Raw genomic sequence first — 111,597 nt, forward strand, 5'->3', positions numbered from 1 at the left:
GTGGGTGGGTCGGGGGCGGGGTGGGGGGTGTCCGTCCTCGGTCCGGCGGCTCGGTTGCTTGAGCAGTGCTCGGTTCCGGACGCCGGCCGCTGCGGGCGGACACTCCCCACCCCGCCCCCTTCACGCCGTCGGCGGCCAACCACCCATCGTGGCGTACGCCGCATGCACCCACCTGCTTTCAGGGGCGCAGGGAACTGCGCGACCGGCCACAACGGACCCGCAGCCGCAGACCAGCAGCATGCGGCACAGTCCCCCCGCACGCGGGTGCCCCCAACTCCCCCAGGGGCGCGGGGAACTGCGCGACCGGCCACAGTGGACCAGCACCCGCCGTACGGCATCGCGAGGCACGGCGAGAGGAGGCCGGTTCCGCAAGAGGGCGTGTGTCACAACGCTGCCCTGTTCCCCCGGGTCGCCGACGGACCCTATCGTCAAGGTCATGTTCGCTGTCTACGCCGCCCGAATCGACCGCGACGACCCGCTCTCCGGACTGGAGTTGGGGGAGCGCCCGGCCCCCGAAGCCCGCCCCGGCTGGAGTGTCGTCGACGTCAAGGCCGCCTCCCTCAACCACCACGACCTGTGGTCCCTGCGTGGCGTGGGCCTCGCAGAGGACAAGCTGCCGATGATCCTCGGCTGTGACGCCGCCGGTGTCGACGAGGACGGCAATGAGGTCGTCCTGCACTCCGTCATCGGGCAGAGCGGGCACGGGGTCGGTCCCAGGGAGCCCCGCTCCATCCTCACCGAGCGCTATCAGGGGACGTTCGCCGAGCAAGTGGCCGTGCCGACCTGGAACGTCCTTCCCAAGCCGAAGGAACTGTCGTTCGCGGAGGCCGCCTGTCTGCCGACGGCCTGGCTGACGGCGTACCGGATGCTCTTCACCAACGCGGGGGTCAGGCCCGGCGACTCCGTGCTCGTGCAGGGCGCCGGCGGTGGTGTCGCCACTGCCGCGATCGTGCTGGGGAAGGCCGCCGGGCTGCGGGTCTTCGCCACCAGCCGGGACGAGGCCAGGCGCAAGCGCGCGCTGGAGCTGGGGGCCGTCGAGGCCGTGGAGCCGGGCGCGCGGCTGCCGCAGCGGGTGGACGCCGTCATCGAGACCGTGGGCGCGGCCACCTGGTCGCACTCCGTGAAGTCGCTCAAGCCGGGTGGCACGCTGGTCATCTCCGGTGCCACGAGCGGCGACCGTCCCCCGCACGCCGAACTGACCCGGATCTTCTTCCTGGAGCTCAAGGTCGTGGGGTCGACCATGGGGACCAAGGACGAGCTGGAGGATCTGCTGGCGTTCTGCGCCGCCACGGGGGTGCGACCCGTCATCGACGAGGTGCTGCCTATGGACCGCGCCCGCGAGGGCTTCCAACGTGTCGAGTCGGGTGAGCAGTTCGGGAAGGTCGTGCTCACGAACCGCTAACCTCCTTTCTTCTTGTTGACGGCCGGCCCGGGAACGGGTCGGCCGTCAATGTTTGTCAACTGTGGTTGACGTTCGCGTGGTGTCAACGTAAGTTGACGTCATGACCGAAGCAACGGATCTCGCCGAGCGCGCGGGTGATCGTGATCCCCGGGTCGGACTGCGTGCCGTCGCCGCACTGCGCAGGCTGCTGGAGCAACTGGAGTCGGTGCAGGTGCGCAGCGCGCGCCATCAGGGCTGGTCGTGGCAGGAGATCGCCGCGGAACTCGGAGTGAGCAGGCAGGCCGTGCACAAGAAGTACGGGAGGCATTGATGTTCGAGCGGTTCACGAAGGATGCCCGCGCGGTGGTCGTGGGTGCGGCCGGGCACGCCGAGGAGATGGGCGCGGAGGCCGTGGACGCGGAGCACCTGCTGCTCGCGCTGCTGGACCGGGAGACCGGCCGGGCCTCCTTCGCGCTGGCCGCCCTCGGTCTCGCCGGACGTGGGGACGCGGTCCGGGAGGCGTTGGGTGAGGCGCGACGGCGGGCAGGCCTGTCGCAGGCGGAGGCCGAGGCGCTGGCCGGGCTCGGGATCGACGTCTCCGAGATCGTCGCCCGGGTCGAGGAGGTGCACGGGGTCGGAGCGATGTCAGGCGAGCGCAAGGACCGGGGATGGCGGTCCGGGCGGCGTACCTTCGGGCGGGGCGCCAAGGAGATCCTGGAGAAGGCTCTCCGCGTCGCCGTGGCCCGGCGTGACCGCCATGTCGGCGACGAGCACTTCCTGCTGGCCCTGACGGCCAGGCCGGGCGTGCCCGCGGAGGTCCTCGCCGATCACGGGGTGACGTACGAGGCGGTCGTCCGTGTCCTGGACGGCGGTGAAGCGGCGCAGGCAGGCTGAGCGGGGGCCGGGAAGGGTCGGGGCCCTATTCGAGGGTGACGGGGCGCTGCGAACCCTCTGCGAAGGCGGGGCGCCCGGCCCGGCAGTACGGCCGGGCCGGGGGCGGCGTACTGCCGGAGGCGGCGCGGCTCATGCCTTCGGGGCTCGTAGCAGTGCTCCTATGTGGGCCGCCGCCGTCGACAGGTGGCTGCGGGCGTCACGGAGCTGGCCGGCCGTGATGCCGTGGTCGCGGGCCGCGTCGCGGATGTCGTCGCGGAAGCGGTCGAGCAGGCGGTCCAGGTCGCGGGCCGGGTCCCCGGTCGGGTCCTCGTGGGCCCAGGACGGCTCGTACTCGGCGGGGAAGTCCTGCGGGGTGTGGGAGTACTCGGTGCCGGGTGCCGTCCCCTCGGCCTTCTCGGACCTCGCGCCGCCCCGGCCGAAGCCGAAGTCCTTCCCGAACTCCTTGCCGTAGTCCTTCCCGAACTCGCCGAACTCCTTGGCCAGTTCGGTCAGTCCCTCGCGCACCCCGGTCGGCCAGTCGCCGCGGGCGAAGTGGTCCTGCACCTGCTCCTGGACCCGCCGTGCGATGCGCTGCACCTCCTCCTGCGCCTGCTCCCGGGCCCGGTCCTGGGCCTCCTTGGCCTGTCGGCGGGCCCGCTGGGCCTCCTCCCGGGCGCGGCGGCTCTCGTCCTTGGCGCGCCGGGCCTGCTCCTTCCACTCCTGCTTGACGCGGCGCATCTCCTCCTTGGCGGTACGCCACGCCTCCTTGTCGCCGAACTCCGTGAAGTCCCCGAAGGGGCCCTCGTGTTCGCCGCCGCTCTTGGCGCCGCTGCCCTGGCGGGCCTCGGTGGCGGCGGCCTTCATCTCGCGCCGCAGATCGCCTGCCGCGCCGCGCACATCGGCCCGGATCTCGGCGGCGAGCTCGGCGACCGAATCACGGATCTCCAGCTCCAGGTCGGCCAGTTCACCCCCGCGGTCGGCCAGTTCGGCGCGGCCCGCGTCCGTGATGGCGTACACCTTGCGGCCGCCCTCGGTGGTGTGGGTGACCAGACCCTCGGTCTCCAGCTTGGCCAGCCGGGGGTACACGGTGCCCGCCGAGGGGGCGTACAGGCCCTGGAAGCGCTCCTCCAGGAGCCGGATCACCTCGTAGCCGTGGCGCGGGGCCTCGTCCAGCAGCTTCAGCAGGTAGAGACGGAGGCGGCCGTGGGCGAAGACGGGGGGCATGTCAGAGCACCTTCTTGTCGGTCGTGCCGTCGGCCGGGTCGCGGTTCAGATCGCGTGTCGGAGCGTCGGTCGGATCGGGGCCGTCGGCCCGGCCGGAAACGTCATTTTCCCCCGGGGTGCTGTGTCCGCCGTCCACCGGGGCACCGGTGTCCGCCGCCTCGGCGGAGGCGGGTTCGGCACCTGTGCGGTCCGCCTTCTCCCACGGCTCCTCCTCGTCCTCCCTGGGCGGGCGGCGCAGAAGGGCGATCGAGCCGGAGACTGTGGTCGCGCGGAGTTTGCCGGTACCGGCGCCGAGGCGGCCGGTGATCTTGTGGGCGCCCCACTGGCCGTGCACGCGCAGGCCCTCGAAGGCGTTGGAGATCGTCCCGCTCGCGGTGTTGGCCTCCACCTCCGCGTCCGCGGGCTGGGGCAGCCGGATGGCGATCTCGCCCGAGACGCTGGTCAGCCGTACGTCGGTGGGGCCGTCCGGATCGAGGTCGACGATCATCGAGCCGCTGACGGAGTCGGCCCGCACGGAGGGACCGGAGCCCTCCACGACCGTGAGATCCCCCGACACCGAGTTGAACCGCAGGTCGCCGGTGACGGCCTGGGCCTCCAGGTTCCCGGAGACGGTGTCGGCGCGGACGGTGCCGGAGAGGCCGACGAGAGTCGTGTCGCCGTTGACCCCCTTCACCACCGACGGCCCGCGCAGCCCGGACACCACGGCCCCGGCGCTGACCACGCCCACCTCGACGCGGGTCTCGGCCGGCACGGCCAGGGAGACGACCGCGCTGCGCCGCCAGCCCTTGCGGTCGAGCCACTTGAGGAAGCCCTTCCAGGGCAGGTCCTCGTACGCCACCGTGAGGGTTCCCTCCTCCTGGGTGACGATCAGGGGCGGCCCCTCGATCTCGGAGACCTCCAGGCGCGCGGAACCTTCTTCCGTGCCCACCACGTTCACCGTTCCGTTGACGATGCGCACGTGAAGTTCTCGGACCGGCTCGTCGAAGGTGAGCTTCCTGGGCTCAGTGACGGACCACTCGGACATGGTGCAGACCTCCCCGTAGCAACGCGCCATATCGCGTCTCCTGCAATTCACGATATATCGTGGCTCTCGAAAGTCAAGACACTCGTCCTGGGGATGCCCGAGTGCTAAATATGACTAATCGTCGGGAAACGTCCTAGCGTGTGACCATGCCCTCGGAAGCCGCTTCCCGTACCGGTCGCGCCGGTCCCGCCCCCGGTGCCCTGCTGCTCTGCAGGGCCGGGCCGGACTCCGTCGCCCCCGCCGCCCGGTTGTTGCGCGAGCGCATGCTGCTCCTGAGCGCGGGCGAGGGCTGGAGCGTCCTGGTACCGCAGGGTGGGCCCTGGCTGTCAGGCGAGGAGCCGGTCGACCGCGTCCTCACCGGCTGGGCCACCGCCCTGGCCGTCGGTGCTCCCTGGCCCGTCCTCGCGCTGTGGTGGGACGCCGACCGCAGCGGCTACACCCTCGCGTCCGGCTTCCGCCGCACCGTCGGCTACGTCTGGCTCGCCAACGGCACCCCGGCCGGCGAGGACGAGGCGATGCGTACCTTCGCGGCCCGCCTGGCTCTCGACCCGGTTCTGGACGTCCAGTCCCTCGACCCCCTGACGAGAGCCGACCCCGCGTCAGACGCCCGCGCCCGACTGCGCGGCCTGCTGGCGGTCCTTGCGCGCGTGGGCGTGATGCTGCCCGCCGGCCTCACTCCCGGCGAACCCGCCGACCGCCTCAGCGAGACCGCCCGCGTCCGGCCGGACGCCAGGGCGGTTGAGTGGGATGGCGGACCGGAGCCGGTTCCCAGCGACCTCCGGGCCGTGGCGGGCCGCCGCCCGATTCCCTGGCTTCCCTGGCCGGGCCTGACCCTCGCCCAGATGGCGGCAGGCCTTCCGCTGGTCGCCTGGGGCCTACGGCACCGCAGCGGCGGCTGGCTCACCGCGGGGGCGCTTCTGCTGGCGCACGGGGCGCTGGGAGCGGCGTACGGCCTGACACACCCGCGTGACTGAGCCTGGATGCGCCGACGGGAGTGGAACCGGGACGAGACGGGTGACTGCTGGGTCTGCAGGGCCTGCTACCGGACCCGTCCGGGGGCCGGAGACGCGATGCGCCTGCGGGACTGAGCCGGGACGCATCCGGACCCCCTCCGTAGTGACTGATCCCGGACGCCCTCGCAAAGTCCGAAGGCGGTCGTGCCCGGGGGAGGGACGGGCCGGCTGGGCGCGCGAGGGCGGGAGCCGTTTGTCGACGACGACTTCCGGAGTCACCTCGCGGTACACCCGCCCCGCGACCGGTGCCGAGCGGCGGAACACGGTCCGCCGGTCGGGGCGATCGTAGGGAGATGTACCGAACCCCGAGTCGGGGACCTTGGCCGGGGGTGACCCGCGCGGTGAGACTGGCGGCCGGCCTCGGCGGGGTCTCCGGAACAGGCGCCGCCGGCCGAACCCAACCGGTCGGTAAAGGAGTTCAGATGCATCTGCGCACGCGTGCCCTGGCCGTCGTGTTCGTGGCCACCGCTGCCCTCACCGCTCTCGGGCCCGCGGCCGTGGCCGCGCCCATGCCCTGGGAGACCAGCAAGACCCCCACGGCCGTCACCCACAGCATCTCCGCAGCGGCCCGCGAGCTCGGCACGGTCACCGTGCTGTGCACCGGTGGCTGCTACCAGTAGGCCGCCGCCACCCGAGCACCTGGCCCTACTCGTCCTCGTCGTCGTCCAGCCGGGCCAGCCACGTCGCCAGTCGCTCCACCGGTACCTCGAAGTCCGGGTTGAGGTCGACGAACGTCCGCAACTGCTCGGCGAGCCACTCGAACGTGACCGATTCCTCGCCGCGCCGCTTCTCCAGTTCCTCGATGCCGCGGTCGGTGAAGTACATGGTGCTGCTCTCCTGCGTGGGGGATGGAGGGGTGGAAGGGCTGCCACCAGCCTAGACGCGGGCGGCGGAGCCGGGTGGCACTGTGGGCCCGTCCCCCAGTCGCTCGGGAACGGGCCCACAGGTCAGGCGGGTTTCAGCGGCTCACGCCTCGAACACCTCGCGCACCAGCTGCTCCTGCTCCGCCTGGTGCCGCTTCGCGGAACCGACGGCCGGGGAGGAGCCGTGCGGGCGCGAGATGCGCCGCAGCCGCTCTCCGTGCGGAACGTCCGCGCCGACCGCGAGGTCCAGGTGGTCGATCAGGTTGAGCGCGATGAAGGGCCATGCGCCCTGGTTCGCCGGCTCCTCCTGGGCCCACAGGTACTTCTCGGCGTTCGGGTACTTGGCGATCTCGGCCTGGATCTCGGCACCCGGGAGGGGGTACAGACGCTCGATGCGGATGATCGCCGTGTCCGTGATACCGCGCTTCTGACGCTCGCCGTCGAGGTCGTAGTAGACCTTGCCGCTGCAGAAGACGACCTTCTTGACCGCTGCCGCGTCGACCGTCGAGTCGCCGATGACCGGGCGGAACTGACCCGAGGTGAACTCCTCCGTCTTCGACGCGGCGGCCTTGAGGCGCAGCATCGACTTCGGGGTGAAGACCACCAGCGGCTTGTGGTGCGGGTTGTGCACCTGCCACCGCAGGAGGTGGAAGTAGTTCGACGGGAGGGTCGGCATCGCGACCGTCATGTTGTTCTGCGCGCACAGCTGGAGGAAGCGCTCGACGCGGGCCGAGGAGTGGTCCGGGCCCTGGCCCTCGTAGCCGTGCGGGAGCAGGAGCGTGACGCCGGACGTCTGGCCCCACTTCTGCTCCGCCGCCGAGATGTACTCGTCGACGATCGTCTGCGCGCCGTTGACGAAGTCGCCGAACTGCGCCTCCCACAGCACGAGCGCGTCGGGCCGGGCCAGCGAGTAGCCGTACTCGAAGCCCATGACCGCGTACTCGGAGAGCAGGGAGTTGTAGACGTTGTAGCGGGCCTGCTCCTCGGCGAGGTACTGGAGCGGGGTGTGCTCCTCGCCCGTCTCACGGTTGATGAGGACCGCGTGACGCTGGCCGAACGTGCCGCGCTGGGAGTCCTGGCCCGACAGGCGGACCGGGGTGCCCTCCAGCAGCAGCGAGCCGACGGCCAGGGTCTCGCCCATGCCCCAGTCGATCGTGCCGTCCTCGACCATCGACGCCCGGCGCTGCAGCTGCGGCAGCAGACGCGGGTGGACGTGGAAGGTGTCGGGGATGTTGACCTGGGACTCGGCGATCCGCTTCACGACCTCCGAGGAGATCGCGGTGCTCACGGCGACCGGGAACTCGGCCTGCGGGTCCGAGACGGGCCCGGCGGCCGGCTGGGCCGTGACGGCCTCGCGGACCTCCGTGAAGACCTTCTCCAGCTGGCCCTGGTAGTCCTGGAGCGCCTGCTCGGCCTCTTCCAGGGTGATGTCGCCGCGACCGATGAGGGACTCGGTGTACAGCTTGCGCACCGAGCGCTTCTTGTCGATCAGGTCGTACATCAGCGGCTGGGTGAAGGCCGGGTTGTCCGACTCGTTGTGACCGCGGCGGCGGTAGCAGATGAGGTCGATCACCACGTCCTTGTTGAACGCCTGGCGGAACTCGAAGGCGAGCCGCGCGACGCGGACCACGGCCTCCGGGTCGTCGCCGTTCACGTGGAAGATCGGGGCCTCGATCATCCTCGCCACGTCCGTCGCGTACATCGACGAACGCGAGGACTCCGGGGCGGCCGTGAAGCCGACCTGGTTGTTGATGACGATGTGGACCGTGCCGCCGGTGCGGTAACCCCGCAGCTGCGACATGTTCAGGGTCTCGGCCACCACGCCCTGGCCCGCGAAGGCCGCGTCACCGTGCAGGGCGACCGGCAGGACCGTGAAGTCCGTGCCGCCCTTGTTGATGATGTCCTGCTTGGCGCGGACGATGCCCTCGATGACCGGGTCGACCGTCTCCAGGTGGGAGGGGTTCGCGGCCAGCGAGACCTTGATCTGCTCGCCGTCCAGGCCCGTGAAGGTGCCCTCGGCGCCCAGGTGGTACTTGACGTCGCCGGAGCCGTGCATCGACTTCGGGTCGAGGTTGCCCTCGAACTCGCGGAAGATCTGGGCGTACGACTTGCCGACGATGTTCGCCAGGACGTTCAGCCGGCCGCGGTGGGCCATGCCGATGACGACCTCGTCCAGGCGGGACTCGGCGGCCGAGTCCAGCACCGCGTCGAGCAGCGGGATGACGGACTCGCCGCCCTCCAGGGAGAACCGCTTCTGGCCGACGTACTTCGTCTGCAGGAAGGTCTCGAAGGCCTCCGCGGCGTTCAGCCGGCGCAGGATGCGCAGCTGCTCCTCGCGCTCCGGCTTGGTGTGCGAGCGCTCGATGCGGTCCTGGATCCACCTGCGCTGCTTCGGGTCCTGGATGTGCATGAACTCGACGCCGGTGGTGCGGCAGTACGAGTCGCGCAGCACGCCGAGGATGTCGCGCAGCTTCATCAGGGACTTGCCGGCGAAGCCGCCGACCGCGAACTCCCGCTCCAGGTCCCACAGGGTGAGGCCGTGCTCGGTGATGTCCAGGTCGGGGTGCTTGCGCTGGCGGTACTCCAGCGGGTCGGTGTCGGCCATGACGTGGCCGCGGACCCGGTAGGAGTGGATCAGCTCGAAGACGCGGGCGGCCTTGGTGACGTCGTCGTCGTGGCTGGCGTCGATGTCCTTGAGCCAGCGGACCGGCTCGTAGGGGATGCGCAGCGCCTCGAAGATCTCGTCGTAGAAGCCGTTCTCGCCGAGGAGGTAGTTGGCGACGACGCGCAGGAACTCGCCGGAGGCGGCGCCCTGGATGACCCGGTGGTCGTAGGTCGACGTGAGCGTCATGACCTTCGAGATGCCGAGCTTGTTCAGGGTGTCCTGGGAGGTGCCCTGGAACTCCGCCGGGTAGTCCATCGAGCCGACGCCCATGATGACCGACTGGCCGGGCATCAGACGCGGGACCGAGTGGACGGTGCCGAGGCCGCCCGGGTTCGTCAGGGAGACCGTGACGCCCGAGAAGTCGTCCATCGTCAGCTTGCCGTCACGGGCGCGGCGGACGATGTCCTCGTAGGCCTGCCAGAACTCGAAGAAGTTCAGCGTCTCGGCCTTCTTGATGCCCGCGACGACCAGCTGGCGGTCGCCGTTGGGCTTCACCAGGTCGATGGCGAGGCCGAAGTTGATGTGCTCCGGCTTGACCAGGGTCGGCTTGCCGTCCTTCTCCACGAAGGAGTAGTTCATCGACGGCATGGCCTTGATGGCCTGCACCATCGCGTAGCCGATGAGGTGGGTGAAGGAGATCTTCCCGCCCCGGGCGCGCTTCAGGTGGTTGTTGATGACGATGCGGTTGTCGAACAGAAGCTTCACCGGGACCGCGCGCACGGACGTGGCCGTGGGGACCTCGATGGAGGCGTTCATGTTCTTCGCGACCGCGGCGGCGGGACCGCGCAGGGTCACGAACTCCGGGCCCTCCGCGGCGGAGCCACCGGTGGCGGCGGGCTTCGCGGCGGCCGGCTTGGCGGCCGGTGCCGGGGCGGCGGCCGGAGCAGCGGCCTTGGCGGGGGCAGGAGCCGCTGCGGCGGGCTTGGCGGCCGGAGCCGGCGCGGGAGCCGGGGCGGCGGGAGCCGGGGCGGCGGGAGCCGCAGACGGCGCCGGAGCCGCTGGGGAGGTGGTCCCTGCGGCCCCCGCGGCCGCAGTACCCGCCGTAGCCGGGGCGCCAGCTGCCCCGGGCTTGTAGTCGGCAAAGAAGTCCCACCAGGCTCGGTCTACCGAATTCGGGTCCTGGAGGTACTGCTGATAAATCTCGTCGACGAGCCACTCGTTCGGGCCGAACGCGGCAGCGGGGTTCTTGCCCGCTTGGTCTGCGTCGGTCGAGATGCTCGAGTTACTGGGGGACTGTGGCGACACGGCGGCAACCGCCCTCTTCCGCTTCTCACAAGGTGATGGACAGCGGGAATAAAGGCTACGCCCCCAAGACCGCGAAGGTCAGGCCGGGTCGGTCCATCGTCGTGTAAGTCACATGAAAGAGCGGGTTTCGCGGCTGGAAATGGCGGGAAACAAGCGGGGTTCCGCACGGTGAGGCAGCACTGAAGGACGGGCCCGGCGGGGCTCCTCGCGACGGCGGCGCGGCCCTCTGCCTGATCACACGTGTCCGTCAGCGCGGAACAGAGGTGGATCTTGTGGCTCCGCTTCGAACTTTACGTCAACTTGGCAGAGAGGGAAGTCCCGGCAGGGTGACAAGAATCCTGCAGCCCCGCTCGGATTCGGCCACTCCGATCCGGCCGCCGTGCAGATCCACGGCCCAGCGCGCGATCGCGAGCCCCAGTCCGGTGCCGCCGTCGCTGCCCGGACCGTGCGGCCGCCGGACCTGCCCGCGGTTGAACCGCTCGAAGACGCGGTGCCACTCCGAGCGCGGAATGCCGGGGCCCTCGTCGAGCACCTCCAGCTGCAGCGACTCGGGCAGGGCCCCGCGCCGCGCCTTCACCGTCACCCGGCCGTGCGGCGGGCTGTGCTTGACCGCGTTGTCGATGAGGTTGGCGACGACCTGGTGGATGCGCTCCGGGTCGGCGTGCGCGGTCAGCTCCGGCGGGGACACGTCGAGGTGCAGATGGACGTCGTTGCGGGTGTGGCTGCCGGACCCGGACGCGATGCCCGCGCGCGCGGTGGCGACCATGTTGGCCTCCTTCAGCACGCCCGACAGGTACGGCCACACCTCGAAACGGCGCTTCTTCAGCGGTACGACGCCGTTGTCCAGCCGGGACAGGTCCAGCAGCGTCTCCACCAGCCGGCCGAGCCGCTCGGTCTGTTTCAGGGCCGTGCGCATGGTCTCGGGGTCGGCCTGGGTGAACCCGTCGACGATGTTCTCCAGCACCGCGCGCAGGCCCGCGATGGGTGTGCGCAGCTCGTGGGAGACATTTGCCACAAGTTCCTTGCGCTGGCGTTCCTGGGCCTCCAGGTCGTCCGCCATGCGGTTGATCGTCTGGGCCAGGTCGCCCAGCTCGTCCCGGCGGTTCTCACGGACCCGGCGGGTGTAGTCGCCGTGCGAGATGGACCGGGCGACGGCGTTCATGTCGTCCAGGGGCGCGGTGAGCGAATGCGCCACGAACTGCGTAATCAGCAGTGTGGCGATCATCGAGAAGACCGTGATGAAGCGCAGCTCGGTGGCTGTGCGCATCGCGATCATCATCAGCCCGGTGGTGATGAGGACCGCGATGACGACCAGCGCGCCCAGCTTGGTCTTGATCGAGAACGGGCTCACGCCGCCCCAGGGTTCCCTGGGGCTTCTCCGGCCGGCCGGACCGTCGCTCATGGCGTTGGGGTCTCCAGGGCGTAGCCCACGCCGTGCACCGTGCGGATCCGCTCGGCACCGATCTTCCGGCGCAGGGCCTTGATGTGGCTGTCGACGGTGCGGGTGCCGGAGGCGTCCGCCCAGTCCCACACCTCGGCGAGCAGCTGCTCACGGGAGAGCACCGCGCGCGGGGTGTTCGCCAGGCACACCAGGAGGTCGAACTCGGTGGGCGTCAGGTGCACGTCCTCCGAGCGGACCCGCACCCGGCGCTGTGCGTGGTCGATCTCCAGTTCGCCGAGGCGCAGGATGCCGGAGCGCGGTGTGGCCGCGGCCAGCGCGGCCCGCTCCACCCGCCGCAGCAGGACGTGCACGCGCGCGGCCAGCTCGCGCATCGAGAACGGCTTGGTCATGTAGTCGTCGGCGCCGACGCCGAGCCCGACCAGCATGTCGGTCTCGTCGTCCCGCGCGGTGAGCATCATCACCGGCACCGGACGGGCGGCCTGCACACGGCGGCAGACCTCCAGACCGTCGAAGCCGGGCAGCATGATGTCGAGGATCAGCAGGTCCGGCTGCCAGGCCTCTGCGGTGTCCACCGCCGACGGACCGTCGACCGCCGTTTGCACGAGGAATCCCTCGGCGCGCAGGCGGGTCGCGATGGCGTCGACGATCGTCGGATCGTCCTCGACGACCAGGACCCGGCGCTGTGCGCCCGGAGTGGCCGTCGAACCGTTGTGGGAGGTGTGTGTCTGCTCCATCGCCCGCCCCTGGGGAGTGCTTTCCGGAACCATGTGGGGTGATTCCTTGTCTGCGCATGACTGCGATTGACGCTTGAATGATCGGCGTAGGGAAGCAGAGTACGGGGAGTCATCACAGCTTTGCTATCCAGGTCGGACGGCGAGATGGACGACGTCGGGTACGCCCCGGGCAACGGGGATCTCCTCGGTACGTACCTGCTGGAACCCGGCATTTGCTAGGGATACCTCAAATTCCGCAGAGGGCTGGGCGGACCACACGGCGAGTACTCCGCCCGGCTTCAACACCCTTGCGCAACTTGTGAGTCCGGCACGCGCGTAGAGTCCGCCGTTGCCCTCCGTGACCGTCCAGTCGGGTCCGTTGTCGATGTCGAGGCACAGCGCGTCGAAAGTGGCGCATGTCTCATTGACGAATCCGACTACATCCGTTTCCAGAATGTTCGTCCGGGGATCGGCGAGCGCCTCCGCGGACAGCGCCGAAAGGGGCCCGCCCGCGCGGTGCCAGTCGACGATGGCCGGCTCCCGCTCCACGACGGTGATGCGGCCCCAGCGGGGATTCGCGGCGGCGTGTGCGAGCGAGAAGCCGACGCCGAGGCCGCCGATGAGGACGTGCGGATCCGGGCGGTCGTCGAGTGCGCCGAGCGCCGCGTCCACGAGCCTGCGCTCGGAGCGGCCGTCCGAAGTGTCCATCAGGAAACAGCCGTTGGCGATGATCTGGAGCAACTCGCCGTGGCGCCGCAGGACGACCTCTCCGTACGGGCCCTCGCGACGGTCCAGGACTTCGGGGATGTCGTACGAGGTGGGCATCGGCCCATCCTGGCAGTTGTGGCGCCTTGGGCCGTAGTTCTTGAGAAGTACCTGTGAATCGGGTGCGAGGTGGCGTCGGTCACAGACAGCCGGTGGGTCGGGCGCGAAGGCTGGGGTGAAACGGAAGGGGCACCTCACCTTGGAACGGACCGTGCCGACAGCTCCGTCCGACGCGACCGCGCCCGCTTCGGCCCCGCCCGCACCGGATGCGTGCTTTCCGGATGCGGCGGCGCTGCTCGACGGGATGCCCAGGCAGCAGGGCCGGGCGGAGGCTGCGCAGACGGCCGTCGCGGAGGCTGCGGCTGTACGGACAGCGGTGAGCGTTCCGGTTGCCCGCCCCCGACTCCGCGTCTCCCGCCTCCGGCGGCTGCTTCCCACCCCCACCGGCACACCGTTCACCTTCGGCTACGGCGCCGTCCTGGCCGCCGTCTCGCTCGTCGCCGCGCACCTGGACCCCGCCCTGGTGCACACCCTGCACCAGGGCTCCAGCACCGATGTCGCGCACCTCGTGCGGACGCCCGTGCTGGCGCTGACGGCCAGCGCGCTGTGGATCGCCGGGGGAATCCTCTCGCCGTACGCCATCGCCCTGCTGTTCGTCCTCACCGCCCTGGAGCGACGGATCGGGGGAGTGCGCACGGCCGGTGTCTTCCTCCTCGGGCACATGGGCGCGACGCTCGCCACCGAGGTGCCCATCGGCCTCGCGGTGCTGCTCGGCCACCTGCCCGCCAGCTCGCTGCACCGCCTGGACTACGGCGTCAGCTTCGGCGTGGCCGCGAGCCTCGGCGCGCTGACCGGGCTGCTCAGGCCGTGGCTGCGTTGGCCGTTGCTCACCCTCTTCGGCTGGGTGCTGGTGGCGGACCTGATCGCCTTCACCGACCCGATGACCGACTGGGGCCACCTGATCGCCCTCACGATCGGTGTCGCGACCTGGCCCCTGGTCCGGCGGTGGCACCGCGCACGCCAACCCCTCCCGGCCCGCTAGGCCCGCCGCGCCCGGTCCTGCGACGCCGTGGCGCTGCCCGCGCTGCCGTCAGCGGCCCGGTGGCGTCCAGACGTACGGCGTCGTCGTGGTCACCGCGTGGAAGCCGAGCCGGCGCAGGATGGGCGCGCTGTCGTCGGACGCGTCCACGTGCAGATACGTGACCCCGCCGGCGGCGGCGAGGGCGGCGCGTACGGCGACCAGGGCGCGGTAGATGCCCCTGCCCCGCCACTCGGCGAGCGTGGAGCCGCCCCACAGGCTCGCGAACTCCGTGCCCGCGCGGAACACCAGCCAGGCGGCGCACACCACTTCACCGTCCGCCTCGGCCACGTACACCGCGATGTCGTCCGGTGCGGTGGCGACCCGGCCGGACAGGTCGTCGGCGAGCCAGCTCCAGTCCTGGCCCCACACCGCCGACTCCATCGCGGCGATCCGGCGCATGTCCGCGTCCGCCGTGACCCTGCGCACGGTGACGCCCTCCGGCAGTACCGGCTCCCGTACGGCCATGTCGGCGGCCCGCCCGATCAGCACCGACTCCCGCTCCTCGGGCACGAAACCGGCCGCGCGGAGCCGTTCGGCGAGGTCGGCCGGGGTGTCGTGGGCCCGGGTCTTCCACTCCAGCGCCTCTCCGCGCGCGGCGAAGAAGTCGCGCTGGCGGGCGATGAGGTCGTCGAGCGCCGCACCCTCGACGCCGAGGTCCCGGGGCCCGCTCACGAACCCGCGGAACTGGCCGACGATCCGCAGCAGCGGACCGTCCTGCTCGTACGTGACCCCGGCGGGCGGGGTGGGGGGAGCGCCGCGCATCTGGTCGTCGTAGGCGGAGAGGAGGGGCTGTATGTCTGCTGTGGTCATCGTTGCTGGGTTCCCCGTGTGTTGGTGGTGTGGTGGTGGTCCGGTGGTTCTGGCTCATGGCCGTGCACACGCGTGTGCACGGCTGTCGCCCGCGCGGGTGATCTCCTCGACCGGTGCGGGCAGTGGTTTCCACCGACCGAGGACCGGGTCGTGCCTCGCGGTCACCTGGGGCGCCGCCGTCCGCGGTGCGCCAGGGGGCGGAGTCCGAGGGTGCCGGGAAGACCGGGCGCCGGCCGGGCGTTGTCCGCCATGCGGCCGGCGCTGAGCATCCGAAGGTCTCGGGTCGATCACCGGCGCAGCATGACAGAGGCCGTCCCGGGCCGCCTCCGGGTTTCCGTGAAGCGACGACGGACGGTCACCCGGCGCCCGGTCCCACGAACTTCGCACTGGTGAGCGGAGCTTCCACATGCCAGCCCAGAGACTCGTACAGCGCCCGTCCCGCCGGCGTTCCCGCGAGGACGCCGGTCTCCGCGCCCTCGGCGGCCGCCGTGGCCTGGAGCGTGCGCATGACGATGCTGCCCAGACCCCGGCGCCGATGCGCGGGCGCGGTCTCGATCTGGTCGAAGACGGCGGTCGCGCCCGTCGGGGCCACCTGGCCACGCGCCGCGAGGGAGCCGTCCGGCGCGGCGACGAGCAGCCGCGTGACACCACCGACGGACCACACCCGCATCCGGTAGCCGTCCGGGACACTCGTGAGTCCGGCTACCGGAACGCCGGCCCGTCCGGGCTCCGTGGCGTCCGTGCGTCCGGTTCCCGGAACGCCGGCATGTCCGGCCTCCGGGACATCCGTGGGCGCGCCCTCCGCAGCGTTCGTACGTCCGGCTTCCGGTGCGCCCGTCTGCGGAGTCTCCGGGACGCCCGCGTGCCCGGCTCCCGGCGCATCCGTACGTGCCCCTTGCACGGCGCGCGTGCGCACGGCCTCCGGGTCACCTGTCGGCCCGCTCTCCGGAGTGCCCGTATCTCCGGTCTCCGGGAAGTCGGGCCGTCCCGCCTCCTGGACGTCGGCGCGTCCAGTCGTCGGAGCGCCGGCGTGCTCGGTCTTCGGGGTGCCCGTGCGTGTCGTCGGCAGGTGTGCCGTCCGCCCGGCCCGCGTGGTCGTCAGGGGGATCGTCATCAGGTAGCCCGGTTCCGGGTCCACCCACCAGCCCTCGCCCAGCCAGGCCCCGACCACCTCCGGGTCCTGGAACACCTTGAGCCACACCCCGGCCCCCGTCACCCCGTCGGCCACCTTGCGTACGACCTCCTCGTCCACGTCGGCGCCCAGGGCCTCGAAGACGTGCCGCGACACCTGCGCCATCAGGCCGACGTCGACCGTGAACCCCCACGGTTCCCGCTCCGGCGGGGCGACCCCGCGGGACACGACCCAGCCGTCCACCCATGCCCGTACGACCCCGTCCATGAGACTCCCTCGCATCGGCCGATGCAGTTGTGTGATGGTTGAAGTAATGGTTGATGGAGAGCTTCACCTATTACCCGGCTTCAAGATAGGCCCCGGAGTGCCGAGTTCGGCAGTCGTGATCGCCCACAGCGAACAGGGCGGTGGGTGGGGAACATACGGAGGCTCACGTGCATTGAGTCGGCATAGCTCAACTTGACTGCCGAAGGGGAGATCATGGCTTCGACGTCCACACCGCTCACTCTGCCTGTGCTGCCGCTCGACGACGAGGTCGTGCTGCCCGGAATGGTGGTTCCGCTGGACCTGAACGACGCCGACGTACGTGCCGCGGTGGAGGCCGCTCAGGCCGCCGCCCGCTCGGAACCCGGCAAGCCGAAGGTCCTCCTGGTGCCACGCCTCGACGGGACCTACGCGAGCACCGGTGTGCTCGGTACCGTCGAGCAGGTCGGCCGGCTGGCCGACGGTGACCCGGGTGCCCTCATCCGCGGCCGGGGCCGGGTGAGGATCGGTGCCGGGACGACCGGCCCGGGCGCCGCCCTCTGGGTCGAGGGGACCAGGGTCGACGAGACCGTTCCCGACCCGCTGCCCGGTCATGTCGCCGAACTGGTCACCGAGTACAAGGCCCTCGCCACCGCATGGCTGCGCAAGCGCGGTGCCTGGCAGGTCGTGGACCGGGTCCAGGCCATCGACGACGTCTCCGCGCTCGCCGACAACTCCGGTTACTCACCGTTCCTGACGACCGAGCAGAAGGTGGAACTGCTGGAGACCGCCGACCCGGTCGCCCGCCTCAAGCTCGCCACCGGACACCTGCGCGACCACCTCGCCGAGCAGGACGTCGCCGAGACCATCGCCAAGGACGTCCAGGAAGGCGTCGACAAGCAGCAGCGGGAGTTCCTGCTCCGCCGTCAGCTGGAAGCCGTACGCAAGGAACTGCGGGAGATCAACGGCGAGCAGGACGGCGAGGAGTCCGACGACTACCGCACACGTGTGGAGGCCGCGGACCTGCCGGAGAAGGTGCGGGAGGCCGCGCTCAAGGAGGTCGACAAGCTGGAGCGGTCCTCCGACCAGTCGCCCGAGGGGTCCTGGATCCGCACCTGGCTGGACACCGTCCTCGAACTGCCGTGGAACGAGCGGACCGAGGACGCGTACGACATCCAGGGAGCCAAGACGGTCCTCGACGCCGAGCACGCTGGCCTGGAGGACGTGAAGGAGCGGATCACCGAGTACCTGGCGGTCCGCAAGCGACGCAACGACCGGGGGCTCGGGGTCGTGGGCGGCCGGCGCGGCGGTGCCGTGCTCGCCCTCGTCGGCCCTCCCGGTGTCGGCAAGACCAGCCTCGGCGAGAGCGTCGCGCACGCCATGGGCCGCAAGTTCGTCCGCGTCGCCCTCGGCGGCGTGCGGGACGAGGCGGAGATCCGCGGACACCGGCGGACGTACGTCGGCGCGCTGCCCGGCCGGATCGTACGGGCGATCAAGGAGGCCGGGTCGATGAACCCGGTGGTCCTGCTCGACGAGATCGACAAGGTGGGCTCCGACTTCCGCGGCGACCCCGCGGCGGCCCTCCTGGAGGTCCTGGACCCGGCGCAGAACCACACCTTCCGCGACCACTACCTGGAGGTCGAACTCGACCTGAGCGACGTCGTGTTCCTGGCGACGGCGAACGTCCTGGAGGCCATCCCGGAGGCCCTGCTCGACCGTATGGAGCTGGTCCGCCTCGACGGCTACACCGAGGACGAGAAGATCGTCATCGCCCGCGATCACCTGCTGCCGCGCCAGCTGGAGCGGGCCGGGCTCGCGGCGGACGAGGTCGTCATCGACGAGAGCGCCCTGCGCAAGCTCGCCGGCGAGTACACGCGTGAGGCGGGCGTCCGCACCCTGGAGCGGTCCGTCGCGAGGCTGCTGCGCAAGGTGGCGGCCCAGCACGAACTCGGCGAGCGGGAACTGCCGTTCACCGTCACCGACGAGGAACTGCGCGGTCTGATCGGCCGTCCGCACCACGTGCCCGAGTCGGCCCAGGACCCCGCGGAACGCCGTACGGCGGTCCCCGGTGTCGCGACCGGACTCGCGGTCACCGGAGCGGGCGGGGACGTGCTCTTCGTCGAGGCGTCGCTGGCCGACCCGGAGACGGGCGCGGCGGGTCTGACGCTGACCGGCCAGCTGGGTGACGTGATGAAGGAGAGCGCGCAGATCGCCCTGTCCTTCCTCCGCTCGCACGGCGCCGAGCTCGAACTGCCGGTGGGCGATCTGAAGGACCGGGGTGTGCACATCCACTTCCCGGCGGGCTCGGTCCCGAAGGACGGTCCGAGCGCGGGCGTCACCATGACGACGGCGCTGGCCTCGCTGCTCTCCGGACGGCTGGTCCGTACGGACGTGGCCATGACCGGCGAGGTCTCGCTGACCGGCCGGGTCCTGCCGATCGGCGGCGTGAAGCAGAAGCTGCTCGCCGCGCACCGCGCCGGGGTGACGACCGTGATCATCCCCAAGCGCAACGAGGCCGACCTGGACGACGTCCCGGCGGAGGTGCTGGACAAGCTCGACGTCCACGCCGTCACCGACGTCCGCCAGGTCCTGGAGCTGGCGCTGTCCCCGGCGACGAAGGGGGCCGTGCCGGAGGTTCCGGTGGCGGCGTGACGGGCGCCTCCGGATGAGGTGAAGGCCCGGGTTCTCGTGAGGGAGGCCCGGGTCTTCACCGTATCCGTGCAGGTGTCCGTGAACGTGTCCGCGAACCGGTCAGCCGTTGGCGAGTGCCTGCACCCGGTCGAGCGCTCCGTTGAAGCGGTCGTGGTCGCCGACCGTCGGTCCCGTCGAGGTGTACTGCCACATCGCGTACGTGCTCCAGCCCGCCGGGAGCGTCCCCGCGGTCGACGCGTACCGCGCGATCCACAGCGGGTTGGCGGAGGCGAAGCCGCCGTAGTCGCCGGTGCATTGGGTCCACCAGCTGGTGGCCGTGTAGATGACGGCGTTCCGGCCGGTCCGCGCCCTGTACTGGTTCAGGAAGTCACGGATCCAGGTGACCATCGCGCTCTGGCTCTTGTCGAAGCAGGCGTCGCCGTACGGGTTCCACTCGATGTCGAGCGCGCCGGGCAGCGTCCTGCCGTCCTGGGACCAGTCGCCGCCGTGGTCGACGAAGTAGTTCGCCTGCGTTGCGCCGCTCGTGGTGTCGGGGGTGGCGAAGTGGTAGGCGCCACGGATCATTCCGACGCCGTAGGCGCCGCTGTACTGCTGGCCGAAGTACGGGTTCGTGTAGTACGTCCCCTCGCTCGCCTTGGTGTACGCCCATCGGACGCCGCTGTTCCACAGGGTCGGCCAGGAGACGTTGCCCTGGTAGCTGGCGACGTCGACGCCCTCTGACTGGGCGGCGCGGGTGCCGGCGGGGAGAGCGCCCTGGCCGTCATGCGCTACGACGCCCATTCCCATGTGGGCGGAGCCGCGGGCCGGGGTGGCGGTGGCCTCGGCGGACTCGCGCGCTCCGGGTGCTTCGGAGGCTTCGGCGGCCGGGGCGGGGAGGTGCAGCACGGAGAACGCGGTGAGCAGGAGTCCGACGAGAAAGAGGCGCCGGGCGGGTATCGGACCGGGTCTGTGCACGGGCATGGCGTGCCTCCGAAGGCTCGGTGATGCTCGGTGGGGGGTCGGGGGGACATGCGGGGCCCTGCCGAAACTGGCATGGGCATGCCAGCAGCTGCTCGGTGAAGACGCTACGTACGGGGACGAGGGGGTGGGAAGGGGGACCGGAGGCTGCCGTTGGTCCAGCCCTGCGAAATACTTGCGGAGCTGCGGCAATGGCGCAATTTGGCGGAAACTTTCAGGACCGGGAAATCCGAGGCAGGGGCTGACGTGCACGAAGACGGAAACGGCGGCGGGCACAGGGGTGGCGCCGAGGCGTCAGCGGGCGGTGTGGACCAACCCGGATTCCTGGCTCTCGAACGGGAGTTGACCGTTCTGCTGCGACGTGCCCGGGCCAACCAGGGGGAGATGGCCCGCGAGGTCCACCCCGACCTGGAGACGGCGGCCTACGGCCTGCTCGTCCGTCTGGATGAATGCGGCCGTCAGCGTGCCACCGAGCTGGCCGGCTACATCGGCGTCGGCAAGGCCACGATGTCGCGCCAGCTGCGGGCCCTGGAGGAACTGGGCCTGGTCGCCCGCGAGCCCGATCCGGCGGACGGCCGTGCCTGGCTGGTCGATCTCACGGAGGAGGGCCGCTCCCGGGTGAAGCGGGTCCGGGACGCACGGCGGGCCCGGTACGCGGGCCGACTGGCGCACTGGGACTCCGACGAGGTCATCGAACTGGCCCGACTGCTGCACCAGCTCAACCGGGGGATGGAGAGGTAGCCACCGCGTCCCGGTTCGTCTCCGCGCCGGGCGGATCCGCCACGCCCGTCGTGTCCGTGTCCGTGTCTGTGTCTTCGCAGCGCCAGGGATTCCGCCGAGCTGCGGTCTCAGCGGCGCCGGTGTCCGCCGCGCCCTGCTCTCCACTCCGCTCCGCTGTCTGCTGTGCTGCGCCGTCCGTCGCGTGCGGGTCCTGTGCGAGCCGCGTTCTCTGTGGCGTTCCGGGTTTCCGCCGCGCCCTGGTCTCCACTCCATTCCGGCGTCTGCTGTGGCGCGGCGTCCGTCGCGCGTGACGGTCTTCGCCGACCCGCCCTCGCTCTCTGCCGAGCCGCGTTCTCTGCCGCGTTCCGGCGTCCGCCGCGCCCTCGGTCTGCACGGCGCCCGTCGTACGACGGGCCCGCATCCTGTACGGCGCCCGGTCTCCGTCGCGCCCTCGTTCTCTGCCGAGCCGCGTTCTCTGCCGAGCCGCGTTCTCTGCCGCGTTCCGGTCTCCGACGCGCCCTCGGTCTGCACGGCGCCCGGTCTCGGACGCGCCGTCGTTCTGCACGGCGCCCGTCGTACGACGGGCCCGCATCCTGTACGGCGCCCGGTCTCCGTCGCGCCCTCGTTCTCTGCCGAGCCGCGTTCTCTGCCGCGTTCCGGTCTCCGACGCGCCCTCGGTCTGCACGGCGCCCGGTCTCGGACGCGCCGTCGTTCTGCACGGCGCCCGTCGTACGACGCGCCCGCATCCTGTACGGCGCCCAGTCTCCGTCGCGCCCTCGTTCTCGGCGGCCCGGCGGCGACCAGTCCGTCGGCGGCGCCCTGACGCGGCATCTACTCCGTAGGTCATCCGGCCGTCACCCCGTCGGCCACTCGGCCACTCGGCCACTCGGCCACTCGCCCACTCGCCCACTGGACCGGTCACCGTCCGTCTGGCGGAGCCTCCCGGCCCGTCCCCTAGGGCCGGCGGAAACCCGCACCCCACGGCGAGCCCGGCGCCCGGTCCAGTTCCGCGTACACCACCGTCGCGTCGTCGTGCGTCTTGCTCCGGCCCAGAAACGCGCGCGCCTGTGCGTCTCCTCGCTCCAGGTCCCGTACGCGTTCCACGAGTGCCCGTGCCCCTTCCTTCCGGACGAACCGGAAGGAGTCCTCCCAGCCGCCCTCCCGGAACTTCTCCACCCACCGGGTCGCCCCGTCCGTCATGGCCACCAGGGTGCGGACCGAGGCGCGGGGCAGCACCCCCGTCACCGCCCGCGCCGCCACCGCGGGATCCGCGGCCGCCGTGAAGAAGCCGCCCTCCTTGTTGCGGAGGTTGGCGTCGATCAGCGCGTCCGTGGCCAGGGAGGCGCGGGGGAGGCGGGAGAGGCGGTCGTCCAGATGCGGGGTCACCGTGCCGTCGGGGGCCTCCACCAGCAGTGCCGAGTCCGACAGGACCAGGTACTCGACCCTCGACGGGGACCAGCGCGCCATCACCACCGTCGCCTGGGGCGTACGCGGGTGAGAAAGGTCACAGCCCCCTCCGTGGGCCTCCGCCGTGCGCGAGATCGCCCGCGACAGCACCTCGGCCAACGGAACATCCATGAGCGAAACGGCCAGTTCGGTCAGGGCCCCGCCGAGGTGCGCCGTGAACCAGGGGACGGAATGCGGACAGCCCGTCGGACCGCGGGGCGGGGTGACTCCGTCGAGGGCGATCAGTACGCCGCCCTGCCCGGACGCGGGTAGAGCGACGCTCGCGAAGTCCTCGTTGGGGCGGTTCGGATCGCCGGGCTCGGAGACAAGTTCCGTACGCATCCAGCCAGTCTGCACGAGCCCTTCACAAGCTTCGCCAAAGAGTGGCAACGGGCCCGGAATTGACGCAGTCGCGCAGGTCAGGCGCCTGGTTTGGGGTGGAATGGTTTGCTCCGGGCGAACGTGGTGGCGAATACTGCCACCGGTCGTGGTCGGCGTCCAACCGGCAGTCCGCGCAGGGTCCGTGCGCGTGCCGCAGGAACTTGCCCGCCAACTCCCCTCCGGGGTTCACTCCTTCGGGTGGCGGCCCCGGCGATGCGCGGCCACCGCCCACCGGCGCTGGGAGGGTCGGGAACCGTACCCCGGTGTGCACGCCAGTTGACGGAGCGTCACCCCGGGCCCATGGGTATCACGAGTTCAGGAATGCGAGCAGCGGTGCAGAAGACGCGGCCTCGTCGCACAGGCAAGCAGACGGCCTCCGGCACGGGCGTGGAGCGCACAGCCGCCGCGCCCGGCACCCCTGAGACTCCCGTCGGCAAGGGCCGCCCCACTCACGTCCGCACGCGGCTGATTCTCGCCGCCGCCGTCGTGGCCGCCGCAGTCGCCGGGGCCGGCGCCCCCTCCCTGATCACCGCGTCCGGGGAACTCCACGACTCCCAGGACCTGGTGACGTTCGCCGGACAGACCCAGGACGCGCTCGCCCTCGCCCACTCGCTCGCCGACGAACGCGACGAGGTCACCTCCTACATCGCCGCAGGCCGCCCCAAGGCGAAGGCGCCGACCGAGCAGTCCAGCGCCCGCGTCGACCGCCAGGTCGAGGAACTGCGCGCCGACACCGACGTCTCCACCGTCCTGCGCGCCGACCTCGACGACATCGGCGCCGTACGGCGGTCCGCGCTCACCGGCAAGAGCACCGCCCTCGAAGCGCACGACGCCTACTCCGCCGCCATCACGGAGCTGCACCGGCTCGCGGAGGAACTGGCCGAGCGGATGCCCTCCCGCGCGGGCTCCGGCGCCTACTCCCTCGCCGAACTGGACTCCGCCGTACAACAGGCCGCCGCCACCCGCGGACTGCTGCTCGCGGCGCTCAACGTGCCGACGACGACCCAGAGCGTCTACGACCCGATCACCGGACTCACCAGCACCAAGAGGGTGTCCTCGGCCGCCGGCGCCAAGCAGCGCGAGGCGCTCAGCGCCACCGCCCAGCAGGCCAGGCTGCGTTCCGACGCCGCCCTCGCCGACTTCCACGACTCCGCGCCCGCGGCCGCCAAGGCGAGCTACGACTCCACGGTCACCGGCCCCGAGGTCAACTCCGCCGACAAGTACCTCGCCGTCCTCACCGACCAGCCCACCCTCTCCGGCGGAGACCTGGGCACCAGCACGGCCAAGCTCGACGCCGCCCTCTCCGCCCGCGTCGACCTCATGCGCGGCGCCGAGTCCGCGCTGTTCGAGCGCCGGGTCAAGGAGCTGGCCCAGCTGCGCGACGACGACGTCACCGCGCTGGAGCTGCGGGTCGCGGTCCTCGGCGCGCTGATGCTGCTCGCCGTCGGCATCGCCACCGCCATGGCCCGCACCCTCACCCGCCCCCTGTCCGTGCTGCGCCGCGGCTCCGCCCGGCTCGCCGGTGCCGAGGACCCCACCGCCGAGGAAGCGGTCGCCTTCACGGGCCGCAACGACGAGTTCGCCCAGGTCGTCCGTTCCGTCAACGCCCTGCACGCGCACTCCGTCGCCCTCGCCGAGCGGGTCACCACCCTTGAGGCCGACCGCAAGCACCTGGTCGGCCAGCGGCAGAAGATGGCGGACGCACGCGAGCAGCTCAAGGGCGAACTCGCCGACTCCGCCGCCCAGTTGGCGCGGCTGCGCACCACCATCGGTGCCACCTTCGTCAACCTCGCCCTGCGCACCCTGGGCCTCGTCGAGCGTCAACTCGCGGTCATCGAGGGCCTGGAGGAGCGCGAGCGGGACCCCGACCGGCTCGCCACCCTCTTCAAGCTCGACCACTTCGCCACCGTCATGCGCCGGCACAGCGAGAACCTCCTCGTCCTGGCCGGCACGGAACACGTGCAGCAGAGCGCTGGCCCGGTCCCGCTGGTGGACGTCGTGCGGGCCGCGGTCAGTGAGATCGAGCGCTACGAGCGGGTCCGTATCGCGGCCCTCCCGCCGCACGCGCACGTGGCCGGGTTCGCCGCGGACGACCTCTCGCACCTGCTGGCCGAGTTGATGGAGAACGCCAGCTCGTTCTCCCCGCCCGACCTGCCCGTCGAGGTCTCCGGCTGGCTGCTGGAGAGCGGCGAGGTGATGCTCTCCGTCCAGGACGAGGGCATCGGCATGACCGCCGAGCGGACGAGCACCCTCAACTCCCGGCTCGCCGAGTTCGATCCGGAGGCCGCGTACGAGTCGTACGACGAGGGCGACGAGGGACTCGGTCTGGGCCTGTACGTGGTGGCCCGCCTCGCCCACCGGCACGGCGTGCGCGTGCAGCTGCGCGAGCAGAAGCAGGGAGGCGTGGCCGCGGTCGTCGTCCTGCCGAAGACCCTGCTCACCGCCGCTCCCACGGCCGCCGTCCCGGCCGCCGGCGGTCCGGTGACGGGCGCGACCCACTCCTTCTCCCTGCCGGGAGCGGACGCGGAGGTCAACTCCAACGTCCTGAGCGGCCGTTCGCAGTCCGGTGACCCGTTGGTGACGCTGGCGGAGGAGGCCGTACGCGAGGCGGCGGCGGACGAGCCGACGCACCACGGCAAGCCGGAGTCCCCCGCCGAGACGACGATGGAACTCCTCGCCCCGGTACCACCGGAGCCGACGGCCGACGAACTCGTCGAAGCCCATGAGGCCCACGAAGCCCACAAGGCCGACGAGGTCCACGAGGCCGTCGAACCCCACCGACCCGGCGCCCCCCACGAACCCCGCGGACTCGTCGAACCCGACGACGAAAGCGGTGCGGTCGGTGGCGCGAACGAGGAACACACCCGCGCCGACGACGAGCCCCTCACCGACAAGGGCCTCCCCAAGCGCACCCCGAAGATCACCGCGTCCGCCCCGGCACCCCGTCAGCGCAACAGCGCGGTGGACGCCGACGCCCTCCGCCGCAGGCTGGGCGGCTTCCGCCGGGGGGCGGAGGCCGGCCACCGCGACGTGGCGGCGGAGATCGAGGAACGGACCGGCGAGACCAGACTGCCCGACACGCACAGCACCGCATCCGAAGAATTCACGGGGGGCACAGCCGAGGAGGCAAGCAGTTGACCGCGCCCAGTACCTTCGGACTGAGTCGTGAAGCCCGCAATCTCCACTTCCTGCTGACCAATCTCGTCGAGGAGGTACCGGGCGTCCAGTCCGTGGCCGTCGTCTCCTCGGACGGCCTGCTCCTGCTCTCCTCCGACGCCGAGCGGAACGCGGAAGCACGCGAGGCACGTGACGGGAAGCCCTCGGGCCCCCGTGGCTCCGCGGCGGACCTCGCGACCATCGTCTCCGGCATCGGCAGCCTCACCCTCGGTGCCGCCAAGCTCATGGACTTCGGTTCCACGAAACACACCATGATCGCGATGGACGACGGCAGCCTCTTCGTGATGTCGATCAGCGACGGCTCGCTGCTCGGTGTCCACGGCACCGCGGACTGCGACATGAGCGTGGTGGCGTACCACATGGCGCTGTTCGTCGGCCGGGCCGGCCACGTCCTGACCCCCGAACTCCGCAGCGAGCTGCGGCAGTCGCTGGAGAACGACGGGACGGGGGGCGCCCGATGACGAACAGGCCCGGGCTCCCGGTCCGCGGCGGCGACCGCAAATCCGCCCGCGTCCGTCCGTACTCCCTCACCGGCGGCCGCACCCGCTTCGGTCACGTCCTCCTCGTCGAGACCTTCGTGGCGGCTCTCGAAGCCCCCGAGGAGCGCAAGGAGTTGACCAACGGCTCGTTGAAGTCGGTCATGCCGGAGCTGCGGGCCATCGTCGAACTGTGCCGCCGGATGCGCACGGTGGCCGAGATCGCCGCGCTGCTGAAGATGCCGCTCGGCGTGGTCCGCGTGCTCCTCAGCGACCTCGCGGACCAGGGAAAGATCCGTGTGTACGGCACCGGTACCGCTCACGGTACGGGCCGTCCCGACCGCGCTCTGCTGGAAAGGGTGCTTAGTGGACTCCGTCGCCTTTAGGGACCTCGCGTTCGAGGACACCGACGACAACCCGAAGTCCTGGCAGACGGACCGCACCCGGGCCCCCATCGCCACGAAGATAGTCGTGGCCGGTGGCTTCGGCGTCGGCAAGACCACCCTGGTGGGCACCGTCTCGGAGATCGAGCCCCTCCAGACGGAGGCGCTGATGACCGAGGCCAGCGAGCAGGTCGACGACCTCACCGGCACCCCGGAGAAGGTCACCACCACCGTGGCCATGGACTACGGCCGCATCACGCTCGACGACGACCTGGTGCTCTACCTCTTCGGCACGCCGGGCCAGGAGCGGTTCTGGTTCATGTGGGACGACCTGGTGCGCGGCGCGATCGGCGCGGTCGTCCTCGCGGACACCAGGCGGTTGAAGGACTGCTTCCCGGCGCTGGACTACTTCGACGGCTGTGGCATGCCCTACGTCGTCGCGGTCAACCACTTCGACGGCAGTGACCGCTTCGAACCGGAGGACGTGCGGGAGGCGTTGACGATCCCCGCGCACATACCTGTCATGATCATGGACGCGCGGCGGAAGATCTCGGTGATCGAGACGCTCCTGTCCCTCGTCGGCCACGCTCTGGACGTCACCCCTGAGTAGCCCTGGTAAGGAGCCATCACCCGCATGCGGAAGATACTCGTCGTCGGAGCCGGCCAGTCCGGACTCCAGCTCGCCCTAGGCCTTCAGTCGCACGGGTACGAGGTCACCCTGATGTCGAACCGGACGGCGGACGAGATCCGCGTCGGCCGGGTCATGTCGACGCAGTGCATGTTCCACACGGCACTGCAGCACGAGCGCGACCTCAAGCTGAACTTCTGGGAGTCCCAGGCCCCGAGGATCGAGGGGCTCGGCGTCTCCGTGGCGGCTCCCGGCTCCTTCGACCCGGGGCCCTCGCAGCGCGCGATCGACTGGCTGGGCCGTCTCGACGGGTACGCGCAGTCGGTCGACCAGCGGGTGAAGATGGCCGGCTGGATGGAGACCTTCGCCCAGCGCGGCGGCCAGCTCGTCATCCACGGCGCGGCCGTCGGGGACCTCGACTACTTCTCCCGTACGTACGACCTCGTGCTGGTCTCGGCGGGCAAGGGCGAGCTGGTGTCGATGTTCTCCCGCGACCCCGAGCGCTCTCCGTACACCCAGCCGCAGCGCGCGCTCGCCGTCTCCTACGTCCACGGTCTGGGCCCGCGTCCCGAGCACCCGGACACCGATGCCGTCCGCTGCAACCTCGTCCCCGGGGTCGGTGAACTGTTCGTCATGCCGACGCTCACCACCTCCGGGCGTGCGGACATCCTGTTCTGGGAGGGCATACCCGGCGGCCCGATCGACGCCTTCAACGGCGTCAAGGACCCGACGGAACACCTCTCGCTGACCCTGGACCTCATGGAGAAGTTCCTGCCCTGGGAGTACGCCCGCGCCACGAAGGCCGAACTCACCGACGCCGGGGCCACGTTGGCGGGCCGGTACGCGCCCACCGTGCGCAATCCGATAGGCCGCCTGCCCGGTGGGGGACTGGTCCTCGGCGTCGCCGACGTCGTCGTCGCCAACGACCCGATCACCGGGCAGGGCTCCAACTCCGCGTCCAAGTGCGCGGCTTCGTATCTCGCCTCCATCCTCGACCAGGGGGACAAGGAGTTCGACGAGGCCTGGATGCGGGCGACGTTCGACCGCTACTGGGACACCGCCCGGCACGCCACCAAGTGGACGAACGCGATGCTCGCGCCTCCGCCGGAGCACATCCTCAACCTGATCGGCGCGGCCGGGCAGTTGCAGCCGGTGGCGGATCGGTTCGCCAACGGCTTCGACGACCCGGCCGACTTCGAGAACTACTTCTACGAGCCGGAGAAGGCGGGCGCGTACGTGGCGTCGGTGGCGGCGGGCTGATCGTCGTCACCCGGGTGCGGGACCGTCGTGTCCGGTCCCGCCCACGCGTCACAGCCGCTGACGTCACAGCCCCGCGCCCGTTCGGGTAGCTGATCCGGGCGTACGGCTCCGAGCAGCGGGTGGGCTGCGATCGGGGAGACCTTGACCTTCTCGCCCGTTCTCGGGGCCTCGATCACCTCGCCCTTCCCCAGGTAGATCGCCACGTGCGTGGCCTCGGGGAAGTAGATCACCAGGTCACCGGGGCGCAGCTCATCGAGCGGGATCCTCGGCAGCCGCGCCCACTGCTCCTGGCTCGTCCTCGGGATCGAGGTGCCGGCATGGGCCCAGGCCTGCGACGTCAGACCCGAGCAGTCGTACGTCTTCGGGCCCTCCGCGCCCCATTCGTACGGCTTCCCCAGCTGGCGTCGGGCGTAGGTCAGGGCCTCCTCGCCCTCCCGGGTCGGACTCCGGTCGTCCTTGCCCAGGGCGCCGGAGGCCGTCAGCTCCTGCTGCGCCTTCTCGACCCCCTTCTCCTCGAACTCGGCCAGCCGGGTTAGCTGTTCGGCGGTGAGGGAGGCGAGGAGCCCCGCCACGTCGTCGAGCCTGGCCCGTACGTCGTCCCGGTCCTTCTTCTGCCGTGCCGCGAGGGTGAGTTGGTCGTCGAGCGTACGCCGGGCCCTGCGGGCCAGGTCGTCGGCGCGGTGCTCGGTGCCGGTCAGGCGGCCGACCGTCTGGGCGCGCTCCTTCGCCAACTGGCCGATGACATGGCCCTGGTCGAGGGCGTGCTGCGGGTCACGGGCGAGGAGGAGGCGCACATACGGCGAGATGTCGTTGCTGCTCTGGTACTGCTGCCGGGCCAGCCGCCCGGCGGCACCCCGGCTGTCGTGCAGGGAGAGCCGGGCCTCGGAGAGCGCGGAGTCCAGCCGGGTCAGCTCGGCGCGCTTGTCCCGCAGCTTCTCCTCGGTGGCGTTGTAGGTCTCGGTGGCCTTCTCGGCATCCCGGTACAGCCGCTGAAGGTCCGTCAGCAGCTCGGCCACGGAGTGTTCACGGGGCTCGGGTGCCGCAACCGCGACCGCGGGCAGCGGTGCGAGGAAGGTGCCGGCCGCCATCGCCGCCGTACACACCAGACGCAGAAGCCTTCCTGACACGTCATCACCTCCCGTGCGGAGCAGCCCCTCTGGTCCGCACGGCGAGCATCGGACGGCGCCCAGGTTTTCGCGCGCCGGGTGTGGGCGTTCGGCGCAACCCCGTCACCCGTGGGTGTCGTCCGGTCCGGCGTCCGGCCCGCCGTCGGCTTTGTCGGGCTTGGACCAGGGCCATTTCAACCCGCCGCCCGCCTTCCCCTCGGGGTCGTACTCGTACTTCCACCCCTTCTGGATTCCCAGCCTCCGGGTGTGACCCCTCGGTGCGCGTTTGTACACCAGCACGGTGGGCGGGCCGCCGGCCGCGTCGGGGACGGGGATGGTGTACGTCTTCGGCGGCTGCCCGGTCGGTCCCAGCAGCACGGGCAGCACCCGGCCGTCCATGGGGCCGCCCTCGAAGGGGGTGTCTTCGCTCTTCACGGCACCAGTGTCAGCCATCCGCCGCGAGGGCCGTGACCAGCGCGGCGGTCTGCGGGTCGCGGTTCGCGGTCACGGTGAGCACGGCGGCGAACTGCTCCACCAGCCAGTCCCGCAGTTCCTCCACGGGGGGCTGCTTGCCCTCGTCGAGCCAGATCAGGGACGCGGCCTCCACGGCCGTGATCCACATCCGCACGGTCATCCGCAGCCGCAGACCCGGTTCGGTGACGCCGAGGTGGCTGAGGATGTGCTCGGCGGCGGCCCGTCGCACGCCGTCCACGATGGCGGTGGTCCGGGACGTCTCGACGACGCTGCCGCCCTGGAGCAGGGCGCTGAAGCCGGCGTCGTGCTGGTCGACGAAGGCGAGATAGCGGTCGAGGGCACGGGAGAGACGGGGGAGGAGGGGGCCGTCGCGGGGTTCGTCGAAGCAGTCCTGGAGTTCGTCGGCGGCGGACCGGAGCGCGGCCTCGTACAGCTGCTGCTTGCCGCCGGGGAAGTACCGGTACACGAGGGGACGCGAGACCCCGGCCGCCTCCGCCACGTCGTCGAGGGAGACGTCCTCGGGGACGCGGTGCGCGAAGAGCGTGAGGGCGGCTTCGAGGAGTTGGCTTCGGCGCTCCTCGACACCGAGTCTCCGATAGGCGGGCGCGGCAGGGGTCATGGGTGCAGCGTAGTCGGCGTCTGCGGGTGCGTCGTGGCTGGTCGCGCAGTTCCCCGCGCCCCTTGAGTAGGTCCAGCTGAGTTCCTTCAGGGGCGCGGGGCTGCTACATCAGCGGCTCCGCCGCGGGGCGCGACCAGCCCCACCGGCCCGCACCCGACCGTCAGGCCAGCAGCCCCGACGACCTCCACAGCCGTCGCCCGACACCCCGCAGCACACCAATGTCGTCCAAGAAGTCGGTCAACCTCTTCGCGCCGGTCTGCATGACCTCCCTCCGGTGCCCGCTGCCGCGAACCTGCGCCAGCGCCTCCCGCTGGTCGAGGCCCACGTTCGTGTACACCTCCGGGTTCACGAAGGCCACGGAGAACACCCGCGCGAACTCCCCGGACGTCACCCGCGTGAACTCCTGCGACCACCGCGGAGCGGTGACCATCTGGCGCCGCAGCTCCTCGCGGGCGTACCGCACATGCCGCGCCTCCTCCACCACGTGGATCCGTGTCACGCCCCGGATCAGCGGCTGCACGCGCTCGTCCGGGAACGTCAGCCGCTGCATCCAGTCGAGGACCTCCTCGCCCAGCAGCGTCGCCGTGAAGGACCCCGGCGTCGTGGAGATCGTCTTGAACAGCCGCCCGAGCCGCTGATGGGCCGGGCTCACCGGATACCAGGGCGTACCGCCCCGCGAGATCAGCCGCGCGAACATCTTCGAGTGCCGGCACTCGTCCTCGATCTCGGTGAGCGCGTACCGCACATGCGCGCTCGTGGCCGCCTTGTCGTAGATATGACGGACCAGCAGCTGCATGAGGATCAGCTCGAACCAGATCCCCAGCGAGGCCAGCGCCGCGGCCTCGTGCTGCGACAACAGAATCCGCTGCTCCTCGCTCATCCGACGCCACATCGGGGTGTCGTACAGCGAGACCAGTTCCGGCGGCCAGAACCACTTGCCCTCCTCGAAGGGCGCGTCCCAGTCCAGTTCCCTGTCCGGATCGAAGGAGTGCTTCGCGGAGGAGTCGAGCAGCCTCTGGGCCACCTGCTCCCGGTCCTTGAGCAGACCGAGCGCGTCACGCAGCCCTTCGAGCGCGTCGACTTCTGTCAGACTCGTCATGGCTCTTATGAGACTGCCTGTCAGCAAGGCCGTCAATCCCCCGCGCACGACTTGTTGACCCGGCGTCTACGAAGGGGCAGCCTGCCCAGCATGCCGACATTCGACCTGTACACCACGGACCCCGAGGACCCCCACTGGCAGGTACCGGCGACGGGCAAAGCCCGTTTCAGCTGGGAGTACGACGACGGCCGCGACCGCCTGCTCGCCCTGTACCAGAAGGGCAAGGACAAGCAGTGGGACGGCCAGAAGCGCGTCGACTGGAGCCTGGAGGTCGATCCGTACGACCCCCTCGGCACCCCAGACGAGTCCATCTCCCTCTACGGCACCAAGTACTGGGCGAAGTTCACCGACCAGGACAAGGGTGAACTGCGCAAGCACCTGGCCTCCTGGCAGTTCAGCCAGTTCCTGCACGGCGAGCAGGGCGCGATGGTGTGTGCCGCGAGGATCGTCGAGTCCGCCCCCGACCTCGACGCCAAGTTCTACTCGGCGACCCAGACGATGGACGAGGCCCGGCACGCGGAGATCTACGGCCGTTTCCTGCACGAGAAGATCGGGATGCTGTACCCGATCAACGACAACCTCCGGTCCCTGCTGGACGACACCCTCAGGGACTCACGCTGGGACATGCCCTACCTCGGCATGCAGGTCCTGATCGAGGGCCTCGCGCTGGCCGCCTTCGGCATGATCCGCGACACCACCGACAAGCCCCTGCCCAAGCAGATCCTCGCGTACGTCATGCAGGACGAGGCGCGGCACGTGGCCTTCGGGCGCATGGCGCTCCGGGACCACTACAAGCAGCTCTCCGACGCCGAGCTCCGCGAACGCGAGGAGTTCGTGATCCAGGGCTGCTACCTGATGCGGGACCGGCTGCGCGGAGTGGAGGTCCTGGAGAACTTCGGCATCCCCAGGGCGGAGGCCGAGGAGTACAGCGAGCGGTCCGAATTCCTCGCCCTCTTCCGCCGGTTGCTCTTCTCCCGGATCGTCCCCTGCGTCAAGGACATCGGCCTGTGGGGCCCACGCCTTCAGCAGGCCTACGTCGACATGGGCGTCTTCGAGATGGGCGACTCCAACCTCGACCTCCTGATGGCCCAGGACGAGGAACTCGCCGAGAAACTGGACGCGGAGCGCTTCGCGGCGGAGGAGCGGGAGCGGGTCGCGGAGGTCGAGCAGTCCATCGAAGAGGGGGCCGCTCACGTGGAGTAACGTACTGACGTGTCCACGCCTCAAGGCCCGTACGGGCCGCAGAACCCCTACAACCAGCAGCCTCCGCAGGGCCCTTACGCTCCCGGCCCGTACGGTCAGCAGGCCTACGGCCAGCAGCAGCCGTACGGCCCGCCGCCCGTGCAGCAGCCGCCGTACGGGAATCCGTACCCCCAGCAGCAGCCGTACGGCTGGGGTGCGCCTCCTGTCGTCCCGCCCCCGAAGAGGCGCCCCCTCGTGGTGATCCTCGCCATCGTGGGCGGACTCGTCGTCCTGGGGGTGGCGGGTTCGGTCATGCGTGGGGTGGAGGAGGCGAGCGGTGCCGGTTACCCGGCGGCCGAGTACACCCTCTCCGTCCCCAAGACCCTGCTCAGCGGCCGGTACGAACTCGCCCAGGACGTCTCCGGCTCCGAGGGGCAGAAGGTCATGGACGAGGCGGACGGCTTCTCGAACACCAAGGTCGACGGGGTCGCGGTCGCTCAGTACAGCCTGGCCGGCAACACGACGGAGGGCTCGCTCGTGGTGTCGGGCATGTACGGCCGGTTCAAGGCGCCCGATCGGTCGCGGGACAGCATGATGGAGGGCGCGACCAAGGGCGAGGGTGCCAAGCTCGCCCTGGCGCCGCAGGACTTCCATCCGGACGGCTCCGACGGCGTCACCGTCACCTGCGAGGTCCTCACCAAGACCCAGGCCGGTACGGACATGACGGTTCCCGTCTGTGCCTGGGCGGACGCCAACACGGGCGCGTCGGTTGCCGAACTCCGGTCCTCCACGATGACCCAGGACCCGTCCGACGTGGACCTGGACAAGCTGGCGGCCACGGCACTGTTGATCCGCGCGGAGATGCGCGAGCCGATCTAGACCGAGCAGCCCAGGTCGTCCGGGATCTCCAGGGCCGTGACCGGCTCCGCGCCCTGCGCCGGGTACGGCGTGCGCAGCGTGAACGCGTACGGCGCAGGCCCGTTGGTGCGCAGGTGCAGCAGCCGGGACTCGGCCTCGGCCACCGTGGGGCGGTGGCCGGCCGGGACCCACCACAGGGCGACCATCGCCTCCTGGACCCGTTCGAAGAACTCCCTGCGGCGGGCCAGCATCTCGCGGTGCCGGCCCTGGTACATGTACGCCGTCAGCGCGTCGGTGTCGCGCCACACCGACATGTTGATGATCAGCCACTCGTCGCCGAAGACGGCCACGTCCGTCGCGTCGCCCGCCTCGCCCTCCAGGCGCCAGACGAAGCCGTCGGCGGCGTCCGCGTCGGCGTTCACCGGGTCGAGGTTGTCGACGAAGTCCTTCAACTGCGCCGAATCCAGCGGGGCCCTGAGGCGGCCGATGTTCACCTGGGCGAGTTCGTACGCATGGGCCTCAATCATGGACCGAACGGTAGGTCGGCCGCGTGGCCGACTCAACCCCCGTCTCACTCCTTGGAGTTGAGCACCGCCTCCATCACCGCCCGGGCGATCGGCGCCGCCACCCCGCCCCCGGTGATGTCCCCCCGGTCCGCCGACGCGTCCTCCACCACCACGGCCACCGCGACCTTCGGCTCGATGTCCCGCTCGCCCTGCGCCCAGGACACGAACCAGGCGTACGGCGTACCGGCGTTGCCGACGCCGTGCTGGGCGGTGCCGGTCTTGCCGCCGACGACGGCACCGGGGATGGCGGCGTTGGTGCCGGTGCCCTCGGTGACCACCTGTGTCATGAGCTCCTTCAGCCGTGCGGCCGTCGAGGGATGCATCGCCTGCCGTACCGGACGGGAGCCGGCCGTCGCCACCAGGTCGCCGTCGTCCGTCGTGGTCCGCTCCACCAGATAGGGCGTGCGGATCTGCCCGCCGTTGGCGACGGCCGCCGAGACCATCGCCATCTGCAGGGGAGTGGCCCGGGTGTTGTACTGGCCGATCGACGACAGGGCCAGCTGCGCCTTGTCGACGGTCGGGTCGAAGGTGCTCCGGGCCACCGCGAACGGGATCCGCAGCGAGTGGTCGTTGAAGCCGAAGGCGTGCGCCGTCGCCGTCATGTCACCCACCCCCACCTCCACACCGAGCTTCGCGAACACCGTGTTGCACGACCATCTGAAGGCCTCGCGCAGGGAGAGGTCCGCACAGCCGTCGGACTCGTTGGTCAGTGAGGTCCGGGTGCCGGGCAGGGTGTAGGGCGCGGGCGAGTCGGTCGGCGCGTCGACGTCCGTGATCACGCCGGCGTCCAGCGCGGCCGCCGCGGTGACCACCTTGAACGTCGAACCCGGCGGATAGGTCTGCCGGACCGCCCGGTTGAGCATAGGCTTGTCCGGGTCGTCGTTGAGCCGGGCCCAGGAACGGCCCACCCGGCGGTCGTTGCCCGACAGCGCCCCCGGGTCGTACGACGGCGAGGACACCAGCGCCAGGATCCGCCCCGTCGACGGCTCCACGGCCGCCACCGCGCCCTTGCGTCCGCCGAGCCCGCGGTAAGCCGCCTGCTGCGCGGCCCCGTTGAGCGTGGTGACGACGTTCCCGCCCGGGTTGTGCCTCCTCGTGAAGTCGTTCCACAGCGGGAACGGCGTCAGCAGCGGGTCCGCGCCGGACAGGACCCCGTCCTCGGCGTGCTCCAGCAGGGTCGTGCCGTACTCCTGCGAGGCGAAGCCGGTGACCGGCGCGTACAACGGCCCGTCCGTGTACGTCCGTTCGTAGCGCAGCTGCTCCGCGGTGTCCCGGGATCCCGTGACCGGCCGCCCGCCCACCAGGATGTCGCCGCGCTGCCGGCCGTAACGGGCGATGTTCTCCCGGCGGTTGGCCGGGTTCTCGTCGTGGGAGCGGGCCTCGACAACCTGGAGGCGGACGGCGTTGACGAGGAGCGCCGTCAGCAGCAGGGCGCAGAAGACGGCGGCGTGCCGGATGTAACGGGTCATGCCGGGGCCTCGTGTCGTCACGGGGTCTCCTCTCCGTCGTACTGACCGCGGGCCGAGTCGCTCACCCGGATCAGCAGCGCCACGATCGCCCAGTTGGTGACGACCGACGAGCCGCCCTGCGCGAGGAACGGCATCGCCATGCCGGTGAGCGGGATCAGCCCGCCGACCCCGCCCGCGATCACGAACACCTGGAGCGCCACGATCGAGGCGAGACCCGTCGCCAGCAGCCGCCCGAACGGGTCCCGCAGCGCGAGCCCCGCCCGGTAGCCGCGCTCCACGAGCAGGCCGTACAGCAGGAAGATCGCGGACAGGCCGGCCAGGCCCAGCTCCTCGCCGGCCGTCGCCAGGATGAAGTCGGACTTCGCCGCGAAGCCGATCAGGATCGAGTGCCCGAGCCCGAGCCCGGTGCCGAGGATGCCGCCCGCGGCGAACGCGAACAGGGACTGCGCGAGCTGGTTGGGGCCCTGGCCCGCGTCGATCGACGCGAACGGATGCAGCCAGTCCTCCACCCTGCTGTGCACGTGCGGCTCCAGCCAGCCCACGGCGAAGGCGCCGACGGCGGCCAGCAGCAGCCCCAGCGCGATCCAGCCGGTGAGCCCGGTGGCGACGTACAGGAGAACGACGAACAGGCCGAAGAACAGCAGCGAGGTGCCGAGGTCCCGCTCCAGGACCAGCACCCCGACACTGACCAGCCAGATGGCGAGGAGAGGGCCCAGGACCCGCCCGGTGGGCAGTTGCAGGCCCCAGAACCTGCGCCCCGCGAACACCAGCGCGTTGCGGTTGGCCGCCAGGTACGCGGCGAAGAACACCGCGAGCAGTACCTTCGCGAACTCACCCGGCTGGATGGAGAACCCGGCGATCCGGATCCAGATGCGGGCGCCGTTCACGGCGGGGAACAGGATCGGGAGGATCAGCAGGACCAGTGCGGCGGCGACGCAGACGTAGGCGTACCGCTGGAGCACACGGTGGTCGCGCAGCGCGAGCACGACCACGATGAACAGGGTCACCCCGACCGTGGACCACACCAGCTGGGCGGGGGCCGCGCGGTCCCCGGGCGTCTCCAGGTCGAGCCGGTGGATGAGCACCAGGCCCAGGCCGTTGAGGAGCACGCCGATGGGCAGCAGGAGCGGATCGGCGTCCGGCGCCCGCAGGCGTACGGCGATATGGGCGACGAGCGCGAGCACGCCGAGCCCGGCGCCGTAGTGGGCGGCGCCGGGCGGGACGGTGCCGTGCTTGGCGAGGCCTACAGCGCAGTAGCCGTACACGCAGAGCAGGACGGCGAGGACGATGAGGGCCAGTTCGATGCCACGGCGCCGGGGCAGGCGTACCGCGGGAGCGGGGGCGTCCGCGGGGGCCACGGTGGTTCCGGCCTTGGTCATGTCCGGAACCTACCCAAATAGGGAGTGATGTCTGCCTAGCTCGTGCAGGGTGTCAGCACCAGCGTGGCGTGGTACCGAAGACGTGGATGTACCGGGCCGCCCCCCAGGCCCAGGTGCCGTCCGTGAGGAGGTACCAGGTGGAGTTGCCGTCGATGTTCTGACCGCCGGTCCTGCAGAAGATCCTGACGGAATCGCCGTTCTGGGCCCACCGGATGATCTGGCCGCCCCGGTTCGGCGCGCTGCGCAGCGCGAGCGAACTGGCCGTCACGACGCCCTTGTACAACTGCGGGTTCTGGTTCTGGTTCTGGGTCTGGTGGTGACCCGGGTCCTGATTCTGGCCCTGGCCTTGGACTTGGCCCTGGTTCTGGGTCTGGTTCTGCTGGTTACCCCAGTCGCCGTCGGAGCCGCCCCAGTCGTCATCGGCGACGGCGGGTGTGCCGAGGGCGGTGACGGCGAGAGCGCCGGCGGCGACGGCTATGGAGAGTCGGGAGCGCAGGGACATGGGGTTACCTCCGTGAGCGGGGTACGAACCTGACTGTTCGCCACGTTAGGAGGAGGCCGGGAGGGTCGCCTTTCGAGCGGGGCCATAGGAGAACCCGCCCGGGAACTACCGCAACGTCAGCGTCGCGACGGCCCCGCCGTCCTGCGCGTTCGCGAACGAGAGCCGGGCCCCCAACACCTCTGCCTGCCCCACCGCGATGGTCAGCCCCAGCCCGTGCCCGCGCGCCCCGCCCTCCGTACGGAACCGCTGCGGCCCGTGCTCGACGAGATAGTCCGGGAACCCGTCCCCGTGGTCCCGGACCGTCACCACCGTCCCGTCCACGGTCAACGACACCGGTCCCCGCCCGTGCCGGTGCGCGTTGGCCACCAGGTTCCCCAGCACCCGCTCCAGCCGCCGCCGGTCGGTGTCCACGGCAACGTCCCGCACGACGACGACCTCGGTGTCGGTCCCCGACGCCCGCACCACCCGTTCGGCCACGGCGGCCACGCGCTCAGTGTCCACTTCCAGCAGCTCCCGCCCGGTGTCCAGCCGGGAGATCTCCAGCAGATCCTCGGTCAGCGTCCGCAACGCCCCCACCCGGTCCCGCACCAGTTCAGTGGGCCGCCCCGGCGGCAACAGCTCGGCGGCCGCGTGCAACCCGGTCAGCGGCGTCCGCAACTCATGCGCGACATCCGCCGTGAACCGCTGCTCGCTCAGCAGCTTCCCCTGCAGGGAAGCCGCCATGGAGTCCAGCGCGGCGGCCACCGCCGCCACCTCGTCCTGCGGCCGCGCCGGATCCTTCGTACGGGGATCGTCGACGCGCGCGTCGAGGTCGCCCGCACTGATCCGCCGGGCCACCCGCGCGGTCGTGTGCAACCGCGCGGTCACCCGGGTGACCGCGAACGCCCCGACCAGCAGCGTCGCCGTGATCGCCAGCCCCGACGACCACAGGATGGCCCGGTCCAGCGCCGCGATCGTCCGCGCGTTCTGCGAGTAGTCGACCTCCACGGCCAGCGACCGGTCCCCGTCCACCGGACCCGCCGCCCACATCGTCGGGCGCCCTCCGTGCACGCCGACCATCGTGCCGCGGTCCCCGGCGACCGCCAGCGCCCGCAACGACCCGGGCAGGTCCGGCGGATCCACACCGGCGTCCCACTTCAGCGTGTCCCCGGCCTCGTACGCCTCGGTCGCGTCCTTCAGCCGGCTCAACGCCAGGTCACGTGCCTCGCCGACGGTCTGGTTCGTCACCGACACGTGCACGAGGACACCGAGCAGCGCCGCGAGCGCGCAGCACATGACGGTGATGAACACGGCGGCCTTCACGGCTAGCGTGCCGGACCAGCGGGGGAGCGCGAGTCTCATCGCGCGCTCGCGGACGGGCCGGGCGAGGCGGCGGGGACGCGGGTGCTCTTGCCCGTGCGGAGCATCTCGTCGTGGGTGAGGAGCATCGCCTTCTGCTCCGGGTCCCAGGTCCACTGGAGCCGGTACTCGTACCCGGCCACCTCGGACGGCGAACGGATGATGACGGACCGCCCGGCCAGCTCCACCCCGCTGACCGCGTCCTCCCAGTGCATGACCTGCACGAGCCGGTGCTTCTCGACGGTGTAGACGCGTACGGCGGTGATGCCGCCGGGCAGCTGGCGGAAACCCAGCGTCAGGTCCACGCGCCCGTCACCGGTGAGGTCGCGGTAGTACGGCCGCAGGACGGGGCACTCCTTCCCGGCCGCGCCGCTCCTGCCGCAGTCGGCCATCCGACGGGCCGTCGTCACATAGCCCCCCGCGGAGTAGTCGCCCGGGGCCGACCTGATCTCGGCGCGGACGACCGCGACCGGGTCCACCGCGCGGATGTCGTCACCGGGGACGGAGACGCCCTTGACGACCTTCGTGTCCACCTCGTCGATCGTGAAGGCGGGGCTGGCGGCGGGCGTCAGCTGCGGCCACAGCCGGTCCGGACCGGTCGCGGTCGGCGTCGAGCCCGCGCCGACCAGGTCGCCCGCGTCACCGCAGCCGGCCGCGGCCGCCGCCAGCAGGGCGACCACGACGACGGCACGGGCCGTACGGCGTGCGCGTGCGCACGCGTATGCGCATGCCGTGTCGGCGCGAGGCGTACGGGGTGCGCGGCGGGCGGGTGGCACTGTGCTCCTGGGGTCTGCGCCTGAGGTCTGCGGGCCGGGGTTCCGGGCTTGGGTTCCGGGCGGGGGCGTGCGTCGTTAACGGCCCAGGCCACCTTATTCATGTGGAAGTCCTCTTTGCGTTCTGGTGGGTCCGGACGGCCCTACTCGGTCAGCTCCTCCAGCAGCCGGGCCGTCGGAAGTCCGGCCCGGAGATAGTCCACGAACAACTCGTTGTGCAACGCCCACGGCGAACGCCGGCCCCGGATCAGCCGGATCGCCTCGTCGGCGGTATGCCCCCTGCGGACCAGAGCGTGCGCCACGACCAGCCCCGAGCGGTTGTAACCGTGGTAACAGCGGACGAGGACCGTGCGGCCCTCGTCCAGTGCGTCGCTCGCGGCCCGAGCCAGGCGCATCACGCCCGCGAGCTGCGTTCCGTCCAGCGGCCCGTCCGGAATCGGCCACACATGGTGCTCGACGCCCGGATCGGGACCGTGGCCGGGCAGCCGCAACAGCGTCTGCACGACATCGAACTCGTCCCGTACGACCGCGAACTCCCGCTGCCCGGAAAGGCCCCGGAACTCGTGCCCGCCCATCCACAGCCCGGGCACGACCTCGTCCCACGCCCGGTCCGGAGCCGGTACATCGGGTTGCTTCCTGCGGGTCCGCAACAGCGCCTCCCCAAGCCCCTGCGACAAGCCCTGCAACTCACCCCAAAGGTAGCCGCCTTCTTGCCTGCGCAGCACCCCGCCTGTTCCCATGGTCGGTGGGGTGATGGTGCATGAGCGGACTGCGCGTCGTACCGACCTGGCGCCACGGTCAGGAACGGCTGTACGTCTGCCTCACGGACGGCAGGAACATCGCCTGGTACGACCGTGAGGCGGCCCGGATCAATCTGCTGAGCGAGGACCGCAGAGAAGATGTGCTGGACGTCCTCGGGCCCTTCCTGACCGGCCGGGTGGCCGTGGGCCCACCCCCGGTGCCGACACCCGCCGAGCTGGCCCGGCTCTCCCTCCACCCGGACGACGACCTCGCGCCCAACCGGCCCGGCGAAGCCCTCCAGGTCGCCCTCGACCGGGATCCGGGACCCTCGCACCGGCTCCGCCGCGACCCTCGCCGACGCGCGCTGGAGGCCGAGCAGACGGTGGGCGACGCCCTGGACCGCCTGGACGCCGCGGGCTGGCACACCCTGCACTCCGTGCCGCTGCCCGGCGGCGACCGCGTCCACCATCTCTTGATCGGGCCCGGTGGACTGTTCGCCGTGCACGCGCTGTACGCCCGCAAGCAGCGGGTCACGGTCACCGACCCGATGGTCGCCCTCGGCCGCCGCGACCCCGAGCCCCTGCTGCGCCGCGTCCGCGCCGACGCCGACCGGGCCTCCTACGCCCTCACTGCCGAGGTCCACCCGGTCCTCGCCCTGGTCGGCCCCACGGACATCACGGTCACCCTCCCGCCCCGAGGGACCCGCATCCTCGACGACACGGACCTCGAAGGCCTCGCCCGACTCGGCGGAGTCCTCAAACCGGCAGACGTGGAAGCCCTGCACGCAATGGCCCGAGACCGCCACACCTGGACAAAGGTCTGACACAGCGCCACGCCCCCAGGGGCGCGGCCAACCACAACGCACCCGCACTCACCGAGCAGGCCGACCCGGCACCCACCCAGGGGCGCGGGGAACGGCGCGCCCAGCCCCAACGCACCCGCACCCGCCGAATCACCCCAGGGGCGCGGGGAACGGCGCGCTCAACCACAACCCACCCGCACCCGCCGAACCCCCCGCACCCCCTCACGGCAACGCCGCCGCCCCGTCACGATCGAGAAGCGGAGCCAACAGGTCACCGTAATCCTCCAGCCGCGTCCCCATGTCCCCCGCCTGGAAGGCGAGTTCCCCCGGCGCCCCGCACCCCGAGACCTCCGCCCAGGTCACCGGCGCCGACACCAGAGGAAGAGTCCGGGCCCGCAGGGTGTACGGCGTCGCAGTCGTCTTGCGGGCAGCGTTCTGACTCCAGTCGACGAAGACCTTCCCGGGACGCAGATTCCGGGTCATCCGGTGCAGAGCCAGCCGCGGCATCGCCCGCTCCGCCTCCACGGCGAGCTGCTTCGCGTACTCCGACACCCGGTCGGACGACGCACCCCGGACCGCCGCCAGCAGATGCAGCCCCTTCGACCCGGCCGTCTTCGGGTACGCCTCGATACCGTCCGCCGCCAGCCGTTCCCGCAGCCAGAGGGCCACCTCGCAGCACTCGACGACCGTGGCGGGCGGGCCCGGGTCGAGGTCGAGGACCAGACGGTCGGCCTCGTCGGGGGCGCTGACCGGCCACTGGTGGGTGTGGAACTCGGCGACCAGGTTGGCGGCCCACATCAGGCTCGCGAGGTCCTGGACCAGCACCATGCGGGCCGGCCCCTCGGAACGGGCGACCTCGGCCGTGGTGACCCAGTCGGGCGTACCCGGCGGGACGTTCTTGGTGAAGAACACCTGGCCCTCGGGCCCGTCCGGATAGCGCAGGAAGGAGACCGGGCGGTCCCGCAGATGAGGGAGGAGGACGTCGGCGGTCGTGGCGTAGTAGTGGAGCAGCTCGCCCTTGGTGAAGCCGGTCGCCGGATACAGCACCTTCTCCAGGTTGCTGAGCGCGATCCGTCTCCCCTCCACCTCAGTGATCGGCGTCATACGATGACAATCTCATGCATACCTAAATAAAATTACGCAAAAGCCCAGAAAGGGTGCTGCTGGTGAGATCCATATGGAACGGCGCCATCTCGTTCGGCCTGGTCAGCATCCCGATCAAGCTGGTGAACGCCACCGAGAGCCACTCGATCTCCTTCCGCCAGATCCACACCGAGGACGGCGGCCGCATCCGCTACCGCAAGGTGTGCGAACTGGAGGACCGCGAGGTCACCCAGGCAGAGATCGGCAAGGCGTACGAGGACGCGGACGGCACCGTCATTCCGATCACCGACGAGGACCTCGCCCACCTGCCGCTTCCGACGGCGAAGACCATCGAGATCGTCGCCTTCGTGCCGGGCGACCGGATCGACCCGCTCCAGATGGACGCCGCGTACTACCTCCAGGCCGGCGGCGTCCCCGCGGCCAAGCCGTACATCCTGCTGAGGGAGGCGCTGAAGCGCAGCAACAAGGTGGCCATCGCCAAGTTCGCGCTGCGCGGGCGGGAACGGCTGGGCATGCTGCGGGTGGTGGAGGACGCCATCGCGCTGCACGGCCTGCTGTGGCCGGACGAGGTCCGCGCGCCGGAGGGACTCGCCCCCGACACCAAGGTCACCGTCAGCGACAAGGAACTCGACCTCGCCGACGCCCTGATGGACACCCTCGGCGAGATCGACCTCGACGAACTGCACGACGAGTACCGCGAGGCACTGGAGGAGGTCGTCGCCGCCAAGGCCGCGGGAGAGGCCCCGCCGCAGTCCCCGGAACCTGCCCGCAGCGGCAAGGTCCTCGACCTGATGGCCGCGCTGGAGAAGAGCGTGCGGGACGCCAAGGAGTCGCGGGGCGAGGAGCCGGCGGAGGTCAGGCAACTGCCACAGCGCAAGTCGGCGCGGGCCGCACCAAAACAAACCGGCGGTAAGAAGTCGACGTCCGCCACGAAGAGAACGCCGGCCGCGAAGAGGACGACGGCGAAGTCGTCACAGGCAACGAAGAAGACGGCGGCATCGGCGAAGAAGGCCACGACCGCGAAGGCCACGACCGCGAAGACCGCGACCGCATTGAACACGGCCGCGAAGAAGACGGCGTCGGCGAAGAAGACCACGACCGCGAGGACGACCGCCCGCAAGAAGACCGCGTGACCTGCGTACTGCCTCCGAAACGGCTCGGCAGCCGCAGGTCCCGGTCCCGTCAGCTGTGCGGCGACGTCAGCCGACGACCTTCGCGGACTCGATGATCACCGGCTCGACCGGCACGTCACCGTGACCGCGGTTGCTGCCGGTCGGCACGACCTTGATCCGGTCGACGACGTCCTTGCCCTCGACGACCTTGCCGAACACGGCGTAGCCCCAGCCGTTCGGGGTCTGGGACTTGTAGTTGAGGAACTCGTTGTCCCCGACGTTGATGAAGAACTGGGCGGTCGCCGAGTGCGGGGCGCTGGTACGCGCCATCGCCACGGTGTACTCGTCGTTCTTCAGCCCGTTGTCGGCCTCGTTCTGGACAGGCTCCAGAGTGGACTTCTGCAGCATCTGCTGGGTGAAGCCACCGCCCTGGACCATGAAGCCGTCGATCACACGGTGGAAGATCGTGCCGTCGTAGTGCCCGTTGCCGACGTACGTCAGGAAGTTCGCGACGGACTTGGGCGCCTCGGCGTCGGCCAGCTCGAGAACGATGCTGCCGAAGTTAGTGGTCAGCTCGACCCTGGACATGGGAATCGTCCCTTTCTGGTGGGGCATGGCCGAAGCATCTTGTCACACGGCTGTGCGGGTACCGGGGGCATGGAGACCCGCCACCGGGCGCGAGGACGGCGGCCACCACGGCTCCCACGGCGCCCGGGACCGCCGTACGACAGCACCGGACCCGTCGGCCGCACATGACTGCCGCCGGCTCGTGACCGTGCCAGTGCCAGTGCCAGTGCCAGTGCTCACGCGCAGCACCTCGGCAGTCCGCTCCACGCTCCGGTCCTCGGCCCGCATCACCGGCCGCTGGACGAGGCGGTTCAGGCCCGCCCGGCTTGAACCGACTCCCGCCGGAACGCCCACCGCATCTCCGGCTCGACCACCCACCGAAAGGCGAGCCGGACGGGTGGCGTGCACAGCAGGGTCACGACGGTGGCGGCGACGAGGGTGGCCACGCCCACACCGAGCGGCCCATGGACCCACGCGGGCCCGTACCAGCCCCAGGAGCGGGCTCCCTGGACGAGGAAGCCGTGCAGGAGATAGCCGTAGAGGGTGCCCGCGCCCAGCGCGGTGAACCAGGTGCGCCGCCCGGGCACCAGGGCGAAGAAGCACCCGGCCAGCACCAGCGAGCACCCGAAGGCGACCAGCGTCATCACCGGCCCCGACCAGGCGGGGCCGCCCAACTCCTGTGCGCTGTCCCGGTGGTAGAGCCAGGCCGCGCTCATCCGCGGCACGACCCAGTAGGCCGCCACCAGCGCGCCGGCGAACACCGGCACCGCCACCACCCGCACCGCACGCCTGCGAACGAACCGGAAGTGCTCCGGCCGCAGCGACAGACCGAGCACGAAGTACGGCAGGAACTGCAGGACCCGCTGAAGGTCGAGGTCGTCACCGATGGACGACGTGAGGGTGGCGAGCATCGCCACGACGAGGGCGAGCGGCACCGGATGCCGTACCCGCTGCCACAGCGGAGTGGTCAGCCGCCACACGAACAACGCCGCCAGGAACCACGTCAGATACAGCGGATCCAGCAGACTCACCGGCCGGTCCGGCACCTGGTCGGTCCACCGCGTGAAGAACGTGTACGCCGTCTCGAACACCACATACGGCACGACAAGCCCGGTCACCAACCGCCGCAGCCGTCCCGGACTCCAGTCGAAGTTCCGCGAGAAGTACCCGGACACGACGATGAACGCCGGCATGTGAAAGGCGTACACGAGCAGATACAGCGCGGACACCCCCCGGCTCCCGTCCCGCAGCGGCTCCCACGCATGCCCCACCGCGACCAGCACGATCGCCAGGTACTTGGCGTTGTCGAAGAAGGCGTCCCGCTCCTTCGGACGCTCGGCTGCGGGTCTTTCCTGAAGTCCGGACGGTTCGGCAGGTCCGGCTGTCAGAACTGGTTCGCGCATCCCGGGCGCCTGACCAATTCAGGACGACCCAAACTTCGTAATCACGTGCGAACAGCAACCCTCCGCGAGCACACCGCGTCACACGTGAATCGGATCAGGCGAATGGTCAACCGGTGCCGCGAAGATCCACGACGAGACGGAAACCGGAGACCCCGAGCGCCACGCGACCTTGAAGTGGGCGGACAGCGACGACCTGGACACCCAGCACGTCTTCGCTGACCTGCTCTCCCGGACCGTTCAGGACTCCTGTCCGGACCTGGCGTGGCACAAGGAGCGCAACACATGCACTTCCGGCGACCTCGCGTCCGGGGCCGCGTAAGGCCGGCAAGGGACCGGGATCACGGGGCCGGGACGGTGTTCGGGCCGCACGCCTCCAAGCCGACCCGCAGCGCGTCGGCTTCTACCACCACGCCGCGCTGTGCACACGATTCCGGCGCCAGGGCGGATTCTGGTACTGCCGGCTGGAGCCGGACTACTGCTTCACCACCGACGGTCACACCGAGCAACCCTACGCGGACCGGCTCCTCTCGGGGATCAAACGCCTGGACCGGCACCCAGCCGTCCGGGGCTGGACCCGCGTGTGGGCCAACTACCTGAACCACGCCGACCTGTTCACCGAACCACGGCCCGTACAGTTCGGCGAACTCGCCACCATGACCGTTGACAGGGGAATCGACGGCCGGTGGTGGGGCCCGGCTCCGTCCGGCACCGCCCCCGGCGGACGACCAGGACCCGTCCGCCGGGGGACAGGAAAGCCTGGACACCGTGCCGGCCGCCGCGGAAACGGACTCCCAGGACCTTCTCAGGCTGCTCCAGGACGGGGACAGTGACGGCGACGCTCCCCGTCGAAGAAGCCCCACGAGCAAGGCCAGGTCCGCAGGGCGACGGACGTCTCGTCGGGGAGGAACGAACGGCGCGAGGTGAGGCCCGCCAACCAGGTCAAGTCCGTCCTGCGCTGCCGCGTCTCGGAACGCCTCGACTGCCCCCAGCGCGCCGCACCGCCCCTGAGCCGTGCGCTGCGGAGCGACGAGAACGCGAACACGTTCGTCCCATACCCCGTGACCGATCACACGACCTGACGATAGGGCGATCTTGATAGCCTCAGCGGGCCAGTCGAGCCACATCCGAGGCCAGGGAATCCGGTGCGAACCCGGAACTGACGCGCAGCGGTGAGGGGGACGGGCGGGGCACACAACGCCACTGGGAGACCGGGAAGGCGCCCTGTCCGGACGAACCCGAGTCCGAAGACCTGCTGGCACCTCCGCGCTCCGTGTGCGGAGGGACGTCCGTAGGCCAGGCTCCGCGTACGAGCCCCGACCCCTGAGGCACGCCCATGCTCCGCACCGCCCTCCGCCCCGCTGTCTTTCTGCTCGCTCCCGCCCTGCTGCTCACGGCCTGCGGCAGCTCCGGAGGTGGCACCGAGGACGCCGAGCCGTCCGCCGTCGCCGGCTACCGGGTGACTCTCGAAAACTGCGGCCACAAGGTCACCCTGAAGTCGGCCCCGAAGCGGGCCGTCTCCCTCAACCAGGGCACCACGGAGATCCTGCTCTCCCTGGGCCTGGCCGACCGCATGGCAGGTACGGCGACCTGGACCGACCCGGTGATGAAGGGGCTGGAGAAGGCCGACGCGTCCGTACCGCGGCTCGCCGACAACAACCCCTCCTTCGAGAAGGTCCTGGACGCCGAACCCGACTTCGTCACCGCGTCGTTCGTCTCCACCCTCGGCAAGGGCGGGGTCGCCACCCGCGAGCAGTTCGAGAAGCTGGGCGTCCCGACGTACGTCTCGCCCTCTGACTGCTCGGCGGGCAAGGACAACGACAGCGGCGGCGACGGATCGCGCAGCAAGCCCCTCACCCTGGATGCCGTGTACGGCGAGATACGCGACCTGGCCCGCGCGTTCGGCGTCGACGCGCGCGGCGACAAGGTTGTCGCCCAGCTGAAGGAGCGGGTGCGCACGGCCACTTCGGGGCTGGATGCCTCCGGTGTCTCCCTCATGTACTGGTTCGCCAACTCCCAGTCGCCCTACCTCGCCGGCTGCTGCGGCGCCCCCGGTGCCATCACCCGTGCCGTCGGCGCGAAGAACGCCTTCGCCGACACCCACGACGAATGGCCCCAGATCAGCTGGGAGACCGTCGCCGACCGCGACCCCGACGTCATCGTCATCGGCGACCTGACCCGCAAGCAGCAGACCGCCGAGACCGCCGCCGCCAAGATCCGTTTCCTGGAGACCAACCCCGCCACCCGCAACCTGACCGCCGTGAAGAAGAAGCGGTACGTCCTGCTCAGCGGGCAGGCGATGAACCCGTCCATCCGCACGGTCGAGGGGATCGAGAAGGTCGCCGCCGGACTGCGCGACTTCGGACTCGCCAAGTGAGCCTGCGCGCCCTGCTGTTGACCGGCGGGGGTCTGTCCGCGCTGCTCGCTTCTGTCGCCGTCGCGGTGACGATCGGGCCGGCCGACATCTCCACGGGGGACGTCTGGGCGTCCGTCGCTTCTCATCTCGGCCTCGGCGAGGGCACGTTGGCGCCGCTTCGGGACGGGATCGTGTGGAACCTGCGGATGCCCCGCACCCTGCTGGCCGCGGTGTGCGGGGCCGGACTCGCGGTGTGCGGGGCGGTCATGCAGTCCCTGCTGCGCAACCCGCTGGCCGACCCGTTCGTGCTGGGTGTCTCCTCCGGCGCCTCCACGGGAGCGGTCGCCGTGGTGGTACTGGGTGTGGGTGGGGGAGTGGTGTCCCTGTCGGCGGGAGCGTTCCTCGGCGCGCTGGTCTCCTTCGCCCTGGTGCTGCTGCTCAGCCACACCCTCGGCGGCAGCACGGACCGGGTCGTCCTGTCCGGCGTTGCCATCATGCAGTTGTTCTCGGCGCTGACCTCGTTCATCGTGCTGACCTCCGCCGACGCCGAGACCACCCGCGGTGTGTTGTTCTGGCTGCTGGGCTCGCTCACCGGCGCCGACTGGGGCCAGGTGCTGCTCTGCGCCGTCGTCCTGGCCGCGGTCCTGGTGATCTGCCTCGGGCACGCCCGCACACTGGACGCGTTCGCCTTCGGCGAGGAGGCCGCGGCATCACTCGGCGTCCACGTGGCCCGCACCCGGCTGATCCTGCTCTGCGCCACCGCGCTGCTCACCGCCGCCCTGGTCAGCTGCGCCGGGGCGATCGGCTTCGTCGGCCTGGTCCTGCCGCACGCCACCCGCGCCCTCACGGGGTCCGGCCACGCCCGCCTGCTGCCGGTCACGGCGCTGACCGGCGCCGTCTTCCTGGTGTGGGTGGACACCCTCGCCCGTACTGTCCTCGACCCCCAGGAGGTCCCGGTGGGTGTGGTGACGTCCCTCATCGGCGTACCGGCATTCGTGGCGATCCTCTACCGAGGGCGGCGGCGGACATGAACGGCCCCACTCCGAACCGCGGCCTGTCCGCCCACGGCCTTCGCGCCGATCGCGTCAGCCGCCACGCCGACGGCCGCCTCATCGTCGACGGCGTCACCCTCGCTCCCCAGCCCGGCGAGACGATCGGACTGCTCGGCCCCAACGGCTCCGGCAAGTCAACTCTGCTACGGCTGCTCGCGGGCGTACTCGCGCCCACCATCGGGGTTGTCACCCTGGACGGCCGCCCGCTGCCCCGGATGGGCCGCCGCGCCGCCGCCCGCCGCATCGCCACCGTCGGACAACATGCAGATACCCAGACCGAACTGACCGTCCGTGACGTCGTCGCCCTGGGCCGCGTACCCCACCGCCGCGCCTGGTCGGCCACCTCTGCCACCGACACCCGGGCAGTCGCCGAAGCCCTGGAACGCGCCGGGCTCACCGACCGAGCCGACCAGACCTGGCACACCCTGTCCGGCGGCGAACGCCAGCGCACCCAGATCGCCCGCGCCCTTGCCCAGGAACCCCGCGAACTCCTCCTCGACGAGCCGACCAACCACCTCGACATCCAGCACCAGCTCGAACTCCTCGACCTGATCGCGGCCCTGCCCGTCACCACAGTCATCGCCCTGCACGACCTCAACCTCGCCTCGATGTACTGCGACCGCCTCCTCGTACTCGCGGCCGGTCGAGCCGTCACGGAAGGCACTCCGTCTGACGTATTGACCCCGTCGCTCATCGCAGAGGTCTACGGCGTCCACGCAGACGTCACCCACGAACCCGGCCACCCGGTCATCCGCTACCTGCGCCGCGCCGCTGAGCCGTCAAACCCGCCCACCTGATACCCGGCACCCCCTTGGGTCTCACCAGGAGAGGAAGGCGCCACGTCATGCCCAGGAACTCCGCAGAGGCGAGGAAAGACGGCCCGCCTGAGCCCGTACCGTGTCGGCTCGTCGTATGCCGGGACTGCTGCTGCGGCAGCCTGAAGGTGAGCGGAGTCGATCACGCAGCACAGACCGCCCGCCTCGCCGAGATCGCGCCCGTGCGCATCTCTGCCTGCCTCGATGTGTGCGACCAGGCCAACGTGATCGTCGTCCAGCCGTCCGCCGAAGCACGCGCCGTCGGCGCCCGACCTGTCTGGCTCGGCCTCGTCAACGACCTGGACGCGACCGAGGACATCGCCGCGTGGGTAAGGGCGGGAGGCCCCGGCATTGCTCCTCGGCCCGCCATTCTCGACCTCTACGCCTTCACGCCGCCACGGCGGCCGGGCTCGCCCCCGTCGCTCGAAGCGGAACAATAGATTCCAGACTAAACGGCAACGACCCGCCAGGCCGTGTGCGTTTTGGCGTGAACGCAAAAACTCCCGACCTGTAGTTCTGCAGGTCGGGAGTTTTTCCCGGAGTGCCCCCGGCAGGATTCGAACCTGCGCACACGGCTCCGGAGGCCCCGGCAGTTTCACGATGAGTGGCTGGTCAGAGCCGCGCGGTCACTCAAGCGGGTCTGGCTTGTCCACGGATAGTCCACGGAGAAGTGCGCGACTTTTGATGGCGCTGCGAAGCTCCGGAACGATCAAGGAGATATGTGGTTCAGACTGGGGAGATGAAGACACATTCAGTCCACTATGAGGCGGAATACGTCGAGTCCCCTCACGGCCGCCGTTCTCTCCACACAGCTCACGTGACCTGCCCTTGCGGTTTTCAGACGGGATCCGTTTCGCCTGCCGCTGCGCAACGAGCTGCCGAGACGCACATCGACGCGGTAGGCCTGCCTGACCCCCAGCGCCAGTTGCGGCGACTCATACTCGCGGGCTGCTGACAGGGGGGCGGTCAGCTCAGCGTCATCATCCCGTTCTCGTAACAGAGGCGAAGGCCCAGGTGAGGCACGTCGCCAGCCTGTCACGATAGTCGTACGAAGGCGCCACTGTCTGCCCTTGTCTGTCGACGTTGATGTCAGGCACTGATGTCAACGTCCTCTCGTGTTGTAACGGGCCTCTTCGATCAGTGCGCGCCATCTCACTGCACGTTACGAGCTCGTGGTCACCGATCGAGATGCCTGGCTTAACACCTCACGAGACTGAGGCGCGTCAGATCGAGGAACTTCTGCCCTGCCCCTTCGTTTCCCCATAGGGTGGGCAGTCGGCTGAGCAACTCAGTCCCATGATCATTGCGGTCCTTGACTGGAGGATGGCCTTGGCTCGACTGCAATACGCGCTGTTGGCGGAGTACACACGCGTGGATGCTGCGGGCTTGTTCACCATCGTTGGTGCAGGCTTCGATCACGTTCGTGTATCGACGCTCCCGACCTACCAATCCATGGGGCTGGCCCTTCGCCTGCTGCTCCCAGAGGGGCAGGAACAAGCCAACGTTGGCGTCAGTTTGAGACCTCCTGAGGGCGTACATCTGCGCTTTGAGTCAACCTTGACTCGCCCTCTCGATGCGAAGCCCCACGAAGGTTTCGTTGGAGTCCCCCTGGCTATCAATCTCACAGTCCCTATCGCGGTAGCTGGTGTCTACCACTGGAGGATCGAGGTAGACGGCGAGGAGCAGCAAGGACTGTCCTTCGAGGTGGAGGTGTCTGGAGCTACCCCGCAGGACGTCAGCTGATGAGGCTCACCTACACTCGCCACGCGCAACGACGAATGATCCAGCGCAACGTCACCAGAGCTGATGTCGAGAACGCTCTGCACAACTACGTACAACGGCTAGCTACACCCGAACCGAGCATCCGATATAGAGGCCCCGGCCTCAACGGTGACATACTCAAGGTGTGGGTTGTTCCCGACAGTAGCCCTGGAGCAGACAAGACGATCAAGAGCGTAGCCTGGGAGGGTCGATGAAGCAGGAGCCGACGATCGTTGTCGAGTTGGACCCCGACGCGGACGCCGCATACGTCACGCTAAGTGACAGGGCTGTCGCTCGGACAGTGGAGTTCTCTGCCGAGGTCATGGTGGACCTGGACGAGCTCGACGTTGCCGTGGGTGTAGAACTGCTGACTCTGACATCTGCTTTCGGCGCTGCCGAGGTCGCCGAGTTGGTCCGACGCTTTCACGTCCCAACTGCCGTAGCCACCTATCTGCCTGCCGCCTTTGATGCCATCGCCCGCTGGACGCCAGCAAACGTCTTCCACGCCGTAACTGGTACGCGATCTGACCATCGGCCGGGTTTCGCCACGCTGCGGTCGTCTGGCGAAACCCTCGAAGAGTGCGCAGGCTAGCCGCAGCCTTCTGCCCCTCAACCTCCGGCCGCCGCCATTCAGGTACCGATCAGCGGATTGCGCCGAATGAATGAATGCAGCGGATACAGAGTGTGATCATGAGGGCTCCTGCATCAGTCCGCCCACTGCTACGCTCCGTCGCTACGCTGACCACAGGTCACGGAGCGTAGCAGTGGGCGGACTCGCGGCTTCAGCTCTTTGCGGAAACGTTGCCCAAAATGGGCTCACGAGAGCTAGTCGTCGTACGTAGGTCGGCGTAGCGACTTTGGCCGGGAGCTGCTTTGGGGGGAGTGATCATGGCCCCGTAAGCTTCCGGCGCGTCGGGCAGTCTGTGGACCTGCCCGTTAAAGCACGACGTTGGGGCCATGATCTTCGAGGCTCCCCCCAAAGTGGCTGGCTAAAGTCGCGGAGCCGACCGCCCCAGCCACGCGGCAACGACCCCGGTAGCGAGGTAGACCGCGGGGAACCGCCGCCGCGATCCGGCCTCCTCGGTAACCCAACGCGTCGTTGGCCTGGTGTGCGGCAATCCCCTGTACCTCATGGCCCGGTGCTGGGTTCTTGGCCGCTGCTGGTGGCGACGGGCGGGCGACGGTGCGCGGCCGGTGGCGGAGACATAGAGGCGGCGCGGCGGCGACCGACCGGCGCCGCCGCGCGTGCGCGGCCCCTCGGTCCTCTTGGATCGATCCCGACTCTGTTGGGCGGCTCGGGTCTCATGGTCTTGATGGGGTGTCTCGTGCTCGTGCGCCTTATGGGTCCTACGGGTGCTGCTGGGCCTTCCATCCCTAGGCCGGATCGCGGCGGCGGTTCCCCGTGGGCGTGCCCTGCATCACCGGAGCAAGATCCCAGTTCATGGGGCGGTTGGTGCTCGCGGCCGGAGCAAGACGGCCGCGAGCGGAGCGAGCCTTGATGAAGTAGGGAAACTTCCACCGCGAGACCGGGGGGCCTAGATCACCGCGCTCCGCTCGGCCAAGGTGCGCAGCGATTCGGGGACGCGAGGGTCTGAGAGCTGGATCAAATCGCGGATCAACTCGCGGGCCAAGTGGTGATCGTGGATCTGCTCGGGCGCCTGAGCTTCGGCCTCCAGGAGTGCGGCTGTGGCCTCGCCGACGTGTCGCCGCTGCGCGTGAGCTCGCGCCACGTCAAGCAGGAAACGTGACTGCCTCTCGGGCGAAAGGCCTGAGGCGTCAACCTGCTGGGCTACCTCCAGGGCAAGCCCTGCATCTCCCAACTCCACTGCCGTACTCACAGCATGGATCTCGACGTTCGTCGGCCCGAACTCCGTGTCGAAGTCGTTGCGGTCCCCGCCCAACCGCGCTGCGATGCCTCGCGCTCGGTCGATGTACTCATGGGTCCGCCCTCGGTTGCCCTCCCTCGCGTTGATCACTGCGAGAACGAGGTTCATTGCGCCGAACAGCGACAGTTCTTCGGGCGGGCACGTTGAGGCCTCTGCCCTCGGAGCCATGACGGTTGCTGCGGAGTTCGCAGCTTGCTCCGCTTGCTCCATGTGCTGCTGCCGCATGAACGCGTGGGCCATACGAAAGAGGCTCGCGACGACTTCCAGTGGTTGGCCCGCAAGCTCAGCCGCTTGCAGTGCTCGGTCGGCCGCGACCCACGCCGCATCCGCCTGATCTTGCCGGGTGAAGCTCGCTGCGGCCACCTGGTACGTCTTGGCGCGTAGGGCATGGAGTTCTGAGCGATCGGCTGCTGGTGCGCGGCGCACCGCGGCCTCGATGCTTGGGAGCAGCTTGGCGAGGTGATCGCTCAACGCCGCATACCTCGATGCGTGCACGAGGGTCCATGCCTCGTCCACTTGCTGATGGAAGTCGGCAAGCGATGGCGCCGGTTCGGCCGGCGGTTGGTGGAAGAGGCTACCGAGTGCTGGATGACCGGTGAGAGCTACCCGCAGACCATCCAGGTCGTTGCTCGTCGTCTGCTCTTCCGGTTTCGCATCGTCGACGGGTGCAGCATCTAGGTGCAGTTCGCGTACGGGCACGTTGAGTGCATCGGCGAGAGCTTGTAGGACTGACAGCCGCTCGACGGGCTGTACGCCTCTCTCGACCTGTGACACCCAGCTCTCAGAACGCCCCATCGCGGCAGCAAGGTCACTCTGCGACATGCCTGCGGCGCGGCGCAGCTCCTTCACCCTCTGGCCAAGAGTCTTGGTTTCAGAAGTCGTCACTTCTCGACTCCGGTGGGGTACTTCCCTGAGTACGGCTGAAGGCGGTCAACCTCGGTCTTCTCGACGTACTTGGAGCGCTCGGCGAGGAAGTGGCGCGTGTGGGGCTGGCGCTCGTGCTCCTCGAAGGCGGCGTGATCCGCGTACAGCTCGTAGAAGATCCGCTCATTGGGTGCGCCCTCGACCTCATGACAGGCATAGACCAGCGTGCCGGGCTCGTGAGCCCGGATCCCTTCAGCAGTCTCCCGGATCAATGCGTCAAACGCCTCGCCCGCACCGTCACGCAGGGTGAAGCGAACAAAAAGCCCGAAGTTGGCCATTTCATCCTCCTTGTCGTCGCACTCAGTGTCGCAGACTCGGACTTCCTCTACTAGTCGCAGTTTTTCTGTTGACTCGCAGTTTTTCTGCGAGTAGCTTCGGTGGTGTCGAAACAGCAAACCCCGGTCTGCGTGCCATCCGCCAAGATCACAACGCAGCCCGGGGTCCGTCCCAACAGGGAGACTCCATCATGCGTCAGATTCCCGTCGAGACCTCCGGCGCCACCGTGATGGTGGCCCAGGCCCCCGAGCCGAAGATCAAGGACCGCCGGACGGGCGAGATCGCCATGGACACCGAGACCGGCGCGACGCTGATGACCGTGAACGTGATGTTCGCGGCCAACGGTGACGTCGAGATCCTCACGATCACTGTCCCCGAGCCGGGTATCACCGGTGAGCTGGCGATGGGTACCCCGGTCGCGCTGACCGGCCTGATCGCCCGGCCGTGGGAGAACGAGTTCAACGGCCAGAAGCGGCACGGGATCGCGTTCCGTGCGGTCGCCGTCACCTCGCTCGCCGCCGCTGCGTCGAAGCCGAAGGCGGCTTGAGCATGCTCAAGCTGTTAGTGATCGCGCTCGCGGTCCTGGTCGGTGTGGCGCTGCTGCTGAAGTGGCGCCGCCCGGTCTGGTACTGGCTGAGCTTCGGCGTCACCCTCGCGATCCTGCGGGTGGCGTTCCGCTACGCGGCCGTGATGGAGGCCTGCCGTCTGACGGTGCCTGCCTCGCGGATGCGTCGGGCGCTGGCCCGCTGGATGAAGAAGCCGGTCCCGCAGCAGCGGGTGCCGCGTCTGTTGTGGATCCGCCCGACCCGGACCGGCCTCCGGCTGCGGATCCGGCTGTGGCCCGGCCAGGATGCGTTCGAGTTCGCCGCCGCCTCCGACCGGCTGCGCCACTCCTTCGCCGTCCATCAGGTCACCTCCCGCGAGATCAAGCCCGGTGTCATCGAGATCGCGCTGACCGGCTATGACGTCCTCAAGCGGGTACAGATGCCCGCCATCACCGACCGCGGCCTGTTGAAGATCCCGCTCGCGCTGGTGGAAGACGGGGCGGTGCACTACCGCGACTACCGCGAAGTGCCCCACGCGATCACGGTCGGTGCCACCCAGTCCGGCAAGTCGGTCACCCAGCGCACCGTGATCAAAGAACTCGCCGCGCAGCCGGTCGCGCTGGTCGGCATCGACTGCAAGAAGATCGAACTGGGGCCGTTCGCCCGCCGCTTCTCCGCCCTCGCCGACAACCCCGACGATGCCATGGAGCTGCTGGAAGCCCTCGTGGCCCGGATGGAGGTCACCTACGACACGATCCGCCGCGAACAGCGGATCAGCGCCGACACCCCCGACGGGGAGATCGCCGCGAACATCTGGGACCTGCCCGAGGACCTGCGCCCGATTCCGATCGTGGTCACCATCGACGAGATCGCCGAACTCGCGCTCAGCACCAAGAAGAACGACCCGCGCCGCGACCGGATCGTCAAGGCACTGGTCCGCCTCGCCCAGCTCGGACGCGCCGCGGGCATCTTCCTCGACATCTACGGGCAGCGCTTCGGCTCCGAGCTCGGCGATGGCATCACCATGCTCCGTGCCCAGCTCACCGGGCGGATGGTGCACCGCGTCAACGATGAATCGACGGCGAAGATGGCGTTCGGGGACATCTCCCCGCACGCGGTGTTCGCCGCCACTCAGATCCCCAACAGCCGCCGGGGGATGGCCGTGGTCGGCTACTCCACGGGCGAATGGGTCCGCATCCGCACCCCGCACACGACCATGCGCCAAGCCGTCGCCGCCTGCAACAAGCACGCGCATCTGGCCCCGGATCTCCCGGAGTTGGCCCGCTTCCGCCCGCTGCACGACCTCGCCCCCGTCGAGGCGCCCGCGGTGACCGAAGCCGCCTGAACGCCCTCCCCTGTTCCACGGTCGGCGCGACCGCTTCGCGCCGGGTCCCTACCCGTCCCATGCCTGAAGGAGGAACGCCTCCCGTGTGTGACAACTGCGAGGACTTCCACCGCACCGTGATCCTGCTGGGCGCCCTGGCCCTGTACGCCGACACCCTCGGCGCCGACGCCGACCAGGCGTTCATCGAGACCGTCGGCCCGTGCCTGGCCGCGTCGCTGCCGGAGCCCCCGCCCGGCCTGTTCCCGCCCGGCTACGACCCCACCGACGGTCCGGAGTACCCCGGCGAGGGGTGGACCCCGTGACCGCCGCGAAGAAGCCGACCACCCGCCGCCGCACTGCCAAGCCGGAGCCGGTGAAGTGCTCGACCTGCAAGGGGACCGGTGAGGTCTCCCGCACGGTCCGCGTCGGCCGCAAGCAGCGCGCGGTTGGTCAGCAGACCGGCTTGTGCCTGGCCTGTCTCGGCTCCGGCCACGCCGCCACCGACTGAACCCGCCGGGACGGGGCGGCCGGACACCTGATCCCCGCCCCGTCCTGGCCCAACACCCCTGAAGGAGGTGAAGACATGACCCGCTCGATACGCCCGGATGCCGTCCTGATCCAGGCCGTGATCGCCGGAGCCTTGTCCTTCGCCCACCTGCACGACCTCGCCGCCGCCGCCGGACAGACCGGCTGGAAAGCCTGGGCCTACCCGATCAGCGTCGATCTGCTCCTAGTGGCTGCCTGGCGTCGGCTGCGCTCGGATGGTCCCTCCCGGCTGGCCTGGTGCTGGTTCCTGATCGCCCTGGTCGCCTCGCTCGGCGCCAACGTCGCCACCGCTGGATTCCTCGACCTCGACCAGCCGCCCGCCCTGCTCCGCCTCGGTGTCGCCGGATGGCCCGCTCTGGCCTTCCTCGGCGGCACACTCCTGGCCCACTCGCCGACCACTGCCGGGGACCGGGTGCCGGTTCCGCCGGCGCCCGCAGCCCCGGCCCCCGCACCTGAAATGGACCGCGAACCCGCCCCGGCCTCGGCTCCGCAGCAGGCTGCCCCGCTCGCCGCTGGCGAAGCGGCTCCGGCCCTGCCCGCCGCTGCCCCGGCCCCGGCCCCGCCGGTGCCTGCCGCGCTGGTGGCTCACGCCCGGAAGGTCGCCGACGATCACCAGGCCCGGACCGGCTCACCGATCGACACCGACACCCTGCGCGCCCGCCTCGGTGTCCCCGCCCCCATGGCGGACGCCATCGCCGCTCAACTCACCTGAAAAGAAAGGAAGTTCACCCATGGGGATCTATCAGATCTGGAACGAGATGCACCGCGTGGGCACCGTCGCGATCGGCGGCGGACCCGACCAGCGGACCGGCGAGATGAAGTACGTCGCCGCCTGCGAGTCCGAGGACTGCGGGTGGTCGTCCGCCTACGACTCCTACGAGGCCGCCATGGTCGCCGCCCGCGGCCACCGCTGCCCCGTCCGCTGAGACCCGAAGGAGATCAGCTCATGTCCGTGCCGCTGTGGTTCTTCATTGCCTGCCTGGGCGTGGTCGGCGTCAAGCTCCTGCGCCCGCCCTGGTGGCTCGTGGTCGTCCTGCTGATCGGCGGCTACCTCCTCGCCGACAGCTTCCTGGCCCCCGCCATCGACACCGCAACCAAGTAAGGAGACCCCGCCATGATCCGACCCAAGGTCCCCGTCAACCCGACCCCGACCGGGCTGAGCACCCCGCCCGCCGTAATCCAGCCGACCAGCATCACCCCCGGCACCCCGACCATGCCGCCCGCGCCGATGGCTCCGGTCTCCTCGCGGCCCACGGTCCAGCTCACCCCCGGCGCCGTCGTCGCCGTCGCCGGAATGGGCACCGCGGTCGTCCTCGTGGTCGGCGCCGTCCTGGTCTCGATGCTGCTCGCAGTCGCCATCACGGGTGCCTCGGTCGCCGTGTGTGCCCTGGTCATCCGCTCGATCCTCGCCAGCGACACCCGACGCTGACCGGCCCCCGGAGCGGCGTCAACCGCCAAGTCTCGTCCGCTCCGGGCGCCGTCCCTGTCCGAACCAAAGATCCGGAAGGAACTCCCATCATGACCGGCCACACCCCGGCCCCGCACGCCCAGGCGCGGATCTGCCCGAACTGCCACGGCTTCGCCTCCGCCGCCGTCACCTCCGGCGGCCGTGACCACCGCGGTCACCTGCGCACGATCACCGTCGACTGCCCGGCCTGCCACGGCCACGGCGCCATCCCGCTCGCCGCCGTCCGGTTCACCGGGGGCCGCGCATGACCGACACCGCGACCTTCGCGGGCCTGGACCCGGCCACCCTCGCCGACACACTGCGAGTGGCCGGGTCCCCGGGCTTCGACCGCTGGCAAGACCAGATCCGCCGTACCGGTGGCTGCTCCGACCCCATCCACCTGACCGGCTGGACCCTCCACAAGGACAAGACGACCGGCGAACTCCTGCACCGCTACAGCACCGACGGCGAGCCCGGCGGCCGTCTGCGCATCGCCTGCGGCAACCGCCGCGCCTCCCGCTGCCCCGCCTGCGCCTGGACCTACGCGGGCGACACCTACCACCTGATCCGTGCCGGGCTCGTCGGCGACGACCGCCGCGACATCCCCGGCTCGGTCCGGGATCACTCCCGGGTCTTCGCCACCCTCACCGCACCCTCGTTCGGCCCGGTCCACAACCGGCCCGACCGCGGTGCCTGTCGTTGCGGGGCACGGCACACCCCCGACGATCCCGCCCTCGGCACCGCCCTGGACCCGGCGACCTACGACTACGCGGGCGCGGTGCTCTTCAACAACCACGCGAGCGAGCTGTGGATGCGCTTCGCCAATCGGCTGCGCCGCGAGATCGCACGGCGGGCCGGACTCACCCAACGCGAACTCGCCGAGGTCTGCCGGGTCTCCTACGGCAAGGTGGCCGAGTTTCAGAAGCGCGGCGCCGTCCACTTCCACGCCGTGATCCGCCTCGACGGACCCGACGGACCCGAGTCGGCTCCGCCCTCGTGGGCCTCGGTCGGCCTGCTCACCGACGCGACCCGCGCCGCCGTCCGGCACTCCTACACCAGCGTCAGCGTGCCCGCCTCCGGCGACCAGCCCGCCCGCACCTTCCGGTGGGGCCGACAGCTCGACATCCGACCCGTCAAAGCCTTCGGTGACGGCTCCGAGCTGACCGAACAGGCCGTCGCCTCCTACGTCGCCAAGTACGCCACCAAGGCGGCAGAGACGACCGGCACAGTTGATCGCCGGGTCGGCAACAAAGAGGTCCTGGAACTCCTCGGCATCCCGGACCACCCCCGGCGCCTGATCGAAGCCTGCCTCGACCTGCACGCCCTCTACCCCGACCGCAAGCTCCTCAACTGGGCGCACATGCTCGGCTTCCGCGGCCACTTCAGCTCCAAGTCCCGCCAGTACTCGACCACCCTTGGCGCGCTGCGCCAGACCCGCGCCGACTACCGCGCCGCCCAAGAGCGCCAATCCCGCGGCCTCGACGACACCGAGCCGGACACCGTCCTTGTCCTGACTGACTGGCAGTACGCCGGACACGGCCACACCCCCGGCGAATCCGCCCTCGCCGCCACCATCGCCCGCGACATCCAACGCAACCGCGAAACCGCACGCCAAGCACTTGCAGATCTGCGTCCGGAAGGAGAACCGACGTGAAAGACGAGCTGATGACCGTTCCGGAGATCCTCGCTGAACTCAAGGGCATCTCACGCCGGACCTTCTACCGCTGGCGCGAACTGGGGCAGGCTCCGCAGGCATTCAAGTTGCCGAACGGTGAACTGAGGGTGTGGCGGAGTGACTTCACGGCCTGGCTGAATAGCCAGGAAAGGGCGGCGGCATGAAGTCGCTCGATGTAAAGGTTTGGGGCGTACGGAAGAGGAATACCAAGAAACCGTCCTATGACGTCAGGTGGGTTGTCGCTGGAAATGTGTTCCCCGAGCAGTTCCGCACAAAGGGTCTCGCCGACAACTTCCGTTCCAAGCTTCTCCGTGCGATGCGGGACGGCGAGGAATTCGACACGACGACCGGGCTTCCGGACTCGATGGTCGAAAAGACGCCCTCGATGACTTGGTACGCCTACGCGTTGAAGTACCTCGCCATGAAGTGGCCGCATGCTGCGCCGAACACTCGTGACGGGATCAACGAGTCGCTGACCGCGGTGACCATGGCTCTTCTCGACGATCGTCCGGGACGACCGACTGACGTGCTGCTCAGGAAGGCTCTCCGGAACTGGGCCTTCGTCCTGCCCGGCCCCGACGACCGCGAGTTGCCGACAGAGATCGCGAACACGCTGCACTGGGTGGTCAAGGCCTCGCGCCCGCTCTCAGACCTCGGCGACGCAGCGACCGCCAGAGCCGTGCTGGATTCGCTGAAGCTGAAGCTCGATGGGACGGCGGCAGCTGCCGAAACCGTACAGCGCAAGCGGCGGACCCTCGTCAATGCTATGCACTACGCGGTGGATCTCGGCGAATTCAAAGAGAACCCGATCACCTCGATTCGCTGGAAGAAGCCGAAGGTCGTCAAAGAAGTTGATCCCCGTGTGGTCGCCAACCCCGAACAGGCTCGGGCTCTCCTGACCGCGGTCTCCTACATCGGTGGCTACGGTCGGGCGCGTGGTCGTCGGCTGGTCGGCTTCTTTGCCTGCATGTACTACGGAGCATTTCGTCCGGCTGAAGTCGTCGGTCTCAAAGAGGCAGACCTCAAGCTGCCGGAAAAAGGCTGGGGAACGGCACTGCTGAATAGCACTCGTCCCAGCGTCGGCAAGCGGTGGACCGACTCCGGCGAGACACACGACGACCGCGGACTCAAGAACCGGCCCGTGGAAGAGGTCAGGCCCGTGCCGATCCCGCCTCACCTCGTCGCGATTCTGCGGGACCACATCGACACCTTCGGCGTGGCCGATGACGGACGGCTCTTCACCAACGAACGCGGGGGAGTGGTCGGCTCGTCGACGTACTTCCGTGTGTGGCAGGAAGCTCGCGCGCTGGCCCTCCCGCCGGCCGTTTTCGCCTCCCCGCTCGCCGCCCGCCCGTACGACCTCCGGCACTCGGCACTGTCGACTTGGCTCAACTCTGGAGTCGACGCAACCGAGGTCGCCGAACGCGCGGGCAACAGCGTGGAGGTCCTGCTGAGCCGCTACGCGAAGTGCATCGACGGTCGGCAGGAGACCGGCAACCGCAAGATCGAAGAGCTGTTGCGCGAGTACGAGTGACCCCACCCGCGCCGCGCTAGGCTTCAGGCCCCTGGATCCGTCCGGGGGCCTTCGCCGTTCCCGGGGGTGACCAGGGACGATGCCTCAAGATCGTGTCCACAAATAGTCCACGGACCCCGACATACGGCCGCTCAGGGCGGCATACGGCTGCACATACGCGAAGACCCCGGCCTCAGCGTTTCCGCTGGTGACGGGGTCTTTAGGCACCTCAGAAGGGGTGCCCCCGGCAGGATTCGAACCTGCGCACACGGCTCCGGAGGCCGTTGCTCTATCCCCTGAGCTACGGGGGCGTGTCGGCGTTGAGCTGGTGGCTCGCGGCGACGGGTAGAACACTACCAGCTCCCTCCGGGTGATCAGGAACGGGTTTCGCGGCGGTGTCGGGCGGTCGGAGTGGGGGTGCGTCCCCGTCCGGGTGGAAGTGGGGAAAACCCGGACGCGGTGGCCGGTCCGCACCTACTCTCGAGTTGTGCCAGGCGCGTCGGGTCGGGTGCTTGTTGTGGACGACAACAAGGTCATCCGGCAGTTGATCAGGGTCAATCTCGAGCTAGAGGGTCTCGAGGTCGTGACCGCGGCCGATGGTGTCGAGTGTCTGGATGTCGTGCATCAGGTGCAGCCCGATGTGGTGACCCTTGATGTGGTCATGCCTCGGCTGGACGGTCTGCGGACCGCCGCGCGGTTGCGTTCCGACCCCCGGACCTCTCATCTGCCCCTCGCCATCGTCAGTGCCTGCACGCAGTACGAGGTCGACAGCGGCCTTGACGTCGGTGTCGACGCCTTTCTCGCAAAGCCCTTCGAACCTTCCGAACTCGTACGGCTCGTAAGGCAGTTGTTGGAGCGGGGCGGAGAGGGGCAGGACGCGGCGGAGGGGGGCAGCCCTCTCGTCGGAGGTGTCCTCGGTGGTGGTGAGACCGAGCGGGTCGGTCGCACCGGCGGCTGATCGCCAGAACAACCGGCTCCCAGAGCAACCGGTTCCGAACGACCCGTCCCCGTCTCGCGGCCCCCGTCCACATCGCGGACCTCCGCCCAAACCTGTTCGCCTACCCACCCCCCTCCTCCCCTACGCTTGTCCCGTGACCCCCGTCGAGCTCTCCCGTACCGTGCTGTGCGCGGTGCGTCGTGCTGTCGACGACGGGGAACTGGACGTCCCCGTGCCGGGGCGGGTCAAGGTCACGCCACCCGGCCCCGGTGGCTGTGGCGACTACGCCACCAACGTGGCCCTACAGCTCGCGCGACCCGCCGGAGAGCCGCCGCTGCGGGTCGCTGAGATCATTCGACGGCACCTCGCCGCGGCGGACGGCGTCAGCGATGTCGTCGTCACCGGGCCCGGGTTTCTCAACATCAGCGTTCGGGGGAGCGGGGCGGCCCTCGTGCGGGAGATCCTGCGGTGCGGTCAGCGGTACGGCCATGCCGACCGGCCCAGCATCCACTGGCCCATCGACCGGCCTACCGCCGACCGGCTCACCGCCCACCGGCTCACCGCCCACCACCCCACCGGCGGGTCCTCCGACCGAGCAAGCGACCGTTCCAGCGACCGGCTCGTTCAACTTCACGCGCCTCACGACGTCCGTGCCGTCATCGTCGTCGACGCCGTCGCCCGCATGCTCCGTTCCCAGGGTGCCCTCGTCCGGACCACCTGTGCCGACAGGCCCGAGCCCGAGTGGGTCGGTGTCCTCGGTGCGCGCATCGATGCGTACGGCGTCCCCGGGGCGCCGGACGTGCGGCCCGTTCCCGCGGGCCTCGACCCCGTCCCGCTCGGCCGTGACGCCGCCCGTTGGGCCCTGCTCCATCCCGCCGCCCATGACCGTCCCCGTATCACCGGCGACCATCTCGTCCAGCGTGAGAGCAACCCTCTCTTCCGCGTCCGTTACGCCCACGCCCGCACCCGGGCCGTCCGTCGCAACGCCGCCGACCTGGGCTTCCACGCCGAGCCCGGCGACACCCAGGGCGCCGACACCGCCGTACAGGACCCGTGGGACCCGCGGGATCCGCAGGGGCCGCAGGGCACCAGGGCGCTGGAAAGCGCCCTCGCCGATCACCCCCGCGTCCTCGCCCGGTCGGCCGCGCACCGTGCCCCCGACCTGCTCACCCGGCATCTCGTCACCGTCGCCGATGCCGTTCTGCCGTTCCTCGCCACCGTCCTTCCGCGCGGTGCGGAGAAACCCTCGGCCGCCCACCGTGCCCGGCTCGCGCTCGCCGAAGCCGCCGGGGCGGTGCTGGCCGGTGGCCTGTCCCTGCTCGGCATCGACGCACCCGAACACCTGTGACGCACACAGAAAGCCACCCGAGAACATGAGCCGTTCCGCACATCCCGCCGGGCCCCGCCACGCCGATGTCCTTCCCGAGGGGCACTACTCCGCGCCGCCCGCCGACCTCAACACCCTCGACCCCAAGGTGTGGGCCCAGACCGTCGTCCGTGACGGCGACGGTGTCGTCACCGTCGGCGGCATCGACGTCAAGACGCTCGCCGAGGAGCACGGCACTCCCTCCTACGTCGTCGACGAGGCCGACTTCCGCGCCCGTGCGCGGGCCTGGCGCAGTGCCTTCGGGGCCGAGGCCGACGTCTTCTACGCCGGCAAGGCGTTCCTCTCCCGGGCGATCGTGCGCTGGCTGCACGAGGAGGGGCTCAACCTCGACGTCTGCTCCGGCGGCGAACTCGCCACCGCGCTCTCCGCAGGCATGCCCGCCGAGCGCATCGCCTTCCACGGCAACAACAAGTCCACGCAGGAGATCACCAGGGCGATCGAGAACGGCGTCGGCCGGATCGTCCTCGACTCCTTCCAGGAGATCGTGCGCGTCGCGCACATCGCGCAGGGACTCGGCAAGCGCCAGCGCGTCCAGATCCGTGTCACCGTCGGCGTCGAGGCCCACACGCACGAGTTCATCGCCACCGCCCACGAGGACCAGAAGTTCGGCATTCCGCTCGCCGGCGGGCAGGCCGCCGAGGCCGTACGGCGGGCCCTGAAGCTCGACGGGCTCGAACTCATCGGGATCCACTCCCACATCGGGTCGCAGATCTTCGACATGTCCGGCTTCGAGGTCGCCGCGCACCGGGTCGTCGGGCTGCTCAAGGACGTCCGTGACGAGCACGGCGTCGAGCTCCCCGAGATCGACCTCGGCGGAGGACTCGGCATCGCCTACACCAGCGACGACGACCCCCGTGAGCCGCACGAGATCGCCAAGGCGCTCACCGAGATCGTGACGAGGGAGTGCGAGGCCGCCAAGCTGCGGACCCCGAGGATCTCCGTCGAGCCCGGGCGCGCCATCGTCGGGCCGACCGCCTTCACGCTCTACGAGGTCGGCACCATCAAGCGGCTCGACGGGCTGCGCACCTACGTCTCCGTCGACGGCGGCATGTCGGACAACATCCGCACCGCGCTGTACGACGCCGAGTACACCGTCGCCCTCGTGTCCAGGACGAGCGACGCCGAGCCGATGCTCGCCCGTGTCGTCGGCAAGCACTGCGAGAGCGGGGACATCGTGGTGAAGGACGCGTTCCTGCCCGCCGACCTGGCACCGGGTGACCTCATCGCCGTACCGGCGACGGGCGCCTACTGCCGGTCCATGGCGAGCAACTACAACCACGTCCTGCGCCCGCCGGTCGTCTCCGTCAACGACGGTGCGTCGCGTGTCATCGTCCGCCGCGAGACGGAGGAGGACCTCCTGCGGCTCGACGTCGGATGAATACGGCAGCGGGATCGAAAGGGCCATGGCGCGAGCCCGACAGAGCCCGCGGCAGAGCCCCCGACAGAGCTGTCCCGGCGGGAACGGAAGATCTTCGGTCTTTCGCCCCCGGACAAATGAAATAGATGTCTCATAATCCGGACGAGGGGCAGAAACTCCCGTCCGGTGAGTGAGACTGGTCCCACCGTTGACGGTATGAGGAAACGAGGTCGGATGATGCGTACGCGTCCGCTGAAGGTGGCGCTGCTGGGCTGTGGAGTGGTCGGCTCAGAGGTGGCGCGCATCATGACGACGCACGCCGACGATCTCGCCGCCCGCATCGGGGCCCCCGTCGAGCTCGCGGGGGTCGCGGTACGGCGGCCCTCCAAGGTCCGTGAGGGCATCGACCCCTCCCTCGTCACCACCGACGCCACCGCCCTCGTCAAGCGCGGCGACATCGACGTCGTGGTCGAGGTCATCGGCGGTATCGAGCCCGCCCGGTCCCTGATCACCGCCGCCTTCGAGCACGGCGCCTCCGTCGTCTCCGCCAACAAGGCGCTCCTCGCCCAGGACGGGGCCGCCCTGCACGCGGCGGCCGGACAGCATGGCAAGGACCTCTATTACGAGGCCGCCGTCGCCGGTGCGATCCCGCTGATCCGTCCGCTGCGCGAGTCCCTCGCCGGCGACAAGGTCAACCGGGTGCTCGGCATCGTCAACGGCACGACGAACTTCATCCTCGACAAGATGGACTCCACGGGGGCCGGTTATCAGGAGGCCCTCGACGAGGCCACCGCCCTCGGGTACGCGGAAGCCGACCCGACCGCCGACGTCGAGGGCTTCGACGCCGCCGCCAAGGCCGCGATCCTCGCCGGGATCGCCTTCCACACGCGTGTGCGTCTCGACGACGTGTACCGCGAGGGCATGGCCGAGGTGACCGCCGCCGACTTCGCCTCCGCGAAGAACATGGGCTGCACCATCAAACTGCTCGCCATCTGCGAGCGGGCCGAGGACGGGCAGTCCGTCACCGCGCGCGTGCATCCCGCGATGATCCCGCTGAGTCACCCGCTGGCCTCCGTGCGCGGCGCGTACAACGCGGTGTTCGTCGAGTCCGACGCCTCCGGCCAGCTGATGTTCTACGGTCCGGGCGCGGGCGGTGCCCCCACCGCCTCCGCCGTCCTCGGCGACCTCGTCGCCGTCTGCCGCAACCGGCTCAGCGGCACGACCGGACCCGGTGAGTCCGCGTACGCCGCCCTCCCCGTGTCGGACATGGGCGAGGTCGTCACGCGCTACCACATCAGCCTCGACGTGGCGGACAAACCCGGTGTTCTCGCCCAGGTCGCCACCGTGTTCGCGGAACACGGGGTCTCGATCGATACGGTTCGCCAGACCGGCAAGGACGGCGAGGCCTCCCTCGTCGTCGTCACCCATCGTGCGTCCGACGCGGCCCTGAACGGGACCGTCGAGGCGTTGCGCAAGCTCGACACCGTGCGGGGTGTCGCCAGCATCATGCGGGTTGAAGGAGAGTAACGAGCAATGACCCACCAGTGGCGCGGAATCATCGAGGAGTACCGGGACCGGCTGCCCGTCTCCGACACCACGCCGGTCGTGTCGCTCCGTGAGGGCGGCACGCCCCTCGTGCCCGCGCAGGTGCTCTCCGAGCGCACCGGGTGCGAGGTCCACCTCAAGGTGGAGGGCGCCAATCCCACCGGTTCCTTCAAGGACCGCGGCATGACCATGGCCATCACGCGGGCCAAGGAGGAGGGCGCGAAGGCGGTCATCTGCGCCTCCACCGGCAACACGTCGGCGAGCGCCGCCGCCTACGCCGTACGCGCGGGCATGGTCTGCGCGGTGCTCGTCCCGCAGGGCAAGATCGCGCTCGGCAAGATGGGGCAGGCCCTCATCCACGGCGCGAAGATCCTCCAGGTCGACGGCAACTTCGACGACTGCCTCACCCTGGCCCGCGCGCTGAGCGACAACTACCCGGTGGCGCTGGTCAATTCGGTCAACCCGGTGCGCATCGAGGGCCAGAAGACGGCCGCCTTCGAGATCGTGGACATGCTCGGCGACGCACCCGACATCCACGTCCTCCCGGTCGGCAACGCGGGCAACATCACCGCGTACTGGAAGGGGTACAAGGAGTACGCCGCCGACGGCATCGCCGCCACGACTCCCCGGATGTGGGGCTTCCAGGCCTCCGGCAGCGCCCCGATCGTGCGCGGCGAGGTCGTCAAGGACCCCTCGACCATCGCCACCGCGATCCGCATCGGAAACCCCGCCTCCTGGCAGTACGCCCTCGCGGCGAAGGAGGAGTCCGGCGGGTTCATCGACGAGGTGACGGACCGTGAGATCCTGCGCGCCTACCGGATGTTGGCCGCTCAGGAGGGTGTCTTCGTGGAGCCCGCCTCCGCGGCCTCGGTGGCCGGTCTGCTGAAGGCCGCGGAGCAGGGCAAGGTCGATCCGGGACAGCGCATCGTCTGCACCGTCACCGGTAACGGTCTGAAGGATCCCGACTGGGCCGTCGCCGGCGCCCCGCAGCCCGTCACCGTCCCGGTCGACGCGGCTACGGCGGCCGAACGCCTCGGTCTCGCCTGAAACCGTCCCGCACGGCTCTGAACAGTCCAGGACCCTCCTGAACCGTCGTGAACGGTTCTGAGCAGGGAATCCCTGGAAGGGGTGCACAGGGGGCTTGCGACACGCATCGTGCGCCTCCTGTGCGCCCTATGTCGCCACAGAACCTTCCTTCGATAGGCTGTACCGAACCCGCCCGCTGCATATGCCTCCGCGCATGGCAGGGAGCCGCGTAGTCTCCGCGGCCTGAGGGTCTCCGGATACCTATCGAACGCCTTCGACAATCACGCAGCTCAAGGAGAGTCATCGAGAGATGGCCGGTCCCGCCTTCCGTGCCGCCGCCGTCCGGGTGCGCGTCCCCGCCACCAGCGCCAACCTCGGACCGGGCTTCGACGCCCTCGGCCTCTCACTGGGGCTCTACGACGACGTCGTCGTCCGGGTGGCCGACTCCGGGCTGCTCATCGACATCGCGGGGGAGGGGAGCGAGACGCTCCCGCGCGACGAGAGCCACCTTCTCGTACGGTCCCTGCGCACCGCCTTCGACCTGCTGGGCGGCCAGCCGCGCGGCCTGGAGATCGTCTGCGCCAACCGCATCCCGCACGGCCGTGGCCTGGGCTCCTCCTCGGCCGCCATCTGCGCCGGGATCGTCGCCGCGCGTGCCGTGACCATAGGCGGCGAGGCCCGGCTCGACGACACCGCGCTCCTGGAGCTCGCCACCGAGATCGAGGGCCACCCCGACAACGTGGCGGCCTGTCTGCTCGGCGGTTTCACGCTCTCCTGGATGGAGGGCGGCGCCGCCCGGGCGATCAGGACGGAGCCCGCCGATTCCATCGTTCCGGTGGTTTTCGTGCCCGGGAAGGCGGTCCTGACCGAGACCGCGCGCGGCCTGCTTCCGCGCACCGTGCCGCACGTCGACGCAGCCGCCAACGCGGGCCGTGCCGCACTGCTCGTCGAGGCCCTCACCAGGCGCCCCGAGCTGCTGCTTCCGGCCACAGAGGACCGTCTCCACCAGGACTACCGCGCTCCCGCCATGCCGGAGAGCGCCGCGCTGGTGGAGCGGCTGCGGGCCGACGGGATCCCGGCGGTCATCTCGGGAGCGGGACCCACCGTGCTCGCGCTGGCCGACGCGGACAGCGCCGACAAGGTGGCCCATCTGGCGGGGGAGGGCTGGGCCGCCAACCGGCTGGAACTCGACGCCCACGGCGCAAGCGTGCTGCCGCTCGCGGGGCCCGGTGATATCGGACAGTGACAGGAAATCCGGCGCCCGTCGCCGGATTTCGAGAGGGGGAATGTTTGTTGGATCCGGTAGTGTTAATCTCAAGTCTGCACCCGACCCCACCATGGCGAGGTGCTTCACGTCCCCGTCCGGGACAGACATTCTTCCGGGAGCCTCCCAAGCCGCACTGTGTTTCGTACGACGTACATGGGCAGTACCTCGTACGCGGGCACTGAGCGACTTGCCGGGCACGCTCCGGAACCGGTGCGACCAGACCGTGTGACACGGACACTCAGTGCCACGGCTTTCGGAAGCGCCGTCACCACATTCCTCCGCCGTTCAGGCGGACCACCGCCCCGGCACGGTCCACAAGGATGGGACCGCCGTCGGACAGCACAAACGGTCGCCGAGCCAGACAGGCCGACGTCCGCTCCAGGGAAGGACCCTTCGTGAGCGACACCACCGATCTGATGGGCGCACGTGTCGAGGAGACCGCTGCCGCGCCCGACACGGACGCCTCCGCGCCTGCCACCGGTGCAGGCTCCCGGCGGCGCCGCGGTACCGGCCTCGACGGCATGGTGCTGGCCGAGCTCCAGCAGGTCGCATCCGGCCTCGGCATCAGGGGCACCGCGCGTATGCGCAAGAGCCAGCTGATCGAGGTCATCAAGGAGGCGCAGGCGGGAGGTGGCGCTCCGGCGAAGGCCGCGTCCGCCCCCGCGGGCGACGCCGCCGAGACCAAGCCGAAGCGCCGCGCCACCTCCAAGGCCCGTACCGGCGAGGCCGCTGAGGCGAAGGCGGAGGCCAAGGCCGAGGCGCCCGCCCAGAAGGCCGAGAAGGCCGTGGCCCAGCAGCAGATCGAGATCCCCGGTCAGCCGGCCGGGGGCATCGCCCAGGCCGAGCGGAGCCGGGACGCCGGGGGCGAGGACGCTCCCGTCGAGCGCCGTCGCCGTCGTGCCACCGCCGAGGCCGGCGCCCCGGCGGGCGGCCCCGAGACGATCGTGGCCGAGGCGAAGAGCGAGACCAGGGCCGAGACGCCCGCGCAGCAGCAGCCGCAGGGCGACGCCGGTGACGGTGAGGGCCGTGGCCGCCGCGACCGCCGTGACCGGGGCCGTGACCGCGGCGAGCGTCAGGACCGCGGCGACCGTCAGGACCGTGGTCGCAAGAGCGACGACCAGCAGGGTCAGGGTGGCCAGCAGCGCGGTCAGCAGCAGGGTGGCGGCCGCCAGGACCGCCAGGACCGCCAGGACCGTCAGCAGCGCGACAACGGTCCGCAGCGTGACAACGGCCCGCAGGACGACGACGAGTTCGGCGATGGCCGGCGTGGCCGCAGGGGCCGTTACCGCGACCGCCGTGGCCGTCGCGGCCGCGACGAGATCGGCGGCGGCGCCGGTGAGCCGCAGCTCGCCGACGACGACGTCCTGATCCCCGTCGCGGGCATCCTGGACATCCTCGACAACTACGCCTTCATCCGTACGTCGGGCTACCTGCCGGGCCCCAACGACGTGTACGTCTCCCTCGCCCAGGTCCGCAAGAACGGCCTGCGCAAGGGTGACCACGTCACCGGTGCGGTCCGTCAGCCCAAGGACGGCGAGCGCCGCGAGAAGTTCAACGCGCTGGTCCGTCTGGACTCCCAGAACGGCATGGCGCCCGACTCGGGGCGCGGGCGGCCGGAGTTCAACAAGCTGACGCCGCTGTACCCGCAGGACCGCCTGCGTCTGGAGACGGACCCGGGCATCCTCACCACCCGCATCATCGACCTGGTCGCGCCGATCGGTAAGGGGCAGCGTGGTCTGATCGTGGCGCCGCCGAAGACCGGCAAGACCATGATCATGCAGGCGATCGCCAACGCGATCACGCACAACAACCCCGAGTGCCACCTGATGGTCGTCCTGGTCGACGAGCGTCCGGAAGAGGTCACCGACATGCAGCGGTCGGTGAAGGGCGAGGTCATCTCCTCGACCTTCGACCGTCCGGCCGAGGACCACACCACGGTCGCCGAGCTCGCCATCGAGCGCGCCAAGCGGCTGGTGGAGCTGGGCCACGACGTCGTCGTGCTGCTCGACTCGATCACCCGTCTGGGCCGCGCCTACAACCTGGCAGCGCCGGCCTCCGGCCGCATCCTGTCCGGTGGTGTCGACTCGACCGCCCTGTACCCGCCGAAGCGCTTCTTCGGTGCGGCCCGCAACATCGAGGACGGCGGCTCGCTGACCATCCTCGCCACCGCGCTGGTGGACACCGGGTCCCGCATGGACGAGGTCATCTTCGAGGAGTTCAAGGGCACCGGCAACGCCGAGCTCAAGCTCGACCGCAAGCTCGCCGACAAGCGCGTCTTCCCGGCGGTGGACGTCGACGCGTCCGGTACCCGTAAGGAAGAGCTCCTGCTCGGCAGCGACGAGCTCGCCATCACCTGGAAGCTGCGCCGTGTGCTGCACGCGCTCGACTCCCAGCAGGCGATCGAGCTGCTGCTCGACAAGATGAAGCAGACGAAGTCGAACGGCGAGTTCCTGCTGCAGATCCAGAAGACGACGCCGATGCCCGGCAACGGCGACTGAGCGGAAACCTTCTGAAGGGCCGTCCCCCGTTTTCGGGGGGCGGCCCTTTTTGTTGCTTCCTGGCGGGTTACGATCACGCTCTTCGGTCGGATTTCCGATCTCTGAACTTGTGATCCCTAGGGGGGACTTGTATGGGCATATCCATGTCCGGAGGCGCCGGCCGTCTCAGACGTCGTGTCCGGATCGCGCTGCCCGTCGCGGTGGCCGCCGGGCTGCTGGCCACGTCGGCCAACGCCGCCACGGTCACGCCCGAGCCGAAGGCGCCGGCCGCCACGGTGTCCGTGCCCTCGCAGGCCGAGCTGGAGAAGCGGGTCTTCGCCGCCGTGGCGGCCGACGACGGCTCGGGGTCGGTGACCCGGCCGTCGAGGACGGCGGCGAGCAGCCCGGCCGTCGACGGCACCATCTCGCCGATGGTCATCGGCGGCTCGACGACCACCATCTCCTCGGCGCCCTGGATGGCCCAGCTCTGGTACATCGATGACCAGGGCACCACCGACGAGAGCGACGACACCGGCTTCTTCTGCGGCGGATCCGTCATCGCGCCGACGAAGATCCTCACCGCGGCGCACTGCGTGCAGGGCTCCGACTGGGCGAAGCACGGTGTGGTCGTGACCGGGGCCACGCAGCTGCCCTCGAACGGGGACCTGCACGGCGGCGCCAAGAGCGCCGTGCTGCGGCAGTGGTACCACCCGTCGTACAACGCGGACACCATCGACAACGACATCGCGGTGCTGACCCTGGCGGCTCCCGTCAAGGCCACCCCGATCCGGATGACGACGTCCACGGACACGGCCTCGTACGACGCCTCCACGGCCGGTGCCAAGGCCGCCAAGGTCTACGGCTGGGGCCGCACCAGCTCCACCAGTGACGCCGTCTCCGAGACGCTGAAGACGGCCACGCTGCCCATCAAGGCGGACACGACCTGCGCCGCGGCCTACGGCTCCTGGTTCATCAAGGGGCACATGGTCTGCGCGGGCAAGCCCGCCAGCGGCAGCGACTCCGGTACGACCGCCATCTGCAGCGGTGACTCCGGCGGCCCGCTCGTCGTGAACGGCCGGATCGTCGGCGTCGTCTCCTGGAACGTGACGGACTGCGTCGCCAAGGGCGCCTACAGCGTCTTCACGAAGGTCAGCAAGTACGTCGGCGCCGCCTATCCGCGCGTCGACGACACCAACCTGAGCTTCGACCACAAGGCCGACCTGTGGGTGCGCAAGTCCTCCACCAAGGTCGGCTACGAGCTGGACTCCAAGGGCACCACCCTGGCCGCCAGGCAGTCCTGGGGCGACTGGAACGGGGTGAACCTCGTCCGGCAGACCGACCTCAACCGGGACGGCTTCCAGGACCTCGTGTACCGCGTCTCCGCCACCGGTGACGTCTACTGGCTGCGGTTCGTCCCGTCGTCCACCGGCGGCGCCTGGGCCGACCCGAAGAAGGTCTTCACGAACTGGAAGACCCGCACCCGGATCCTCACCCCCGGCGACGTCACCGGCGACTACAAGGCCGACCTGCTCTCCGTCGACTCGGCGGGCGTCCTGTGGATCTACCCCGGCAAGGGCGACGGCAGCTTCGCGGCCCGAGTGCGGGTCGGCGGCGGCTGGAGCCAGTACAACCTCCTGCTCGGCCACGGTGACTTCACCGGCGACGGCAAGGCGGACGTGCTCGCCCGCAACAAGAGCACCGGCGACCTCTACCTGTACAAGGGCACCGGCAAGTCCGGCACGGGCGTCTTCTCGGCCCGGGTCAAGGTGCGCACGAACTGGAGCGGTTACAACGCCTTCGACGCCGTCGGTGACATCACCGGCGACGGCAGGGCCGACCTGGTCGCCCGCACCCCGGGCGGCACGCTCTACCTGTACAAGGGCACCGGCAAGGCGACCAGCGAGATCTTTGCCACAAGGGTCACCGTTGGTACCGGTTTCCAGCAGTACGACATCTTTGGCTGAAACCGCTGGTGAACAGGGCTTCTCCCTGTCACTCCCGTGACGCGTTGTGACCACTGCTTCACGTGGTGGTCACAACGCGTTGTGCAACCCTTTCCCGAGTTTCGCCGTCTGACCAGGCGGAGCGACCATGGAGCGGTACGGGTCTCCCAAGACCACGTCTGACCCTGAAAACAGGGGGTAACCGACCGAACGGGATTCGAGGAGCACATGTCAGCCGAGAGCACGCCTACACCCGGCATACCGGGTGGCAAGGGACGCCGCCGAAAGCCGCGCAGCACGGGCCGCAAGGGCCTGCTGGTCACGGCCTGGGTCGCCGCGGGGATCGTCGTGCTGGGCGGTACCGGTGCCGGCTACCTGTACTTCAAGCTCAACGGCAACATCAAGAGCGTCGACATCGACCAGGCCCTCGGCAGCGCCCGGCCCACGAAGGTCGACAACGGCTCCGAGAACATCCTCGTCCTGGGTTCGGACTCCCGCTCCGGCTCCAACAAGTCGCTCGGCGGCGGCACCGACGACGGCAGCGCCCGCTCCGACACCGCGATGATCATCCACGTGTACGAGGGCCACAAGAAGGCCACCGTGGTCTCCGTCCCGCGCGACACCCTGATCGACCGCCCCCAGTGCACCGACACCGAGGGCAAGGAACACGACGCCGCGACGGACGTGATGTTCAACTCGGCGTACACGACCGGCGGCGCGGCCTGCGCGGTGAAGACCGTCGAGTCCATGACCGGCATCCGCATGGACCACTACCTGGAGGTCGACTTCAGCGGCTTCGAGAAGCTGGTCGACGAGCTGGGCGGGGTCACGGTCACCACGACCAAGGCCATCAAGGACAGCGACAGCCACCTGAACCTCAAGGCCGGCACCCACAAGCTCACCGGCGAGCAGGCCCTCGGTCTCGTCCGCACCCGCCACGGCGTCGGCGACGGCTCCGACCTCGGCCGTATCCAGCTCCAGCAGGCCTTCATCAAGGCGCTGGTCAAGCAGGTCAAGAGCGTCGGCGTGCTGACCAGCCCCAAGAAGCTGTACGACCTCGCCGACACCGCCACCAAGGCGGTCACCGCCGACTCCGACCTCGGCTCGGTCAACTCCCTGGTCTCCTTCGCGAGCGGCCTCAAGGGCATCACCCCCGCGAACATGACCATGGTCACGATGCCGGTCCGGTACGACCCGGCGAACCCGAACCGGGTGATCGTCGAGGAGGCCAAGGCCAAGCAGATCTGGACGGCCCTGGAGAACGACCGGGCGATCCCGAAGTCCGCCACCGAGGGCAACGCGACGGGCCAGGCCAAGGGCGTCGTCACGTCGTAGCGGACCGCTGGTCACGGCCTGGGAATAGATCGCGGCGCCCCCTCGTTTTGGGGGATGCGGCCAGTCCTGGCAGACTGGTACGTCGGTCCCGGTTCACGCCCCCGCAATCCGCGGTGGCGACCCGGCACCCTCCCGAAACTAGGAGACACCTTGAAGCGCGACATCCACCCCGAGTACGTCGAGACGCAGGTCAGCTGCACCTGTGGCGCGTCGTTCACCACCCGTAGCACGATCGAGAGCGGCACCGTCCGTGCCGAGGTCTGCTCCGAGTGCCACCCGTTCTACACGGGCAAGCAGAAGATCCTCGACACCGGTGGCCGTGTGGCCCGCTTCGAGGCCCGCTTCGGCAAGGCTGCTGCCAAGAAGTAGCGAGCCACCAGCGCCGGTCCACGGCCGCACTCCTCGGAGTGCGGCCGGGACCGGCGTTTTTGGTCGCCCGCCTTCCCCCTTCATCCGCAGTACAGGAGCCCAGAGATGTTCGAGGCCGTCGAGGAACTCGTCGGTGAGCACGCCGACCTGGAGACCAAGCTCGCCGACCCGTCGGTCCACTCCGACCAGGCCAACGCCCGCAAGCTGAACAAGCGTTACGCCGAGCTCACCCCGATCGTCGGCACGTACCGCTCCTGGAAGCAGACCGGCGACGACATCGAGACGGCGAAGGAGTTCGCCGCCGACGACCCGGACTTCGTGGCCGAGGTCAAGGAGCTGGAGAGGACGCGCGAGGAGCTGACGGAGAAGCTGCGGCTTCTTCTCGTACCGCGCGACCCCAACGACGACAAGGACGTCATCCTCGAGGTCAAGGCGGGCGCGGGCGGCGACGAGTCGGCCCTGTTCGCCGGCGATCTCCTGCGGATGTACCTCCGGTACGCCGAGCGCGTGGGCTGGAAGACCGAGATCATCGACGCCACCGAGTCCGAGCTGGGCGGCTACAAGGACGTCCAGGTCGCGGTGAAGACCAAGGGCGGCAACGGCGCCACCGAGCCCGGCCAGGGTGTCTGGGCCCGCCTGAAGTACGAGGGCGGTGTGCACCGCGTGCAGCGCGTGCCGGCGACCGAGTCGCAGGGCCGTATCCACACCTCCGCGGCGGGTGTCCTCGTCACGCCCGAGGCCGAGGAGGTCGACGTCGAGATCAACCCGAACGACCTGCGCATCGACGTGTACCGCTCCTCCGGGCCCGGTGGGCAGTCCGTCAACACGACCGACTCCGCCGTGCGGATCACGCACATTCCCACCGGAGTCGTCGCCTCCTGCCAGAACGAGAAGAGCCAGCTGCAGAACAAGGAGCAGGCGATGCGTATCCTGCGCTCCAGGCTCCTTGCGGCAGCCGTGGAGGAGGCGGAGCGGGAGGCCGCCGACGCCCGCCGCAGCCAGGTCCGCACCGTCGACCGCTCCGAGAAGATCCGCACGTACAACTTCCCGGAGAACCGCATCTCGGACCACCGTGTCGGCTTCAAGTCGTACAACCTGGACCAGGTCCTGGACGGCGACCTCGACGCGGTGATCCAGGCCTGCGTCGACGCGGACTCGGCGGCGAAACTGGCGGCCGCGTAAAGGCCGCTGAAGAGGTACCTACGCACGACCGAGTACGACACGGAGGACTTGCGTGAACCTGCTGCTCGCAGAGGTGGCCCAGGCCACCCAGCGGCTGGCCGACGCCGGCGTGCCCTCGCCGCGCAACGACGCGGAGGAGCTCGCCGCGTTCGTGCACGGCGTGAAGCGGGGCGAGCTGCACTCCGTGAAGGACGCGGACTTCGACGCCCGCTACTGGGAGACCATCGCGCGCCGTGAACAGCGCGAGCCGCTCCAGCACATCACCGGCCTCGCCTACTTCCGGTACCTCGAACTCCAGGTGGGCCCCGGTGTGTTCGTGCCGCGCCCCGAGACCGAGTCCGTGGTCGGCTGGGCCATAGACGCCGTCCGCGCGATGGACGTCGTCGAGCCGCGCATCGTCGACCTGTGCACCGGCTCCGGCGCCATCGCGCTCGCCCTCGCCCAGGAGGTCCCGCGCTCCCGCGTGCACGCCGTGGAGCTGTCCGAGGAAGCCCTGCGCTGGACCCGCAAGAACGTCGAGGGCTCCAGGGTCGACCTGCGCCAGGGCAACGCCCTGGACGCCTTCCCCGACCTCGACGGCCATGTCGACCTGGTGATCTCCAACCCGCCCTACATCCCGCTCACCGAGTGGGAGTACGTCGCTCCCGAGGCGCGGGACTACGACCCCGAACTCGCCCTGTTCTCCGGCGAGGACGGCCTCGACCTCATCCGCGGTCTGGAGCGCACCGCACACCGGCTCCTGCGTCCCGGCGGCGTCGTCGTCATCGAGCACGCCGACACCCAGGGCGGCCAGGTGCCGTGGATCTTCACCGAGGAGCGGGGCTGGGCCGACGCGGCCGACCACCCCGACCTCAACAACCGTCCCCGGTTCGCGACGGCCCGCAGGGCGATGCCGTGACCACCCCGAAGACTCTTTCCCGTAAGTCCGTGTACGAGGAGGCCCGCTAGACATGGCTCGGCGATACGACACCAACGACGCGACCGACCGCACGACCGGTCTGCGCGAAGCCGCGTCCGCCGTCCGCCGGGGCGAGCTCGTGGTCCTCCCGACCGACACGGTGTACGGCATCGGCGCCGACGCGTTCTCCTCGGAGGCCGTCAACGACCTCCTGGAGGCCAAGGGCCGGGGCCGCAACATGCCCACCCCCGTGCTGATCGGCTCCCCGAACACCCTCCACGGTCTGGTCACCGACTTCTCCGAGCTGGCCTGGGAGCTGGTCGACGCGTTCTGGCCGGGCGCGCTCACCCTCGTCGCCAAGCACCAGCCGTCGCTGCAGTGGGACCTGGGCGACACCCGGGGCACGGTCGCCGTACGCATGCCGCTGCACCCCGTCGCCATCGAACTGCTGACCGAGGTCGGCCCCATGGCCGTGTCCTCGGCGAACCTGAGCGGCCACCCGTCGCCGGAGGACTGCGACGCCGCGCAGGAGATGCTCGGCGACTCGGTCTCCGTGTACCTCGACGGCGGCCCCACCCCCGGCATCGTGCCGTCCTCGATCGTCGACGTCACCCGCGAGGTGCCCCTGCTGCTGCGCGCGGGCGCGATCTCCGCGGAAGAGCTCAGGAAGGTCGTACCCGACCTCGAGGTGGCGAATTGACGGCCCCTGACGCGGGGCGTGGCATATGGGACGGGGAAGAGACGCGGACCTTCACAGGGCTCCCGCACGACAGCTTCCGCATCCTCCACGTCAGCACCGGCAACGTGTGCCGCTCGCCGATCACCGAGCGGCTGACCCGGCATGCCCTGGCGGACCGGCTCGGCGACCCGCTGTGGGGCGGCGTCGTCGTGGAGAGCGCGGGGACCTGGGGCCATGAGGGCGCGCCCATGGAGGCCAACGCTGAGGCGGTCCTGGCCGAATTCGGCGCGGACGCCTCCGGCTTCACCGGGCGCGAGCTTCTCGACGAGCACGTCATCATGGCCGACCTGGTCCTGACGGCCACCCGCGACCACCGTCAGCAGGTGATCTCGATGGGCCACTCGGCAGGCCTGCGCACCTTCACCCTGAAGGAGTTCACCCGCCTGGTGAAGGCGATAGACCCCGCGACCCTGCCGCCCCTGGAGGACGACGGCCTGGTGATCCGCGCCCGGGCCCTGGTCCGTGCCGCGGCGGCTCTACGCGGGTGGCTCCTGGCCCCGACCGCCGAGGCCGACGAGGTCTTCGACCCGTACGGCGCCCCGCTGCCCTTCTTCCGCTCGATCGGGGACGAGATACACGAAGCGCTGGATCCGGTGGTGACGGCGCTGACGGGGGTGCCCGCGCGCGCGTGACGCGGGCCGGACAGGTCGAGCGGGGCACCTGATCCGGTGCCGGCGACAACCTGGGCGTCCACCGGCCTGCGACCCCGTGCGCACCCGTGAGCACCAACGACCGGGCATCCCACCTGACACCGGCCTACATTGGACGTACGTCACCGTCGACGCCCCGGAGTCCACCATGTCGGTCACCCATGCGCCCCAGACCGCCGACGTCCTGCGGCGGCAGGATCCCGAGCTTGCCGAGATCCTGCTCGGGGAGCTCGACCGGCAGTCGTCGACGCTTCAGCTCATCGCCGCCGAGAACTTCTGCTCGCCGGCCGTGCTGTCCGCGCTCGGCTCGCCGCTGGCCAACAAGTACGCCGAGGGCTATCCGGGCGCCCGTCACCACGGCGGCTGCGAGATCGTCGACGTGGCCGAGCGGCTCGCGGTGGACCGGGCGAAGGCCCTGTTCGGCGCCGAACACGCGAACGTGCAGGCCCACTCCGGCTCCTCGGCCGTCCTCGCCGCGTACGCCGCGCTGCTGCGCCCCGGCGACACCGTCCTGGCCCTCGGCCTGCCCTACGGCGGCCACCTCACCCACGGCTCGCCCGCCAACTTCTCCGGCCGCTGGTTCGACTTCGTCCCCTACGGCGTCGACGCCGAGACCGGGCTCATCGACCACGACCAGGTCCGCGCGCTGGCCCTGAGCCACCGGCCGAAGGCCATCGTCTGCGGTTCCATCGCCTACCCCCGGCACATCGACCACGCCTTCTTCCGGGAGGTCGCCGACGAGGTGGGCGCGTATCTCATCGCCGACGCCGCCCACCCCATCGGGCTCGTCGCCGGGGGAGCGGCGCCCAGTCCGGTGCCGTACGCCGACATCGTCTGCGCCACCACGCACAAGGTGCTGCGCGGGCCCCGCGGCGGCATGATCCTCTGCGGGAGAGAGCTGGCGGAGCGGGTCGACCGGGCCGTCTTCCCGTTCACGCAGGGCGGCGCGCAGATGCACACCATCGCAGCCAAGGCGGTCGCGTTCGGCGAGGCGGCCACACCGGCGTTCGCCGCGTACGCCCATCAGGTGGTCGCCAACGCCCGTGTCCTCGCGGCCGGTCTGGCCGCCGAGGGGCTCATCGTCACCACCGGGGGAACCGACACCCATCTGGTGACGGCCGATCCGGCGCCCCTCGGCGTCGACGGACGCACCGCGCGCGGTCGTCTCGCGGCCGCCGGGATGGTGCTCGACTGCTGTGCGCTGCCTCACGCGAACTCCCGCGGACTGCGCCTGGGTACGGCCGCCGTCACCACCCAGGGCATGGCCGAGAAGGAGATGGCGAGGATCGCCGCCCTGCTCGCGGGGGTGCTGCGCGGCGATGTCGAGAGCGCGAAGGCACGTGAAGAAGTGCGGGATCTGGTAGGTGGATTTCCGCCGTATCCGGCCTGAGCGGGGGTAGTCGCACCCGAGTGCACAGGCACACGTGCAACCATCGGCTCTACCCGGAAGTCCACAACCATATGCGACCGTCGCTAGGGTGTGGTGCTGAGATGGCCAGCGAGACCTGTGGGGAAGCCCGTGCGTGAATACCTGCTGACGCTCTGCATCACGGCCGCGGTGACGTATCTGCTGACAGGGCCGGTACGGAAGTTCGCGATCGTTGCCGGAGCGATGCCGGAGATCAGGGCCCGTGACGTGCACCGGGAACCGACTCCGCGGCTCGGCGGGATCGCCATGTTCTTCGGACTGTGCGCGGGCCTGCTGGTCGCCGACCACCTGACCAACCTCAGCGAGGTCTTCGAGAAGTCGAACGAACCGCGCGCGCTGCTCTCCGGCGCCGCCCTCATCTGGCTGATCGGCGTCCTGGACGACAAGTTCGAGATCGACGCCCTGATCAAGCTGGGCGGCCAGATGATCGCCGCGGGCGTGATGGTCATGCAGGGTCTGACGATCCTGTGGCTGCCCATCCCCAGCGTCGGCTCGGTCGCGCTGACCCAGTGGCAGGGCACCCTGCTGACGGTCGCGCTCGTCGTCATCACCATCAACGCGGTGAACTTCGTCGACGGCCTCGACGGCCTCGCGGCCGGCATGGTCTGCATCGCGGCGGCCGCGTTCTTCCTGTACGCCTACCGGATCTGGTACTCGTACGGCATCGAGGCGGCCGCGCCGGCCACGCTGTTCTCGGCGATCCTGATGGGCATGTGCATCGGCTTCCTGCCGCACAACATGCACCCCGCGCGGATCTTCATGGGCGACTCCGGCTCGATGCTCATCGGCCTGGTGCTGGCCGCGGGCGCGATCTCCATCACCGGCCAGATCGACCCGGACGCGCTGAAGCTGTTCGCCGGGTCCGAGAAGGCGGCCGTGCACCAGACGGTCCCCGTCTACATCCCGCTGCTGCTGCCGCTGACGATCATCGCGGTGCCGGCCGCCGACCTGATCCTGGCGATCGTGCGCCGCACCTGGCGCGGCCAATCGCCGTTCGCCGCCGACCGCGGGCATCTGCACCACCGGCTGCTGGAGGTCGGGCACTCGCACAGCCGCGCGGTGTGGATCATGTACTTCTGGGCGGCGCTGATCGCGTTCGGCTCGCTCACCTACTCCGTGAACTCCGCGTCCATGTGGATCGTGCTCGGTGTCGTGATCCTCAGCGCCCTCGGCCTCGTGCTGCTCCTGCTGCCGCGCTTCACCCCGCGCGCCCCGATGTGGGCCCAGCACGTCGTACCGCCGCGCTACCGCCGCCGGCCACCCGTGGACCCGGAGCCCGTCGACGTGGACCAGCTCACTCCGGTTGCCGTGGGAGTGGCCGGTGTCAACGGTGCGACCGCGCTGAGCGCCCGTTCACGGGTGCCGGAGAGGCGCACAGCGGAATCGTCGCGGTGACGCCCAAGGTAAGAATCTGACTAAAGCATTGCCAACGCGTGGGAGTTCAACAGGGCGACAAACCGCCCCTATATCAGACAAGTCGGCCGTGATTCCGCACAGACGGGCACCTTCACTCTCATGTGTGACACCGGGCACACCTTCTAGGTAAAGACCGCATCAAATAGTTTGTGATACGGTTCACGAGAATCCGGGACAGAGCCGAAGGACCGTAGTGCGACGGTCCATTGGCGTGAGAGTCACCCTCAGCCCGGGGCTACGCTCGTCCATGACGACACCCCTCCCCCCTTTCGAAAGCGGAGTTGCCGCCATGCCGTCCAACGACGTCCGGATCCTGGCTCAGGCCGCCGTGCCCACGGCGGCCGTCGGCGCGATCGCCGCCGTCGTCAGTGGTGTGGTCGTCGGAGGCAAGGGTGCGGTCGGGGCGGTCGTCGCGACGGTCATCGTCATCCTCTTCATGGGCATCGGGCTGTACGTCCTGCAGCGCACTGCCAAATCGCTTCCGCACCTGTTCCAGGCGATGGGTCTGATGCTCTACGCGGCCCAGATCCTGCTGCTGTTCGTCTTCCTGGCGGTGTTCAAGAACACCACGCTCTTCCACCCCAAGGCCTTCGCGTTCACGCTGGTCGCCGGCACCCTCGCCTGGATCGCCGCACAGACCCGCGCCCACATGAAGTCCAAGATCCTCTACGTCGAACCCGATTCGGGCACCAAGCCCGAAAAAACGGGGCACTCGTCGTGAGAGGTAGGGCCGGGATAAATGCGCATGAGAGACCCTGCTATCGTCCGGTGCCAACTGCGGCATCGCGGGCGCGGGCATCCGAGCTGACGCCTGCTCGAACGCGAGGCTCGATGCCCCCCTGCCGCCCCCACATCCGTTACACCAGTCCCGTGCCGAATCGCGGCGATGCGTCGCGCCGACACAACGAGGTTGCCGTTTCCATGCGCCACGATGAAGGAGCCCGCGGTGAGTGCTGACCCGACGCAGACGCTCGCTTTCGACACGAGCTGTCACCTGTTCGACGGGTGTGGCTTCGACACCGTCGCTCCGGGCCTCCACTCGTTCCTGTTCGAGCCGCTCCTGGGCGACGCGGACGGCAACGCCTTCTACTTCAACAAGCCGATGCTGCTGGCACTGCTCGGCTCGATCATCATCGTCGGCTTCTTCTGGGCCGCCTTCGCTCGTCCGAAGGTCGTCCCCGGCAAGCTCCAGATGGTGGCCGAGGCCGGCTACGACTTCATCCGCCGCGGCATCGTCTACGAGACGATCGGCAAGAAGGAGGGCGAGAAGTACGTCCCGCTCGCCGTCTCGCTGTTCTTCTTCATCTGGGTGATGAACCTCTGGTCGATCGTGCCGGTCGCCGCCTTCCCGGTGACCTCGATCATCGCCTACCCGATGGTCCTCGCCGCGATCGTCTACATCCTGTGGGTCTCGCTGACCTTCAAGAGGCACGGCCTGGTCGGAGCCTTCAAGAACTTCACCGGCTACGACAAGTCGCTGGGCGCGGTGCTCCCGCTGTCGATGACCATCGAGTTCGCGTCGAACCTGATCGTCCGTCCGTTCACGCACGCGGTACGACTGTTCGCCAACATGTTCGCCGGCCACACCCTGCTGCTGCTCTTCACGATCGCCAGCTGGTACATGCTGAACGGCATCGGCATCGCCTACTCCGGCGTCTCGTTCGTGATGGTCATCATCATGACGGCCTTCGAGCTCTTCATCCAGGCAGTGCAGGCGTACGTATTCGTCCTCCTGACCTGCACCTTCATCCAGGGCGCGCTCGCCGAGCACCACTGAGCACCGCCCCGCACCACCCCAAGAGACATCCGGTGGCCAACCCCCACCGGTCACTGAAAGAGAAGGAAGAACCGGCATGTCCGCTCTCCAGACCCTCGCTGCGGTCGACGGCAACCTCGGCTCCATCGGTTACGGCCTCGCCGCGATCGGCCCGGGCGTCGGCGTCGGCATCATCTTCGGTAACGGCACGCAGGCTCTCGCCCGCCAGCCCGAGGCTGCCGGCCTCATCCGCGCCAACCAGATCCTGGGCTTCGCGTTCTGTGAGGCGCTGGCCCTCATCGGCCTCGTCATGCCGTTCGTCTACTAAGACGAACCACCACGACAGCCCCATTCGACGAAAGGCACTGATGTGAACCACGCACTGGTTCAGCTGGCGGCCGAGGCGGAGAAGGAGAATCCCCTCATTCCGCCGTGGCCGGAGCTTGTCATCGGCCTGATCGCCTTCGTCATCGTCTTCGGCTTCCTCGCCAAGAAGCTCCTCCCGACCATCAACAAGGTTCTGGAAGAGCGTCGCGAGGCCATCGAGGGCGGTATCGAGAAGGCCGAGGCCGCGCAGACCGAGGCCCAGAGCGTCCTTGAGCAGTACAAGGCACAGCTCGCCGAGGCCCGCCACGAGGCCGCGCGTCTGCGCCAGGAGGCGCAGGAGCAGGGCGCCACGCTCATCGCCGAGATGCGCGCGGAAGGCCAGCGGCAGCGCGAGGAGATCGTCGCCGCCGGTCACGCGCAGATCGAGGCCGACCGCAAGTCCGCTTCCTCCGCGCTGCGCCAGGACGTGGGCAAGCTCGCCACCGACCTGGCCGGCAAGCTCGTCGGCGAGTCCCTCGAGGACCACGCCCGGCAGAGCCGCGTGATCGACCGTTTCCTCGAAGATCTTGAGGAGAAGGCCGAGGCCGCGCGATGAACGGAGCGAGCCGCGAGGCACTGGCCGCCGCCCGCGAGCGTCTCGACGCGCTGACGGACTCCACGTCCGCCGACGCGGCGAAGCTCGCCGACGAGCTGGCCGCCGTCACCGCGCTGCTCCACCGCGAGGTGTCCCTGCGTCGGGTCCTGACCGACCCGGCGCAGCCCGGCGAGGCCAAGGCCGAACTGGCCCAGCGCCTGCTCGGCGGCCAGGTCGGCGGGACAACCACCGACCTGGTGTCCGGTCTGGTGCGCTCCCGCTGGTCGCAGTCGCGTGACCTGACGGACGCCCTGGAGGAACTGGCGAACGTCGCGGACCTCACCGCCGCGCAGCAGCGGGGCGCGCTCGACAACGTCGAGGACGAACTGTTCCGGTTCGGCCGGATCGTCTCCTCGAACACCGAGCTGCGCGCCGCACTGACCAACCGCGCCGCGAAGGTGTCGGCCAAGGGCGAGCTGCTGCGCAGCCTGCTCGGCGGCCGGGCCGACGTGACGACCGAGCGTCTGGTGACGCGCCTTGTGACCGCGCCGCGGGGACGTAGCCTGGAAGCGGGACTGGAGTCCCTGTCCAAGCTCGCCGCCGAGCGCCGGGACCGCATGGTCGCCGTCGTCACCTCAGCGGTCGTGCTGAGCGCGTCGCAGAAGCAGCGCCTGGGCGCCGCCCTCGCGAAGCTCTACGGCCGCACGATGCACCTCAACCTCGACGTGGACCCCGAGGTCCTGGGCGGGATCCGGGTGCAGGTCGGTGACGAGGTCATCAACGGCTCGATCGCGGACCGCATCGAGGACGCCGGCCGCCGCGTGGCGGGCTAGCAGCAACTTCACAGCAGTACGTACTTACGACGGCCCTGGTTGGGCCGTACATGAAGAATCCTGGGGGTCGCCCCCAGACCCCCAAAGTGAAACTTCGGGCCCAACAAGGAGAGCAGGGAACCCAGATGGCGGAGCTCACGATCCGGCCGGAGGAGATCCGGGACGCACTGGAGACCTTCGTCCAGTCGTACAAGCCGGACGCGGCCTCGCGCGAGGAGGTCGGTACGGTCACCCTTGCCGGCGACGGCATCGCGAAGGTCGAGGGTCTGCCCTCGGCCATGGCCAACGAACTGCTGAAGTTCGAGGACGGCACCCTCGGCCTCGCGCTCAACCTGGAAGAGCGCGAGATCGGCGCCGTCGTCCTCGGTGAGTTCAGCGGCATCGAGGAGGGCCAGCCGGTCACCCGTACCGGTGAGGTCCTCTCCGTGGCCGTCGGCGAGGGCTACCTCGGCCGCGTCGTCGACCCGCTCGGCAACCCGATCGACGGCCTCGGCGAGATCGAGACCAGCGGCCGACGCGCCCTTGAGCTGCAGGCCCCCGGTGTCATGGCCCGTAAGTCGGTGCACGAGCCGATGGAGACCGGCTACAAGGCCGTCGACGCCATGACCCCGATCGGCCGTGGCCAGCGTCAGCTGGTCATCGGTGACCGTCAGACCGGCAAGACCGCCCTGGCCGTCGACACGATCATCAACCAGCGTGACAACTGGCGCACGGGCGACCCGAAGAAGCAGGTCCGCTGCGTCTACGTCGCCATCGGTCAGAAGGGCTCGACCATCGCCTCCGTGCGTGGCGCCCTCGAAGAGGCCGGCGCGCTGGAGTACACGACCATCGTCGCCGCTCCGGCGTCCGACCCGGCCGGCTTCAAGTACCTGGCGCCGTACACCGGTTCGGCCATCGGCCAGCAGTGGATGTACGAGGGCAAGCACGTCCTCATCATCTTCGACGACCTCTCCAAGCAGGCCGACGCCTACCGCGCCGTGTCCCTGCTGCTGCGCCGCCCGCCGGGCCGTGAGGCCTACCCGGGTGACGTCTTCTACCTGCACTCCCGTCTCCTTGAGCGCTGCGCGAAGCTCTCCGACGAGCTGGGTGCCGGCTCGATGACCGGTCTGCCGATCGTCGAGACGAAGGCCAACGACGTCTCGGCGTTCATCCCGACCAACGTCATCTCCATCACCGACGGCCAGTGCTTCCTGGAGTCGGACCTCTTCAACGCCGGTCAGCGTCCCGCGCTGAACGTCGGTATCTCCGTCTCCCGAGTCGGTGGTTCCGCGCAGCACAAGGCGATGAAGCAGGTCTCCGGCCGTCTGCGTCTGGACCTCGCCCAGTACCGTGAGCTGGAGGCGTTCGCCGCCTTCGGTTCCGACCTGGACGCCGCGTCGAAGGCGCAGCTGGAGCGCGGTCAGCGTCTGGTCGAGCTGCTCAAGCAGCCTCAGTACCAGCCGATGGCCACCGAGGACCAGGTCGTCTCCGTGTGGGCAGCCACCACCGGCAAGATGGACGAGGTCCCGGTGGGCGACATCCGCCGCTTCGAGAAGGAGCTCCTGGAGTACCTGCACCGCAAGGAGCAGGGCCTCATGACCTCCATCAAGGAGGGCGGCAAGATGTCGGACGACACGCTCACCGCCATCGCCGACGGCATCGCGGACTTCAAGAAGCAGTTCGAGACCTCGGACGGCAAGCTTCTCGGCGAAGACGCGCCGGCCGCCACGGCCAAGTGACCACGGAAGGGACCTGACTCATGGGAGCCCAGCTCCGGGTCTACAAGCGTCGCATCCGATCCGTCACCGCGACCAAGAAGATCACCAAGGCGATGGAGATGATCGCCGCCTCGCGCGTCGTCAAGGCGCAGCGCAAGGTGGCGGCCTCCACGCCGTACGCGCAGGAACTGACGCGTGCGGTCACGGCGGTCGGTACCGGCTCGAACACGAAGCACCCGCTGACCACGCAGGCCGAGACGGTCGTGCGGTCCGCGGTGCTGCTCCTGTCGAGCGACCGTGGTCTCGCCGGTGCCTTCAACTCCAACGCCATCAAGGTGGCGGAGCGGCTGACGGAGCGGCTCGAGGCCGAGGGCAAGGAGGTCGACACGTACATCGTCGGCCGCCGTGGTCTGGCCCACTACAACTTCCGCGAGCGCAAGGTCGTGGAGTCGTGGTCGGGCTTCACCGACGAGCCCACCTACGCGGACGCCAAGAAGGTCGCGGCGCCGCTGATCGAGGCCATCGAGAAGGACACGGACAAGGGCGGCGTGGACGAACTCCACATCGTCTTCACCGAGTTCGTCTCGATGATGACGCAGTCGGCGCTCGATGACCGACTGCTTCCGCTCAGCCTCGAAGAGGTAGCGAAAGAGGCTGCCCCCAAGGGCGAGATCCTTCCGCTGTACGACTTCGAGCCCTCGGCGGAGGACGTCCTCGACGCCCTGCTGCCGCGGTACGTCGAAAGCCGTATCTACAACGCGCTGCTCCAGTCGGCCGCTTCCAAGCACGCCGCCACGCGCCGCGCGATGAAGTCGGCCACCGACAACGCGGGAGACCTGATCACCAGCCTCTCCCGACTTGCCAACGCGGCCCGCCAGGCCGAAATCACCCAGGAAATCAGCGAGATCGTCGGTGGCTCCGCAGCCCTGGCCGACGCGACCGCGGGGAGTGACAGGTAATGACGACGACAGTTGAGACGGCCGTTGCCACGGGCCGCGTCGCCCGGGTCATCGGCCCGGTCGTCGACGTGGAATTCCCCGTCGACGCCATGCCGGAGATTTACAACGCCCTTCACGTCGAGGTGGCCGACCCGGCCCTGGACGGCGCGAAGAAGACGCTGACCCTGGAGGTCGCCCAGCACCTGGGTGACGGCCTGGTCCGCACCATCTCCATGCAGCCCACCGACGGCCTGGTCCGTCAGGCCGCGGTCACCGACACCGGCGCCTCCATCAGCGTGCCGGTCGGCGACTTCACCAAGGGCAAGGTGTTCAACACCCTCGGTGAGGTGCTGAACAGCGACGAGAAGTACACGGGCGAGCGCTGGGGCATCCACCGCAAGGCCCCGAACTTCGACGAGCTCGAGTCGAAGACCGAGATGTTCGAGACCGGCGTCAAGGTCATCGACCTTCTCACCCCGTACGTCAAGGGTGGAAAGATCGGTCTGTTCGGTGGTGCCGGCGTCGGCAAGACGGTGCTCATCCAGGAGATGATCTACCGCGTCGCCAACAACCACGACGGTGTCTCCGTGTTCGCCGGTGTCGGCGAGCGCACCCGTGAGGGCAACGACCTCATCGAGGAGATGGCGGAGTCCGGCGTCATCGACAAGACCGCCCTGGTCTTCGGCCAGATGGACGAGCCCCCGGGCACCCGTCTGCGCGTGGCCCTGGCCGGTCTGACCATGGCGGAGTACTTCCGCGATGTGCAGAAGCAGGACGTGCTGTTCTTCATCGACAACATCTTCCGCTTCACGCAGGCCGGTTCCGAGGTCTCGACCCTGCTCGGCCGTATGCCCTCCGCGGTGGGCTACCAGCCGAACCTGGCCGACGAGATGGGTCTCCTCCAGGAGCGCATCACCTCGACCCGCGGTCACTCGATCACCTCGATGCAGGCGATCTACGTCCCCGCGGACGACCTGACCGACCCGGCCCCGGCCACCACGTTCGCCCACCTCGACGCGACGACGGTTCTTTCCCGTCCGATCTCCGAGAAGGGCATCTACCCGGCCGTGGACCCGCTGGACTCCACCTCCCGGATCCTGGACCCGCGCTACATCGCGGCGGACCACTACAACACCGCCATGCGGGTCAAGGGGGTCCTGCAGAAGTACAAGGACCTCCAGGACATCATCGCCATCCTCGGCATCGACGAGCTCGGCGAGGAGGACAAGCTGGTCGTCCAGCGTGCCCGTCGCGTGGAGCGCTTCCTGTCCCAGAACACCCACGTCGCCAAGCAGTTCACCGGCGTCGACGGGTCGGACGTCCCGCTGGACGAGTCGATCGTGGCCTTCAACGCGATCATCGACGGTGACTACGACCACTTCCCGGAGCAGGCGTTCTTCCTGTGCGGTGGCATCGAGGACCTGAAGGCCAACGCCAAGGAGCTCGGCGTCTCCTGAACTCCCTGAGTTCGAAGTGAACCCTGTGGTTCACACCTGAGGGGGCGGGGCGCGTCCCGCCCCCTCATTCACGCCCACTGCTGCATCCTCTGGGGGACAACCCCCGGACCCCCGGCCGCCTTCCGGGGTGGGCCCCGACACTTTGATGCTCGGCGCCCCACTAGACTTGCCAATGACACCCGGCGATGAGAGTCGGGTGGTGACCCGAGGAGCCACCTTGGCTGCTGAGCTGCACGTCGCGCTGGTCGCGGCCGACCGAGAGGTCTGGTCCGGCGAGGCCACCCTTGTCGTCGCGCGCACCACGTCCGGCGACATCGGCGTCATGCCCGGTCACCAGCCGCTGCTCGGTGTGCTGGAGTCGGGCCCGGTGACCATTCGTACGAGTGACGGTGAGACGGTCGTCGCCGCGGTGCACGGCGGTTTCATCTCGTTCGCGGACAACAAGCTGTCGCTGCTGGCCGAGATCGCCGAGCTGTCGGACGAGATCGACGTCCAGCGTACGGAGCGGGAGCTGGAGCGCGCCAAGGCGGAGGGCGATGCCGCCGCCGAGCGTCGCGCCGATGTACGACTGCGTGCGGCGGCGGCGAGCTGAACCAGCGCCTCACGCGATGACGTCACTCAGCCGCGGCTGGGACCGGAGTGATCCGGTGCCGGTCGCGGCTGAGGCAGATCTGGATGTTTTTTCCGTTCCGTTACCTATCGAAGGTACCTAGGAGACGAGGAGGTCGGTGTCGATGGTCCTCGCTCTGACTGTGTGCGGAATCGTGGTGGCCCTGGTGGTGCTGGGGCTGTTCGTCTTCGGTCTGCGCCGCAGACTCATCCAGCGCTCCGGCGGCACCTTCGACTGTTCCCTGCGCTGGGACGTTCCGGAGAAGACCGACACCAGCGGCAAGGGCTGGAGCTACGGGGTCGCCCGCTACAACGGCGACCGCATCGAGTGGTACCGCGTCTTCTCCTACGCCTACCGCCCGCGCCGGGTTCTGGAGCGCGCCTCGATCGAGGTCGCGGGGCGTCGTCTCCCCGAGGGCGAGGAGGAGCTGGCGCTGCTCTCCGACCACATCGTCCTGACCTGTCTGCACCGGGGCACGCGTCTCGAACTCGCCATGAGCGAAGACGCGCTGACCGGGTTTCTCGCGTGGCTTGAGGCAGCCCCGCCCGGACAGCGCGTCAACGTCGCCTAGAGCTCTTTCGGGTGGTTCCGTTATGACAGTCCGCTGTTGATGGCGCTCACCAGCTCACCGCCCGCGGTGTCACCGCTGAACTCCCAGAAGAACGCGCCGCCCAGACCCTGGTTCTTGGCCCACGTCATCTTCCCGGCGATCGTGGCGGGGGTGTCGTAGGACCACCAGTTGGTGCCGCAGTAGGCGTACGCGGTGCCCGCGATGGTGCCGGTGGTGGGGCAGGACGTCTTGAGGACCTTGTAGTCCTCGATGCCCTGCTCGTAGGTGCCGGGCGCCGGTCCGGTGGCCGAGCCGCCGGGGGCGGCCTGGGTGACGCCGGTCCAGCCGCGGCCGTAGAAGCCGATGCCGAGCAGCAGCTTCTTCGAGGCCACGCCCTTCGACTTCAGCTTGGCGATCGCGTCGGCGGAGTCGAAGCCGGCGACCGGGATGCCTGCGTACGAGGTGAGCGGGGAGTGCGGGGCGGTCGGGCCGTCCGCGTCGAAGGCGCCGAAGTAGTCGTACGTCATCACGTTGTACCAGTCGATGTACTGGGAGGCGCCGCCGTAGTCGGCCGCGTCGATCTTGCCGCCGGAGGTGCCGTCGGCGGTGATGGCCGCGGTGACCAGGTAGTTCGAGCCGAACTCCGAACGCAGCGCCGACATCAGGTTCTTGAAGGCGGCGGCCCCGCTGGTGTCGCAGGTCAGGCCGCAGGCGTTCGGGTACTCCCAGTCGATGTCGATGCCGTCGAAGACGTCCGCCCAGCGCGGGTCCTCGATGACCGACTTGCAGGAGGCGGCGAAGGCGGCCGGGTTGGCCGCGGCCTGCGCGAAGCCGCCTGAGTAGGTCCAGCCGCCGAAGGAGTAGAGGACCTTGATGTTCGGGTACTTGGCCTTCAGCTCACGCAGCTGGTTGAAGTTCCCGCGCAGCGGCTGGTCCCAGGTGTCGGCGGTGCCGCTGACGGACTGGTCGGCGGTGTACGCCTTGTCGTAGGCGGCGTAGGTGTCGTCGACGACGCACTTGCCGTCCTTGACGTTGCCGAACGCGTAGTTGATGTGCGTGATCTTCGAGGCGGAGCCGGAGGTCACCAGGTTCTTGACGTGGTAATTGCGGCCGTAGACGCCCCACTCGGTGAAGTAGCCGAGCTTGACCTTGGAGCCGGTGGGCGGCGGGTCGGTGGTGCCGCCGGTGGTGTGCACGGCGACGGCGCCGCTCGCCGGGCCGGTCTGGTCGGCGGTGTCACGGGCCCGCACGGTGTAGGAGTAGTCGGTGCCGGCGGTCAGCCCGGTGTCCGTGTACGAGGTGGTCGTCACGGTGGCCACCTTGGCGCCGTCGCGCAGTACGTCGTAGTTCTTGACGCCCTTGTCGTCGGTGGCGGCACTCCAGGCCAGCTTGACCGAGGTGTTGGTGATGCCGGACGCGGTGGGGGTTCCGGGGGCGGACGGGGCCGCGTCGCCCGGAGTGGAGCCGCCGTCACAACTGCCGCCGTTCAGCTTGCAGTTGGCGGGGGAGCCGCTGCCGGCGCCGTTGAAGCCGAAGGAGACGGAGGCGCCGGGGGTCAGGGTGCCGTTCCAGGACTTGTTCTTGGCGGTCCAGTGGGTGCCGGAGGAGGTGACGTCGGCGTCCCAGGCGGAGGTGACGGAGGTGCCGGAGGGGTAGTCCCACTCGACGGTCCAGGAGCTGATGGTGGTGTCGCCGGTGTTCTTGACGGTCCACTTGCCTTCGAAGCCGGTTCCCCAGTCCTGGGTCTTGGCGTAGGTCGCGGTGGCGGAGGTCGCGGCCTGGGCGGGGCTCGCGAGGCCGACCAGGCCGGCGAAGGGGAGCAGGAGCGTAGCGAGGCCTGCCGCGGCTCTGTGTCTGAAGCGCATCGTGCGCCTCCTCTTTCAAGCGGGGAGTTGGGGCGTGACTGAGCCTCACGCCCACGGTGCCGCGAGAATAGAAAGGTCTGGACCACAGGTCAATAGGTCTGGACCACCGTCATGTGCGGCTCGTTCTAAACCCCCAACTCCTGCGCGAGTACGGCCGCTTGCACCCGGCTGCGCAGCTCCAGCTTTCCCAGCAGACGGCTGACGTGCGTCTTCACCGTCGCCTCCGCCATGTCCAGGCGCCTCGCGATGTCCGCGTTGGACAGTCCTTCGCCGAGACAGGAGAGCACCTCGCGCTCCCTGCGCGTGAGGGCGTCGAGGACGGCGGGATCGGCGGTCGGTTCCCGCGTGGGCCCGGCGGCGAACTCGGCGATCAGACGGCGGGTGACGGCGGGCGCGATCAGTCCCTCCCCACGCGCCACGGTCCGCACCGCTTCCAGCAGATCCCTGGCCTCGGTGTTCTTGAGCAGGAATCCGGACGCGCCCGCGCGCAGCGCCCCGAACACGTACTCGTCGAGGTCGAACGTGGTCAGCACGAGGACGTCGGCGAGCCCCTCCCCGACGACCGTCCGGGTCGCCGACACCCCGTCCAGGCGGGGCATCTGAATATCCATCAGCACCAGGTCGGGCCTCAACTCCCGCGCGCGCTGCACCGCTTGCTCCCCGTCGGCCGCCTCGCCGACCACCTCGATGTCGGGTGCGCTGCGCAGGATGAGGACGAGCCCGGCGCGTACGGCGGACTGGTCCTCGGCGACGAGGACACGGATCATTCGGATTCTCCTTCGGGCACGGGGAGCGTGGCGCGTACGGTCCACAGCGTGCCCTGCGGTCCGGCCCGGAACGTGCCGCCGAGCAGCGCGGCCCGCTCCCGCATCCCGGTCAGCCCGGCGCCGGAACCGGGGGCGCGCGGGCCGTCCCGACGGCCGTAGGGGCTGGTCACCCGGACGTCGAGCAGACCGTCCCGTCGGCCGAGGGTGACGGTGACCCGGCCGGGGCAGGCGTGCTTGAGGGCGTTGGTCAGGGACTCCTGGACGATGCGGTAGGCGGCGAGCTCGACCGGTGCGGGAACCCTGCCGTGATCGCCGGTGTCGAGGTCCACGTCGAGACCGTTGGCGCGGGCGCCGTCGACCAGCGCGGCGAGGCCGTCCAGGGTGGGGGAGGCGGCGGGCTCGGTGTCGCCGCCGGCGTCGCGCAGGATGCCGATCAGGCGTCGCATCTCGGCGAGGCCCGCCACGCTGTTCTCCCTGATGACGGTCAGCGCCTGCCGGGAGGTGGCCGGTTCGTCGATCGACAGCGCGGCCGTGGAGTGGATGGCGATCGCGGACAGGTGGTTGGCGACCATGTCGTGCAACTCCCTTGCCATCCGCGCCCGTTCGGCCGTGACCGCCTGGCTGCGGTCCATCTCGGCCAGCAGCGCGGTCTGTTCGGCGCGCAGTCGCGCGGCCTCGGCGGCGTCACGGTGGTTGCGCACGATCCAGCCGGTGGCGGCGGGCCCGTACGCCACGACCCCGACGACCACTCCGATCAGCAGCGCCTCCGGCTCCCGCCACACCGCGAAAGGCACCAGCGTTCCGGCCACGGTGAGCAGACCGGTGATCCACTGGATGCGGCGGGCCGAGGCGAGCGGGCCGTACAGCACGGCCGCGTAGACGACGTCGGTGAACATCAGGACCGAGGCGATGCTGCCCTGGGTCGCGAGGTCGGCGCAGATCGCGACCGTGGCGGTGAGCAGGGCCGCGCGAGGGGCCGTGCGGCGCAGCAGCTCGCAGCCGGCCAGCACGGTGAGCGGCACCAGGACCGGCCAGGGACCGTCGAAGAGCGTCATCGGGTCGCTGGACGGGCGGGTGCCCAGACCGATGCCCACCAGCAACAGGCCGCCGAGCAGCCCGCCGGCCGCGATGTACACGTCGAAGCGGTGCGGGCGGGGGAGAGCCATGACTCCATCCAACACGCCGTCGCCGCGCCGCGCCTGATTCCCGGGAACGGTCCTGGACTGCATCTTTCGATGTACGGCGGTCTCGTCAACGCCGACGACGAAAGGGACGGCCGCCGCCGGGAGCCTGGAGGGGAGACGAAGGGAGCGGTCGTGATCGTCGGACTGATCGTCGCGTGCGAGGTGGCCTTCTGGGTGCTGCTCGCCGCCGGACTGACCTTCCGCTACGGGCTGCGCATGCCGCGGGTCGGGCTGGCCCTGCTGCTGTGCGAGCCCTTGCTGGAGCTCGTGCTGTTCGCGGTCACCGCGATCGACCTCAGGAACGGTGCCGAACCCGACTGGAAGCACGGCCTGGCCGCCGTCTACATCGGCTTCACGGTGGGCCTCGGCCACTCGACGATCAGATGGGCGGACGCCCGGGTCGCCCACCGGTTCGCGGGCGGCCCGCCGCCGGTGCGGCCACCGCGGTACGGCACGGCCCGCGCCGTCCACGAGTGGAAGGTCGCGGGCCGCTGGATCCTGGCCGCGGTGGTCGCCGTTGTCCTGCTACAGGCGGCGGTCTGGTATGTCGGCTACGGCCAGAGCGACTCACTGCGCGCGTGGCAGCAGCGCATGCTGTGGCTGATCGGCATCAATGTCGTGATCGCCGGCAGCTACACCCTGTTCCCCAAGCGGGAGCCTTAGAGCTCCGCTGGATGCGCCGCGTTCGTCTGCAGCGCCATCGTGGCTGGTCGCGCGCACGCGGCGGAGCCGCAAATCGACAGAGCCCCGCGCCCCTTCGGGGCGCTGCCCCGTCCGCTCAGCGCTCCCCGCCCGGCACCCACAGCACGTCTCCGACGTCCTTGTTGGCCGTCCGCGCCAGGATGAACAGCAGGTCCGACAGCCGGTTCAGGTAGGTCGCCGTCAGCGGGTTCATGTGGTCGCCGTGCACCTCCAGGGCCGCCCACGTCGAGCGCTCGGCCCGGCGTACGACCGTGCAGGCCTGGTGGAGCAGGGCCGCGCCCGGGGTGCCGCCGGGGAGGATGAAGGACCGCAGCTTCTCCAGCCGCTCGTTGAAGCGGTCGCAGTCCGCCTCCAGCTTGTCGACGTAGAACTGCTCGACCCGCAGGGGCGGGAACTGCGGGTTCTCGACGACGGGGGTCGATAGATCGGCCCCGACGTCGAACAGGTCGTTCTGGACGCGGGTGAGGACCGTGACGATCTCCTCCTCCAGCCCGCCCAGGGCGATCGCCGTGCCGATCACGGCGTTCGCCTCGTTGGCGTCCGCGTACGCGGAGATCCGCAGGTCGGTCTTGGCGACCCGGCTCATGTCGCCGAGGGCGGTGCTGCCCTGGTCGCCGGTCCTGGTGTAGATGCGCGTCAGATTGACCATGAGGCCAGCGTAGTTATGCCCCGGCCGTCCGGAACACGCGTGTGCCGACCGTCACGGCCAGCGCCGTGAATCCGAGGGCGACCAGGATGCCGTAGAGCATGTGGGCCGTGGCGTACGAGCCGACGTACGCGTCCCGCATGGCGTCCACCAGATAGCGCAGCGGCATGAAGTGCGACAGGACGTCCAGCCAGGCCGGCCCCAGGGTCATCGGGAGCATCAGGCCGGACAGCAGCATGGACGGCATGCTGACCGCGTTGACCAGCGGGCCGAACTCCTGCGGGGTGCGCACCTTCATCGCCAGCGCGTACGACAGGGAGGCCAGTGACGCGGTCAGCAGCCCGACGAACGCGAAGCCGATCAGGATCCCGGCCAGCGGAGCCCGCAGTCCCATCGCCACCGCGGCCACGACCAGCAGCACCGCCTGGAAGACGAACACCGTGGCGTCGCGCAGCACCCTGCCCAGCAGCAGGGCGAGCCGGCTGACGGGGGTGACCCGCATCCGCTCGACCACGCCCTGGCCCTGCTCAAGGATGATGACGAAGCCCGAGAACAGCGCCCCGAACAGCCCCAGCTGGAGCAGCAGTCCGGGCACCAGCACCTGCCAGGAGCTGCCGCGCCCGCCGAGCGGGAGACCGGTGAGCAGCGGTCCGAAGAACACCAGATACAGCAGCGGCATCAGCACACCGAACAGCAGGGCGAAGCGGGAGCGCAGGGACTGGCGCAGATAGCGGCCGTAGACGATCGAGGTGTCGTGAAGAAGCATGGCTTTCCTATGCGGCTATGGCTTATACGGCTACGGGGGTGGCGTCGGCCGGGGCTGGACCGCGGCCGGTGATCGCGAGGAAGGTGTCCTGGAGCGAGGCGTCGATCGAGCCGCCGTACCGCAGTTTCAGGGCGCTCGGCGTGCCCTCGGTCACGACCACGCCCATGTCGACGATCACCAGGCGGTCGGAGAGGGCGTCGGCCTCGTCGAGGTAGTGCGTGGTGAGGAAGACGGTCGTGCCGTACTCGTCGCGCAGCCGCCGGACCAGGTCCCACAGGTCGGCGCGGCCGGCGGGATCGAGACCGGTGGTCGGCTCGTCGAGGAACAGCACCTTCGGGCGGTGCGTGAGCGCCAGCGCGATGTCGAGGCGGCGGCGCCGGCCTCCGGAGAGCGCCCCGCACCTGCGGTCGAGCAGCTCGGTGAGATCGAGGTCGCGCGCCAGCTCTTCGGCACGTGCGGCTGCCTGATCCTTCGTCAGGCGGTACAGGCGGCCCTGGGTGACCAACTCCTCCCGCACGGAGATCTGCGGGTCCACCCCGCCCGACTGGGCCACGTACCCGCACACCCGGCGCACCCCGGCGGCGTCGGTCGCGAGGTCGTGGCCTGCGACCGTGGCCGCGCCGCCGGTGGGTTCGAGCAGGGTGGTGAGCATCCGGAGCGTGGTGGTCTTCCCGGCGCCGTTCGGGCCGAGGAAGCCGAGGATCTCGCCCTCGTGGACCGTCAGATCGATGCCGCGCACGGCTTCCACGGGGCCACGCCGGGTCTGGAAGGTACGGGCGAGCGAGGCCGTACTGATGATGGGCATGGGCCAAGAAAAACAGAGTCTCTTAAAGTTTGCAATGGCCCCAAAATTTCAGACGGCCCACGAAGCTAGCATTCGACCCATGGCAGAGGGGCTCAGGGAGCGCAAGAAGCGCGAGACCAGGCAGCGGATCTCGGACATCGCCACGGGGCTGTTCCTGGAGCACGGCTTCGTCACGGTGACGATCGCGGAGGTGGCGGACGCCGCCGACGTGTCCGTGAACACCGTCTACAACTACTTCCCGACCAAGGAGGACCTCTTCCTCGACCGCAGCAAGGGCGTCGTCGACCGGCTCTCGCGCTGGGTGCGCGGCCGGGACGTCGGGGAGTCGGCGGCCGCGGCCGTCCTCAGGGAACTGCGCGACGAGGTCGAGGCGGTCTCACCCAGGGTCGGCCTGATGTCGGGCTACGACCGCTTCATGCGGGTCATCCACGACGCACCCCCGCTCCGCTCCCGGCTGTGGAGCATCCAGCAGGAGGTCCAGGAGAACCTGGAGACGACCCTGCGCGAGGAGACGGACGCAGCGCCCGGCGATCCGCTGCCCGCCCTGATCGCCGGTCAGATCAACTGGATCCACCAGACGGTCATGGGCAGTATCGGGCGCGAGATGGTCGCAGGGCGCGAACCGGACGAAGTATCACGAGAGACACTCGCGCTTCTCGACGACATGGAGGAGTTGTTGAGCGAAAGGGTGCTCAACTACGCCGTACGAGACCACTCGTGACAGCTACCGGTGTGATGTCCGTCAGATGAGACGTGACGCGCATTACTAAGCGGTCACACAGCCCCTCACGAACGCTAGGGTCCGCCGAAGAGGCAACCTCAACAGGCTGTAAGGCGTTTCAAAGGGGAGTCGCAACAGTGGCACGGAAGCTTGCCGTCATCGGCGCCGGCTTGATGGGTTCCGGCATCGCCCAGGTCTCCGCCCAGGCGGGCTGGGACGTGGTCCTCAGGGACGTCACCGACGAGGCGCTGAAGCGCGGCACCGACGGTATCAAGGCTTCGTACGACAAGTTCGTGAGCAAGGGCAAACTGGAGGCGCACGACGCCGACGCCGCCCTCGCCCGGATCACCGCGACCACCGATCTGGACGCCGCGGCCGACGCCGACATCGTCGTCGAGGCCGTCTTCGAGAAGCTGGAGGTCAAGCACGAGATCTTCCGCGCGCTCGACAAGATCGTGCGCCCGGACGCCGTGCTCGCCTCCAACACCTCCGCGATCCCGATCACCAAGATCGCGGCGGCCACCGACCACCCGGAACGCGTCGTCGGCGTGCACTTCTTCTCACCGGTCCCGATGATGCAGCTCGTCGAACTGGTCCGCGGCTACAAGACGAGCGACGAAACCCTCGCCACCGCGCGGGAGTTCGCCGAATCCGTCGGCAAGACGTGCATCGTCGTGAACCGGGACGTGGCGGGCTTCGTGACCACCCGTCTCATCTCCGCCCTCGTCGTCGAGGCGACCAAGCTCTACGAGTCGGGTGTCGCGACCGCCGAGGACATCGACCTCGCCTGCAAGCTGGGCTTCGGTCATGCCATGGGCCCGCTCGCCACGGCGGACCTCACCGGCGTCGACATCCTGCTGCACGCCACCAGCAACATCTACACCGAGTCCCAGGACGAGAAGTTCGCCCCGCCGGAGCTGATGCGCCGGATGGTGGACGCCGGTGACATCGGACGCAAGAGCGGGCAGGGCTTCTACAAGCACTGAAACCGCACAAGCCCCTCGCGTTTCACACGAGGGGGTGAATTCGGTATCGGTTCGCTTACGGACGGCAACCTCCGACCGCAGAACGCAGTCAGAGGTGTCATCACTGGACATCACATTCGTGGAGTACTACACGCACTCACGGGGAGCGCATATGTACATCAGGGGCGACCACGCCGAGCTGGTCGTCGGGGGCCGCCTCGACGTCCGCAGCGCGGCGGACGCCCGTACGGTCCTGCACTCGGCCGTCGACGACGGAGCCGGCGACCTGGTGCTCGACCTGTCCGAGCTGGATTCCTGGGACGCCACAGGACTCGGGGTGATCATGGGGGTGCACCGCCGGGCCGGCCGCTGCGGCCGCCGCCTGGTGCTGCGCGACGTACCGCCGCAGATGCAGCGCCTCCTGGTCGCCACCCGACTGCACCGGATCCTGGCGGTCGAGGGCGGTATCGGGGTCGAGTCCCTGCCCCGCGTCTGACCCGCACACCCCGGCGAAACGCGTGCCGCGCGCAATCCTCACGAGACTGTGACGTCTCGGACGGCGCGGTACCCCGGGCTGTCATAGATACTGTGCGAAGGTTTAGGGTTCGGTCGCCCGCTGCCACACACCCTTCTAGCGGGCCCGGACCAGAAGCGACAGCGCTGTGTGCAGCAGGCCGGGAGGGGCCTGGGTCCTCATCCCGGACCCACGACACACGAGACGCTTTTGGGGGGCTTGAAACCTATGGACCCGAACAACCTGGGACCCGAGGAGTACGGCCATGACGGCGACGGCGGTCCGCCGCGCCAGCGGCCTCCCAGGGACCCCCTCACACCGGGCCTCGGCCAGCACACACCCGCGCTCGCCCGCACCGTGCAACTCGTCGCGGGCGACTTCCTGCTCACCGTCAACCCCGTCGACGGCAGCGAGATAGAGGCCTGCCCGCCCGGCGAGCGGCCCGGACGGCCCGAGAAGTACGGCGCCGCCGAACGCGCCGAGGTGGACCGCGCGGCCCACCCGCCCGTCCCGCCGGGCCCCACCCGCACCGCCCTGCCGCTCCTGGCCCGCCAGGACGAACGCGAACGCCTGGTACGGCTGCTCGCCCGCGGCCGCTCGGTACGCCTGACCGGCCCCGCGGGATCCGGCCGCACCAGCCTCCTCGACGTGATCGCCGAGGACTGCTCGGACCTCGCGCCCGACGGCGTGGTCCGCCTCACCGGCTTCCACCGCACGGCGACCGACCTGCTGTACGACCTCTACTACGCCGTGTTCGACTCGCCCCTGCACCGCCCCGACCGCAGCGGGCTGCTCTCCTGCGTCCGGGAGATCGGCGCGGTCGTCGTCCTCGACGACATCGAGTTCGGCGGCGCCGCGCTCGACGAACTGCTGGACGCCACCCCCGAGTGCGCGTTCGTGATCGGCGCCACACCCGAGGTGCCCGCGCCCTCGGCCGACTCCACCGTCGAGGAGGTTGTCCTCGGCGGACTGGAGCGTGCCGACGGCCTCGAACTCCTGGAGCGCGCCGTCGGCCGGGTGCTGACCGAGGAGGAGTCGAACTGGGCGGGCGACCTCTGGTTCGAGTCCGAGGGCCTGCCCCTGCGCTTCGTGCAGGCCGGCGCCCTGCTCAGGCAGCGCGACCGGCAGCGGGCCGGGGCGAGCGCCGTCGACGAGTTCGGCGTCTTCGCGGACGCGGCTCCGGCCGACGCACCCCTCGGCACGGACCACGCCGATGAGATACCCCTGCCCGCGCTCGGTGAGGCCGCGGCACCGGCTCCGCTGCTCGCCTCCCGGCTGAGCGAGTCCGCACGCACCACCCTGCGGTTCGCCGTCGCGCTCGGCGGCGAGGTGCCCCACCAGGCGCACCTGCCCGCACTCGTCGGCGACACCCACGCGGACGCCGCGCTGGGCGAGCTCGCCGCCGCGGGTCTGGTCTCCCCGGTCGGTTCCCGCTACCGGCTCGCCGCAGGCGTCCTCGCCCAGCTGGAGGCCGCCGGATACGGCGACGACAGCGGGGCCCGCGCCCTCGCCGCCGCCCAGCACTACGGCTGGTGGGCCGGACACCCCTCCGTCACCCCGGAACGGGTGTGCGGCGAGGCGGACGCCCTGCTCGCCGCCCTCGACACCCTGGTCTCGGCCTCGTCCGAGCCGGAGGAGCCCCTGTCCCCGCCCGCCGAGGGCGAGGAGAGCCCCCTCGTGCAGCTGGCCCGCACGGCGGCGCCCGCGTTCGCCGCGGGCGGTCACTGGGGCGCCTGGGAGCAGGCACTGCGTTCCGGCGCGGAGGCCTCCCGGCTCGTCGGCGAGGTGTCCGAACGGGCCTACTTCCACCACGAGCTCGGCATCCTCGCCCTCTGCGGCGGACAGCTCGACCAGGCCCGCGCCGAACTGGAGGCCTCCATCGGCCTGCGCGGCGCCCTCGCCGACAAGCACGGCACCGTCGCGGGCCGGCGGGCCCTCGCCCTGGTCTCCGACCGGGACGGCACCGCGCCCGGCCTGGCCGCCCTCGGTGCGATGGCGGGCGACGAGGTGCCCGACGCCCGGTACGACGAGTCGGCCTCGCCGCCCGGGGGAGTCCCCGCGGCCTTCCCGTCGCTCCAGCCGCCGGCCGACTCGCAGACGATCGTCGTCAGCCGCACGTCCTCGCTGCCCGCGCGCTCGCGCAAGGCCCGGGGCGGTCTCAAGGGCCTCGCCAAGCGCAACCTGGTTGCGGCCGGCGCGGGCGCGCTGCTGGTGGCGGTGCTCGGCACGGTCGTCACGCTGGGCGCCACCTCCGACAACGACCCCAACGCCCCCTCCGACCAGGTCGGCCCCAACCCGTCGGCCAGCGTCGGCATCGACGAGGGCAACCTCGGCGCCGACGCCCCGAAGAACGGCGACGGTTCGGGCGACACGGGCACGGCCACATCCCGTCCGACCGACCCGGGCCCCGACGGCACCTACGGGACGGCGGACGATCCGACGCCCACGGGAGCGGCGGAGCCTTCGGACAGCGCGAGCGGGACGAAGCGGCCGGGGAGCAGCGGTACACCGAGTTCGCCGAGGCCCACGACGCCCAGGCCCTCGACGTCGAGGCCGTCGACACCGTCCACACCGACGGGCTCGCCTTCCTCGACACCGTCGACGCCAGCGTCCGAGACTCCGGACCCTTCGGTGACGCCCACGTCCACCCCGACCGCCACGACCCCGAGCAACGCCACCTCGGCCAGCGGCACGGCCTCCAGCACTCCGGTGGAGAGCAGCAGTTCGGCCAGTGCCCCGGCGAGCAGCCCGGAGCAGGTCATCTGAGGCACAGCGCACGACAGGAGGGCCGGGTCCGTCTCACGGACCCGGCCCTCGTCGTCGTAGCGGAGGAAGTGCTGTCAGAACAGCCGCAGTTTGTCGTCCTCGATGCCGCGCAGTGCGTTGTAGTCCAGGACCGTGCAGCCGATGCCGCGGTCCGTGGCCAGCACGCGGGCCTGGGGCTTGATCTCCTGGGCGGCGAAGATGCCGCGCACCGGGGCGAGATGGGGATCGCGGTTCAACAGGTCGAGATAGCGCGTGAGTTGCTCGACGCCGTCGATCTCACCGCGCCGCTTGATCTCCACCGCGACGGTCTGTCCCTCGGCGTCCCGGCACAGGATGTCGACCGGGCCGATGGCCGTCATGTACTCGCGGCGGATCAGGCTGTAGCCGTCTCCGAGCGTTTCGATGCGGTCCGCGAGCAGTTCCTGGAGGTGTGCTTCCACGCCGTCCTTGATCAGGCCGGGATCCACGCCCAGTTCGTGCGAGGAGTCGTGCAGGATCTCCTCCATCGTGATGATGAGCTTCTCGCCCGCCTTGTTGATGACGGTCCAGACGCCTTCGTCGTCGCCGGCTCCCTCCTTCAACGTGCAGGGCGGCGACATCCAGTTCAGGGGCTTGTAGGCCCGGTCGTCGGCGTGGATGGAGACGCTGCCGTCGGCCTTCACCAGGATCAGACGGGGGGCCGAGGGCAGGTGGGCGGTGAGCCGGCCCGCGTAGTCGACGGAACACCGGGCAATGACGAGACGCATGGTCGGCAACGCTACTCGACGGGCGCATGTCCACGCGATTCGGCCCGTAAGGCTGTGAAGGAACCCTGTTCACTTGTGGCCGATTGTGGGCCTGTTGGGAGTGCCCTTTGTTCGCATTCTCCTGGTGCGGTCACCGTCCGTTGCCTACCGTAGTAACCGGGAGGTCGCGGTGCGTGTACTGAGCGTGTTCGGTATCGCGAACTCCCTCATCTGTCCGGCAACCCCCGGGTGACCGGGGGTGCGAGAGGAGAACCCATGTCGCTCGACGTCTCACCGGCCCTACTGGAGAAGGCCGAGCGAGGCGAGGTCGACGAACGTGAATTCGTCGACTGCGTCCGGACCTCCCTGCCCTACGCATGGGAGATGATCAGCTCCCTGGTGGCCCAGCTGAAGGTCGACGGCGGCAACTTCGCCGACAACCAGACGCCCCCGCCGGACGAGCAGGCACGCGGTCAGCTGCTGCGTGCGCTTGCGAGTGACGCGATACGCGGCGCGCTGCAGCGGCACTTCGGCGTACGGCTGGCGTTCCAGAACTGCCATCGGGTGGCGGTGTTCCCGTTGGACGCCTCGGTCGACGAGACGCTGGTCCGCTTCACCTCGGTGCGCAGTCAGTTGCTGAACCAGTCTCCGGAGTTCCGGGACTGCTGACGCGACGCCGCTTGCTTGCCGCTCCGTACGCGGGAGGTGCATCAGTACGGGGCGGCAGGCTTCCCGCCGGACAGGGTTTTCGTCCACTTCAGGTCAGATGCGACAGCACCTCGCCACCCAGCCGCCGTACGTTCTCCTCGGTGGCCGCCAGATCCCCCGAGCCCTCGACGAGCAGGGCGAAACGGGAGATGCCCGTCCGTTCGCTGGTCGCCGCGAGGCGGTCGGCGCACAGCCGCGGGGTGCCCACCGGGTGCAGCCCGCAGAGCAGTTCGGTGTAGGCCACCGGATCGCGCATCTGCCGTGCGCGGCCGTCGACCGTCACATGGGCGCCGAGCCCCTGCCTGAGCCAGCCCGGCATCGCCTTCACCAGAGCCTCCACCGCGTCCGTGCGCCGGTCCGCGATCTGGCAGACACCGGCCGAGACATGGGGCGCTCCCAGGACCTTCTCCGGCGCGTGTCCGGCCGCCCGCGCCTGCCTGCGCCACAGGGCGACCATCTCCGTCTTCTCCTCGTCCCCGACATGCATCCCGAGCAGCATCGGCAGCCCGCGCTCCGCGGCCAGCCGGACGCTCGCGGGCGAGGTGCAGGCGACGACCACCTCGGGGCCGTCCGTTTCCGTGAGCGACTCCGACGGCCGCGGCACGACGGGCACTTCACGGAACCGGAAGCGCTCGCCTGCGGCGCCGACGGACGCCTCGCGCAGCCAGCGCATCAGCAGATCGAGCGATTCCGGGAACCCCTTCTCGTAGGCCTCCAGGCCTGTGCCGAACACCTCCAGGTCGACCCATGGACCGCCGCGGCCCACGCCCAGCGAGAAGCGCCCGCCGCTCGTCATGTGCAGCAGGGCGGCCTGCTCGCCGAGGGCCACGGGGTGGACCGTGGGCAGCACGCTCACGGCGGTGCCGACCCGGATACGGCGGGTGCGGCCCAGCAGCAGGGCCGCCAGGGTGATCGCGGACGGGCAGGTGCCGTACGGCACGAAGTGGTGTTCCGCCAGCCAGACCGCGTCGAGTCCGGCCTCCTCCGCGACCTCCGCCGAGCGGACCGCGCGGTGCAGCGCCTCCCCCTGCCCCTGTCCCGGGAACTGGGCCGCCAACACGAATGTTCCTACGTGCATGTGCTTTTCCTGCTTCCTTGGCTCCGACACGGAGCTCCCCCACTCGGCATAACCGTCTGACACGTGCCGAGGACACGGCCTGGCGGAGAGATTTGCCGATTGTCTGCAGAATGGGTCTCCCCGGAGGGGGACTTGTGGGGGTTGGTTCCCTACGCGTACTCCGCGTCCCGCCGCGTAGGCTGGACGCGGTTCCTGCTCCCTGTATAGCCCCGTGAGGTGTCCTGTGTCCCCGCGTCGCAACCGACCCAAGGGTGCCGGTTCGTCGGACTCGGCCGACCGGAGCGCCGAGGACGACCGGTCCGGCCGCTACGGCGGCTTCCAGTCCTCGACGCACTGGCAGGGCGAGGAGTGGAACATCCGTCATGTGGCGGGGGCGAGCGCGCAGGGCAAGACGTACCGCTGTCCGGGCTGCGACCAGATGATCCCGGACGGCGTCCCGCACATCGTGGCGTGGCCGGACCACTCGGGCGTCGACGAGCGCCGGCACTGGCACAAGGCGTGCTGGAACGCGCGGGACCGCCGCACCACGCGGGTGCAGCGGTCCCGTAACGCGCCGAAGTTCTAGGGCGGGGCCTCTTCGAGCCCCGGGGTTCCTCTAGACGTCCCGGTTCTCCAGGAGGGCATAGGCGCCGGCGAACAGAACGGCTGTCACGCCGATGATGATCCACAGCGGGTCCCAGCCCGACGGACCGGATTCGCTGAGGGAGTTGGCGTAGAACACGCTGAGCTGGTTCGGGATGGAGTACTCGAACAGCGCCTGGCGCAGGCCCTCCAGGGACTGCGAGAACATGAACAGCGCGATGACCAGCGGGGCGAGCACGACGCCGATCATGATCGTGATCGCGCCGGCCGAGTGCCGGATGATCGAGCCGATGATCAGCGAGAGCAGGCCGAGCAGCGCGATGTAGAGCGAGATGCCGAAGGTGCCCTTCAGCCACTCCTGACCGGTCGGGGTCCGGGCGCCGTCCAGCATTGCCACGTCGAGGAGGGCGACGAGGAACACCGAGACCAGGGTGGTCACGAAGGCGACGCCGAAGAACACGATCGCCTTCGCCGCGAGGACGCGGCCGCGGGAGGGACAGGCGACCATCGTGGTCCGGATCATGCCGGTGCCGTACTCCGAGGCCGTGGTCAGCACGCCGAGCGTCATGACGCACATGCTGCCGAGCAGCAGTCCGAAGAACCCGAACGACAGCGGGCTCTCGCCGCTCAGGTCGTCCTGCGAGGCGTTGGCCGACAGGATCGCGGCGACCGCCAGCCCGATGCCGATCACGAGCAGCACGAACACGCCCAGCGTCCAGATCGTCGACCGCACCGAGCGGATCTTCGTCCACTCCGATCCGATCGCGTGCCCGAGATGCGTCCGTACGACGGGGATCGGCGAGGTGTAGCCCGGGTGCGACGACGGTCCGGCAGGCGCCTGCCAGTGCGCTGCGGCGGCCTGCGGCATCGGGGGCTGCGGGGTGCTCATCGGGCGTCCTCGGGCTGGGTCGGGGTGGCGGGAGCGGATCCCTGCGGGGCGGGAGCGGAGGGCTGCGGCGGGGCCGCGTATGTCGGCGGCACCGGCGCGGCGGCCGGGGGCTGCGGTGCGGAGGCCTGTGCGGCCGGCTGAGCCGGGGCCTGGGGCGCCGCGGGGCCCGGCTGGGCGTATGGGTTGGGGCCGCCGTACGGGACCGGCTGCGGCTGGCCCTGCGGTCCCGGGAACGGCTGGCCGCCCTGCTGCGGCGGTGCCGGCGGGTACCAGTCGGGCTGCCCCTGGCCGGGAACCGGCATGGGGGGCTGGGCGCCCGGGGGCAGGGGCTGCATGAGCCCCGCCTTCTGGTCGCTGGTCGAGCGGTAGTCCACGGCGCCCTGCGTCATCCGCATGTACGCCTCTTCCAGCGAGGCCTGGTGCGGGGACAGCTCCCACAGGCGTACGTCCGTGTCGTGGGCGATGTCGCTGATGCGGGGGAGGGGCAGTCCCGTCACCCGCAGCGCGCCGTCCTGCTCGGGAAGGACGCGTCCGCCCGCCTCCGTGATCGCGGCCGACAGCTTCTCGCGCAGCTGCGGCTCGGTGTCCGGCGTCCGTACCCGCGCGAACCCGGCGGAGTTCGCGGCGATGAAGTCGCCCACGCCCATGTCGGCCAGCAGCTGTCCGCGCCCGATGACGATGAGATGGTCCGCGGTCAGCGCCATCTCGCTCATGAGGTGGGACGAGACGAAGACCGTACGGCCCTCCGCCGCCAGTGCCTTCATCAGGTTGCGCACCCACAGGATGCCCTCGGGGTCGAGACCGTTGACCGGCTCGTCGAAGAGCAGCACCTGCGGGTCGCCGAGGAGCGCGGCCGCGATGCCGAGCCGCTGCCCCATGCCGAGCGAGAAGCCCTTGGAGCGCTTCCTGGCCACGTCCTGGAGGCCGACGACACCGAGCACCTCGTCGACCCGCCGGGCCGGGATGCCGGACAGCTGGGCCAGGCACAGCAGGTGGTTACGGGCCGACCGGCCGCCGTGCACGGCTTTGGCGTCGATCAGCGCGCCGACCTGCCGGGCCGCGTTGGGCAGCCTGCGGAACGGGTAGCCGCCGATCGTCACCTGCCCCGAGGTGGGGTTGTCGAGCCCGAGGATCATCCGCATGGTCGTCGACTTGCCGGAGCCGTTGGGGCCCAGGAAGCCGGTGACGGCACCGGGACGTACCTGGAAGGAAAGGTTGTACACAGCGGTCTTGTCGCCGTAGCGCTTGGTCAGGCCGACTGCCTCGATCATGCTCCGCACCCATCGCAAGGTTCAGGACAGCGGGGCACACGCCCCCCGTAAGGGTTAGGAGCTTATCGGGACGCTGACGGTTCCGCTCAAATGAAAGCAAAGCCTTCGGGCGGCCTCAGGCGTCCCGCCTCTTCAGCAGGACATACCCGCCGATCAGCACCGCCGCCACCCACAGCGCCATGATGCCGAGCCCGCCCCAGGGGCCGTAGGGGGTGTCGTCGTCGAGCGGGGTGACCACCTGCATGATCTTGCTGCCGGCCTGGTCGGGCAGGAACCGGCCGATCTTCTTCGTCGCCGAGACGTTGCCCAGGATGTTGGAGATCAGGAAGAAGAACGGCATCAGGATGCCCAGCGACAGCATCGGCGAGCGCAGCATCGCGGCGACGCCCATCGAGAACATCGCGATGAGGGTCATGTAGAGGCCGCCGCCGATGACCGCGCGCAGCACTCCGGGATCTCCGATCTCCGCCCGGTGGGAGCCCAGCATCGCCTGCCCGAGGAAGAACGTGACGAAGGTGGTGACGACACCCACGACCAGCGAGAGCGCGGTCGCCACCGCGATCTTGCCGGCCAGGAAGGTGCCGCGCTGCGGCACGGCCGCCAGCGAGGTGCGGATCATGCCGGTGCTGTACTCGTTCGCGACCACGAGCACCCCGAACACGATCATCGCGAGCTGGCCGAGCGTCATCCCGGCGAAGCTGACGAACGTCGGGTCGAAGGAGAGCTGGTCCTGCCGGCTCATGTTGTCGAACTCGTTCTTCGACAGAGCCGAGATCAGGATGCCGAGCCCGATGGTGACGACCACGGCGAGGGAGAGCGTCCACACCGTGGACGCCACCGACCGGATCTTGGTCCACTCGGAGCGGATGACCTGGGTCGCCGCCATGCTCAGTTCCCCTTCCAGCCGTCGCCCCAGGCCTGTTGCTGCTCGGGCGGCGCGTCGCTGTGTGCGTGGTACTCGACCGACTCCGCGGTCAGCTGCATGAACGCCTCCTCCAGGGAGGCCTGTTGGGGACTCAGCTCGTGCAGCACGATCTGGTGCTGGGCGGCCAGCTCGCCGATGTGCTCCGACTTCCTGCCGTCCACCTCCAGCGTGCCGTTGCCGGTCTCCACGACGGTGACCCCGGCCGCGTGCAGCACGTCGAGCAGCCGCTCGCGCTGCGGGGTGCGGATACGGACGTACGACCGCGAGTTCTGCGCGATGAAGTCGGCCATGGAGGTGTCGGCGAGCAGCCGCCCCTGGCCGATGACGACGAGGTGGTCCGCGGTCAGCGCCATCTCGCTCATGAGGTGACTCGACACGAACACGGTCCGCCCCTGCGCGGCCAGCGACTTCATCAGGTTGCGGATCCAGTGGATGCCCTCGGGGTCCAGCCCGTTGACCGGCTCGTCGAACATCAGGATCCGGGGGTCGCCGAGCAGCGCGCCCGCGATGCCGAGCCGCTGGCCCATGCCGAGCGAGAAGCCCTTGGCCTTCTTCCGGGCGACGGAGGTGAGACCGACGGTGTCGAGGACCTCGTGCACCCTTTTACGGGGGATCCCGTTGCTCTGCGCGAGACACAGCAGGTGGTTGAAGGCGCTGCGCCCGCCGTGCATGGCCTTGGCGTCCAGCAGGGCGCCGATGTACGTCAACGGGTCCTTGAGCTGGTCGTAGTGCTTGCCGTCGATACGGACGTCGCCTGCGGTCGGCCGGTCCAGGCCCAGCATCATGCGCATGGTCGTCGACTTGCCGGCACCGTTGGGACCGAGGAAGCCCGTGACGATGCCCGGTCTGACGGCGAAGGTCAGGTTGTTGACCGCCACCTTCTCGCCGTACCGCTTGGTCAGCCCCTCGAGCTCGATCATGCCGACCACGCTAGGGGTGGGCTCCAGCAAATGCCACTCCGATGGGCAAACGGAGACCGACGAGCACGGCAAGAAACGTGAAACCCGTGAACCGGCCGACGCCACAGGCGAAACCACCATGGCCGAGACCGGAGGGGAGGGCCCTCAGTACCGCCGAGGGTCGGTGGTGGCCGTTCCTGCCGGTGGCGCAGGGACGTCAGTGCCGGGGAGTTGGCGAGGGGCGCGCAGGGCATGGGCGGGGAGCGCGGTGACGGGTACGGCGGCCGGAGAGGGCGCGGGCACCCGCGCGACGACGCTCACCGTCAGGCCGTGCACACGCGCGGCCGGCGGACGGGGGAGGTGGGCAGAGGGGCCGCCCACGCCAGAGGCCCGCACCTTCGGGGGAGACGGTGCGGGCCTCTGGAACGCGCTGCTGACTAGCGGGACTGCTGAGCCGGAACCCCACGGGAGATCGGCTCGTCCTCGACCGGGGAGCTGGCGGCGGCCACCGCGGCACCCGTGAGCGTGGCGAGCATCTCGCGGACGTTCGTCAGCTGAGCGTTGATCGAGTCGCGACGGTTCGTCAGAGCCGCCAGCTCGCGCTCGGATTCCGAACGGATGCGGTCGGCCTTGGCGTTGGCGTCGGCCACGATGTCCTCGGCCTGGCGCTGCGCGGTCTCCACCGTCTGGCGGGCGCGACGCTCGGCGTCGGTACGCAGCTTCTCGGCCTCCAGGCGCAGCTGCTCCGCGCGGTGCTCGATCTCCGCGAGGCGCTTCTCCGCCTTCTGCTGACGGGACGCCAGGTCGCGCTCGGACTGCTCCCGGCGCTTGGCGAGGTTCGTCTCGAAGTCGGCTGCGGCCTGCGCGGCCTTGGCGCGGGTCTCCTCGAAGAGGGCGTCGGCCTCCTCACGCTTCTGCTGCGCGTCCTTCTGCGCCTCCTGGCGCAGCTGGGAGGAGTCGCTCTTGGCCTTCTCGACGATCCGGACGCCCTCGTCCTCGGCCTTGGCCTTGCGCTCCGCAGAGAACGATTCTGCGTCGTTGCGAACCTGCTGGGCCGCCGACTCGGCGAGCTCGCGGTGCTGCTCGGCCGCGCGACGGGCCTCCTCGCGCAGGTCCTTTGCCTCCTCCTCGGCGAGGCGGAGGATCTTCTCGACACGCGCGCCGAGGCCGGCATACGACGGCTCTGCGTCGGATACCTGGGCCTGGGCGTTCTGCGTCTCGAGGTGGAGCTCCTCGATGCGCTTTTCCAGGGCTGTGATGCGGGAGAGAGCGCTGTCACGGTCGGAGACGAGCTTGGAGATCCGTTCGTCCACCTGAGCGCGGTCGTACCCACGCCGCACAAGCTCGAAGCCGTAGGGGGAAGTGTCGCTCATGGGGTTCCTGTCAAATGAGACCGGTGAGGTGATAGGGGGAATCCTAGGGGCCGAAGCGGTGTGTCATCGAGCGGATACGTGTTTGATCTGGAGAATGACACCCCTTTTGAGTGGCTAACCCCGGGACGGCTTGCCAAAAACTTGGTCAAAGGCCCCAGACGGGACCGGAAGCAACCAGTCGGTTAGCTGTCCGAAGGCTTACCCGAACGGGGGGCGCCGACCGCTGCGCCCGCCTTGACGCCGCCGTCCTTGCCCGCCGATGGAGCCTCGAAAGACTCCAACGCCTCCAGGACGTCCTGGACACGGGAGATCTCGGTGTTGATGTCCTCGCGACGCCGGACGAGCACCTCGAGCTCGCGCTTGCCCTCCTCGACCGTGCGCTTGGCCTCGCGGATCGCCTCGGCCTTGAGCTCCTCGGCCTCCCGGACCAGCGTGGCCTTCTTCTGCTCGGCCTCCTTGAGGAGCGCCTCGGCCTTCTTGACCGCGGCGATCCGCACCTTGCCGGCCTCCGAATTGGCCTCCGAGACCAGCTCCTTGGCCTTGGCCTGAGCCTTCGCGAGCTGCTCCTCGGACGCCTTGATGAGCGCGTCGCAGCGGTCGCCGGTCGTCCTCATGGTCTCCGCGGCCTCACGGCGGGCCCGCTCGTGCAGCGCCTCGATCTCGCCCGTGATCCGGTCGCGCAGCTCCTCCGCGCGCTCCCTTATCGCGGTGGCGTCCCGGCGGGCGCCGACGAGCAGCTCGTCCGCGTCCGTACGGGCCTTCTCCACCGTCGAGTTGCCCTCGACCGTCGCCTGGGACACCAGCCGGTCGGCCTCCTTGCGGGCCGCACCCACCATGCTGTCGGCCTGTGCCTCCGCGTCCGCGGTGGCCTTTTGTGCCTGCTGCTGCGCCTCGTTGAGCAGCTTGTCCGCCTCGGCGGCGGTCTCCGTGATGAGGGTGTCGACCTGCTCGGCCGCCTCGGAACGCCGCTTGTTGGAGTCCTTGCGCGCCTCGTCGAGGGTGCGCTCGGCCTCCGTACGCGC

110 protein-coding genes, 1 tRNA gene, 1 pseudogene and 1 riboswitch (1 of these 113 only partly in view) are annotated in these 111,597 nt (G+C 69.9%); of the genes and pseudogenes, 70 read left to right on the forward strand and 42 right to left on the reverse strand.

The genetic code is table 11. The annotated features are described in order from the left end of the window. The first annotated feature begins 436 nt into the window (after positions 1-436). The 3 genes from ACZ48Z_RS29075 (at position 437) to ACZ48Z_RS29085 (ending at position 2,275) form a co-directional block, all read left to right on the forward strand. On the forward strand, positions 437-1,402 hold the full coding sequence (locus ACZ48Z_RS29075; RefSeq protein WP_468738843.1) for a zinc-binding dehydrogenase: 966 nt from the start codon (positions 437-439) through the stop codon (positions 1,400-1,402). Between the two features lie 100 nt (positions 1,403-1,502). Next, positions 1,503-1,712, forward strand: coding sequence for a helix-turn-helix domain-containing protein (locus tag ACZ48Z_RS29080; RefSeq protein WP_013000766.1), 210 nt, complete (start codon positions 1,503-1,505; stop codon positions 1,710-1,712). Beyond that, complete coding sequence (locus ACZ48Z_RS29085; protein WP_468738844.1) at positions 1,712-2,275, forward strand: Clp protease N-terminal domain-containing protein; 564 nt, start codon at positions 1,712-1,714, stop codon at positions 2,273-2,275. Before ACZ48Z_RS29080 ends, ACZ48Z_RS29085 begins: the two co-directional genes overlap by 1 nt. A 129-nt stretch (positions 2,276-2,404) precedes the next feature. Here ACZ48Z_RS29085 and ACZ48Z_RS29090 read toward each other — a convergent pair whose 3' ends face one another. Both ACZ48Z_RS29090 and ACZ48Z_RS29095 read right to left on the reverse strand, forming a co-directional pair. Further along, positions 2,405-3,478: a PadR family transcriptional regulator gene (locus tag ACZ48Z_RS29090; RefSeq protein ID WP_468738845.1), complete on the reverse strand. Its 1,074-nt coding sequence runs from the start codon at positions 3,476-3,478 to the stop codon at positions 2,405-2,407. Position 3,479: 1 nt separating this feature from the next. After that, positions 3,480-4,502: a DUF4097 family beta strand repeat-containing protein gene (locus ACZ48Z_RS29095; RefSeq protein ID WP_468738846.1), complete on the reverse strand. Its 1,023-nt coding sequence runs from the start codon at positions 4,500-4,502 to the stop codon at positions 3,480-3,482. A 146-nt stretch (positions 4,503-4,648) separates the two neighbouring features. Here ACZ48Z_RS29095 and ACZ48Z_RS29100 point away from each other — a divergent pair, with 146 nt between their 5' ends. Together ACZ48Z_RS29100 and ACZ48Z_RS29105 are read left to right on the forward strand one after the other, a co-directional pair. Then, positions 4,649-5,476, forward strand: a complete 828-nt coding sequence (locus ACZ48Z_RS29100) for a hypothetical protein (protein WP_468738847.1) — start codon at positions 4,649-4,651, stop codon at positions 5,474-5,476. Positions 5,477-5,937: 461 nt separating this feature from the next. Continuing rightward, entirely contained in the window at positions 5,938-6,135 is a 198-nt protein-coding gene (locus ACZ48Z_RS29105; protein WP_468738848.1) for a hypothetical protein, read from the forward strand. Between the two features lie 25 nt (positions 6,136-6,160). Here the strand turns inward: ACZ48Z_RS29105 and ACZ48Z_RS29110 are convergent, their stop codons facing one another. The 5 genes from ACZ48Z_RS29110 to ACZ48Z_RS29130 form a co-directional block, all read right to left on the reverse strand. Next, the gene (locus ACZ48Z_RS29110; RefSeq protein WP_468738849.1) at positions 6,161-6,340 is read right to left on the reverse strand and encodes a DUF6104 family protein; all 180 of its coding nucleotides are present in this window, start codon (positions 6,338-6,340) and stop codon (positions 6,161-6,163) included. A gap of 141 nt (positions 6,341-6,481) precedes the next feature. Next, on the reverse strand, positions 6,482-10,288 hold the full coding sequence (locus tag ACZ48Z_RS29115) for a multifunctional oxoglutarate decarboxylase/oxoglutarate dehydrogenase thiamine pyrophosphate-binding subunit/dihydrolipoyllysine-residue succinyltransferase subunit (protein ID WP_468738850.1): 3,807 nt from the start codon (positions 10,286-10,288) through the stop codon (positions 6,482-6,484). Positions 10,289-10,583: 295 nt separating this feature from the next. After that, on the reverse strand, positions 10,584-11,690 hold the full coding sequence (locus ACZ48Z_RS29120) for a HAMP domain-containing sensor histidine kinase (protein ID WP_468738851.1): 1,107 nt from the start codon (positions 11,688-11,690) through the stop codon (positions 10,584-10,586). Then, the gene (locus tag ACZ48Z_RS29125) at positions 11,687-12,424 is read right to left on the reverse strand and encodes a response regulator transcription factor (RefSeq protein ID WP_031038660.1); all 738 of its coding nucleotides are present in this window, start codon (positions 12,422-12,424) and stop codon (positions 11,687-11,689) included. Before ACZ48Z_RS29125 ends, ACZ48Z_RS29120 begins: the two co-directional genes overlap by 4 nt. Positions 12,425-12,547: 123 nt before the next feature. After that, entirely contained in the window at positions 12,548-13,228 is a 681-nt protein-coding gene (locus ACZ48Z_RS29130; protein WP_468738852.1) for a spermine/spermidine synthase domain-containing protein, read from the reverse strand. A gap of 139 nt (positions 13,229-13,367) precedes the next feature. Here ACZ48Z_RS29130 and ACZ48Z_RS29135 point away from each other — a divergent pair, with 139 nt between their 5' ends. Continuing rightward, positions 13,368-14,210, forward strand: a complete 843-nt coding sequence (locus tag ACZ48Z_RS29135) for a rhomboid-like protein (RefSeq protein WP_468738853.1) — start codon at positions 13,368-13,370, stop codon at positions 14,208-14,210. A 48-nt stretch (positions 14,211-14,258) separates the two neighbouring features. Here the strand turns inward: ACZ48Z_RS29135 and ACZ48Z_RS29140 are convergent, their stop codons facing one another. Beyond that, on the reverse strand, positions 14,259-15,059 hold the full coding sequence (locus tag ACZ48Z_RS29140; RefSeq protein WP_468738854.1) for a GNAT family N-acetyltransferase: 801 nt from the start codon (positions 15,057-15,059) through the stop codon (positions 14,259-14,261). Between the two features lie 355 nt (positions 15,060-15,414). Further along, positions 15,415-15,750, reverse strand: a pseudogene (locus tag ACZ48Z_RS29145) (GNAT family N-acetyltransferase); the annotation flags it as partial. 921 nt (positions 15,751-16,671) lie between these two features. On the opposite strand from ACZ48Z_RS29145, the gene lon reads away from it, so the two are divergent. Further along, complete coding sequence (gene lon, locus ACZ48Z_RS29150) at positions 16,672-19,086, forward strand: endopeptidase La (protein WP_468738855.1); 2,415 nt, start codon at positions 16,672-16,674, stop codon at positions 19,084-19,086. A 99-nt stretch (positions 19,087-19,185) separates the two neighbouring features. Here lon and ACZ48Z_RS29155 read toward each other — a convergent pair whose 3' ends face one another. Beyond that, positions 19,186-20,046 (reverse strand): lysozyme, encoded by an 861-nt coding sequence (locus ACZ48Z_RS29155; protein ID WP_468738856.1) that lies wholly within the window; start codon positions 20,044-20,046, stop codon positions 19,186-19,188. 243 nt (positions 20,047-20,289) lie between these two features. Between ACZ48Z_RS29155 and ACZ48Z_RS29160 the strand changes: the two genes are divergently transcribed. Beyond that, positions 20,290-20,784 carry a MarR family winged helix-turn-helix transcriptional regulator gene (locus ACZ48Z_RS29160; protein WP_468738857.1) on the forward strand — a complete coding sequence of 165 codons (495 nt, stop codon included), beginning with the start codon at positions 20,290-20,292 and terminating at the stop codon, positions 20,782-20,784. A 933-nt stretch (positions 20,785-21,717) separates the two neighbouring features. Here the strand turns inward: ACZ48Z_RS29160 and ACZ48Z_RS29165 are convergent. Beyond that, complete coding sequence (locus ACZ48Z_RS29165; protein ID WP_468738858.1) at positions 21,718-22,551, reverse strand: protein phosphatase 2C domain-containing protein; 834 nt, start codon at positions 22,549-22,551, stop codon at positions 21,718-21,720. Positions 22,552-22,923: 372 nt separating this feature from the next. Here ACZ48Z_RS29165 and ACZ48Z_RS29170 point away from each other — a divergent pair, with 372 nt between their 5' ends. The 5 genes from ACZ48Z_RS29170 to ACZ48Z_RS29190 are packed head-to-tail and all read left to right on the forward strand — an operon-like array spanning position 22,924 to position 28,514. Further along, entirely contained in the window at positions 22,924-25,728 is a 2,805-nt protein-coding gene (locus ACZ48Z_RS29170) for a sensor histidine kinase (RefSeq protein ID WP_468738859.1), read from the forward strand. Then, positions 25,725-26,228, forward strand: coding sequence for a roadblock/LC7 domain-containing protein (locus ACZ48Z_RS29175; RefSeq protein ID WP_468738860.1), 504 nt, complete (start codon positions 25,725-25,727; stop codon positions 26,226-26,228). The genes ACZ48Z_RS29170 and ACZ48Z_RS29175 overlap by 4 nt, the downstream gene beginning before the upstream one ends. After that, complete coding sequence (locus ACZ48Z_RS29180; RefSeq protein ID WP_468738861.1) at positions 26,225-26,629, forward strand: DUF742 domain-containing protein; 405 nt, start codon at positions 26,225-26,227, stop codon at positions 26,627-26,629. The genes ACZ48Z_RS29175 and ACZ48Z_RS29180 overlap by 4 nt, the downstream gene beginning before the upstream one ends. Beyond that, a complete protein-coding gene (locus tag ACZ48Z_RS29185; RefSeq protein WP_468738862.1) occupies positions 26,610-27,236 on the forward strand; it encodes a GTP-binding protein in 627 nt (208 codons plus the stop codon). The genes ACZ48Z_RS29180 and ACZ48Z_RS29185 overlap by 20 nt, the downstream gene beginning before the upstream one ends. 24 nt (positions 27,237-27,260) lie before the next feature. Next, the gene (locus ACZ48Z_RS29190; protein WP_468738863.1) at positions 27,261-28,514 is read left to right on the forward strand and encodes a styrene monooxygenase/indole monooxygenase family protein; all 1,254 of its coding nucleotides are present in this window, start codon (positions 27,261-27,263) and stop codon (positions 28,512-28,514) included. Here the strand turns inward: ACZ48Z_RS29190 and ACZ48Z_RS29195 are convergent. The 4 genes from ACZ48Z_RS29195 to ACZ48Z_RS29210 all read right to left on the reverse strand — a co-directional run bounded on the left by ACZ48Z_RS29195 (position 28,463) and on the right by ACZ48Z_RS29210 (position 31,812). After that, positions 28,463-29,602, reverse strand: coding sequence for a C40 family peptidase (locus ACZ48Z_RS29195; RefSeq protein ID WP_468739005.1), 1,140 nt, complete (start codon positions 29,600-29,602; stop codon positions 28,463-28,465). The two genes, ACZ48Z_RS29190 and ACZ48Z_RS29195, sit on opposite strands and share 52 nt — an antisense overlap. Positions 29,603-29,743: 141 nt before the next feature. Next, positions 29,744-30,073 (reverse strand): hypothetical protein, encoded by a 330-nt coding sequence (locus ACZ48Z_RS29200; RefSeq protein ID WP_468738864.1) that lies wholly within the window; start codon positions 30,071-30,073, stop codon positions 29,744-29,746. Then, a complete protein-coding gene (locus ACZ48Z_RS29205; protein WP_468738865.1) occupies positions 30,066-30,713 on the reverse strand; it encodes a TetR/AcrR family transcriptional regulator in 648 nt (215 codons plus the stop codon). Before ACZ48Z_RS29205 ends, ACZ48Z_RS29200 begins: the two co-directional genes overlap by 8 nt. A gap of 160 nt (positions 30,714-30,873) precedes the next feature. Further along, entirely contained in the window at positions 30,874-31,812 is a 939-nt protein-coding gene (locus ACZ48Z_RS29210) for an AurF N-oxygenase family protein (protein ID WP_468738866.1), read from the reverse strand. 90 nt (positions 31,813-31,902) lie between these two features. On the opposite strand from ACZ48Z_RS29210, the gene ACZ48Z_RS29215 reads away from it, so the two are divergent. Both ACZ48Z_RS29215 and ACZ48Z_RS29220 read left to right on the forward strand, forming a co-directional pair. Next, on the forward strand, positions 31,903-33,015 hold the full coding sequence (locus ACZ48Z_RS29215; protein ID WP_468738867.1) for a ferritin-like domain-containing protein: 1,113 nt from the start codon (positions 31,903-31,905) through the stop codon (positions 33,013-33,015). 9 nt (positions 33,016-33,024) lie between these two features. Further along, complete coding sequence (locus ACZ48Z_RS29220; protein WP_468738868.1) at positions 33,025-33,873, forward strand: DUF3824 domain-containing protein; 849 nt, start codon at positions 33,025-33,027, stop codon at positions 33,871-33,873. On the opposite strand, the gene ACZ48Z_RS29225 is transcribed toward ACZ48Z_RS29220, so the two are convergent. The 7 genes from ACZ48Z_RS29225 to ACZ48Z_RS29255 all read right to left on the reverse strand — a co-directional run bounded on the left by ACZ48Z_RS29225 (position 33,870) and on the right by ACZ48Z_RS29255 (position 40,529). Further along, positions 33,870-34,379 carry a DUF3291 domain-containing protein gene (locus ACZ48Z_RS29225; protein ID WP_468738869.1) on the reverse strand — a complete coding sequence of 170 codons (510 nt, stop codon included), beginning with the start codon at positions 34,377-34,379 and terminating at the stop codon, positions 33,870-33,872. The two genes, ACZ48Z_RS29220 and ACZ48Z_RS29225, sit on opposite strands and share 4 nt — an antisense overlap. A gap of 44 nt (positions 34,380-34,423) precedes the next feature. Beyond that, positions 34,424-35,887 (reverse strand): peptidoglycan D,D-transpeptidase FtsI family protein, encoded by a 1,464-nt coding sequence (locus tag ACZ48Z_RS29230; RefSeq protein WP_468739006.1) that lies wholly within the window; start codon positions 35,885-35,887, stop codon positions 34,424-34,426. A gap of 17 nt (positions 35,888-35,904) precedes the next feature. Beyond that, positions 35,905-37,266, reverse strand: coding sequence for an FtsW/RodA/SpoVE family cell cycle protein (locus ACZ48Z_RS29235; RefSeq protein ID WP_468738870.1), 1,362 nt, complete (start codon positions 37,264-37,266; stop codon positions 35,905-35,907). Between the two features lie 52 nt (positions 37,267-37,318). Further along, a complete protein-coding gene (locus ACZ48Z_RS29240; RefSeq protein WP_468738871.1) occupies positions 37,319-37,768 on the reverse strand; it encodes an SH3 domain-containing protein in 450 nt (149 codons plus the stop codon). A gap of 105 nt (positions 37,769-37,873) precedes the next feature. Next, complete coding sequence (locus ACZ48Z_RS29245; RefSeq protein WP_468738872.1) at positions 37,874-39,109, reverse strand: ATP-binding protein; 1,236 nt, start codon at positions 39,107-39,109, stop codon at positions 37,874-37,876. Beyond that, the gene (locus ACZ48Z_RS29250) at positions 39,106-39,882 is read right to left on the reverse strand and encodes a hypothetical protein (protein WP_468738873.1); all 777 of its coding nucleotides are present in this window, start codon (positions 39,880-39,882) and stop codon (positions 39,106-39,108) included. Before ACZ48Z_RS29250 ends, ACZ48Z_RS29245 begins: the two co-directional genes overlap by 4 nt. A 140-nt stretch (positions 39,883-40,022) precedes the next feature. After that, positions 40,023-40,529: a protein-tyrosine phosphatase family protein gene (locus ACZ48Z_RS29255; protein ID WP_468738874.1), complete on the reverse strand. Its 507-nt coding sequence runs from the start codon at positions 40,527-40,529 to the stop codon at positions 40,023-40,025. A gap of 110 nt (positions 40,530-40,639) precedes the next feature. Between ACZ48Z_RS29255 and ACZ48Z_RS29260 the strand changes: the two genes are divergently transcribed. Beyond that, positions 40,640-41,443, forward strand: coding sequence for a nuclease-related domain-containing protein (locus ACZ48Z_RS29260; RefSeq protein WP_468738875.1), 804 nt, complete (start codon positions 40,640-40,642; stop codon positions 41,441-41,443). Between the two features lie 201 nt (positions 41,444-41,644). On the opposite strand, the gene ligD is transcribed toward ACZ48Z_RS29260, so the two are convergent. Next, on the reverse strand, positions 41,645-42,526 hold the full coding sequence (gene ligD / locus ACZ48Z_RS29265; protein WP_468738876.1) for a non-homologous end-joining DNA ligase: 882 nt from the start codon (positions 42,524-42,526) through the stop codon (positions 41,645-41,647). Positions 42,527-42,588: 62 nt separating this feature from the next. Here ligD and ku point away from each other — a divergent pair, with 62 nt between their 5' ends. Beyond that, entirely contained in the window at positions 42,589-43,659 is a 1,071-nt protein-coding gene (gene ku, locus ACZ48Z_RS29270; protein WP_468738877.1) for a non-homologous end joining protein Ku, read from the forward strand. A 66-nt stretch (positions 43,660-43,725) separates the two neighbouring features. Here ku and ACZ48Z_RS29275 read toward each other — a convergent pair whose 3' ends face one another. After that, a complete protein-coding gene (locus ACZ48Z_RS29275; protein WP_468738878.1) occupies positions 43,726-44,226 on the reverse strand; it encodes a peptidylprolyl isomerase in 501 nt (166 codons plus the stop codon). Between the two features lie 290 nt (positions 44,227-44,516). Continuing rightward, positions 44,517-45,608 (reverse strand): acyltransferase family protein, encoded by a 1,092-nt coding sequence (locus ACZ48Z_RS29280; RefSeq protein WP_468738879.1) that lies wholly within the window; start codon positions 45,606-45,608, stop codon positions 44,517-44,519. A gap of 920 nt (positions 45,609-46,528) precedes the next feature. Between ACZ48Z_RS29280 and ACZ48Z_RS29285 the strand changes: the two genes are divergently transcribed. From ACZ48Z_RS29285 to ACZ48Z_RS29320, 8 genes are all read left to right on the forward strand, one after another. Next, entirely contained in the window at positions 46,529-46,687 is a 159-nt protein-coding gene (locus tag ACZ48Z_RS29285) for a short-chain fatty acyl-CoA regulator family protein (protein ID WP_468738880.1), read from the forward strand. Between the two features lie 14 nt (positions 46,688-46,701). Beyond that, a riboswitch (cobalamin riboswitch) is annotated at positions 46,702-46,879 on the forward strand. 62 nt (positions 46,880-46,941) lie between these two features. Then, entirely contained in the window at positions 46,942-47,982 is a 1,041-nt protein-coding gene (locus ACZ48Z_RS29290) for an ABC transporter substrate-binding protein (RefSeq protein ID WP_468738881.1), read from the forward strand. Next, positions 47,979-48,992, forward strand: coding sequence for a FecCD family ABC transporter permease (locus ACZ48Z_RS29295; RefSeq protein ID WP_468738882.1), 1,014 nt, complete (start codon positions 47,979-47,981; stop codon positions 48,990-48,992). Before ACZ48Z_RS29290 ends, ACZ48Z_RS29295 begins: the two co-directional genes overlap by 4 nt. Beyond that, on the forward strand, positions 48,989-49,810 hold the full coding sequence (locus tag ACZ48Z_RS29300; protein ID WP_468738883.1) for an ABC transporter ATP-binding protein: 822 nt from the start codon (positions 48,989-48,991) through the stop codon (positions 49,808-49,810). Before ACZ48Z_RS29295 ends, ACZ48Z_RS29300 begins: the two co-directional genes overlap by 4 nt. Positions 49,811-49,857: 47 nt before the next feature. Then, a complete protein-coding gene (locus ACZ48Z_RS29305) occupies positions 49,858-50,268 on the forward strand; it encodes a (2Fe-2S) ferredoxin domain-containing protein (RefSeq protein WP_468738884.1) in 411 nt (136 codons plus the stop codon). Between the two features lie 856 nt (positions 50,269-51,124). Beyond that, on the forward strand, positions 51,125-51,571 hold the full coding sequence (locus ACZ48Z_RS29310) for a DUF6941 family protein (RefSeq protein WP_468738885.1): 447 nt from the start codon (positions 51,125-51,127) through the stop codon (positions 51,569-51,571). Beyond that, positions 51,571-51,804, forward strand: coding sequence for a DUF4258 domain-containing protein (locus tag ACZ48Z_RS29315; protein WP_468738886.1), 234 nt, complete (start codon positions 51,571-51,573; stop codon positions 51,802-51,804). The genes ACZ48Z_RS29310 and ACZ48Z_RS29315 overlap by 1 nt, the downstream gene beginning before the upstream one ends. Next, positions 51,801-52,181, forward strand: coding sequence for a DUF2283 domain-containing protein (locus ACZ48Z_RS29320; RefSeq protein WP_468738887.1), 381 nt, complete (start codon positions 51,801-51,803; stop codon positions 52,179-52,181). Before ACZ48Z_RS29315 ends, ACZ48Z_RS29320 begins: the two co-directional genes overlap by 4 nt. A 943-nt stretch (positions 52,182-53,124) precedes the next feature. Here ACZ48Z_RS29320 and ACZ48Z_RS29325 read toward each other — a convergent pair. Together ACZ48Z_RS29325 and ACZ48Z_RS29330 are read right to left on the reverse strand one after the other, a co-directional pair. Continuing rightward, positions 53,125-54,360 (reverse strand): helix-turn-helix domain-containing protein, encoded by a 1,236-nt coding sequence (locus tag ACZ48Z_RS29325; protein WP_468738888.1) that lies wholly within the window; start codon positions 54,358-54,360, stop codon positions 53,125-53,127. Next, a complete protein-coding gene (locus tag ACZ48Z_RS29330) occupies positions 54,357-54,677 on the reverse strand; it encodes a putative quinol monooxygenase (protein WP_468738889.1) in 321 nt (106 codons plus the stop codon). The genes ACZ48Z_RS29325 and ACZ48Z_RS29330 overlap by 4 nt, the downstream gene beginning before the upstream one ends. 188 nt (positions 54,678-54,865) lie before the next feature. Between ACZ48Z_RS29330 and ACZ48Z_RS29335 the strand changes: the two genes are divergently transcribed. The 12 genes from ACZ48Z_RS29335 to ACZ48Z_RS29390 all read left to right on the forward strand — a co-directional run bounded on the left by ACZ48Z_RS29335 (position 54,866) and on the right by ACZ48Z_RS29390 (position 61,746). After that, the gene (locus ACZ48Z_RS29335) at positions 54,866-55,222 is read left to right on the forward strand and encodes an SCO3933 family regulatory protein (protein ID WP_468738890.1); all 357 of its coding nucleotides are present in this window, start codon (positions 54,866-54,868) and stop codon (positions 55,220-55,222) included. Between the two features lie 2 nt (positions 55,223-55,224). Further along, a complete protein-coding gene (locus tag ACZ48Z_RS29340) occupies positions 55,225-56,565 on the forward strand; it encodes an FtsK/SpoIIIE domain-containing protein (RefSeq protein ID WP_468738891.1) in 1,341 nt (446 codons plus the stop codon). Positions 56,566-56,648: 83 nt separating this feature from the next. Next, positions 56,649-56,867: a hypothetical protein gene (locus ACZ48Z_RS29345; protein WP_468738892.1), complete on the forward strand. Its 219-nt coding sequence runs from the start codon at positions 56,649-56,651 to the stop codon at positions 56,865-56,867. Beyond that, positions 56,864-57,052, forward strand: a complete 189-nt coding sequence (locus tag ACZ48Z_RS29350; protein WP_468738893.1) for a hypothetical protein — start codon at positions 56,864-56,866, stop codon at positions 57,050-57,052. Before ACZ48Z_RS29345 ends, ACZ48Z_RS29350 begins: the two co-directional genes overlap by 4 nt. A 75-nt stretch (positions 57,053-57,127) precedes the next feature. After that, a complete protein-coding gene (locus ACZ48Z_RS29355; RefSeq protein WP_468738894.1) occupies positions 57,128-57,802 on the forward strand; it encodes a DUF2637 domain-containing protein in 675 nt (224 codons plus the stop codon). Between the two features lie 19 nt (positions 57,803-57,821). Continuing rightward, entirely contained in the window at positions 57,822-58,016 is a 195-nt protein-coding gene (locus tag ACZ48Z_RS29360) for a mobile element transfer protein (protein WP_468738895.1), read from the forward strand. Positions 58,017-58,036: 20 nt separating this feature from the next. Further along, complete coding sequence (locus ACZ48Z_RS29365; RefSeq protein ID WP_468738896.1) at positions 58,037-58,192, forward strand: hypothetical protein; 156 nt, start codon at positions 58,037-58,039, stop codon at positions 58,190-58,192. Positions 58,193-58,204: 12 nt separating this feature from the next. After that, positions 58,205-58,519: a SpdD-like protein gene (locus tag ACZ48Z_RS29370; protein WP_468738897.1), complete on the forward strand. Its 315-nt coding sequence runs from the start codon at positions 58,205-58,207 to the stop codon at positions 58,517-58,519. Between the two features lie 89 nt (positions 58,520-58,608). Further along, positions 58,609-58,806, forward strand: a complete 198-nt coding sequence (locus tag ACZ48Z_RS29375) for a hypothetical protein (protein ID WP_468738898.1) — start codon at positions 58,609-58,611, stop codon at positions 58,804-58,806. After that, the gene (gene repSA / locus ACZ48Z_RS29380) at positions 58,803-60,191 is read left to right on the forward strand and encodes a replication initiator protein RepSA (RefSeq protein ID WP_468738899.1); all 1,389 of its coding nucleotides are present in this window, start codon (positions 58,803-58,805) and stop codon (positions 60,189-60,191) included. The genes ACZ48Z_RS29375 and repSA overlap by 4 nt, the downstream gene beginning before the upstream one ends. Positions 60,192-60,202: 11 nt before the next feature. After that, positions 60,203-60,376: a helix-turn-helix transcriptional regulator gene (locus ACZ48Z_RS29385; protein ID WP_468739007.1), complete on the forward strand. Its 174-nt coding sequence runs from the start codon at positions 60,203-60,205 to the stop codon at positions 60,374-60,376. Continuing rightward, complete coding sequence (locus tag ACZ48Z_RS29390) at positions 60,373-61,746, forward strand: tyrosine-type recombinase/integrase (protein ID WP_468738900.1); 1,374 nt, start codon at positions 60,373-60,375, stop codon at positions 61,744-61,746. Before ACZ48Z_RS29385 ends, ACZ48Z_RS29390 begins: the two co-directional genes overlap by 4 nt. Positions 61,747-61,964: 218 nt before the next feature. On the opposite strand, the gene ACZ48Z_RS29395 is transcribed toward ACZ48Z_RS29390, so the two are convergent. Beyond that, positions 61,965-62,036: transfer RNA gene (locus ACZ48Z_RS29395), tRNA-Arg, on the reverse strand. A 128-nt stretch (positions 62,037-62,164) separates the two neighbouring features. Between ACZ48Z_RS29395 and ACZ48Z_RS29400 the strand changes: the two genes are divergently transcribed. The 26 genes from ACZ48Z_RS29400 (at position 62,165) to ACZ48Z_RS29525 (ending at position 90,445) form a co-directional block, all read left to right on the forward strand. After that, positions 62,165-62,683, forward strand: coding sequence for a response regulator (locus ACZ48Z_RS29400; RefSeq protein WP_468739008.1), 519 nt, complete (start codon positions 62,165-62,167; stop codon positions 62,681-62,683). A 133-nt stretch (positions 62,684-62,816) separates the two neighbouring features. Beyond that, positions 62,817-64,010, forward strand: coding sequence for an ArgS-related anticodon-binding protein NrtL (nrtL, locus tag ACZ48Z_RS29405; protein ID WP_468738901.1), 1,194 nt, complete (start codon positions 62,817-62,819; stop codon positions 64,008-64,010). A gap of 25 nt (positions 64,011-64,035) precedes the next feature. Beyond that, positions 64,036-65,427 carry a diaminopimelate decarboxylase gene (lysA, locus tag ACZ48Z_RS29410; RefSeq protein ID WP_468738902.1) on the forward strand — a complete coding sequence of 464 codons (1,392 nt, stop codon included), beginning with the start codon at positions 64,036-64,038 and terminating at the stop codon, positions 65,425-65,427. Between the two features lie 213 nt (positions 65,428-65,640). Further along, positions 65,641-66,933 carry a homoserine dehydrogenase gene (locus ACZ48Z_RS29415; RefSeq protein WP_468739009.1) on the forward strand — a complete coding sequence of 431 codons (1,293 nt, stop codon included), beginning with the start codon at positions 65,641-65,643 and terminating at the stop codon, positions 66,931-66,933. A 6-nt stretch (positions 66,934-66,939) separates the two neighbouring features. Further along, positions 66,940-67,998 (forward strand): threonine synthase, encoded by a 1,059-nt coding sequence (thrC, locus tag ACZ48Z_RS29420; RefSeq protein WP_468738903.1) that lies wholly within the window; start codon positions 66,940-66,942, stop codon positions 67,996-67,998. 289 nt (positions 67,999-68,287) lie between these two features. Continuing rightward, complete coding sequence (gene thrB, locus ACZ48Z_RS29425) at positions 68,288-69,223, forward strand: homoserine kinase (RefSeq protein WP_468738904.1); 936 nt, start codon at positions 68,288-68,290, stop codon at positions 69,221-69,223. Between the two features lie 416 nt (positions 69,224-69,639). Further along, entirely contained in the window at positions 69,640-71,742 is a 2,103-nt protein-coding gene (gene rho, locus ACZ48Z_RS29430; RefSeq protein WP_468738905.1) for a transcription termination factor Rho, read from the forward strand. A 143-nt stretch (positions 71,743-71,885) separates the two neighbouring features. Continuing rightward, the gene (locus ACZ48Z_RS29435; RefSeq protein ID WP_468738906.1) at positions 71,886-73,685 is read left to right on the forward strand and encodes a trypsin-like serine protease; all 1,800 of its coding nucleotides are present in this window, start codon (positions 71,886-71,888) and stop codon (positions 73,683-73,685) included. Positions 73,686-73,892: 207 nt separating this feature from the next. After that, entirely contained in the window at positions 73,893-74,999 is a 1,107-nt protein-coding gene (locus ACZ48Z_RS29440; RefSeq protein WP_468738907.1) for an LCP family protein, read from the forward strand. Between the two features lie 150 nt (positions 75,000-75,149). After that, positions 75,150-75,368, forward strand: coding sequence for a 50S ribosomal protein L31 (rpmE, locus tag ACZ48Z_RS29445; protein ID WP_468738908.1), 219 nt, complete (start codon positions 75,150-75,152; stop codon positions 75,366-75,368). A gap of 105 nt (positions 75,369-75,473) precedes the next feature. Further along, positions 75,474-76,550 (forward strand): peptide chain release factor 1, encoded by a 1,077-nt coding sequence (gene prfA, locus ACZ48Z_RS29450; protein WP_468738909.1) that lies wholly within the window; start codon positions 75,474-75,476, stop codon positions 76,548-76,550. Between the two features lie 52 nt (positions 76,551-76,602). Next, positions 76,603-77,448 (forward strand): peptide chain release factor N(5)-glutamine methyltransferase, encoded by an 846-nt coding sequence (gene prmC / locus ACZ48Z_RS29455; protein ID WP_468738910.1) that lies wholly within the window; start codon positions 76,603-76,605, stop codon positions 77,446-77,448. 52 nt (positions 77,449-77,500) lie between these two features. After that, a complete protein-coding gene (locus tag ACZ48Z_RS29460; protein ID WP_389095174.1) occupies positions 77,501-78,148 on the forward strand; it encodes an L-threonylcarbamoyladenylate synthase in 648 nt (215 codons plus the stop codon). After that, the gene (locus tag ACZ48Z_RS29465) at positions 78,145-78,819 is read left to right on the forward strand and encodes an arsenate reductase/protein-tyrosine-phosphatase family protein (RefSeq protein ID WP_468738911.1); all 675 of its coding nucleotides are present in this window, start codon (positions 78,145-78,147) and stop codon (positions 78,817-78,819) included. The genes ACZ48Z_RS29460 and ACZ48Z_RS29465 overlap by 4 nt, the downstream gene beginning before the upstream one ends. 166 nt (positions 78,820-78,985) lie before the next feature. Beyond that, positions 78,986-80,227, forward strand: coding sequence for a serine hydroxymethyltransferase (locus ACZ48Z_RS29470; RefSeq protein ID WP_468738912.1), 1,242 nt, complete (start codon positions 78,986-78,988; stop codon positions 80,225-80,227). 129 nt (positions 80,228-80,356) lie between these two features. Then, the gene (locus ACZ48Z_RS29475) at positions 80,357-81,661 is read left to right on the forward strand and encodes an MraY family glycosyltransferase (protein WP_468738913.1); all 1,305 of its coding nucleotides are present in this window, start codon (positions 80,357-80,359) and stop codon (positions 81,659-81,661) included. Between the two features lie 310 nt (positions 81,662-81,971). After that, positions 81,972-82,403: a hypothetical protein gene (locus ACZ48Z_RS29480; RefSeq protein ID WP_468738914.1), complete on the forward strand. Its 432-nt coding sequence runs from the start codon at positions 81,972-81,974 to the stop codon at positions 82,401-82,403. Positions 82,404-82,613: 210 nt separating this feature from the next. After that, positions 82,614-83,459, forward strand: coding sequence for a F0F1 ATP synthase subunit A (atpB, locus tag ACZ48Z_RS29485; protein ID WP_468738915.1), 846 nt, complete (start codon positions 82,614-82,616; stop codon positions 83,457-83,459). A gap of 76 nt (positions 83,460-83,535) precedes the next feature. After that, on the forward strand, positions 83,536-83,766 hold the full coding sequence (gene atpE, locus ACZ48Z_RS29490; RefSeq protein ID WP_103780068.1) for an ATP synthase F0 subunit C: 231 nt from the start codon (positions 83,536-83,538) through the stop codon (positions 83,764-83,766). Positions 83,767-83,808: 42 nt separating this feature from the next. Then, a complete protein-coding gene (locus ACZ48Z_RS29495; protein WP_468738916.1) occupies positions 83,809-84,360 on the forward strand; it encodes a F0F1 ATP synthase subunit B in 552 nt (183 codons plus the stop codon). Beyond that, entirely contained in the window at positions 84,357-85,172 is an 816-nt protein-coding gene (locus ACZ48Z_RS29500; RefSeq protein ID WP_468738917.1) for a F0F1 ATP synthase subunit delta, read from the forward strand. Before ACZ48Z_RS29495 ends, ACZ48Z_RS29500 begins: the two co-directional genes overlap by 4 nt. A gap of 125 nt (positions 85,173-85,297) precedes the next feature. Further along, positions 85,298-86,890: a F0F1 ATP synthase subunit alpha gene (atpA, locus tag ACZ48Z_RS29505; protein WP_468738918.1), complete on the forward strand. Its 1,593-nt coding sequence runs from the start codon at positions 85,298-85,300 to the stop codon at positions 86,888-86,890. A gap of 20 nt (positions 86,891-86,910) precedes the next feature. After that, positions 86,911-87,828: a F0F1 ATP synthase subunit gamma gene (locus ACZ48Z_RS29510; RefSeq protein ID WP_468738919.1), complete on the forward strand. Its 918-nt coding sequence runs from the start codon at positions 86,911-86,913 to the stop codon at positions 87,826-87,828. After that, positions 87,828-89,264: a F0F1 ATP synthase subunit beta gene (gene atpD / locus ACZ48Z_RS29515; RefSeq protein ID WP_468738920.1), complete on the forward strand. Its 1,437-nt coding sequence runs from the start codon at positions 87,828-87,830 to the stop codon at positions 89,262-89,264. The genes ACZ48Z_RS29510 and atpD overlap by 1 nt, the downstream gene beginning before the upstream one ends. A 217-nt stretch (positions 89,265-89,481) precedes the next feature. Continuing rightward, on the forward strand, positions 89,482-89,856 hold the full coding sequence (locus tag ACZ48Z_RS29520; RefSeq protein WP_328750529.1) for a F0F1 ATP synthase subunit epsilon: 375 nt from the start codon (positions 89,482-89,484) through the stop codon (positions 89,854-89,856). Positions 89,857-89,998: 142 nt separating this feature from the next. Then, positions 89,999-90,445 (forward strand): DUF2550 domain-containing protein, encoded by a 447-nt coding sequence (locus ACZ48Z_RS29525; RefSeq protein WP_468738921.1) that lies wholly within the window; start codon positions 89,999-90,001, stop codon positions 90,443-90,445. Positions 90,446-90,465: 20 nt separating this feature from the next. On the opposite strand, the gene ACZ48Z_RS29530 is transcribed toward ACZ48Z_RS29525, so the two are convergent. The 3 genes from ACZ48Z_RS29530 to ACZ48Z_RS29540 form a co-directional block, all read right to left on the reverse strand. Beyond that, positions 90,466-92,289, reverse strand: a complete 1,824-nt coding sequence (locus ACZ48Z_RS29530) for a glycosyl hydrolase family 18 protein (RefSeq protein ID WP_468738922.1) — start codon at positions 92,287-92,289, stop codon at positions 90,466-90,468. 125 nt (positions 92,290-92,414) lie between these two features. Next, the gene (locus ACZ48Z_RS29535; protein WP_468738923.1) at positions 92,415-93,056 is read right to left on the reverse strand and encodes a response regulator; all 642 of its coding nucleotides are present in this window, start codon (positions 93,054-93,056) and stop codon (positions 92,415-92,417) included. Then, positions 93,053-94,222, reverse strand: coding sequence for a sensor histidine kinase (locus tag ACZ48Z_RS29540; RefSeq protein ID WP_468738924.1), 1,170 nt, complete (start codon positions 94,220-94,222; stop codon positions 93,053-93,055). The genes ACZ48Z_RS29535 and ACZ48Z_RS29540 overlap by 4 nt, the downstream gene beginning before the upstream one ends. Before the next feature lie 150 nt (positions 94,223-94,372). On the opposite strand from ACZ48Z_RS29540, the gene ACZ48Z_RS29545 reads away from it, so the two are divergent. Continuing rightward, positions 94,373-94,903 (forward strand): hypothetical protein, encoded by a 531-nt coding sequence (locus ACZ48Z_RS29545; RefSeq protein ID WP_468738925.1) that lies wholly within the window; start codon positions 94,373-94,375, stop codon positions 94,901-94,903. A gap of 115 nt (positions 94,904-95,018) precedes the next feature. Here the strand turns inward: ACZ48Z_RS29545 and ACZ48Z_RS29550 are convergent, their stop codons facing one another. The 3 genes from ACZ48Z_RS29550 to ACZ48Z_RS29560 are packed head-to-tail and all read right to left on the reverse strand — an operon-like array spanning position 95,019 to position 97,159. After that, complete coding sequence (locus tag ACZ48Z_RS29550; protein WP_468738926.1) at positions 95,019-95,591, reverse strand: cob(I)yrinic acid a,c-diamide adenosyltransferase; 573 nt, start codon at positions 95,589-95,591, stop codon at positions 95,019-95,021. Between the two features lie 13 nt (positions 95,592-95,604). Further along, positions 95,605-96,354 carry an ABC transporter permease gene (locus ACZ48Z_RS29555; RefSeq protein ID WP_468738927.1) on the reverse strand — a complete coding sequence of 250 codons (750 nt, stop codon included), beginning with the start codon at positions 96,352-96,354 and terminating at the stop codon, positions 95,605-95,607. 22 nt (positions 96,355-96,376) lie between these two features. After that, positions 96,377-97,159, reverse strand: a complete 783-nt coding sequence (locus ACZ48Z_RS29560) for an ABC transporter ATP-binding protein (protein ID WP_468738928.1) — start codon at positions 97,157-97,159, stop codon at positions 96,377-96,379. Positions 97,160-97,238: 79 nt separating this feature from the next. Here ACZ48Z_RS29560 and ACZ48Z_RS29565 point away from each other — a divergent pair, with 79 nt between their 5' ends. The 4 genes from ACZ48Z_RS29565 to ACZ48Z_RS29580 all read left to right on the forward strand — a co-directional run bounded on the left by ACZ48Z_RS29565 (position 97,239) and on the right by ACZ48Z_RS29580 (position 102,125). After that, positions 97,239-97,880: a TetR/AcrR family transcriptional regulator gene (locus ACZ48Z_RS29565; RefSeq protein ID WP_468738929.1), complete on the forward strand. Its 642-nt coding sequence runs from the start codon at positions 97,239-97,241 to the stop codon at positions 97,878-97,880. Between the two features lie 137 nt (positions 97,881-98,017). Next, the gene (locus tag ACZ48Z_RS29570) at positions 98,018-98,866 is read left to right on the forward strand and encodes a 3-hydroxyacyl-CoA dehydrogenase family protein (RefSeq protein WP_468738930.1); all 849 of its coding nucleotides are present in this window, start codon (positions 98,018-98,020) and stop codon (positions 98,864-98,866) included. A gap of 151 nt (positions 98,867-99,017) precedes the next feature. Continuing rightward, on the forward strand, positions 99,018-99,341 hold the full coding sequence (locus tag ACZ48Z_RS29575; protein WP_328750541.1) for an STAS domain-containing protein: 324 nt from the start codon (positions 99,018-99,020) through the stop codon (positions 99,339-99,341). Positions 99,342-99,587: 246 nt separating this feature from the next. Then, positions 99,588-102,125 carry an ATP-binding protein gene (locus tag ACZ48Z_RS29580; protein ID WP_468738931.1) on the forward strand — a complete coding sequence of 846 codons (2,538 nt, stop codon included), beginning with the start codon at positions 99,588-99,590 and terminating at the stop codon, positions 102,123-102,125. 74 nt (positions 102,126-102,199) lie between these two features. Here the strand turns inward: ACZ48Z_RS29580 and nucS are convergent, their stop codons facing one another. Beyond that, positions 102,200-102,871, reverse strand: coding sequence for an endonuclease NucS (nucS, locus tag ACZ48Z_RS29585; RefSeq protein WP_389095132.1), 672 nt, complete (start codon positions 102,869-102,871; stop codon positions 102,200-102,202). A gap of 255 nt (positions 102,872-103,126) precedes the next feature. On the opposite strand from nucS, the gene ACZ48Z_RS29590 reads away from it, so the two are divergent. Then, complete coding sequence (locus ACZ48Z_RS29590) at positions 103,127-103,519, forward strand: SCO5389 family protein (protein WP_389095130.1); 393 nt, start codon at positions 103,127-103,129, stop codon at positions 103,517-103,519. A gap of 88 nt (positions 103,520-103,607) precedes the next feature. Here ACZ48Z_RS29590 and ACZ48Z_RS29595 read toward each other — a convergent pair whose 3' ends face one another. Further along, the gene (locus tag ACZ48Z_RS29595; RefSeq protein WP_468738932.1) at positions 103,608-104,636 is read right to left on the reverse strand and encodes an LLM class flavin-dependent oxidoreductase; all 1,029 of its coding nucleotides are present in this window, start codon (positions 104,634-104,636) and stop codon (positions 103,608-103,610) included. Between the two features lie 223 nt (positions 104,637-104,859). On the opposite strand from ACZ48Z_RS29595, the gene ACZ48Z_RS29600 reads away from it, so the two are divergent. After that, positions 104,860-105,201, forward strand: coding sequence for an ATP/GTP-binding protein (locus tag ACZ48Z_RS29600; RefSeq protein ID WP_468738933.1), 342 nt, complete (start codon positions 104,860-104,862; stop codon positions 105,199-105,201). 30 nt (positions 105,202-105,231) lie between these two features. Here the strand turns inward: ACZ48Z_RS29600 and ACZ48Z_RS29605 are convergent, their stop codons facing one another. The 6 genes from ACZ48Z_RS29605 to scy all read right to left on the reverse strand — a co-directional run. Beyond that, on the reverse strand, positions 105,232-106,107 hold the full coding sequence (locus ACZ48Z_RS29605) for an ABC transporter permease (RefSeq protein WP_468738934.1): 876 nt from the start codon (positions 106,105-106,107) through the stop codon (positions 105,232-105,234). Next, positions 106,104-107,378: an ABC transporter ATP-binding protein gene (locus tag ACZ48Z_RS29610; RefSeq protein ID WP_468738935.1), complete on the reverse strand. Its 1,275-nt coding sequence runs from the start codon at positions 107,376-107,378 to the stop codon at positions 106,104-106,106. The genes ACZ48Z_RS29605 and ACZ48Z_RS29610 overlap by 4 nt, the downstream gene beginning before the upstream one ends. A gap of 115 nt (positions 107,379-107,493) precedes the next feature. Then, the gene (locus ACZ48Z_RS29615; protein ID WP_468738936.1) at positions 107,494-108,264 is read right to left on the reverse strand and encodes an ABC transporter permease; all 771 of its coding nucleotides are present in this window, start codon (positions 108,262-108,264) and stop codon (positions 107,494-107,496) included. Positions 108,265-108,266: 2 nt separating this feature from the next. Continuing rightward, complete coding sequence (locus ACZ48Z_RS29620; protein WP_468738937.1) at positions 108,267-109,223, reverse strand: ABC transporter ATP-binding protein; 957 nt, start codon at positions 109,221-109,223, stop codon at positions 108,267-108,269. A gap of 416 nt (positions 109,224-109,639) precedes the next feature. After that, positions 109,640-110,575, reverse strand: a complete 936-nt coding sequence (locus ACZ48Z_RS29625) for a coiled-coil domain-containing protein (RefSeq protein WP_389095116.1) — start codon at positions 110,573-110,575, stop codon at positions 109,640-109,642. A gap of 182 nt (positions 110,576-110,757) precedes the next feature. Continuing rightward, positions 110,758-111,597, reverse strand: the 3' end of a protein-coding gene (gene scy / locus ACZ48Z_RS29630; RefSeq protein WP_468738938.1) for a polarized growth protein Scy. The gene runs 3,072 nt beyond the window's last position; the window shows 840 of its 3,912 coding nt (coding positions 3,073-3,912); the start codon falls outside the window, past its right edge — the gene reads right to left on this strand; the stop codon is at positions 110,758-110,760.

The sequence above is a fragment of the Streptomyces sp. NPDC031225 genome, from assembly GCF_055570355.1.

Bases quoted from the DNA above. Each gene is read 5' to 3' on its own strand.
- ACZ48Z_RS29075 (WP_468738843.1), top strand. From the start codon at position 437: ATGTTCGCTGTCTACGCCGCCCGAATCGACCGCGACGACCCGCTCTCC.
- ACZ48Z_RS29080 (WP_013000766.1), top strand. From the start codon at position 1,503: ATGACCGAAGCAACGGATCTCGCCGAGCGCGCGGGTGATCGTGATCCC.
- ACZ48Z_RS29085 (WP_468738844.1), top strand. From the start codon at position 1,712: ATGTTCGAGCGGTTCACGAAGGATGCCCGCGCGGTGGTCGTGGGTGCG.
- ACZ48Z_RS29090 (WP_468738845.1), bottom strand. From the start codon at position 3,478: ATGCCCCCCGTCTTCGCCCACGGCCGCCTCCGTCTCTACCTGCTGAAG.
- ACZ48Z_RS29095 (WP_468738846.1), bottom strand. From the start codon at position 4,502: ATGTCCGAGTGGTCCGTCACTGAGCCCAGGAAGCTCACCTTCGACGAG.
- ACZ48Z_RS29100 (WP_468738847.1), top strand. From the start codon at position 4,649: ATGCCCTCGGAAGCCGCTTCCCGTACCGGTCGCGCCGGTCCCGCCCCC.
- ACZ48Z_RS29105 (WP_468738848.1), top strand. From the start codon at position 5,938: ATGCATCTGCGCACGCGTGCCCTGGCCGTCGTGTTCGTGGCCACCGCT.
- ACZ48Z_RS29110 (WP_468738849.1), bottom strand. From the start codon at position 6,340: ATGTACTTCACCGACCGCGGCATCGAGGAACTGGAGAAGCGGCGCGGC.
- ACZ48Z_RS29120 (WP_468738851.1), bottom strand. From the start codon at position 11,690: ATGAGCGACGGTCCGGCCGGCCGGAGAAGCCCCAGGGAACCCTGGGGC.
- ACZ48Z_RS29125 (WP_031038660.1), bottom strand. From the start codon at position 12,424: ATGGAGCAGACACACACCTCCCACAACGGTTCGACGGCCACTCCGGGC.
- ACZ48Z_RS29130 (WP_468738852.1), bottom strand. From the start codon at position 13,228: ATGCCCACCTCGTACGACATCCCCGAAGTCCTGGACCGTCGCGAGGGC.
- ACZ48Z_RS29140 (WP_468738854.1), bottom strand. From the start codon at position 15,059: ATGACCACAGCAGACATACAGCCCCTCCTCTCCGCCTACGACGACCAG.
- lon (WP_468738855.1), top strand. From the start codon at position 16,672: ATGGCTTCGACGTCCACACCGCTCACTCTGCCTGTGCTGCCGCTCGAC.
- ACZ48Z_RS29155 (WP_468738856.1), bottom strand. From the start codon at position 20,046: ATGCCCGTGCACAGACCCGGTCCGATACCCGCCCGGCGCCTCTTTCTC.
- ACZ48Z_RS29165 (WP_468738858.1), bottom strand. From the start codon at position 22,551: ATGCGTACGGAACTTGTCTCCGAGCCCGGCGATCCGAACCGCCCCAAC.
- ACZ48Z_RS29180 (WP_468738861.1), top strand. From the start codon at position 26,225: ATGACGAACAGGCCCGGGCTCCCGGTCCGCGGCGGCGACCGCAAATCC.
- ACZ48Z_RS29190 (WP_468738863.1), top strand. From the start codon at position 27,261: ATGCGGAAGATACTCGTCGTCGGAGCCGGCCAGTCCGGACTCCAGCTC.
- ACZ48Z_RS29195 (WP_468739005.1), bottom strand. From the start codon at position 29,602: ATGGCGGCCGGCACCTTCCTCGCACCGCTGCCCGCGGTCGCGGTTGCG.
- ACZ48Z_RS29200 (WP_468738864.1), bottom strand. From the start codon at position 30,073: ATGGCTGACACTGGTGCCGTGAAGAGCGAAGACACCCCCTTCGAGGGC.
- ACZ48Z_RS29205 (WP_468738865.1), bottom strand. From the start codon at position 30,713: ATGACCCCTGCCGCGCCCGCCTATCGGAGACTCGGTGTCGAGGAGCGC.
- ACZ48Z_RS29210 (WP_468738866.1), bottom strand. From the start codon at position 31,812: ATGACGAGTCTGACAGAAGTCGACGCGCTCGAAGGGCTGCGTGACGCG.
- ACZ48Z_RS29215 (WP_468738867.1), top strand. From the start codon at position 31,903: ATGCCGACATTCGACCTGTACACCACGGACCCCGAGGACCCCCACTGG.
- ACZ48Z_RS29225 (WP_468738869.1), bottom strand. From the start codon at position 34,379: ATGATTGAGGCCCATGCGTACGAACTCGCCCAGGTGAACATCGGCCGC.
- ACZ48Z_RS29230 (WP_468739006.1), bottom strand. From the start codon at position 35,887: ATGACCCGTTACATCCGGCACGCCGCCGTCTTCTGCGCCCTGCTGCTG.
- ACZ48Z_RS29235 (WP_468738870.1), bottom strand. From the start codon at position 37,266: ATGACCAAGGCCGGAACCACCGTGGCCCCCGCGGACGCCCCCGCTCCC.
- ACZ48Z_RS29240 (WP_468738871.1), bottom strand. From the start codon at position 37,768: ATGTCCCTGCGCTCCCGACTCTCCATAGCCGTCGCCGCCGGCGCTCTC.
- ACZ48Z_RS29245 (WP_468738872.1), bottom strand. From the start codon at position 39,109: ATGAGACTCGCGCTCCCCCGCTGGTCCGGCACGCTAGCCGTGAAGGCC.
- ACZ48Z_RS29260 (WP_468738875.1), top strand. From the start codon at position 40,640: ATGAGCGGACTGCGCGTCGTACCGACCTGGCGCCACGGTCAGGAACGG.
- ligD (WP_468738876.1), bottom strand. From the start codon at position 42,526: ATGACGCCGATCACTGAGGTGGAGGGGAGACGGATCGCGCTCAGCAAC.
- ACZ48Z_RS29275 (WP_468738878.1), bottom strand. From the start codon at position 44,226: ATGTCCAGGGTCGAGCTGACCACTAACTTCGGCAGCATCGTTCTCGAG.
- ACZ48Z_RS29280 (WP_468738879.1), bottom strand. From the start codon at position 45,608: ATGCGCGAACCAGTTCTGACAGCCGGACCTGCCGAACCGTCCGGACTT.
- ACZ48Z_RS29290 (WP_468738881.1), top strand. From the start codon at position 46,942: ATGCTCCGCACCGCCCTCCGCCCCGCTGTCTTTCTGCTCGCTCCCGCC.
- ACZ48Z_RS29300 (WP_468738883.1), top strand. From the start codon at position 48,989: ATGAACGGCCCCACTCCGAACCGCGGCCTGTCCGCCCACGGCCTTCGC.
- ACZ48Z_RS29305 (WP_468738884.1), top strand. From the start codon at position 49,858: ATGCCCAGGAACTCCGCAGAGGCGAGGAAAGACGGCCCGCCTGAGCCC.
- ACZ48Z_RS29310 (WP_468738885.1), top strand. From the start codon at position 51,125: ATGATCATTGCGGTCCTTGACTGGAGGATGGCCTTGGCTCGACTGCAA.
- ACZ48Z_RS29315 (WP_468738886.1), top strand. From the start codon at position 51,571: ATGAGGCTCACCTACACTCGCCACGCGCAACGACGAATGATCCAGCGC.
- ACZ48Z_RS29320 (WP_468738887.1), top strand. From the start codon at position 51,801: ATGAAGCAGGAGCCGACGATCGTTGTCGAGTTGGACCCCGACGCGGAC.
- ACZ48Z_RS29330 (WP_468738889.1), bottom strand. From the start codon at position 54,677: ATGGCCAACTTCGGGCTTTTTGTTCGCTTCACCCTGCGTGACGGTGCG.
- ACZ48Z_RS29335 (WP_468738890.1), top strand. From the start codon at position 54,866: ATGCGTCAGATTCCCGTCGAGACCTCCGGCGCCACCGTGATGGTGGCC.
- ACZ48Z_RS29340 (WP_468738891.1), top strand. From the start codon at position 55,225: ATGCTCAAGCTGTTAGTGATCGCGCTCGCGGTCCTGGTCGGTGTGGCG.
- ACZ48Z_RS29355 (WP_468738894.1), top strand. From the start codon at position 57,128: ATGACCCGCTCGATACGCCCGGATGCCGTCCTGATCCAGGCCGTGATC.
- ACZ48Z_RS29360 (WP_468738895.1), top strand. From the start codon at position 57,822: ATGGGGATCTATCAGATCTGGAACGAGATGCACCGCGTGGGCACCGTC.
- ACZ48Z_RS29365 (WP_468738896.1), top strand. From the start codon at position 58,037: ATGTCCGTGCCGCTGTGGTTCTTCATTGCCTGCCTGGGCGTGGTCGGC.
- ACZ48Z_RS29370 (WP_468738897.1), top strand. From the start codon at position 58,205: ATGATCCGACCCAAGGTCCCCGTCAACCCGACCCCGACCGGGCTGAGC.
- ACZ48Z_RS29375 (WP_468738898.1), top strand. From the start codon at position 58,609: ATGACCGGCCACACCCCGGCCCCGCACGCCCAGGCGCGGATCTGCCCG.
- repSA (WP_468738899.1), top strand. From the start codon at position 58,803: ATGACCGACACCGCGACCTTCGCGGGCCTGGACCCGGCCACCCTCGCC.
- ACZ48Z_RS29385 (WP_468739007.1), top strand. From the start codon at position 60,203: ATGACCGTTCCGGAGATCCTCGCTGAACTCAAGGGCATCTCACGCCGG.
- ACZ48Z_RS29390 (WP_468738900.1), top strand. From the start codon at position 60,373: ATGAAGTCGCTCGATGTAAAGGTTTGGGGCGTACGGAAGAGGAATACC.
- lysA (WP_468738902.1), top strand. From the start codon at position 64,036: ATGAGCCGTTCCGCACATCCCGCCGGGCCCCGCCACGCCGATGTCCTT.
- ACZ48Z_RS29415 (WP_468739009.1), top strand. From the start codon at position 65,641: ATGATGCGTACGCGTCCGCTGAAGGTGGCGCTGCTGGGCTGTGGAGTG.
- thrC (WP_468738903.1), top strand. From the start codon at position 66,940: ATGACCCACCAGTGGCGCGGAATCATCGAGGAGTACCGGGACCGGCTG.
- thrB (WP_468738904.1), top strand. From the start codon at position 68,288: ATGGCCGGTCCCGCCTTCCGTGCCGCCGCCGTCCGGGTGCGCGTCCCC.
- ACZ48Z_RS29435 (WP_468738906.1), top strand. From the start codon at position 71,886: ATGTCCGGAGGCGCCGGCCGTCTCAGACGTCGTGTCCGGATCGCGCTG.
- ACZ48Z_RS29440 (WP_468738907.1), top strand. From the start codon at position 73,893: ATGTCAGCCGAGAGCACGCCTACACCCGGCATACCGGGTGGCAAGGGA.
- prfA (WP_468738909.1), top strand. From the start codon at position 75,474: ATGTTCGAGGCCGTCGAGGAACTCGTCGGTGAGCACGCCGACCTGGAG.
- ACZ48Z_RS29460 (WP_389095174.1), top strand. From the start codon at position 77,501: ATGGCTCGGCGATACGACACCAACGACGCGACCGACCGCACGACCGGT.
- ACZ48Z_RS29470 (WP_468738912.1), top strand. From the start codon at position 78,986: ATGTCGGTCACCCATGCGCCCCAGACCGCCGACGTCCTGCGGCGGCAG.
- ACZ48Z_RS29480 (WP_468738914.1), top strand. From the start codon at position 81,972: ATGCCGTCCAACGACGTCCGGATCCTGGCTCAGGCCGCCGTGCCCACG.
- atpB (WP_468738915.1), top strand. From the start codon at position 82,614: ATGAAGGAGCCCGCGGTGAGTGCTGACCCGACGCAGACGCTCGCTTTC.
- atpE (WP_103780068.1), top strand. From the start codon at position 83,536: ATGTCCGCTCTCCAGACCCTCGCTGCGGTCGACGGCAACCTCGGCTCC.
- ACZ48Z_RS29500 (WP_468738917.1), top strand. From the start codon at position 84,357: ATGAACGGAGCGAGCCGCGAGGCACTGGCCGCCGCCCGCGAGCGTCTC.
- atpA (WP_468738918.1), top strand. From the start codon at position 85,298: ATGGCGGAGCTCACGATCCGGCCGGAGGAGATCCGGGACGCACTGGAG.
- ACZ48Z_RS29510 (WP_468738919.1), top strand. From the start codon at position 86,911: ATGGGAGCCCAGCTCCGGGTCTACAAGCGTCGCATCCGATCCGTCACC.
- atpD (WP_468738920.1), top strand. From the start codon at position 87,828: ATGACGACGACAGTTGAGACGGCCGTTGCCACGGGCCGCGTCGCCCGG.
- ACZ48Z_RS29525 (WP_468738921.1), top strand. From the start codon at position 89,999: ATGGTCCTCGCTCTGACTGTGTGCGGAATCGTGGTGGCCCTGGTGGTG.
- ACZ48Z_RS29530 (WP_468738922.1), bottom strand. From the start codon at position 92,289: ATGCGCTTCAGACACAGAGCCGCGGCAGGCCTCGCTACGCTCCTGCTC.
- ACZ48Z_RS29535 (WP_468738923.1), bottom strand. From the start codon at position 93,056: ATGATCCGTGTCCTCGTCGCCGAGGACCAGTCCGCCGTACGCGCCGGG.
- ACZ48Z_RS29540 (WP_468738924.1), bottom strand. From the start codon at position 94,222: ATGGCTCTCCCCCGCCCGCACCGCTTCGACGTGTACATCGCGGCCGGC.
- ACZ48Z_RS29550 (WP_468738926.1), bottom strand. From the start codon at position 95,591: ATGGTCAATCTGACGCGCATCTACACCAGGACCGGCGACCAGGGCAGC.
- ACZ48Z_RS29555 (WP_468738927.1), bottom strand. From the start codon at position 96,354: ATGCTTCTTCACGACACCTCGATCGTCTACGGCCGCTATCTGCGCCAG.
- ACZ48Z_RS29560 (WP_468738928.1), bottom strand. From the start codon at position 97,159: ATGCCCATCATCAGTACGGCCTCGCTCGCCCGTACCTTCCAGACCCGG.
- ACZ48Z_RS29565 (WP_468738929.1), top strand. From the start codon at position 97,239: ATGGCAGAGGGGCTCAGGGAGCGCAAGAAGCGCGAGACCAGGCAGCGG.
- ACZ48Z_RS29575 (WP_328750541.1), top strand. From the start codon at position 99,018: ATGTACATCAGGGGCGACCACGCCGAGCTGGTCGTCGGGGGCCGCCTC.
- ACZ48Z_RS29580 (WP_468738931.1), top strand. From the start codon at position 99,588: ATGGACCCGAACAACCTGGGACCCGAGGAGTACGGCCATGACGGCGAC.
- nucS (WP_389095132.1), bottom strand. From the start codon at position 102,871: ATGCGTCTCGTCATTGCCCGGTGTTCCGTCGACTACGCGGGCCGGCTC.
- ACZ48Z_RS29590 (WP_389095130.1), top strand. From the start codon at position 103,127: ATGTCGCTCGACGTCTCACCGGCCCTACTGGAGAAGGCCGAGCGAGGC.
- ACZ48Z_RS29595 (WP_468738932.1), bottom strand. From the start codon at position 104,636: ATGCACGTAGGAACATTCGTGTTGGCGGCCCAGTTCCCGGGACAGGGG.
- ACZ48Z_RS29605 (WP_468738934.1), bottom strand. From the start codon at position 106,107: ATGAGCACCCCGCAGCCCCCGATGCCGCAGGCCGCCGCAGCGCACTGG.
- ACZ48Z_RS29610 (WP_468738935.1), bottom strand. From the start codon at position 107,378: ATGATCGAGGCAGTCGGCCTGACCAAGCGCTACGGCGACAAGACCGCT.
- ACZ48Z_RS29615 (WP_468738936.1), bottom strand. From the start codon at position 108,264: ATGGCGGCGACCCAGGTCATCCGCTCCGAGTGGACCAAGATCCGGTCG.
- ACZ48Z_RS29620 (WP_468738937.1), bottom strand. From the start codon at position 109,223: ATGATCGAGCTCGAGGGGCTGACCAAGCGGTACGGCGAGAAGGTGGCG.
- ACZ48Z_RS29625 (WP_389095116.1), bottom strand. From the start codon at position 110,575: ATGAGCGACACTTCCCCCTACGGCTTCGAGCTTGTGCGGCGTGGGTAC.